Genomic DNA, 115,343 nt, shown 5'->3' on the forward strand with positions numbered 1-115,343 from the left:
CGCCTTGAATTCTACTTTGTGGTTGTACCAAATGGTAAACTTAGCCCTAAACTGGCTCAATTACGCCCTGGAGATACCTTACAAGTTACGGATGAAGCGTCAGGCTTCTTTGTATTAGACGAAATTCCCAACTGCCAAAACCTTTGGATGCTATCCACTGGCACCGCGATAGGTCCTTTTCTATCGATATTACAAGAAGGCAAAGACCTTGAACGATTTGAAAAAATCGTACTTTTGCACGCGGTTCGCTACCAGAAAGATCTCAGCTATCTCCCCTTAATGGAGCAATTAGCCAAACGCTACCCAGAAAAGCTGCATTTAGTTACCGTTGTTAGCCGTGAACATTGCGACGATGCGTTATATGGACGTGTGCCAGCATTGATTGAAAACAATACGCTCGAAGAAGCCACTGGCGTTTCGCTTGATGCCACCAGCAGCCATGTGATGTTATGTGGTAACCCTGAAATGGTCAGAGATACTCGCGAGCTATTGGTAAAAACCCGAGGAATGAGCAAACACCTACGCCGTAAACCGGGTCATATCAGCAGTGAACAATATTGGTAACCATTTTAATCCCCCCTCTTTCACCCGTAGAGAGGGGGTCAAGACAGGTAATCAACAGATTGTGTTTTTTCACCATACTGATTTTCAGAATCCATCCCTACAAAAACACCACAGTCTAGTAACATAATCATAGCGATTAACAGCGGTAAAAAGCGCCCAATTCCCCACTGCCAAACAGGGGCTAATTGGCTAACATCCATTGAAAATAGGGCGAAAGCGAGGATCACCAGTGCAAACCAGCCACCGGGTTTCCCTCTGTCATGCAAACGCTTAGTAAATATTGCAGCTAGCGGATAAAGCAATAAAACCAGTAATACAATCACAACCGTTTCAGGTAATGCAAATGCATTTTGCAGTAACACAATGATTGTCATTAAAATAAAATACGATGCGATACCTGCCCAAAATGGTCGACGACCAATACGACCTTTGAAGGAGAAAGCCCATTGTTGTAATGTCATTACACCGGATCCTGATACAATATTAAAAACCATAAAATGAGTGGCAAAAACAAATGAAACAACACGCACTCCATTCAATTCACGTCATGATAACCGTTTTTGTACTTGGTTTGCCACAAATGACATTTGCGCAAAAAGTACCCACGCTACCGAATAGTGATTTTGAAGTCGCTTATTTAGCGCCGGATGCGCCTTCGTTTGACCTTACCATCCCACAGTTTCGTAACCAATTTAATCAAACAAACCCCAATTTACCACTACATGAATATAAAGTGATTGCAAGCCAAGACATTTCAGCTCCCTATATACGAGCGGCTTCTCGGATCAATGCCAATATCTATTCATCCGCCGTATTGGAGCGTGGAAGCGAGAAAATTAAAAGCTTACAGATCACGCTACTGCCAACCCGCGATAACAATGAGGCTCAAGCCAATCGACAATTGATGGAACGCTATGCGGTGGCTGTTATTCAACAATTTGATCCAACCGTTGCAATAGATAAAACCCCTGAATTGACAAAAGCACTAAAGGCATTCATCGCGAATAAAGAGCCAACCTATGCAGACGAAGTACGTTTAGGTGCACTGCGCTACATTTTAGTAAAAAGTGAAAATAATGTGCTTACTTTTGCTATTGAACCGATTAAGCTAAAGACAGAAGCACCTTAAACGGATAATGATCACAGCAATCGTCATCAGCGTGATAAAAAGCAAAGCTATTGTTATGTATTCTCTTTATACTTAACACCTAAATTTTTAAGGTCCATAACAGAAAAATTTTTCTCGTTGCACCCCGTGTTACACAGCAGCGAGTCACTTATTGATAAATCAAACTCTCTGGTTGGAGGAAACAACATGCGACATCCATTGGTAATGGGTAACTGGAAACTGAACGGCAGCACTCACATGGTTAATGACCTGATTGCTGGCCTACGCAACGAGCTGAGCAGTGTTGATGGCTGTGACGTGGCAATTGCGCCACCGGCTATTTATCTGACTCAAGCAAAACATGCGCTTGCAGGTAGCCGTATCGCCCTAGGTGCACAGAACGTTGACGTCAATCTTTCCGGCGCATTTACTGGTGAAACATCTGCCGAAATGCTCAAAGATATCGGCGCAAAATACATTATTATCGGTCACTCAGAGCGTCGCACCTACCACAAAGAAAGCGATGAGTTTATTGCTAAAAAATTTGCTGTACTGAAAGAGCAAGGCTTGGTTCCTGTTCTTTGTATCGGTGAAAGCGAAGCAGAAAATGAAGCAGGTAAAACAGAAGAAGTGTGCGCTCGCCAAATCGACGCTGTACTCAATACACTAGGCGCCCAAGCATTCCAAGATGCGGTCATCGCTTATGAACCAATTTGGGCTATCGGTACAGGTAAATCAGCGACGCCAGCTCAGGCTCAAGCTGTTCATAAATTTATCCGTGACCATATTGCGAAAAAAGATGCTGCGGTTGCTGCGCAAGTCATCATCCAATACGGTGGTTCAGTCAATGCAGGCAATGCAGCAGAGCTATTCACTCAACCGGATATCGATGGTGCACTTGTTGGTGGCGCATCACTTAAAGCAGATGCGTTTGCTGTTATCGTTAAAGCAGCCGCTGAAGCTAAAAAAGCCAAATAATTTATATTTCATTGATAATAACCGCTAATATTTATTGGCGGTTTTTTTATTTAATGCCATAATTAAAAACATAATCCCCCTATTAAGGAATAATAAATAATTATATTTGAAACGATTATATTAACTTAATGCGATCACAAAAACAGAAATTCCTTAATGCAAATTATTCTTTCAATATTTTATTTATTCCCAATAGAAAAAAACTTCAAATCATCAATATAAAAAACCACACATCTCACTAATAAACTTGATTATTCCTGTTATACCTCCGTTTGAGAATACTGGACACCTCTTATCTCCCAACATTATATTGGCCTCGTTTGTGATTATTGTTTTATCTATTTATCTTTATGAGAAAGATATTTAAATAAATAGATTAATCATCTCATTAATATCAACAAACAATGGTCGCCACCTATTTAAGAAATATTGTCATCGGCGTTTATAAAATAAAACATTCGCTATAAGGATGATTATGGAATATTTAAAAGGTTTAATTCTAAGCACTGCAATAATACTACCTGCAACTGCGGTATCTCAAACAAATAATGATTATTGGCATGTTGATACTGATGTTTATATGGAACTTGAAGAGTACCGCGGTCAACGGGATAGTTTTGATAACAAAGTTTTCGATAAAACCAGTATGGTCGGTAAACTTAGCCTCACTAACCCATCTTCACTTTGGAGCTTCCATTTAGAACATCGAGAATCCTTACGCAACTATGGGCGTAATTTTTCAACGTCTCGTGATTCCTATATTCGCAATCGAACTCAAATTGGGGCCACACGCCAACTTTATCGTAGTACAGACGCCGTATTGAGCCTAAACGGCACCTACCGTAAAGAGTCCAATGATTCTGCACCCAACACCCTATCACGCTCATCCAACAGCTTATATTGGTTAATGCCGGCAGGTAGCTTTGCTTTTAATAAGAAATGGTCATTCGATTTCTGGGATGCTTTTTACTATTACAGTAACTTTTTAAAGTCAAACAACTATGAATGGGAAGCTGAACATGGTGTCACCTATAAATACTCTGACACGATTACGGCAAAACTGACGTTATACAGTGATAGAGTTTGGGATAAAGATTTCAAGAACATTTTCTCGCAAGATCAGATCAGGGTGTACCTACCCATTAAGCTGAGTGATCAATGGGAAATTTCCCCCTATTTCCGCTACTTCCTGAATGAAAGCAGTTATGATCAGCGCAAACACTTAACTCAGAAAGTAAAAAATGGTTATCGTATTGGTACGCAGGTAGCCTACAAGCTAACGCCAAAACTGACTTTATGGGGGGGTGCTGCTATTGAACCCACACAGTGGAAGTACCCAAAAGACGATGATATGACTTCTGGAACCAATAACAGGCAAACCTTTTATTTAGGACAGATTGGCTTCAAATATAGCTGGCAGTGATAAAACAGCGTACCACCTTCTTATTTTATAACTTTAAAAAAGTCGCCAGAAATTTTCTGCGACTTTTTTATTAAACCCTCTATTTCACGTTAATAAAAACAATAAAATTATACTTAACATATTAATCAGAATAAAATTAGAGCGTAAGATAACCATTTAGATGATTAATTTATTTCGTCGACTTTATCGTCAAGATCACATAAAGAAATAATTCCAAAACGGAATTATTCTACAATTTCGCTGATTATTCCAGATAATTTACCCATTTAAAATCAATAAGATAATTACAGGCTTCTCAATTATTAAATAATCGACTATTCTTATTTAATAACGGATAAGAATAGTCTTAACTGTGATTAATCTCACTTTACAATTAATTTACGATACTTATTATTCATCGAAAAATAACCAAGGACTGATTCGATGAAAAATCTGACTCTACTTTCTCTGTGCTTACTCAGCGCAATGTCGTTAGCCGACCCCCTTTCGCAAACACAACTCAACGAATTGTGGAAAGATAAACAAAAATCGGCTGATGAAATTGTGAAAAACATGTCTGAAGCTGAAAAAATCGGCCAACTTTTTATGTTGGATTTCCGTTATTGGAATAAAGACAGCAAAGGCGAGCCTGCACCATTTCTAGCGATGAATGACGAAGTCGCTAAGGTCATTAATCAATACCATTTAGGCTCTGTCATTTTATTCCGTGAAAATCTTATTGATACCCCACAAACCGTTGAATTAATTAATCAACTACAAGCCTCACGGAGTAATTTGCCACTCTTTATTGGTACTGACCAAGAAGGCGGCTATGTGACTCGCCTCCGTGTCGGCACCGAAATGCCTGGCAATATGGCATTAGGGGCAACACGTAACCCAGCTCTAGCGGAATTGACGGGTATGATCCATGGCTATGAATTATCTAGCCTTGGCTTTAATATCAATTTTGGCCCCGTTGTTGATGTCAATAACAACCAAAACAACCCTGTCATTGGTGTCCGCTCTTACTCCGACAACAAAGAGCTTGTTGAAGCGCTATCAACCAATTACATCAAAGGGATCCACAAATATAATTTATTGACCTCACTGAAACACTTCCCCGGACACGGTAATGTTTCCTCTGACTCTCATGTCGACTTACCCGTAGTGAATTCCGATGCTAAAGCTTGGCGCTCCACAGAATTACCGCCGTTCCAATATGCGCTGAGTCATGGTGCTGATGCGGTAATGACAGCACACATTATTGTGCCTGCATTAGATAACAACAAAATCAAAACATTATCAGGAAAAGAGGTTGGCACTCCTGCCACGCTTTCCAAGCCGATCCTGCACGGTGTTTTACGTGATGAACTCAAATACAACGGTCTTATCATCACCGATGCTATGGATATGGGAGCAATCGCTGATAACTTTGATATGAACTGGGCTGTGGAAACGTCACTGTTAGCAGGCTCCGATATTATCCTTATGCCAATTAAAATGTGGGATAGCGAAGCGGTAACACGCTTAGACAATATGTATCGCCACCTAGAGAGCGAAGCCAAGAAAAATCCTGAGTTAAGGAAACGGATTGATGAGTCGGCAAAACGTGTCGTGCTGAAAAAGTTACAGCAGGAGATCACCGCACAGCCTGTTGATTTAAACAATGCTCAACTTGTTGTCGCCTCAAAGAGCCATAAAGACTTAGAAAATATGGTTTCCGAGCAAGCTATCACACTGATTAAAAACGATAATATTCTACCTTATGTTCTCAAACCACAAAATCGCATTCTGGTGATTTCTGATGAAAACCCACGTAACACATTAATTCAAAAGCACTTAAATGATATTGCTAATGAAACGGGTGTCGCGATTGAGAGCCAAACTGCAATGATCAAACTGGCTGAAAATACGCTTAGTGCAAAAGAGGTTCAATCGCTCTTAAAAGGCCAAGATCTCGTATTACTGACGACGTATAACCTAAAAGATAACCCTGCTAATGCACAATTGGTGATTGATGAAGCTAACAAAGCGAATATTCCGGTTGTCGTTATTTCATCACGTAACCCATATGACATCGCTTACCTAAAAGGCGTCAAAGCGAATATCGCTATCTACGGTATTACAGGGTTTGATATCACCAATAACAACCGTAATTCACTGGAAACCAACATTCGTAGTGGATTACGTACGCTATTTGCAAATCCACAGGCACAACCTCTAAATCCACCAAAAGGGCTATTACCCGTTAACATCAAAAATCCACAAGGTAACAGAATTCTGTTCCCTTATGGTCACGGTGAAACCTACAACACGACTCACTAATTTATTTTCTAAACAAGGTTCTTCCCAGCCTTGATATCCAAAGCGATATCAAGGGCTGGTTGCTACACCCTAAATAAACTGACACTGCTATTTCATAAACAATAATTAAAAATTAAAGGATCATCATGAAAACATCTTTGAATGGTTTACTCTTTCTCGCCACCACAACACTAACAACGTCTGCATTAGCTGTTGAGACGGTGAATAATGACTACTGGCGCATTACCTCCAATGTCTATATGGAGCTGGAGAAATTTGAAGGCCACCATAATACCAGCGGCGGTAAGGTCTACGACAAAACCACCATGATCGGCCAACTGTTTCTGTCAAACCCTGAATCTAAATGGAGCTTTTTTCTTGAGCACAAAGAGTCATTAAGAAGCTACAACCACAACTTTTCAACCTCAAAAGACTCATTTATTCGTAACCGTACTCAAATCGGTGCGACACGAAAAATGTATTCTAGCGATGTAGGCCAATTCAACTTAAACGTAACCTACCGTAAAGAGTCTAATGATTCCGCACCAGGTACTATGGCTCGTCCATCGAATACACTCTTTTGGTTGATGCCTAGTGGTACTTATCACTTTAACGACAAATGGGCATTTAATTTCTGGGATGCCTTTTATCATTATGACAACTTCCATGCGCCCAATAGTTATGAATGGGAATCTGAGCACGGTATTGTTTATAAGATCAATGATTCCGCCACCGCCAAACTGTACATGTATACCGACTGGACGTGGGATAAAGACTTCAATAAAACATGGGAACAAAACCAGATCCGCGGCTACTTCCCAGTGACCTTGAATCAGGATTGGAGCATCATGCCGTACTTCCGCTATTACCTGAACGAGCACAACTATGATAGTAACCAGCGCACGACCCAGAAAGTGAAAGATGGCTATCGTGTCGGCACCCAAGTTTTCTATAATTTGACCCCAAAACTGACGCTATGGGGCGGATTTGCCGTTGAGCCAAGTACATGGGAAAACCCAAAAGGGGCGGGGATCACCTCTGGCAGCAACAACCGCCAGACATTCTACCTAGGCCAACTGGGTGTCAAATACGTATGGCAATAAGCTAAAAAACAGTGACTGGCTTCTCCCTCACAAGTCAGTCACTCTCACTATAAAAAGCTTTTTTGGTATCCGCGACGAGTATTGCTCAACAGAGATGAGCTTTGCTTAAAATCCTCAATGCGATGAATGCTCGTCAGGATATAGCGCTAAGAGTATGCGATTTTTTTATTTTGAAGAAAACGCCCCATAAATTAGAGCGATTATTTTTCTGAGTATACTCAGCACGCAATCTGTCACGATTGCAGGTACAGTCATGACAATCGACAGGCCTTGTATGTAACAAAAAAATATAATGTGCTCAACGAATGCAAGTGATAACTCTGGGGAGTTATATGATTTAGGCGATAGAGAGTACAAACGAAAATACCAAATAACAGAAGTTATAAAACACGGTAATATAAAATACAGTAACACGCGATAAAAAAAATGAATTCGCGTTTTAAGGTAATAGTAATATACCGGCGCCAGTATAATTACATAGGCGAGCAAGGCAAAATTCACGACTTTAAAAAACGCGTATGTGACTTCATAAAAGCCGTTCTGTTCAGTGTATAGCGTCCTAAAAACTTGAAGAATGACTGTCAGATAATAAAAAATCACCCCCACACAAAGAGAGATGTAAGAAATAAGCGCGGAATACTGATTATTTTTCAGAAATAATTGGCGTAGTAATGTCAGCATAGTTTTTCGACATGGGTAATATTTTGCCTAAGTAAGATCGAATATCCGGTTAGATAGACACAAATTCAGCAGTGCGGTCTTTTTGATATTGATTATCTTGTGAATGATAAAATGGACAACAGGCGGAGATCCGCCCTTGTTTATTCCCATTTAGGGGAAGTCGATGATGCCCGCCGTGATGACACGTTCTTGGTTTTCCATTAATTTGCCTTAAGTTAATTAACGCATTTTATTTCACTTAAGGCAATGGATTTATTTACAATAACTCAGCTTAAAACCTAACCAACTAATCGCGACGGCTTATTTCATCAAATACACCGCCGTTAGAGAAATGGGTTGTTTGAGCTTTTTCCCAACCGCCAAACAAATCGTCCACTGTAAATAATTTCAACTTCGGAAAGCGCTGCTGATATTTCTGAGCCACTTCCTCATTACGTGGTCGATAGTAATTTTTCGCGGCAATCTCTTGCCCTTTAGGCGAATATAAATATTCTAAATAGGCTTGAGCCACTTCTCTACGCCCGCGCTTATCAACGGTTTTATCAACGACGGCCACTGTTGGCTCTGCTAAAATTGAGATACTTGGCGTCACAATTTCAAATTGGCCATTTTCACCAAGCTCATTAATCGCTAATAACGCTTCGTTTTCCCATGCAATCAACACATCCCCAATTCCCCGCTCAACAAAGCTATTTGTCGCCCCGCGAGCACCTGAATCTAGTACCTCAACATTTTGATAAAGCTGTTTAACAAATTGCTTGGCTTTCTCTGGGTCATGATGATTTTTTTCTAATGCATACCCCCAAGCACCGAGGTAATTCCAGCGTGCACCACCTGACGTTTTAGGATTTGGCGTGACAATCGCAACATCTTTACGGATCAAATCATCCCAATCTTGGATATTTTTAGGGTTTCCTTTACGCACAAGAAAAACAATCGTTGAGGTATAAGGTGCGGAATTATCGGGTAAACGAGTGATCCAATTCTTATCAATACGTCCACTCTTCGCTATCGCATCCACATCGTAGGCTAAAGCCAGCGTCACAACATCCGCTTCTAAGCCATTAATAACAGAAGTGGCCTGCTTTCCTGACCCGCCATGAGACTGACGGATAGTTACCGTATCCCCGGTTTTTTCTTTCCAATACTGACTAAAGGCTTGGTTATATTGCTGATAGAATTCTCGAGTGGGATCATAAGAAACGTTTAATAATTGGATGTCTTTTGCCCATGCGCTTGCTGTGAGCGCTAATAATAATGTGGTTGTTACCTGCCATTTACTCGCCATTCTTCCATTCCTCATCAATCAATTGTTAAGGAAGGCTGACAGATCTCATCAATAACATGAAATAATTAAAAATGACAAATTATGCAACAAAAGAATATAAGACAGAAAGATCAGGCGGAGAGATCAAACCTGCACGGCACTGAAACGGCACCGCACAGGTGAGATTTGCAATCGTAGAGGTAGAGATTAATACAGTTTTTTCGCTGTGTCGTACCACTCTTTCTTAAATACACGCTTCATATTCATTACAGCATCAATGATATCGTGGTGAACCAGTTTTTCATTTTGAATACCGACACAACGACCGCCGTAACCTTCTAATAATAGCTGAATAGAGTAGGCTCCCATGCGCGATGCGAGAATACGGTCATAAGCCACTGGCGAGCCACCACGCTGAATATGCCCCAATACCGTTGCGCGCGTTTCATGATGCGTTTCTGCTTCAATATATTTCGCTAGCTCATCAACATCGCAAACATGCTCAGTGATTGCCACAATGGCATGGCGTTTACCTTTCTCAATGCCTTGTTTTATCTCAGATAACAGCTCTTCACGGTCAAATGACATTTCATTTTCAGGCAGAACGATAAACTCACAACCACCGGCAATCGCAGCCGAAAGCGTCAGATCGCCACAATAGCGCCCCATAACTTCAACAATCGAAATACGTTTATGAGACGTCGAGGTGTCACGCAGACGGTCAATCGCTTCCACTACCGTTTCAAGTGCGGTGAAATAACCAATGGTATAGTCCGTTCCCGCCACATCATTATCGATGGTTCCCGGCAAACCAATACAGGGGAAACCTGCCTCTGTTAGTGATTTTGCCCCTAGATAAGAGCCATCACCACCAATCACCACCAGCGCATCAATATGATTTTTTTTCAGATTATCAATGGCAACAGCACGAACTTTTTCATCGCGGAATTGAGGGAAACGAGCCGAGCCAAGGAAGGTGCCACCGCGGTTAATCATGTCAGAAACACTATAGCGATCTAGCTGTTTCATACGGTTTTCATATAAGCCTAGATACCCATCATAAATACCCATGACTTCTAAACCTTCGCTCAGTGCAGCACGTACAACACCACGGATTGCAGCGTTCATACCCGGTGCATCACCACCACTTGTTAGTACCCCAATTCTTTTAATCTGTTTGACCATGATGACCTCTGATTAATGAATATAAATTGCAAATCGATGAAAAACACAATGATATCGTACTTTTCTAACGTACATTCTGTTATAAACAACTCATGCTGAATTGATTCACCTAGCGTTATAATAAGACAAAGGAACCTATCTATACCTGCTTTCTATCAAGCTTTGCTTGTTTATTGTGATCCAGCTTACACAATTTTAGTCTATAAAACGGATTGCCGCAGAAGCAGAGGCTCACTATAGCGGGTGTTGTCTTACTTCGAAACAAAAATTAAGTGCATATCATAGCATTTATGTAACATAGAAGCTTAACCTTGCGAGTTAAAAGTAAACAGAGGCGCCTACTACCCACACGATAAAAAATAAATGTTCACTGGCTTTCTCAAAACCAAAGCGAAACTACGCAACTGAGCCGTTTTGGCTCAAGCGTTTATTGATTGATTGAGTGATTGAGAAACAAAAAAGCCCCGTTAGCGGTTATGGTTAACCAACGGGGCTCCATTTTCAAATGGCTAATACTTGGAGCCATCAGGCACAAGGCCTCAGATTAAGTATAAAAATAGCGTGTTAGATGGAAGAAGATTGGCGCGGCAAAGCATAAAGAGTCGATACGATCTAGCATCCCGCCGTGCCCTTCGATTATGGCGCCAAAATCTTTGATGCCGCTATCGCGTTTGATAGCAGACATACATAATCCTCCCACAAAGCCCATTAGGGTAATCGCCAGTGACATTAGCCCTGCTGCCCACCAACTAAATGGGGTTACCCAATACAAGCAGATACCAATTAGCACGGAAGATAAAATGCCACCAACAAAGCCTTCAATGGTTTTGTTCGGGCTTAATTTTGGCACAATAGGATGTTTGCCAAACAATTTTCCAAACACATATTGCAGCACATCAGAAAGTTGCGTAACCACAATCAAGAACAGCAGCAGTTTGACGTTTTCCCCCTCATAACCTTGAATATCCAACATCAACAAGGCTGGCACATGGCTTAAACAGAATACCGCGACTAACATCCCCCACTGAATTTTTGAGGTACGCTCGAGGAAATGATACGTATCTCCCGCTAAGGCAATGCGAGTAGGTAAGAAAAGGAACACAAACACCGGCACAAAGACTGAGAACATGCCATACCACTGAATGCCGACTAAAACATATTGCAGAGGGAGGAAAATAAAAAAGCACCAAAATAGGGCTTCATGGTCACTACGCCGAGTCGGTGTTAAGGTAATAAACTCCCGCAATGCAAAAAATGAGATCAGTGCAAATAAAATCACGACACCGATATTGCCAATCACAACGGCGAGTACACAGACAATACACATTAACCACCAAGCTCGGATCCGAGCATTCAAGTTATCAATGGTTGGATTGCTGTTATCCCCTGAATAACGGTAAGCGAGGATCCCGCCAATAATACTAGCGACCACAAGTATGCTAAAGACACCTGATAGCAATAACACGATTTCGCTATCCCAAATACTACTCATGGCATCAACTCCTCTAGTGCGAGTTTCGCACGCTCTAAGAATACGGCTTTTGGTTCATCCTCGCCTAATGGGGCTAATGGCTTGCCCACAACCGCAGAGCAGATCACCGGCACAACCAACTTCGACCCCTTTGGTAGTACGCGATTTAAATTCTCAAGGTACACAGGCACCACTTCAACATGAGGGTGTTTTTTGGCTAAGTGATAGATACCGCTTTTAAAATGACTTAATTCTTCGCCATCCCCGCGCGTACCTTCTGGGAACAAAATCAATGATTCTTGTTTTTCCAATATCGCCTCAAGTGGCTCTAAGACATTCTCTTTCGCCGTTCCATCACCTTTACGGTCGATTAAAACAGCGCGAAAAACGTTATTGACTAGATAGCGTCGAAAGGGCGTTTTATCCCAATAATCTCTTGCGGCGACAGGGTGAACAGCATGGCGCATTAAAGGAGGTAATCCAGCCCAAATAACTAAACCATCAAGATGGCTGGAATGGTTAGCATAATAGATACGTGGTGTCATTGCCGGTTGGCAACCAACCCAACGGGTACGTACGCCCGTTAATAAACGACAAGTAAATGACAGCAACATTCCCATGCCTTTTGCTAGCAAAGAAATCCTCTGAGCTTTTTCCATTTTTATTCCTTGCGAATCGTTATTTTATTTTTGCTACCCAGCCACGACAAAAAATAGGGTAGCTATTTTTTTAGCGAATACACCCAAAAAGAAATTCAAGCATCAAAATAGGCGGAGTTATTTTAGAGTGCAAGCAGCAAGGTCTGATTTCGTTTTTTTTGAGACAACATTCGCAGATAAACAGCAAAGAATAGATTATTAGCAAAAAGTTAATGGCATGATCACAAGATCAACACAAATGAAGATACAAAAAAAGCAGTAAAGGCGGCACCTCTACTGCTTTTCAATATTATTCTAACTGAATAAATAATTATTTTTTGTCAGCCGCGATACGGTCACGGATATGTTGTGCACGCTCTGCTGACGGTGGGTGAGAATCGAACATGCTGCTTTCTTTGCTACCCATTTGAGCTAATTTCTCAAAACCAGTGACTAAGCCGTCAGTTTTAACACCGCGTTTTTTCAGCAAGTCATAAGAGAAATCATCCGCTTGGCTCTCTTGATGTTGAGAGAACTGAGAGTTAATCAGTTTTTCACCCAGCGCAGCTAATTGTGAAGAGCTGAGTTGCTCAACAACGCCACCCGCTGAAGCTGCTGCGGTACGCGCGGCAACCGCGGCATAAGCAACTTGCATTGCTTTACGTGTATGGCCGAGTGCAACGTGGCCCATTTCATGACCTAATACACCTTCGACTTCGTTATCATTCATGATATCCATCAGGCCGCTATAGACACGAACGCAACCATTCGCCATTGCCCAAGCATTCACATCATCAGTCATATAAACTTTGTAGTTAACTGGTGTGCCATCAATTTCATTGCCTAATGATTTAGCAATTTTATCTAAGCGTTTAGAGTACTTGCTTGACGCGGGTGCAATTTTATTTTGTGCGTCCATTTCTTTACAAGATTGGTCGCTTAATTGCTTAACGTCACCATCCGTTAAAGTAGCGGCTTGGAATAATTGCATACCAGAGTTAGTTAGCATGCCTTGGTCTAAGTTTTTACATCCCGTCAAAATGACAGCAGAGACAGCGACTGCAACAAGAGCCTTCATTTTCATAATATTATTTTCCTTTGCAATACACACAACAATTTTACGGCATAAAGACTATGAATTTTGAGCAAAATAACAATAGGAATAGAGTGAGAACATCTTCATAAAATGAATTTAACCCGTTTTTTGTCTTAATAGCAAAATCACTGGAATAATAATTCGCTTTATCCAAAATAATTAACTAAATAATCAGTTTCTGTAGAGTCGAGTCTGAACAATTCACCACAAAGCGGCGATCGACCAAACGCACAACACTAAGATAGGATAAAATTCGCAGGGCTTTGTCTACTTGATGATTAAAAATAGAAGCACTAAAGAGCGCCTTTGCCGTTGTTTCAGAACCTATATTATTTGCTCAGCATGTTTATATTATCGATAAAAACCTTCATCAACGGGGTGATCAAAAGGGAAGCATAGAGAGGGATCCATTTTTTATTTTAAAAGCTAAGCGCAAAAAAAAGCCCCTAAAAGGGGCTGTAAAAGACAGGGATGGTGTCTATGGCAAGGAAAAAACTTCACTTATTGCTACTTCACTACTACGATCAAGAGAATTCGGTACTCAATAAATTTCATTCAATGAGTTATTGCAAAGCCTGATATTGAGACATTTTTTGTTGATGGATCTGCTCAAGTTGGGCTTTCTGCTCAGGTGTTAATAACTGATACAATTCATGATGAATTCGCGCCATTTCAACACGCTGAGTTAATTCTTTTTGCAAACTTTTTTCTAATTGGGCACGTACTGCCTGCTCATCAAAGTCGTCTGCGGTAATTAAACTGTGCAATTCTTCACGCTCTTGCACTGAAACTGGGTTATCAAATTGATAACGGCGTTGTGTTGCCATTAAATCACGTAATTGCTGGCGCTGTTTTTCATTTAACGTGATACCATTAAACATAAATGTACTCGTGCGTTCTTCACTACCAAACAGCTCATAATGCTGAAGTTTAGCCAACGCTGATGAGGTAGGCTCATTTTGCATTTGCAACATTAGGGGAGTCGAACCATCACCAGTTTGTGCCACATTTTCTGGTGTATCCCCAAAAGCCGTCACTGAGCCGAAAATGAATGCAGAGGCTAACGTCAACATTACTGTTGTTTGTGCTGTTCTTTGCATTTCTGACTCCTTGTTCTCGGACAGTGCTCGTGATTCAATGTGGACAACTATACGCCGGTGGCTGCAAACTAGCGTCAGAGCATGTAAAAGAACGTAAAGTCATGGAATCATGAAGATTGTTATCGTATTTTGGCAGTTGGAGGACTTAAACACATGCATAAAATCCTATTAGTTGATGACGACCGTGAACTCACGTCGCTCTTAAAAGAACTGCTCGAAATGGAAGGTTTCAACGTTGTCATCGCCTATGATGGTGAACAGGCTTTACAACAACTGGACTCGTCCATTGATCTGTTATTACTTGATGTCATGATGCCAAAGAAAAATGGTATTGAGACATTAAAAGAGTTGCGTCAAATCCACCAAACTCCTGTCATTATGTTAACCGCTCGCGGTAGTGAGCTAGACAAAGTGTTAGGCCTTGAGTTAGGTGCAGATGACTATCTTCCTAAACCTTTCAATGACCGCGAACTCGTTGCCCGTATCCGTGCACTATTGCGCCGTTCTAATTGGAGCGAACAGAATCAGGGCGACAATAGCAATACGCCTGTTCTGCAAGTTGATAAGCTACAATTAAACCCTGGTCGCCAAGAGGCCAGCTTTGATAACGAAATTCTAGACCTAACAGGTACTGAGTTCACGCTACTCTATTTATTAGCTCAGCACCTCGGTCAAGTCGTTTCAAGAGAGCATCTAAGCCAAGAAGTTCTTGGGAAACGCTTAACGCCATTTGACCGTGCTATTGATATGCACATTTCTAACTTACGCCGTAAATTGCCAGAGCGTACAGATGGTCAACCGTGGTTTAAAACTTTACGTGGTCGTGGATACTTGATGGTTTCAGCAACATGATAAATAGCTTAACCGCAAGAATATTTGCAATTTTCTGGTTTACCCTCGCACTAGTGTTAATGCTAGTGCTGATGGTACCCAAGCTAGACTCTCGGCAGCTCACTTCCCTTCTGGAAAGTGAGCAGCGCCAAGGGGAAATGCTTGAACAACATATCGAAGCCGAACTTGCACAGGCGCCGATGAATGACCTTCTTTGGTGGAGGCGGATTTCTAATTCCATCAAAAAATGGGCGCCTCCGGGGCAACGTCTGATCATTGTGACCAGTGAAGGACGTGTTATCGGGGCGATGCCCAGTGAAATGCAAGTGATCCGTAACTTTATCGGGCAATCCGACAATGCCGATCACCCGAAAAAGAAAAAATATGGTCGCGCGGAAATTCTTGGGCCTTTTTCCATTCGCGACGGTGAAGACCATTACCAACTCTATTTAGTTCGCCCAGCCAATAGCCCACAATCAGACTTTATTAACTTATTGTTTGACCGGCCATTCTTGTTATTAATTGCCACTATGCTGATTAGCGCCCCATTATTACTTTGGTTATCATGGAGCTTGGCACGCCCTGCCCGTAAATTAAAAATGGCAGCAGACGATGTCGCAAAAGGCAATTTACGACCACACCCTGAGCTTGAATCGGGGCCGCAAGAGTTTCTTTCTGCCGGTAACAGTTTTAACCAAATGATTAGCGCGCTTGATGGCATGGTCACTGCCCAACAACGACTGATTTCTGATATCTCGCACGAACTACGGACGCCACTCACACGCTTACAACTGGCAACGGCACTCTTACGCCGCCGCCATGGTGAAAGTAAAGAGCTAGAACGTATCGAAACCGAAACGCATCGCCTAGATAGTATGATCAATGACTTACTCGTGCTATCACGTAGCCAGCACAAAAATGAGATCTTAAGGGAGAATATTAAAGCCGATGAATTATGGGGCGATATTCTAGAAGATGCTCGCTTTGAAGCAGAGCAGATGAATAAAACGTTAGATGTCACCGCCCCGCCAGGCCCATGGCCGATTTATTGCAATCCATCGGCGATAGGCAGTGCATTTGAAAATATCGTTCGCAATGCCCTTCGCTACTCAAATACCCACATTGCGGTCAATTTTAAAGAGGAAAACAACGGCATCTTAATCACTGTCGATGATGATGGCCCAGGAGTTAGCCCCGCTGATCGCGAACACATTTTCCGCCCTTTCTACCGTACAGATGAAGCACGCGATAGGGAGACTGGCGGAACTGGCCTAGGCCTTGCGATTGTTGAAACCGCAATCTCACAGCATAAAGGCTGGGTAAAAGCAGACGATAGCCCACTTGGTGGCCTCCGTTTGCAAATTTGGTTACCCGAGCATGGTCGGTGATCCCAATTAACTCTCGGCGCCTTAATATTCATTTGATTAAGGCGCCAATTTTATTCCCACGCCAATATAAGTAATTTCACCTAATTAAAATCCGTTTAATCAATTTGCTATTCAATCATTTTAAGACAGTCAGTATCACCAAATAAGACAAATAGTTCCTCTAGCCTACTGTTTTAATTATGTTGTGATATATCATCATAAAAAGGCAATTTACCGCATGCGCCTATAATCTGCTTTTTATTTATTCAGAGTTTGCCTATTATATAAAAAAAACACCGCACACATGCCTAACTAATACGTCAAATAGAACAGTAAGATAATTGTGGGCGATATCGTACTTTACTCGTGTTCGGAATTTACTTATTACTTTTGCGCCTATTTTCGCGCTAAAACACAAAAAATTAGACGACTCAACTCAACGGATTCATCAATGAAAAAAATCAAGCTTACCAAGTTGGCCATTTTAACGGTATTGGGCGTAATGAGTGGCAATACTCTTGCTGGGGGTCTCGTTCTACCGGATAATAACTTACGAAACGACCTTGCATGGTTATCAGAACGTAATGTTATTCAAATCAGCCTTTCTACATGGCCCCTATCTTCAGAAGAAATTACCCGCTCACTTAATAATGCAAATATCACCAATAGTGAACAAGAAGCGATTGTGCAGCGTATTAAGCAACAACTCAGTCGCACTAAAAATAACCTCCAATTACAAACCTACCTGTCAACGAGTAAGCCATCCATGCCACAGGGGTTCGCGCAAAGCGAATACAGTGATTTCCATTATACCGTTGAAGGTAATTACAGCACCGATGATGTCGATTTAAATTTAAAAGCGAATGCTGAACGAGCGTTACGTGTTGAAAATGGCTCTGACTATAACCTTAATGGTTCTTACGGCGGCGTGAAAATTTGGAACCAATGGGTTAGCTTTGGTGAGATCCCTCAATGGTGGGGGCCAGGCCATGATGGTAGCTTGATCCGTACTGATGCAGCACGTCCTGTCACAGGTTTCCTGATACAGCGTGCAGACCAAAGTCCTTTTGAAACCCCTTGGTTATCATGGATTGGCTCATGGCAATATCAGCTTACAGCAGGCCAAATTAAGCAGTACTCCTCACAACCCCATACCAAGCTCATTGGTTTACGTATGACTATGAACCCAACGGATTTCTTTGAGTTAGGGGGTTCACGCGTAGTCATGTGGGGAGGTGAAGGTCGCCCTAACAACTGGAATTCTTTCTGGAATGCGATGGCCGGTAAAGATAACACAGGCGATCAAAATGATGACCCCGGTAACCAGCTTGCAGGGCTTGACGCTAAAATCAAACTCTACCCGCTGATTGGTTTACCTGTCAGTGTTTACGGCCAAATGATCGGTGAAGATGAAGCCGGTATGTTCCCATCGAAAAATGCTTTTATGGGGGGTATCGAAGGCTACCATACTGCATGGGGTCAGCCTTTAAGCTGGTATATTGAAGGTTCTAATACCCATACCGAATGGAACAAAAACGGCGTGATGTATACTCACTTTATCTACCAAAATGGATACTACCAACAAGGTGCACCTTTGGGTCATGCCATGGGTGGTGATGGCCGTATGTTATCAGCTAAAGTGGAATACACCCTTGACGATGATAACCGTGTTAGTACACGTTTAGTCTATGCCAAGGTCAATAAAGAAAGTTATCCACAAAACAAAATCTACCCTAAATCAGAAACAATCAAGGGTGTCGATTTAGGTTGGTGGCATAACTTTGATAACATGGTCAACACCGATGCTAAAGTCTGGGTATCGCAAACAGATTACGACACCAGGGATGATATTGGTGCTTCCGTCATGGTAACCGTACCGTTCGAATGGTAATCAATCGCCATTAATAAAAGTGTTATATCCATGATAAAACTAGCCGCTGAATTATTCGCGGCTAGTTTTTTATTTCTAGTCGAAATTCGACTTATTTAGAAATCACACTATAATTATCAGAAAGGTTTATTTCTGATGCTTTTTTATTCATTTAATAAAATTAATTATTGCTCTTTATTAATTTAACGTCACTAAGGCGTATTTAGCATAACCAAAAAATAAAAATGATATATTTCTAAATTATTTCACTTATCTTAACTCGATATTCGGGTATAGAAATATATCTCAATCGAATGAATAAAATACATCCATAAAAAATAAGGTTATTTCCTAAGATAGCAGATAAAATATTGCCTACAGTCAACAAAGGAATCCAAAAGAATATAAATCTATTCTTTACAATAGGTTAGAGAGTTAGCAAAATAATAAGACTATTCTCTAAGACAATCACACCGGTAGTCAGCAACTATATTTAGTGATATTATTAGGCGCTTTCGCTTGACCGAGTCAGCGAAAATGCATGCCCTTTTGAGGGCAATGAATGATAAGACGTGCTTATCAATTGAGCGACTACGTAAAAACGTAATGTTTTCAATTAATAAGCACGAATGTAGAATTCGATGGTGCTCTGGGACCCGACAACCCAGTGCGGTAGCTATGGCTGATCAAATATTGCAGTAAACATTTATACCATAGCTAAATTTATTCTTACTTAATAAATTATTAAATACCAAGGTTTTCAGTGAAAATATTAGTTACTGGTGGTGCAGGCTTTATTGGTTCCGCAGTTATTCGCCATATTATTAATAACACCAATGATACCGTTATTAATGTTGATAAATTAACTTATGCGGGAAACTTAGAGTCACTCACATCTATTTGTGAAGATCCTAGATACACCTTTGTTCAAGCTGATATTTGTGACTCTGCCGCTATCACAAATATATTCAATTTGCACCAACCTGATGCAATTATGCATTTAGCCGCCGAATCACATGTTGATCGTTCAATTGATGGTCCAAGTGAATTTATTCAAACTAATATTATCGGCACCTACACATTATTAGAAGCGGCTCGCCAATATTGGAACCAACTACCAGCGGATAAAAAAGCAACATTCCGTTTCCATCATATATCGACGGACGAAGTCTATGGTGATCTAGAATCAACGACGGATCTGTTTACTGAAACAACACCTTACGCCCCAAGTAGCCCCTATTCAGCATCAAAAGCATCGAGTGACCATCTAGTTAGAGCTTGGCAACGCACTTATGGTTTACCAACCATCGTAACAAACTGCTCTAATAACTATGGTCCATTCCACTACCCTGAAAAACTGATCCCTTTAATCATCTTAAATGCATTAGAAGGTAAACCACTGCCTGTCTATGGTAATGGTCAACAAATCAGGGACTGGTTATACGTCGAAGACCATGCAAGAGCACTCTACACAGTTGTTACCGAAGGTAAAATTGGTGAAACTTATAATATTGGTGGTCATAATGAAAAAGCCAATATTGATGTTGTTAAAACTATCTGTAATATCCTTGAAGAATTAGTGCCTAATAAACCTAATAATATTCAAAGTTATAGCGACCTAATCACTTACGTTACAGATAGGCCAGGCCACGACTTACGTTATGCCATCGATGCAACTAAAATCAAAAATGAACTGAACTGGGTTCCTGCAGAAACATTTGAGAGCGGTTTGCGTAAAACAGTTGAATGGTATTTGGGTAATTCAAAGTGGTGTGAGTCAGTTCAAAATAATAAATATAATAGAGAAAGGTTAGGGGCTTAAAAGTGAAAGGTATTATTTTAGCGGGTGGCTCTGGAACACGGTTATATCCAATAACAATGGGCGTATCAAAGCAATTGCTTCCTATTTATGATAAACCCATGATTTATTATCCATTGTCAGTTCTTATGCTAGCAGGGATCCGTGAAATTCTGATTATTACAACCCCAGAAGATCAAAACAGCTTCGAGCGTTTATTAGGTGACGGGTCTCAATTTGGTATTTCATTACAATATGCAATACAACCTAAACCTGAAGGTTTAGCACAAGCCTTTATCATAGGTGAAGAGTTTATTGGCTCAGATAGTGTGTGTTTGGTGCTAGGAGATAATATTTTTTGGGGGCAGGGTTTCTCACCAAAATTATTAAAAGCAGCGAGCACACAAACAGGCGCTACCGTTTTCGGTTATGAAGTACAAGATCCAGAACGCTTTGGTGTGGTCGAATTTGATACTGATTTCAATGCCATTTCAATAGAAGAAAAACCGTTAAAACCAAAATCAAAATATGCAGTTACTGGCCTATATTTTTATGATAATGACGTAATTGAGATTGCAAAAAATATTCAGCCATCTGAGCGTGGTGAACTTGAAATCACAACAGTAAACCAAATCTACCTAAAAAATAAGAATCTTAAAGTTGAGTTACTAGGTCGAGGTTTTGCTTGGTTAGATACAGGAACGCACGATAGCTTGCTTGAAGCCTCTAGTTTTGTAGAAACCATAGAAAAACGCCAAGGTTTTAAAATTGCTTGTTTGGAAGAAATTGCTTATCGCCAACAGTGGCTGACAGCAGAACAAGTATTAGAAACTGCAAATAAATGTAGAAAAAATAGTTACGGCGAATATTTAATTAACCTTATTGAGAAACAGTAATGAAACTAATTAATACTATTGAATTTAAAAAACTGGGTGATGAAAGAGGTTCGTTAGTTTCATTAGAGCAAAATAAAAATATTCCATTTGAAATTAAACGCATTTATTACATATTTGGCACTAAAGATGGAGTTTCTCGTGGTTTCCATGCGCATAAAAACTTACAGCAAGTCGCCATTTGTGTAAAAGGTAGTTGCCGTTTTTTGTTAGATGATGGAAAAACTAAAGAAGAAATTATTTTAGATAGTCCAGATACTGGACTATATATCAATAATTTTATTTGGCGAGAAATGCATGATTTTTCGGAAGATTGCGTTCTAATGGTTTTAGCAAGCGAACTATATGACGAAAGTGATTATATTCGTGACTATAGTGATTTTTTAGAAGAATGCAAAAATGTTTATTCATCCATTAAGTGACGTACAAAGCCAAAATATTGGTGATGATACTCGTATTTGGCAATTCAGTGTGATCCTAACTGGTGCTCAAATAGGTAGTAACTGCAATATTTGTGCACATACTCTAATAGAAAACGATGTCATCATTGGCAATAATGTAACAATAAAATCCTGCGTATATTTATGGGATGGGCTACGTATTGAGGACAATGTATTTATTGGTCCATGCGTGACCTTTGCAAATGATAAATACCCCCGTTCTAAGCAATATCCTGAGCAATTTCCATTAACCATAATAAAAAATGGAGCATCGATAGGAGCTAATGCGACTATTCTACCGGGACTGACTCTAGGTGAAAATTGTATGATCGGTGCAGGAAGTGTCGTTACAAAGAGTGTTCCCCAAAATGCTCTTGTTGTTGGTAATCCAGCGAGAATTGTTAGGTATCTAAAATAATTATAGGTATAAAAATGATAAATTTCCTCGACCTTAAAAGTATTAATAATCAATATCAACAAGAGCTTAAAGATGCATGTGCCAGAGTAATAGATTCTGGCTGGTATATTATGGGCAAAGAGTTAGAGAGTTTTGAGCAAAACTTCTCGGATTACTGTGGTGCTAAATATACAATAGGTGTAGCAAATGGTTTAGATGCATTAACTCTAGTATTACGTGCATGGAAAGAACTTGGAAAATTAAAAACCGGTGATGAAGTTATTGTGCAAGCTAATACTTATATAGCTTCAGTATTAGCAATTACTGAAAATGATTTAGTGCCAGTATTTGTAGAACCTGATACAAATACCTACAATTTATCCATCGAAGGCATTAAATCAGCAATTACTGATAAAACAAAAGTTATTTTACCAGTACACCTTTATGGTCAAATCTCTCCTATGCCTGAAATTATGGCAATTGCACAACAACACGGTCTATTGGTTTTAGAAGATTGTGCACAATCACATGGTGCTAGTATTGAAGGTAAAAAAGCAGGTGACTGGGGAGATGCAGCCGGTTTTAGTTTTTATCCTGGAAAAAATCTCGGTGCATTAGGTGATGCAGGTGCTATCACAACTAATGATGATGAATTAGCGAAAACACTGCAAGCACTGCGTAACTATGGCTCACATCAGAAATACCTAAATTTATATCAAGGTGTTAATAGCAGACTGGATGAAATTCAAGCAGCAATGCTAAATGTAAAATTAAAATATCTTGATAATGAAACTCTAATTCGTCAAAAAGTAGCATTAACTTATTTAGAAAATCTTAATAACCCACTAATTAAGCTTCCTTTGACTGCTGATGAATATAGAAATAATCAACAAAGCCATGTATGGCATCTATTTGTGATTGCAACAAGTCATAGAGATTTGCTGCAAAAACACTTAATAGAACAAGGAGTTCAAACATTGATTCATTATCCAACCCCACCTCATAAGCAGCAAGCGTACAGCCAATATCGTAATCTTTCATTACCATTAACTGAAAAAATACATAATGAGGTATTAAGTATACCAATTAGTCCAACACTAACTAATAATGATATTTTAACAATTGTCCAAGCATGTAATTCATTTGTGATTTAATAATGACGTTAATTAAAACATCATTACTAAGCCTGATAGCAACTTTTTTTAAAATGCTATCAGGATTAGTTATTAATAAAGCTGTTTCTGTTTATATCGGTCCATCAGGATTAGCAATCATTGGACAATTTCAAAATTTTAGCCAGCTTGTATTAATCGCAGCACAAGGTGCGATTAACAGTGGAATAGTGAAATATACAGCAGAATATGGTAAAGAAAGTGAAAAATTACCTTTATTGTTCAGTACAGGTACACGTATTAGTTTAGCAGCGTCAATAGTAGTAGGAACAATACTGATTACATTTTCTCATTTTTTCTCTCTCAAAATCTTAGATACCATTCAGTATCAATTCGTATTTATCTTATTCGGTTTTACCATCATATTATTTGTCTTAAATGGACTTTTATTATCAATAATTAATGGCTTAAAAGAAATAAGAAGCTATATAAAAATAAATATAATTCAAAGTCTTTACTCTCTAGTTTTTACTAGCCTACTAATATACTTCTGGGGATTAAAGGGCGCTTTAGTAGCCTTAGCAACTAACCAATCTGTAATATTTTTCATTACTTTATTTATGTTGAGAAAACATAAAATAATAAAATGGAAAAACTTTATATCTGCTTTTGATAAAAAAATATCAAGAAATCTATTTTCTTATTCTGCAATGACTATAACTTCCGCTATTATGGTACCTACATCACAGTTTATTATTCGTGATTATATTGGAACCACTCAGGGACTAGATCAAGCTGGCTATTGGCAAGGAGTATGGTATATATCAACGACCTACTTAATGATAGTAACCACAGCATTAAGTACATACTACTTACCTAGGTTATCTGAAATTACTAGCAGGCAAGAGTTAAAAAAAGAGATTTTACAAGGTTACAAAATATTATTACCTATTGCCATTATAGGTGGATTAATTATATACATGTTACGTGATTTTATAATTTATTCACTTTTCTCAGATAGTTTCACACCTATGAGCCCCTTATTCGCATGGCAAATAATTGGCGATATATTGAAAATTGCCTCTTGGCTGTTATCATATATTATGATATCAAAAGCAATGACTAAAGAGTTTATAGCTAGTGAAATAATATTCTCTTTAACACTTATCTTTTTTTCATTTTTATTTATAAATAACTCCGGAACAATAGGTGCGACATATGCATACGCTTTAAACTATTTGTTTTATTTTATAGCTGTTTCTATTTTTTTAAAGTTCAAATTAAAAAACCTAAGCTAACCAAAATGAATAATGAAATTATTAGTGTTGTGATTCTTAGTTACAATTCAGCTAAGACGATATTGGAAACACTGGAAAGCATACAAAATCAAACAATAAACCTAAAAAAAATACAATTAATTATTTCTGATGATGCTTCTATAGATGACACATTGAAAATAGCCGAGAATTGGGTTACTACTTATGGTAAGTTATTTTTTTCCACTTTAATAGTAAGAAAAAATAAAAACTCAGGCGTTTCGGCTAATTGTAATAGAGCCATTTCTAATTGTATAGGTGACTGGATAAAATTAATTGCTGCTGATGATAAATTATTACCAGAATGTATTAAAAAAAACCTAGCTTATGCAAAAGACACAAACTCTAAGATTATTTTTTCTAAAATGGTACCTTTTGACCTAAGTGGACTACATAATTGTACCTACCCCCCACTGAAGCAAATGGAAATTTTTAACTCTAATTCTTTACAAGAGCAATTAAGAAAACTAAGAAAACATGGAGGGATGCGTTGTGCACCTACTAGTTTTATTCACAAAGATGCAATTAAGAAAATGGGTAAATTAGATGAAAAAAATACACTTATAGAAGATTATCCTATGTGGTTAACGCTATCAAAGTACTATAAATTTCATTTTCTTAATGCAATAACTATTCATTATCGTGTTAATGAGTCCATTTCAAACTCTAATTCAAAACTTTGTAATGTAGGTTACATTGAGCAAAAGAAAAAAATTGACTTAGAACAGTATAAATTAGAAAATAACTGGATTGTCAAGTGTTTTATAAAATCAAGATTACATGACTATAATACATTGATACTATGCGCTAAATATTTAGGTAATAATAGAAGGCCTTTAAATTTGCTTATCCTGAATATTCTATCTAAACTTTCTCTCTCAAAAATCATATGTCGAATTTTAATATAGCTATTCAAGTCTCTATTGCAATATTAGCTTCCATTTTATATTACCTGATTATAAAAAAACTATCTAATAGATATATATTAAAAAAAGGAAGAATAAAATATCACCCATTGGAGCTCACCTTATTATATAACATCTCTTTTTTATCAATGCCTGGTGTTATATTAATTTCTTTCTTCAATTTTGATTCATGGCGTTACAAAGGAATTGATTACTCTCTTTTATTTGAAATTGGGCTTTGGTATTTTTTCTCTGTATTCATAATAACCACCATAATATATTCTCTTTTGTTTATTTTTCCATTAAAAAATTACATAAAGTATACTCATTTGGAAATTAACTATAGTGAATTTAAAAAAGGACTGTGGGGTTTATTACTTCTATCTATTTTTGTTGTTATTTTTAAATATTTAATATTACCCAAACCACCCGCGATGTATTTTTTGACAGGAGATATTGCTCAAGGTTATATAACTAGAATCGATATGCAGAATAACCCCTCGAAATATTATCTCCCATATATCAAGCAATTCGTTGAATTATTAATAATGTTACAAGGATATTTGGGATTCTATATTTACATAAATACTCCTAAGAAAAAAATTATAACGGTATATTTCCTTCTATCTTTTTTGCTATGCTTATGGGAATCCTTTTACACAGGACAAAAAGCTCCAATGTTTTTATACATAGCAGGCCTAGTATTTATATATTTATCTAAGTATACAGTTAACCTTAAAGTTATAATTTCTATTATATTAATCCCTACAGGTGTATTTTTATTATACACAAATATAATGGAATTAGGTGACTCTGACTCTTTATCTTCTATAGTAGATAGATTGTTTTTAGGGCAAAATCAAGGATTTTACAATATAATTGCTCATATAGTTCCATCAGATAAATATTTATTTGAAGGCATGCCATTTATTAACAAGTTTGATATAGAACCCTCCAGAGCTGATATAGATATACTTCCGTGGATATATGGAAATCGTACCGACCTAGTTAATTCTAATAGTTATTTCCTAGGGCAAGCATGGTCTATGTATGGTTATCTAGGATTGTTTATAGCTCCTTTTTTAGTCGCCATCTCAATTTATCTATTTATTAAAACAATTGATTATATAACCCCATTAAACCCAATTGTTATTACTCCTTTTTTGTTTTATACGGTCTATGACCTACGAATAAATCAATCATTTACTTATTTTATTTTTGCAAAAACTATTATACTAAATTTGATATTTTTATTACTAATATTATTAATATTCAGATTATTTAATGCTAAATTCGTCTTAGGCAAGAAAAATTATTAGTTGGAATCTATAAAAATATAATCACTGAAGTTTATTATATTAATTAATGAACTATAGGAATAATATGAAAATATGTATTTATTGCCATAACTTCCCTGTACTATCACAAACTTTTGTTTCAAATCAGATAAAAAGTCTTATATCTTTAGGCCATGATGTAACAGTTATGACCAATATCTATATTAAAGAAAATTCTTACATCATAGATAGCATTGGTTTAAAAAAAGAAAAATTAATCACCATTTTAAATAAAAATAAAAAATTATCGAGAGTATTAAGTTTACCAAAAGTAATTTTTACTTTACTAATGCAAAAAAAATTGAGTCAAATAACTTCTATCATTTATGATAATAATTTGAACATTGCTCACAAAGTAAACTTATTATATGCGTTAGCTAATATAAAAAAGCTTCATAGCTTCGATTATATATTTGTTCATTTTGGAGTGAATGGTTACTTTATAGCTAAAATGCGTGATTTAAATTTGATAAATGGTAAAATAGGTGTCATTTATCATGGCTTTGAGTTAAGCAGAAAAAAAGTATTATATAAATACAAATCAATATATTGTTCGGCATTTAATAAATGCGAACTTTTGTTACCAATTAGCGCTAACTGGAAAAAAACTCTTTTAAACCTTGGCGCTATAGAGGAGAAAATATTAATTTTTAGAATGGGAATTTTTCCTTCTGACTTTTTAAAAAGAAGAAACACTCCTTTTAAAGATACGCTTAATATCATACAAGTAGGACGATTGACAGAAAAAAAAGGAGTCTTTGACTCCATAAAAGCTATAAGTAAGTTACCCAATAATTTTTCGGTTAAATTAACAATTGTAGGTGAAGGTGACCTCCTAACTAAAGCAAAACAACTCGTTAGTGATTTGAATATTAATAGTAAAGTTATATTTACAGGAAAGGTGCCCAACAATGATGTTCAGCAATTGCTAGTGAATTCTGATATATTCTTATTACCAAGCATTACTGCTAAAGATGGAGATCAAGAGGGTATTCCTGTTGCATTAATGGAAGCTATGGCTATGGGACTAATTGTTATATCTACATATCACTCGGGTATTCCAGAGCTAATTCAGAATAAAAAAAATGGTTTTTTAGTACCAGAAAAATCACCAATTGATATATGCAGCACTATTCAAGATATATCAAAATTAGATTTATTAGAACTAAATAACATTCGAAAAAATGCGCAAGATACAATATTAGATAAATACGATTATTTAAAAAACAATCAAAACTTACTAAAAGCTATCAATAATAGAGTTGAAAAGGAATGAATCAAGATATAAGAGTTCTTCACATTTGTAAAAATATTCCTATTCCAGGTTTTCCAGAAAACAATATAATTTTACAGCAAATTGAAGCTCAGAATGAATCAGGAATGCTAACAAAAATATTTTATCCTAGAGAAATCATTCCGTCTATTTTAAAATATATGGGTGGTAGAGCTCAAGCAATAATTAATATAAATGACAACTTCATAAGCGAAGGTTTTAATATATCATGCATTAATTATATTCGGTTACCCACATCATACTTAGAGTGGATATTAAGTGGTAAATTAAATTTTTATTTGAATAAAAGCCTAGCTAATACGATAAAAAAATTCTCTCCTCAAATAATACATGCCCATTATATTTTTCCTGATGCTCTGATTGCTCATGCCATCTCTAAGCGCTATAAAATCCCATACGTAATATCAATTAGAGAAGGAGACTATTTTAACTTTAATAAGAATAGAAACAATATTCAACTAGCAAGAAAAACCATTGAACAGTCCTCTAAAATAATAGGGATAACACCAAATTTATTGAGAGAAAAATTTCTCCATAATTCAAAAGAAATAGTTTATAACTTTATACATAATGATTTTTTCTCTCCTGTAGAAAAATTTAGTGAAAAAAAGAAAAATCATATAACAATAATTGCAAAAGGAATTAAAAGAAAAAATATAGATTGGGTAGTTCAATACGTTAGTAATCATAAAGATTCAACCAGTCTAAGTGTTATCGGGAGTGGTAAAGTAATTCAGAAACTAAAAAATAAGTTTTATTCATATAACAATATCGAATTTCTAGGAAAAATCTCTCGCTCTGAAGTTATAAAACAATTAGATAAATCTGAAATATTTGCATTACCAAGTAATAATGAAACCTTTGGTATGGTATATGCCGAAGCAGCTGCGCGTGGTAATATTGTTGTCGGATTAGAAGGAACTGGATTATCAGGAATAAATTGTAAGTCCTTTTATTTTGCTAAAAACGAACAAGATTTCATATCATTAATGGATGAAATAACTAATTATAGTTTTGAAAAAAAACTGGAATTAAGTAAATTATCTAGAGAAAGTGCGATATTATTTTCTAAAGACATATATATAGATAAAATAAGACAAATTTATAATGACGTTATAACAATGAATTCCTAACCTACCATCTACCATATATAAGTACTAACAATCAGGTGTATCAATGAAAATAGCAATTGCGGGTACAGGCTATGTGGGTCTGTCCAATGCCATGTTACTGTCACAACACCACGAAGTGGTGGCAGTCGATATCATTGCCGAAAAAGTGGCGATGCTTAACAACAAACAGTCGCCAATTATCGATACCGAAATCGAGCAATTTCTACGCGAAAAAACACTCAATTTCCGAGCGACACAAGATATTGTCGAAGCCTATACTGACGCACAATATGTGATTGTGGCGACCCCCACTGACTATGACCCTAAAACCAACTACTTTAATACCAAGTCAGTGGAATCGGTCATTCACGACGTGCAGAAAATCAATCCTGCCGCCACTATCATTGTGAAATCCACCATTCCGGTTGGCTTTACTGAGCGCTTACGCGAAGAGTTTGGCTACACTAATGTGATTTTCTCGCCTGAGTTTTTACGCGAAGGCCGTGCACTTTGGGATAACCTGCACCCTTCTCGTATTGTGGTAGGGGAGCGCTCTGAGCGGGCAGCGATTTTTGCTAACTTGCTGCTGGAAGGAGCCATCAAGAAAGATGTTCCGGTGCTGTTTACTGACAGCACGGAAGCCGAAGCGATTAAACTGTTTGCAAACACCTATTTGGCTATGCGTGTCGCCTATTTCAATGAATTAGATACCTATGCAGAAAGTCGCGGTTTGAACGCACGACAAATCATTGAAGGGGTGTCATTAGACCCGCGTATCGGTAGCCACTACAACAATCCCTCTTTCGGTTACGGCGGGTATTGTCTCCCTAAAGACACCAAACAGTTGTTGGCAAACTACGATGATGTGCCGAATAACCTGATTAACGCCATTGTGGAGTCTAACCGCACACGTAAAGACTTTATTTCCGATGCGATTATTGCCAAAGCGCCACGTAAAGTGGGGGTATACCGTTTGGTGATGAAGGCAGGCTCTGATAATTTCCGTGCCTCTGCGGTGCAGGGCGTGATGAAACGTATTAAGGCCAAAGGTATCGAAGTGATTGTGTATGAGCCGGTGCTGAAAGAAGATGAGTTCTTCCGCTCGAAAGTCTACCGTGACCTTGAGGCCTTTAAAGCGGACAGCGACATTATTTTGGCTAACCGGATGGTGCCTGAAATCGAAGATGTGGCGGATAAAGTGTATACCCGAGATCTTTTTGGTAATGACTAATTTGGTAATAAATATATGTCTGAAGCCTCTACTCAAGAATTAGTTTCTATTATTATGCCTTGCTATAATGCAGAGCAATATATTAAAGAATCTATTAATTCTGTAATAAATCAAACTTATAAAAATTTTGAACTGATTATTGTTGATGATTTATCTACAGATAACTCTATTAATATTATCAATTCATTTCATGATAACCGAATAAAATTAATCCAATTAGCTCAAAATGGTGGGGCTGGTGTGGCGAGAAATACAGGTATAGAGGCTGCACAAGGCAGGTTTATTGCTTTCTTAGATAGTGATGACTTATGGCGACCAAATAAACTAGAAGTACAATTAGAGCATATGGTTTCAGGTGGTTATCCTCTTTCTTATACGCAATATCAGAAATTTACTCAAGAAGGGAAAGGTAAAATTGTTATTCCACCAAATACCGTAACATATAATGAATTGCTCTACTGTAATGTGATCGGATGCCTCACTGCCATTTATGACACTAAAATATTAGGTAAGCAATTTATGCCCCTCATCCGAAAAAGGCAAGATATGGGTCTATGGCTAAAAATATTGTCACAAGGTCATACCGCTTATTGTTGTCCTCATGTACTTGCTGACTATAGAACTGATTCTGGTATGACGCAAAATAAATTAGATGCAGCAAAGAATCAGTGGAAATTTTATCGTCAAGAATTAAATTTTAATTTTATAAAATCAACAAAATACTTTATTGGTTATGCCATTAAAGGCATTATCAGAAAATAAGCGTTAGGATAAACTATGTTAACAATCATCGGTGGCTCTGGTTTCATTGGTACTCGCCTATCTAACCAACTAAAATCTCAAAATATTGATTTTAAAATTATCGACATTCAAAAAAGTGAAGCTCACCCTGAAAAGTGGGAGTTTGGGGATGTGACTAAACCTGAAACACTTGTTGAGCCATTAAAAGGAAGTGATGTAATCATTAACCTTTCCGCTCAACATAAAGATAACGTTCATCCTATTAGCCTATACTACGAAGTAAACGTGGATGGAGCGAAAAATGTCTGTGATGTTGCTGAACAACTTGGTATTAAACATATCGTATTTACCTCTTCTGTTGCTGTTTATGGATTTGTAGAAAAAGAGACTGGTGAAGATGGTGAATATCATCCATTTAATGATTATGGAAAATCAAAATTACAAGCCGAACATGTGTATGATGCTTGGCAAGCTAAATCAAGTGACAATATACTAGTTACTATTCGTCCAACGGTGGTATTTGGCGAGAATAATCGTGGAAATGTTTATAATCTATTCCGTCAAATTGCTTCCGGTCGTTTTTTAATGATTGGTGGTGGTAATAACCAAAAATCGATGGCATATGTTGAAAACGTTGCAGCATTTATCCATTTCGCTACTACCTTCACTGAAGGTAAACACGTTTTTAACTATATTGATAAGCCAGATTTTACGATGGATGAACTAACTACCGTCATTTGTAATGCTTTAGGTAAGTCCAAATCTAATATTCGTATTCCTTATCCTATCGGTATTATGGGCGGGTATTGTTTCGATATCTTATCTAAACTGACAGGTAAAGAATTTCCAGTAAGCAGTATTCGAGTGAAAAAATTTTGTGCTAGAACACAGTTTAAGTCAAACTATATTGCTGACACCTCTTTCACACCGCCAGTCACACTGGAGAAAGGGATTGCTAATACTGTTCAGTATGAATTTAAATAAATTAAATATTTTTAATCATCTTGCCAAAGGGATCGCGAGTGTTTATGAAACGTCTTTCTGTTATTGCAATCATGCTCACAGCATTAACTGGCTGCACTGTTACCCCTGGTGTCTATATGTCTACCTCGGGCAAAAATATCGTCGACACTGGCGATCGTGATATTTCTAAATTTGTGGATATCTACCCGATCTCGCCAAAACTGTTAGATGAGATGTATACCCCACAAGTTATTGCAAAACCCAACCCAACCTTAGAGAAGCAACTTGCAACCTATGAATACCGTGTTGGTGTGGGTGATGTATTAACCATTACGGTATGGGATCACCCTGAGTTAACCATTCCTGCCGGCTCTTACCGTAGCGCTGCGGACTCCGGTAACTGGGTGCATTCCGATGGTACTATCTACTATCCGTATATCGGTAAAGTGAAAGTCATAGGCAAAACGGTCACTGAAATCCGTAATCTAGTGAGTAACCGTCTATCAACTTATATCGAATCACCACAAGTGGATGTCAGCATTGCTGCCTTCCGCTCACAGAAAATGTATGTGTCAGGTGAAGTGGCTAAACCCGGTACATTGCCGATTACTAACGTACCGCTAACGGTTTTAGAGGCCTTTAATAATGCAGGCGGCCTGACTGAAAAAGCCGATTGGGACAATGTCGTACTCACCCGAAATGGCAAAGAAATTAAAATTTCACTGCAAGCATTAGTTCAGTATGGCGACCTAACCCAAAACCATCTGATGCTACCGGGTGATGTGTTATATGTACCACGTAACGACGGGCAGAAAGTGTTTGTGATGGGCGAAGTGGGTCAGCCAAACACCCTAACCATTGACCGTGCTGGCATGAGTATTACTGAGGCACTGAGTAAAGCAGGCGGTACAGATCAAAATACCGCTAATGCAACCGGCGTATTTGTCATCCGTCCAATTAAAAACCAAACCTCGGGCGATAAAGAGCTGGATGCCCTACTGCCGAAAAAAATGGCGGCGGTCTATCAGTTAGATTTATCCGATGCCACTGCCATGGTGATGGGAACGGAATTTAAACTGCAACCTTATGACTTAGTTTATGTCACTGCCGCTCCAGTTGTACGTTGGAACCGCCTAATCACCCAATTGCTACCAACCATCGCGTCATATAATCAGTTAACCGAAGGTACTAAACGTATTCATGACTGGTAATCCATATGTTTAATAATATTCTCGTTGTCTGTATGGGGAATATTTGCCGCTCCCCCACGGGGGAGCGCCTATTACAAACTCATTTCCCCGATAAAAAAGTGCACTCCGCAGGCATTATCGCCAAAGAGGATCGCCCCGCTTATGATAGCGCCATCCGTATTGCACAAAACCACAATCTCTCTTTAGATGGTCATCAATCACGTCGTTTAACCAGTGAATTATGTAAAGAAGCAGACTTAATCCTAGTGATGGAAAACGACCATATTGATAGAATCCATCAACAATTCCCCGAGACGCGTGGCAAAGTCATGCTGTTCGGCCAGTGGCTAAATAAAACCGAGATCCCAGATCCGCATAAACGCAGTGATGAAATGTTCGAGCATGTTTATCAACTGATGGAAAAAGCCGTTATACAGTGGCAAGGGAAAATTTAATTTTACTATTTTAAAGGCTTAACGTTAATTGATTATGAACACGACAAAAACCAGCTCCGCTGCCTCGGACGAAATCGATCTGCTGGCGCTATTTAAGGTACTCAAATCCAGCTACCTTAAAATCGGCTTTTTTACCCTCTTTTTTATTGTTATTGGTGCCGCTTATAGCTTTCTAGCGACACCAATCTATCAAGCCAATGCGACACTGCAATACGATAAAATGAGCCAAGTTTCATTGTTAGATCAAATGAGCGATGTGATGCCATTTGCTAATAGTAATAGCCAAGCCGATTCCGAAATCGAGGTCATTAAGTCTCGGATGGTGCTCGGTAAAACGGTTGCAGACCTTAATTTAGATATCCACACCGCACCCGCTGGTTTTTTCGATAGGCTTTGGGGAGATAAAGCTTCTGTCTCTATATCCCTCTATTCTTTACCTGAACTTCTTATTGGTGAACCCGCTATCCTGACCTATTTAGGCGAAAACCGTTATGCTCTTCATATTGATAATCAAACCGTTGAAGGCAACGTGGGGGAACTCCTAAAACAAGATGAAATCAGTTTGCTGGTATCCTCAATCAATGCTGAAATCGGACAAGAATTTACCTTATCTAAAAATGCCCGTTATTCGACCATTGAAAACCTACGTAATACCTTAACGGTTGCAGAAGTCGGTAAAGGTACGGGTATTATTAATCTTGCTATTAAAGGTGATGATAAAATCGAAAATGTGCAGATTTTAAATAGCATTATCCAAAACTATGTAGATCAAAATACTGAACATAAAAAAGAAGTTACAAATAATACTTTGCTATTCTTAAATGAATATTTACCGAAAGTTAAAGCTAAATTGGACAACTATGAAAACCAATTAAATGCTTTCCGTAAAAAAAATGAATCTATCGACCTGTCCTTAGAGGCTAAATCAGCTCTTGATAGCGCCTTACAAGTCGAAGAGAAGCTCAATGAGTTAACCTTTAAAGAGGTAGAGATCCAACAACTCTATACCCGTAACCACCCCGCTTACCAAGCATTGCTGGATAAGCGTCAGCAACTGTTACGTGAAAAAGAGAAAATCAGTAAAAATATCCAAAAACTCCCTAATACCCAGCAACAGATTGTGCGTTTAACCCGTGATGTGGAATCCGAGCAAGCTATCTATAATCAGCTAGTGGCCAAACAGCAAGAGCTGAGCGTATTAAACTCCGGGATCACCGCCGATGTACGCATTATTGACTCGGCAGAATCTCAACCCAATGCCGTGGCACCGAAAAAAGCGCTCATAATGGTTCTGGCGACGATCCTCGGTTTTATTGTGGGTTGTGCTTATGTGATCGCTCGTGAGTTCTTTAATAATAAGATTAAAGGTACTGAGGATATCGATGCATTGGGTGTTAACGTCTATGCCACCATCCCATTCTCTACTCATGAGAAAAAATTAATTGCAGCGGGGAATAAACGCCCACTTGCATTGGAAAACCCAGCCGATACGGCAGTAGAAGCCATCCGTTCCCTGCGTACCAGCGTTTACTTCTCGGTGATGAACCAAGGGAATAACTTGGTGATGATCAGTAGTGCGTCACCGGGCGTAGGTAAAAGCTTTGTTACCTCTAATATGGCGGTTGTATTAGCTAATGCGGGTAAAAAAGTCCTCTTAATTGATACCGACTTACGTAAAGGCCGTATTCATAAAGCCTTTGGCTTAAGCAATAAAGCAGGGTTATCCGAATATTTAGCCCAACAAGATACAGCTCAGCCTACCATTCACCATGGTGTGATTGAAAACCTAGATGTGATCTGCCGTGGTAAAAATGTCACTCACTCTTCTGAGTTACTGATGGGAGAACGTTTTAAACACCTGCTCGACACGGTGAAAGGGCAATATGATATCGTGGTTATCGATACCGCCCCAATCTTAGCAATCACTGACTCCGCGATTATCGGTAAGTACGTCGGTACCTCACTGCTTATTGCCTACTATGGTGTCAATACGGTGAAAGACGTTGAGCTATCGCTAAAACGCTTTAAACAAAACGATATCGAAATCACAGGCGTGATCCTCAATGGTATCGATGCAAAATCAGACGACTATAACTATGTCTACGAGTACTAGCCGTACAGGAATTTAAAATGAATCATACAAAGGTCTTAGTCACAGGCGGTCTTGGCTACATTGGTAGCCATACCTGTGTGCAGATGATTGAACAAGGCATGCAGCCAATTATTTTAGATAATTTATGTAATGCCAACCCAGAAGTACTCAACCGCATTGAAACCATCACAGATAAAAAACCTGTCTTCTATGCCGGTGATGTACGTGATAACGCTATTCTGGATACGATTTTTGCTGAGCACCAAATCACATCGGTAATCCACTTTGCTGGGTTAAAAGCGGTTGGTGAATCCGTTCAAAAACCGATTGAGTATTATGATAATAACGTCAATGGCACGTTAGTATTACTTGCCAGTATGCAAAAAGCGGGTGTCAAAAGCTTAATTTTTAGCTCATCAGCCACTGTGTATGGTGAGCCTGAGCATATACCTTTAACGGAAGAAGCTTCTGTCGGTAATACAAATAGCCCATATGGCACCAGTAAATATATGGTAGAACGCATCTTAGCTGACTTAGTGATCTCTGACCCAACATGGTCGGCTGTCTTGCTTCGCTACTTTAACCCTGTAGGCGCTCATCATTCAGGCTTGATGGGAGAAGATCCTAACGGTATTCCTAATAACCTAACTCCATTTATTGCTCAGGTTGCAGTTGGACGTCGCCCTGAGCTGACAGTATTTGGTAGCGACTACCCAACTAAAGACGGTACGGGCGTTCGTGATTATATTCACGTAATGGATTTAGCCGATGGACATATTGCCGCCTTAAATTGTGTTAGCCAAAAGGCGGGTTTGCATACCTATAACTTAGGTACAGGTACAGGGACTAGTGTATTTGAAGTCATTGCTGCTTTTGAAAAAGCTGTAGGTAAGCCAATCCCTTATAAAGTAGCAGACCGCCGCCCTGGTGATATTGCTGAGTATTGGTCAACCCCCGCTAAAGCACAACGTGAACTCGGGTGGACAGCAAAATACTCTATCCAAGATATGGCTAACGACGTGTGGCGTTGGCAATCTCAAAACCCTAACGGCTATAAGCAGCAATAGCCTTTAATTGAGATCCTTCACTTAACAGCGGGTTCCTTATCGAACCCGCTTTTTTATTTAGCTTCAACAACTACATGCAACTTGTACCATTTGCGCGTAAAATCCTTCCTCATTGTTCCATCTAACTTGACTGTTTAATACAACCATTCGTTATGCCACATATTGTTTTATTCGAACCAGAGATCCCGCCAAATACGGGCAATATTATTCGCCTTTGTGCCAATACCGGATTTAGTTTGCACCTTATCCATCCGCTAGGCTTTACTTGGGATGATAAGCGACTACGCCGTGCAGGCTTAGATTACAGTGAATTCGCCGATATCAAACACCATCATGACTATTATGCTTTTTTAGATAGCGAAGGCTTAAGTCCTGATAATAACCAATCTGCTAGCGGTGCTCGCGTTTTTGCTTTAACCACCAAAGGTAAGCCAAGCCACAGTAATGTAAGCTATCGGCAAGATGATTATTTAATGTTTGGTCCAGAAACGCGGGGATTACCCCCTTACGTACTCGACAATATGCCAATTGAGCAAAAAATTCGTATCCCTATGTTGGCAGATAGTCGCAGTATGAACCTATCCAACTCTGTTGCAGTGGTGGTGTTCGAGGCATGGAGGCAGTTGGGTTACGCAGGAGCATTATTACGCGACTGATTTAGCAGCCATGCATGCTTGAACTGTCCTTATAACGCCATTATACCTGTACAGAATAAAGTACAAGTATAGGAGGGTAAATGAAAACAATTTCATTTAGTGATGCTAGAAATAATCTAAAATCGGTATTAGATAGCGTTGTTGATGATGCAGATACAACTATCATCACTCGTCGTGACTCAGAGGATGCTGTAGTTATGTCTTTAGAGTTATTACAATAGCCTAATGGAAACGATTTATTACGCTCACCAGCAAATGCCGAACATTTAAATAAATCAATCGCTCAATTTAAAGCCGGAAAAGTAAAGAAAAGAGAGCTTATAAATGAGTAGATTTTTAATATGAACTGACCAAGGATGGGAAGACTATCTATACTGGCAAACCCAAGACAAAAAACGCTCAAACGCATTAATAAGCTCATTGACGATACTAAAAGAACCCCCTTTTATGGGATAGAAAAACCAGAACCACTAAAAGAAAACTTAGCTGGCTTCTGGTCTAGACGAATAGATGAAACAAATAGGCTCATTTATTCAATAGACGATGAGGGTTTAACTATTATTGCTTGTCGTTATTATTAAAAGGTTCAATAAATTGTGATACAGTAACATGAAATAACTCATCTGTATGGCTAGTATATTCATCCATATCTTTTAGCAGTTTCAGCTCAGATAAAATAATGACTCTTCTCAAATCCCATCGCCATCTTCAAAACCATAAATCGAACCATTAAAGTTCTGATCCATCTCAAATGATGGTTTATCACTATTTGGCTTGCCAACCACCCGAGCAGGTACACCCGCGACAGTTGTATGAGGGGGAACAGGGTGAAGAACAACCGAGCCAGCACCAATTTTTGCGCCACGGCCTATCTCAATATTACCAAGAATCTTCGCGCCAGCGCCGATCATCACGCCTTCTCGTACTTTAGGGTGACGGTCACCGCAGGTTTTGCCTGTACCACCTAAAGTCACGGATTGAAGAATAGAAACATCGTTCTCAACAACGGCAGTTTCACCAATCACAATGCCCGTAGCATGATCCAGCATAATGCCACAACCAATACGAGCAGCAGGGTGAATATCCACTGCAAAAGTGACTGATATTTGATTTTGCAGGTAAACCGCAAGCGCTTGGCGCCCCTCTTTCCATAGCCAATGCCCAATACGGTAACCTTGCAATGCATGGAACCCTTTAAGGTAGAGGAGTGGCGTAGAGTATTTATCCACCGCGGGGTCACGTAGACGCACGGCGGATAAATCCATTGCAGCTGAAAAGATCATCTGCTCATCATTACGATACGCTTCTTCAACAATCTCCCTCACTTCCATCGCAGGCATAATGGGAGAGCTTAGCTTGTTTGCTAACATATAGCTGAGCGCACTGCCTAAGTTGTCATGCTTTAGCAGTGTTGCATTAAAAAAACTGGCTAGTAGCGGTTCACAATCAGCAAGCGATTTTGCTTCCTCTTTAATAAACCCCCAGATCCTATCCAATTCTTCTCGCGACATAATGACTCACTTATCTTTTAACTTTAATCTTTCGACGTCGGCGTATAAGCAATTTCATCTTTTGTTGCACGCCCTAATAGAGCCTGTGCAGCCTCTAACACATTTTTATGGCAATAGAGGATTTGATAAATTTGCTCCGTGATAGGCATCTCAACACCAGTACGCTCAGCAAGCGCTTTCACTTCTTTAGTATTGCGATAGCCTTCCACCACTTGGCCAATCTCTTTTTCGGCTTCACTGACACTCACCCCATCGCCGAGCATCATACCAAAACGGCGGTTACGTGATTGGTTATCAGTACAGGTTAACACTAAGTCACCTAACCCCGCCATACCCATAAAGGTGGCAGGATCAGCACCTAATGCCGCACCTAACCGGCTCATTTCGGCAAGGCCACGGGTAATTAATGCGGTACGCGCATTCGCGCCAAACCCCATACCATCAGAAATACCCGCGCCAATCGCAATGACGTTCTTCACGGCTCCGCCAAGCTGTACGCCGACCATATCAGAGTTTTTGTACACACGGAAACTCTTACCGCAATGGAAAAGTTGTTGCAGTTCATCGCCAAATTGGCTGTCGGTTGCCGCAACCGAAATTGCCGTCGGCATCCCCGCCGCCAGCTCTTTGGCAAACGTAGGGCCAGATAGCACCGCGAGTGGAATTTCATTGCCTAATACTTCACGTGCCACATCTTGTAATAAGCGTCCTGTATCTCTTTCTAAGCCTTTAGTAGCCCAAATAACACGAGTATTGGCTTGGAGATGAGGTTGAATTTGCTTGAGTACATCACCAAAAACGTGGCTTGGTACTACGATCAAGATATTCGGACTCGCTTCCACGGCACGTTTGAGGTCCGCTTCGAGAGATAAACTATCAGGGAAAGAAACGCCAGGCAAAAATGCCTGATTGCTACGTTCTTGTTGTAATGTATGGATATGCTGAGGATCATGCCCCCACAGCACAACCTGATGACCATTACGAGATAACGTAATGGCTAAAGCGGTGCCGTAAGATCCGGCACCGATGACTGTCATTGAAGCAGTTTTCATTAAGCGTCCTGTTGAGCTTCTGTATCTGGCGCTGATTCACCTTGCTGCTGTTGCAAATAATTCATAAACAGTGCATCAAAGTTAACTGGCGCAAGGTTCAGTTGAGGGAATGTACCACGGCTCACCATGCTAGTGATTGCTTCACGTGCATATGGGAACAGAATGTTAGGGCAGTATGCACCTAAGCAATGTGCCATTTGCGTGCCTTCAATACCTTCGATTGAGAATACACCGGCTTGTTGAACTTCACACAGGAATGCAGTTTCTTCACCCAGTTTTGCTGTTGTGGTAACACGCAAAACAACTTCATAAACACCTTCAGTCAATTGAGTAGAAGAAGTATCCAAATCCAGTTTGATTTCTGGCTGCCACTCATGCTGGAAAATATGTGGTGCATTCGGTGCTTCAAATGAAACATCTTTTGTATAGATACGTTGGATCTGGAATACCATTTCTGAGTTGTTTTGTTCTGACATAGTTTTAATACCTTTTAACTTCCATATGAATTTGACTGTATAGACCCGCCGATGTTCAAACTAACCTGTCTCAAATGAGCATCATTGGATATATGACAATTTACACGCCGGATAAATTATTTCTTACCACGAGCCAACGGCAGGTTTTCACCTGACCAGCCAGCAATCCCTTCTTTTAAGATAAAGACTTTTTCAAAACCGTGCTGGACGAGGTGCTCAGCCGGTTTACCTGATTCCATACCACTTGCAGAGACCACAATAACGGGTTTCTGTTTGTGTTTATCTAGCTCACCTAAATTATTGTCTTTAATTTCAGATGGCGTTAAGTTGATAGAATCAATAATGTGCCCTTTGCGGAAGTCGTCACGAGTACGTAAATCCACAACGACTGCCTCTTCTTTATTAATCAGAGCAATCGCCTGCGCGCGAGTGATCACTTTTGATTTAGAGAACAAACCTTTAAAGGTCATTACGACCACCGCGACAAATAGTGCGATCCAAACCAGACTCAATAACATGTTCCGGCTGACGAATTGCATGATTTCTTGCATCATGGGGGGCAATCACTCCCGTTAGTTAAAAACGAATACCAAAGGGTTCAGAGTATACCTTTGTGTTGAGCTAATTACAGCCAGTTAGCGCAAACTACATTGTTTTTTTTGCGAAACACTCCGCAGAAATGGTCTCTAATCCCGACAAAATAGCGTTTATTTATCAATATAGACGAACCATTTTACCATAAGCACAAAGCGTGACAAAAAATTGCACTGTTAAAATCAAGCATTCTGTGTGGTGGAAAAAGACACAGAGGCACTAACGAGCACTGAAAATATTTGATTTAATGCTACAAAATGGCGCGATACACTATACAATCAATAGGATGACAAATGATGATATGCTAATTATTACAAGATAATTTAGTTTTCATCAGGTCATAAAACGCGTTTGGTTCGGCGCGATTTGTTGCAATATTCAGAATAGGGTGCTGGTAACTCACGCTATCAGATGAAATAATCAGCTATCGCATTTATTCGAGGTTTTCTATCAGAATGGCCAATACACATAACCGGATGAAAAAAGCAGCTATTCGTCAGGCTATTGCTTCAACCCTGTTCGTCTGTGGATTAATCTCTCTGGTGCCTAATCAGGTATTGGCGGCCAATCAGATCACCGAAAATAAAGATCAGCTCCAAAATTTGCTGCAAAATATCGCTGAAAAAGAAAAAAGCGTCAAAAACCAGCAAGCCAAACGGGCATCATTGCTGAATCAACTCCAACAGCAAGAGAAAAACATTTCTGCGGCAGGGCGTGAGCTACATGAGACACAATCTCAACTTAAGCAATTAGATAAAGAGATTTCCTCATTAAACAGCAATATTAACCGATTGCAAAAGCAAAAAGCCGAGCACGAAAAGTTACTTGCCGAGCAACTTGACGCAGCCTTCCGATTAGGTAAGCACCAAGGTCTATCACTGTTTTTAAAAGGTGAAGAAGGCCAACGGGAAGAGCGTATCCTCGCCTATTACAGCTACCTCAATCAAGCGCGCGAAAAAAATATTAAACAGCTTGAGGCCACCACCCTTGAGCTAAATCAGCAAAAACAGCTTGAGCAGCAAAAACAAGCGGAACAAAAAACAGCTTTAGCTCGCCAACAGCAAGAAAAACGTAAACTCGATAAGGCTCAGGCAGCGCGTAAGCAAACTCTTGCGGCCCTTGAAAGTACGCTTAAAGAAGATCAAAAAAATCTTGCCATCATGAAACAAAATGAATCTAGGTTGCGAGATAAGATCGCGCGTGCTGAACGTGAGGCGAAAGCCAGAGCGGAGCGTGAAGCACGTGAAGCCGCACGTATTCGTGCTGAGGTGGCCGAAAAAGAGCGTAAAGCCAAACAAAAAGGCTCGACTTATAAACCTTCAGAGAGTGAGCGTTCACTCATGTCTCGTACTGGTGGCTTAGGCCGCCCTGCGGGGCAAGCACTATGGCCAGTTCGCGGACAGACCCTGCACAATTATGGCGAGGCAATTTCAGGTGAGCTACGCTGGAAAGGTATGGTTATCGGTGCTAACGAAGGCACACAAGTCAAAGCCATTGCCGATGGCCGTGTACTACTTGCTGACTGGCTACAAGGTTATGGCCTCGTCGTCGTGGTTGAACATGGTAAAGGCGATATGAGCTTATATGGCTATAACCAAAGTGCTCTCGTCAATGTTGGGCAAGAAGTTCGCGCTGGGCAACCTATCGCCCTTGTGGGAAGTAGTGGTGGGCAAGAGCGACCAGCACTGTACTTCGAAATTCGTCGGCAGGGTAAAACGGTCAACCCTCGCCCTTGGCTAGGTAGATAGCCAAATAAATAGTTAGGAATATAATTATGTCAAAACGCCGGCCTTTTATGCGACTCATCGGTTTATCTCTTTTGATGATGAGCCTTCAGGCTAGTGCAGCAAAATTAGCGATAGTCATTGATGACTTTGGCTATCGCACGAAAGAAGATAACCAAATATTGGCGCTGCCGACGCCAATCACGATTGCTATCTTGCCTGATTCACCTCATGGTCAGCTTGTTGCCAATAAAGCCCATCAGCAAGGGCGAGAGGTTATCATTCACATGCCGATGAAACCCCTTAGCAAGCAACCACTCGAAAAAAACACCCTTTCACCAACCATGAGCGCCGAAGAAATTGACCGTATTATCAAACGAGCCATTAGCCAAGTGCCTTATGCCAAGGGCATGAATAATCATATGGGCAGTGAAATGACCTCTAGTCTTTCAGGTATGCGCCATGTCATGAACTCACTGTCTAAGGCGAACTTTTTCTTTTTAGATAGCGTGACCATCGGAAATACGCAGGCCGTAAAAGCCGCAAATGAATTTGGTGTTCCCGTTGTACGCCGCCATATCTTCCTTGATAACCATCAATCAGAGGAAGAAACTCGCGTTCAACTTAATAAAGCGGTCGCCTATGCACGTAAACATGGCAATGCGATTGCGATAGGTCATCCACACCCTTCGACCGTTCGTGCTTTACAGAAATACTTGCCACAACTCCCTGCAGATATAGAACTTGTCTCGGTAAGCGCCTTATTACAAGGAAGTTCGCAACCCACAGACCAAAAACCATTAAAAATGCAGCCTGAAACGCCGAACAAACAGCCCACGCCTTCTACAGTCAACCCTAAAGATACGGCGCTGGAGCCAGTTAGGCTCGGGGTATGTGAGTTTACAGTGCCAGAAAATGCGTCGCTAGAAGGGATTGATTTTCTGATGTTTGTAGTTGAATCAATTTATCAAGATAAGACGCTACAGCCGCTATTATCTGCCCCAAAATAGCCGTTCTTTACACAACAAAAACCCTAACACTGTTTTCCAGTTGCCGCACAAATTCGGCAACTGGAATACCACCGACTAATCCCAATTTAATATCACTTTTCCTGACTGCCCTGAACGCATCACGTCAAAGCCCTTTTGGAAATCATCGATAGAAAATTGATGGGTGATTATTGGTGAAAGATCTAACCCAGATTGGATCAAGGTCGCCATTTTATACCAAGTTTCAAACATCTCTCGGCCATAAATACCTTTGATAAATAGGCCTTTAAAAATCACTTTACTCCAATCAATCGCCATTTCTGAAGATGGGATCCCCAATAAAGCAATGCGACCGCCGTGGTTCATCGTGTCTAGCATAGAGTGAAAAGCCGCAGGCGAGCCAGATACCTCTAAAGCCACATCAAAGCCTTCTTGCATGCCAAGCTCTTTCATCACATCTTTTAGATTTTCACGCCCCACATTCACCGCACGAGTGACACCCATTTTTTTGGCTAGCTCTAATCGATAGTCATTGATGTCAGTGATAACAACGTGACGAGCCCCCACATGTCGGCACACCGCGGCAGCCATAATACCGATAGGCCCTGCTCCTGAAACTAAAACATCTTCACCAACAAGATCAAAAGAGAGCGCAGTATGAACCGCGTTACCAAATGGGTCAAAGATAGCAGCAATTTCATCTGGAATATTATCGGGGATTTTAAACGCATTAAATGCAGGCAACACAAGGTATTGTGCAAAACAGCCGGGGCGATTTACCCCCACGCCAATCGTGTTACGGCATAAATGCGTGCGCCCCCCACGACAGTTGCGACAGTGACCGCATGTAATATGCCCCTCACCGGAAACACGATCACCGATTTTAAAGCCTTTGACTTCCTGCCCTATCTCAACAATTTCCCCAATATATTCATGGCCCACAACCATTGGAACAGGAATGGTTTTTTGTGACCATTCATCCCAGTTATAGATATGAACATCCGTACCACAAATGGCGGTTTTACGGATTTTTATCATCACATCATTGTGCCCTAGTTCCGGTTTTGGAACTTCTGTCATCCATATACCTGGTTCTGCTTTTAATTTAGACAGTGCTTTCATAGAACGGCCTTATATTATTATCATTAGGAAATGACTTTCAGTTTTTTGCCTATGCGGGTGAATGCGTCTACAACGCGTAAAATATCTTCTTCCGTATGTGCCGCCGACATTTGTGTACGAATACGCGCTTGTCCTTGAGGAACAACAGGGTAGAAGAAACCAGTTACATAAATACCTTCTTCTAGTAATTCATTTGCAAAAACTTGAGCAAGCGCCGCATCCCCTAACATAACGGGAATAATGGCATGATCGGCGCCAGCGAGAGTGAAGCCTGCCGCAGACATCTTTTCACGAAATAGCGCGGCATTACGCCATAACCGCTCACGTAGCGCATCCCCCTCACTCATCATATCGATGACTTTAATCGAGGCCGCAACGATAGCGGGGGCTAATGAGTTGGAAAATAAGTAAGGACGAGAGCGTTGACGTAACCACTCGACGACTTCTTTTTTTGCCACCGTATAACCGCCTGAAGCCCCACCAAGCGCTTTACCCAGTGTTCCTGTAATAATGTCTACTCGCCCCATCACATCACAATATTCATGGGTGCCGCGGCCATTTTTACCAACAAAACCAACCGCATGAGAATCATCAACCATCACTAATGCTTGGAATTCATCTGCTAGGTCACAAACCGCTTTCAAATTGGCAATAACACCATCCATTGAGAAGACACCATCCGTCGCAATCAAAATGTGGCGTGCACCTGCGGCTTTAGCCTCTTCAAGACAAGCCCTAAGCTCTGCCATATCATTATTTGCATAACGATACCGTTTAGCTTTACAAAGGCGTATTCCATCGATAATGGAAGCGTGGTTTAACGCATCTGAAATGACCGCGTCTTCGGGGCCTAGCAAGGTTTCAAATAATCCCCCATTCGCATCAAAACAAGAGGAATAGAGTATGGCGTCCTCCATACCTAAAAAATCAGCCAATTTCTTTTCGAGTTGTTTATGGCTATCTTGTGTTCCACAAATAAAACGGACAGAAGCCATACCAAAACCGTGACTATCCATACCCTGCTTCGCGGCTTCAATCAAATCTGGGTGATTTGCTAATCCTAAGTAATTGTTGGCACAAAAATTAACAACTCGCTTATTACCAACAATTTCAATATCTGCATCTTGCGAGGAAGTAATTATCCGCTCATGCTTAAACAAATCAGCAGCCTCTGTTTGGGCTAACTGCTCTTTAATCTGCTGATAAAATAGTTCTGACATGATTTATTCCTGTTATGTGACGATTTTTAGAGTTTAATAATAGATACTAAAACTATCGACTGATGCAGCATAAATAAATTAAGTTTGCAGCCAAGATCACGATCATTCCCCTATAAAAATGTAGCCTCTAGAATGTTTGTCTGCCAGTTATGGTGTCGTCAGCGCGCAGAAATGCTATTATGAAAAACAATTCGTATCCTTTTTGTTCTTAACCCATTTTGAGGTATGCCCGATGATCATTGTCACTGGCGGAGCTGGTTTTATTGGTAGCAACATTGTCAAAGCATTAAATGATGCTGGTCGTACAGATATTCTCGTTGTCGATAATCTGAAAGACGGTACTAAGTTTGCCAACCTTGTTGACCTCGATATTGCTGATTACATTGATAAAGAAGATTTTATTGCGAGTATTATCGCCGGTGATGATTTTGGTGATGTCGATGCGGTATTCCATGAAGGTGCTTGCTCATCCACAACTGAATGGGATGGCAAGTACATGATGGACAATAACTATCAGTATTCGAAAGAGTTACTGCATTTTTGCTTAGAGCGCGAAATCCCATTCCTCTACGCCTCTTCAGCGGCAACATACGGTGGTCGTAGTGATAATTTTATTGAAGATCGCCAGTTCGAAAAGCCACTCAATGTTTATGGCTATTCGAAATTCCTCTTTGACCAGTACGTTCGCGAAATTTTGCCAGAAGCACAGTCGCAAATTTGTGGTTTCCGTTACTTCAACGTATATGGTCCTCGTGAGGGTCATAAAGGCAGCATGGCAAGTGTCGCTTACCATCTGAATAAGCAAATTAATGAAGGCCAACAACCCAAGCTATTTGAAGGCAGTGAAAACTTCCGCCGTGACTTTATTTATGTCGGCGATGTTGCCGCAGTCAATTTATGGTTCTGGCAGAACAATATTTCAGGGATCTTTAACTGTGGTACAGGCCGTGCCGAGTCATTCCAAGCCGTCGCCGATGCTGTGACACAATTCCACAGTGATAAAAATGTTTCTGTTGAATACATTGAATTCCCTGAGAAACTAAAAGGGCGCTATCAAAGCTTCACACAAGCAGACATGACAAAATTACGTACGGCTGGCTATAAGGCACCTTTTAAAACAGTTGCCGAAGGCGTAGCTGAATATATGCAATGGCTGAATAAAGAAGATTAATACAACTTTATGAAAATATTGGTGATCGGCCCCTCATGGGTAGGGGATATGATGATGTCACAGAGCCTATATCGCACGCTAAAGGCTCAATATCCCCAAGCACAAATTGATGTGATGGCACCTCAATGGTGCCGCCCTCTATTGGCGAAAATGCCCGAAGTCAATGCCGCCATCCCAATGCCATTAGGCCATGGTGCGCTCGCGATTGGTGAGCGCCGTAAACTTGGCCTTAGCTTACGCCAAAATGGTTATGACCAAGCCATTGTTCTTCCGAACTCATTTAAATCTGCTTTGGTGCCCTTCTTTGCCAAAATTGCCAAACGAACGGGTTGGCGCGGTGAGATGCGTTATGGACTACTTAATGACCTCCGTACATTAGATAAAGCCGCTTTTCCGTTGATGGTGCAGCGCTATGTTGCATTAGCTTATGATAAGCAAAACATTCACAGCGCAGCAGATATTCCAGAGCCTATCTTATGGCCTAAACTGGCTGTTAATGAACAAGAAGTCACTGAGGCTATTAAAGCGTTTAATATCAATACCACACGCCCAATTATTGGCTTCTGCCCTGGTGCAGAATTTGGTCCGGCTAAACGTTGGCCGCACTATCACTACGCCGCGCTAGCGGAGCAGTTGATCAGCGAAAAAGGTTATCAAGTTCTCTTATTTGGCTCACAAAAAGATCATGATGCAGGTGAGGAAATTCGCCAAAGCCTAACGGACAGTGCGCATGAGCATTGTAGTAACCTTGCGGGTAAAACGTCTTTAGAACAAGCCGTGAATTTAATTGCTAGCTGTCAGGCCGTTGTCAGCAATGATTCAGGACTGATGCATGTTGCTGCTGCATTGGATAAACCGCTTGTTGCCCTATATGGCCCAAGTAGCCCTGATTTTACGCCTCCACTATCGAATAAAGCAGAAGTTATCCGCTTAATTAGTGGCTACCATAAAGTTCGTAAAGGTGATGGGGCAAGCGGTTATCATCAAAGTCTCATCGATATTCAGCCTCAATTAGTGGTTGATGCGCTGGCGCGATTACAAATAGGTGTTGCTTGATGCGCGTACTGCTAGTAAAGACTTCATCGATGGGGGATGTGTTACACTCCCTACCCGCACTAACGGATGCACAGCAAGCCTTTCCTCATATCCAATTCGATTGGGTTGTAGAAGAGGGTTTTGCGCAGATCCCCACATGGCACAGCGCAGTCAATCAAGTGATCCCTGTTGCTATCCGCCGTTGGCGTAAAAACTGGTTTTCTGCCCCCATTCGCGCCGAACGTGCTGCATTTCGCCAGCAACTGACTGCAACCCGCTATGATGCGATTATTGATGCTCAAGGCCTATTGAAAAGTGCCTTTCTGGTCACGCGTCTCGCAAATGGCCCTAAACATGGCTATGATCGCCACAGTATTCGAGAGCCAATTGCCAGTTTTTTTTACGACTATAAATACCAAATTAGTAAGCAACAGCACGCCGTAGAACGTATTCGCCAACTGTTTGCCGCGAGTCTTGACTACGATTGTCCTAAAGCGCAAGGTGACTATGCCATCGCTCAACATTTTTTACATGTCCCCACAGTCACACAGGATGACTATGTGGTGTTCTTGCATTCAACCACTCGTGATGATAAACACTGGCCTGAAGAGCACTGGCGAGAACTGATTGGGTTAATGGCCAACAGTGGTTTAAAAATAAAACTGCCATGGGGCGCAGAGCATGAACACCAAAGGGCATTACGCCTTGCAGATGGGTTTGATTTTGTCGAAGTTTTGCCTAAATTAACCTTAGCCGAAGTTGCTCTACAAATTGCTAATGCTAAGGCGGTGGTTTCTGTTGATACAGGCCTTAGCCATTTAACCGCCGCATTAGATAAACCGAATTTCACCCTGTTTGGCCCAACAGATCCCGGGCTGATTGGCGGCTATGGTTTAGAGCAACATGAAATTAAATCTGTGGATGGTACTATGAGTTCAATAAAACCAATGGCAATTTTTAGCCAATTAAAAGAGCACTTATAATTAATCTATACGAATTAAAACGGCTAAAACATTAGCCGTTTTAATATTCTTACCTATAATTTCTCTGGCGCAATAAACCCAAAACACATGGTTTCTGGCTCAGCATCCGGCTCTGAACGATAGATAACCTCTTCTTTCTCAATCGTAAATTGTGGCCAGTACTGACGAACCTTATCAAAATTCTCATGAGCGCAATCATCATACTTACGACCTAACAGCAATGCACCATGCTGGCGGATCTCCGCTTCTGTAATCTTGCGGTTATACACATTCGGCGGCATATGATGTTCAAGAGTCCAAGGCTGGATCACATGTGGCCTATCTTTTGCGTAGATAATAAACCATTGATGTAAATTATCTTCACCACCAACATATTTTAGTGGAACGCCATAACGTTCATGCCAGCGATCTTCACCCTCCGCGATCAACGTTTTCACGCCAATAAATTTTTGCCCTGCGCCCTTAATATTAGCCGCTTGCACAACACAATAACCTAACAGAACCACGACACCGAAAAGGGCTAAACCAATCAGTGGTTTTCTGAGTGATTTAGTCGGCATGACTGTTATAGAGCCAATAAATAGCGGGGCACAAGCTGCCATAAAGGGTTGCAACCATTCGGTAATACGCCCACCGTCATGGAAAGAGAACCAACCATAGATCACCGCTAATGGGAAAAGAACCAAGAAATTCGCCATACGATTTGCTAGCGATTTCGGCCAACCTAATTTCCCACCACAGCTATATAAAATAATGGCGGCAATAATTAAAGGATAAAATACGCTGAGCACCGCCTTAGTCGTATGCAAATTAAAGCCTGGGTCAATCTGTGAATCCACCCATTTAAAGGCAGAAAAATCACTCGCCATTAACCAAAAGAAATTAGGTAATACAATCGCAAACCAAAGTGCAATCGCTAAATAAAAAACAGGATAACGATAACTTTGGCGAACTTGTTTAACAAATAACGTTAATAAAAATACCGATCCTACCAGCGATAATGTTGAATATTTCCCCATTGTCGCCAAACCTGCAAATAAAGCAAAAAGCAGCCACCAAGCCGGATTTTCATAAACGGCTCGTAAGAAAAAGTAGATTATCCAAGCCCAAAAAGTCACTAAAATATAGTTATCATTGTAAGGAATGATATCAAAATTAATCACACCCGATAAATTCAACATCAACATCGCAAACCAAGCTAGGTCACGACGTGCTGTTAAACGGTATGCTAATTTCCAGACCCCCAATAAACCAAAGGCAACCCCGACAAAATGAATAAAGTACCAGTAAAAACTGTAGGAAATACCCAAATAAATAGCAGGCCACATAAGAACACCAACAAACCAAGGGTTTTTTGGTGAACCCCACTCCCCATTCATCCCCCAGTTAACGGCTTCCACCGTATCATAAGGCACTGTAGGATCTAAGTGAAAGCTGGCTAGAATCCATGCAACCGCATAGCCAATGACCCATAAATAAACATATTTGTTTGATGTTGATTGATTGATTGCTGGCATACTGTCTTAAATAATTGAGTAAAAGTACCCACTATCTATTAGGCAGACTCATCATGCATAAAAATACAAACCTAATAGCACCAATGGAAATTAAACGGCAGATTCTACTATAGTTTATAGCGAATAATAAGAAAGGAAGACAAATAGTCATCATCTATTGTCGTTTTATTCAAGTTCAATATTCTGAATTAGAAATAATCGTTAAAATTATTGCTCTCTCGGAGGCAAGTAAGGTTGTAAAAGCCTTAATAAACGTTGTAGCGCCCCCTGATTTTCATGCAAAACTTCCGCAGCATGACGACCATAATATAAACGGTAATCTTCGTCTGACAGGAGGCTAGTGACGGCTTGAACCATTGAATCGCTATCAGTCACCGTAATTAAGCCATCCGCCTGCTTCAGCTTCCCACAAATATCCTTAAAATTAAACGTATGTGGTCCCATTAAAACAGGTAACGCATGTGCTGCCGCTTCCAACGGGTTATGTCCCCCTGTTTCCACAAGGCTGCCACCAACAAATGCTAAATCCGCAATTCCATATAACAACATCAGCTCCCCCATCGTATCCCCGACAACCACTTGTATATCAGGAGTAGGCACAATACCTTCACTACGACGAATAAACTTAAGGCCTGCTTTTTGGGTGAGTTCTTCTGCTTTGGCAAAACGTTCAGGATGACGAGGAACTAAAATCAGTAATAAATCAGGAAATTGTTTTAATAATTGCTGGTGTGCCGCTAACACAATAGCCTCTTCACCTTCATGGGTGCTAGTGGCAATCCAAACGGGTCGATGTGCCGCCCACTGCCGGCGTAATGTGACGGCTCTAACCGCAAGCTCTGGGGTAACGGAAATATCAAACTTAAGGCTCCCCGTGACATTTAATTGCACACGTCTTAACCCTAGCTTGATGAAACGCTCACCATCTTCTTGGTGCTGTGCAGCAACCATCGTGACATTACGCAACATACGTTTCACAAAACTACCTAATTTTTGGTAGCCTGCCGCAGAGCGCTCAGACAAACGCGCATTCGCAATCACTAAGGGTATTTGGCGACGATTAAGTTGATTAATCATATTCGGCCATAATTCCGTTTCCATAATAATTACTAATTTAGGATCAACTTGATTAAGAAAACGGCGCATAGAGCACGGGAGATCATAAGGAAGGTAGACATGGTAGACATCATCACCGAATGCCGAAACGACTCGTTCGGAGCCTGTTGGTGTCATCGTGGTTACCGTAATCGGCAATGACGGATAGTGATGCCGTAATGCCCTTACCAAAGGCACAGCGGCAAGGGTTTCACCAACAGATACTGAATGCAGCAGAATACCGCCCGGCGCAACTTTACCAGCACAAAAACCATAACGTTCACCCCAACGCTTACGATACGCAGGAGCTTTGCGACCCCGCACTAATAGGCGTACCCAAATGAGTGGCTGGATAAGATAAAGAAGTACCTGATATAAACGCAATAACATTCGATCTGATTCACTTACCAAAATTGGCGCTATCTTAACATAAACCTTTTATTAAAGTGTGCAGAATATGCACCTAAAAATAGCTTTAAAATTCGCTTAGGGCATCATTAGTCGGTTGCAACAGCACTTAATAGTCGATAATGTTGATAATATGCACATATTACTTAATTTAAATTTTTTAAATTAGCGTTAACAAACAACGAGATATCAATATTATGAAACATAAAGCGATTTACCCTGGTACATTTGACCCTATTACTTCAGGCCATATTGATATTGTTTCTCGTGCGGCGGCAATGTTTGACCACGTATTACTCGCTATCGCTAATAGCCAACGCAAAAGTCCCATGTTTACCCTTGAAGAGCGTGTTGAACTTGCCCAAAAAGTCACCTCGCACTTAAACAATGTTGAGGTGGTTGGCTTTTCTGAGCTAATGGCTAATTTCGCACAAAAACATGGCGCAAATATACTTATCCGTGGCGTTCGTTCTGTTGCGGATTTTGAATATGAATGGCAGCTCGCAAACATGAACCGCCATTTTGTTCCTGAATTAGAAACGGTATTCTTACTCCCTTCACAAAGCTTATCTTTTGTTTCATCGTCACTGATAAAAGATGTGGCACTCCATGATGGCGATATTTCTTCTTTCCTTCCGCCCGTTGTCGCTGAAGCGATGCTAAAAAAGCTGAATAAAATTTAAGCTTATTTTTGACATTGAGGACAATAAAAGGTACTGCGTTGGCCTTGTTTGATACTAAGAATTGGCGTGCCACATATCAAACAAGGCTCACCTTTTTTACCATATACAAACAATTCTTGGGCAAAGTACCCTGGTTTCCCATCGGATTGTAGAAAATCTTTCAGCGTGGTTCCACCCTGCTCAATAGAGCGCTGCAGTACCTTTTTGATCTGCTGGACCAAATCAATCGATTGTTCAAGAGTCAATGTGTGCGTGATTTTTTCTGGTGAAATGCCCGCCGCAAATAGTGCTTCATTAGCATAAATATTACCAACACCCACTACAACCTTGTTATCCATCAGCCAAGGTTTAATGGCTATTTTTCGCTTTCCTGCCTGCTCAAATAAATATTGAGCATTAAATTCATCAGAAAGAGGTTCTGGGCCTAGATGGGATAAAACACGACTCGTTTCAAGATCATCACACCATAACCACGCACCAAAGCGCCGAGGATCCGTGTACCGTAGTACTTTGCCATCTTTTAATACCAAATCAACATGGTCATGTTTTTCTTCAGGCAATTCTTCCAACAATATACGCAGACTACCCGACATGCCTAAGTGGATAATAATCCAACCATTTTTTAGTTCGATTAACAGATACTTAGCGCGCCTTTGTACACTTAAAATCATTTCATCAGATAAACTTTTAATTTGCTCTGATACAGGCCAACGTAAGCGGCTGTTACGAACAATTGCATACTGAATTGAGTTACCAACAAGATGTGGTTCTATCCCTCTACGACTGGTTTCAACCTCGGGTAGTTCTGGCATAAGTCGATCCTTAAACATCGAAATGATTAATAGAAATCAAATATCTTAAACTAAATCGCAATGTTAACTGCCTGATAGTCTGGACATTCAAGTATATGATAAATACAATTCATACATTAGCAATCAAAGATAAGTTATCTAGCACGATAAAAACATTTCGTAGCGTTTGCTCACCCTAAAAAGAAAAATGACATTCATCAGCAGGCGGATTTGTGAATATAAAAAACAGTATTATTAGCCAACTTCCTTTCCTATTAGTTTCTCTTGTCATGTTGGGTATGTTTACAAATGATACTCAAGGTGTTTTAAACATTTCTGCCGCCTTGCTTTTCCTTTACACTATTTATGTCATTATAAAAAATAAGATCTATATTAAAGATGACATTATTAACCTTGTTAGGGGTAAGAAGGTATTCTTTTTATTCAACTTATGGTGTTTGTCTTGTATCCTGTTTTTTACTTACCCCGGCTTTACTCTAGAGGCACTCAAAGAATTTTTTAATGACTGGCGTTATGTCATTATTATCTCATTATTTTTAATAGCCTTTAAAAATAATGAATCAAAATCAATAAAAACAATCAGTTATGCTCTAATTGCCACTCTGGCTTTTACTATCTTTATTTCACCTGTATTAAAGCAATTTAAAAGTAGTGACCTGCCTTTATATTTGCAGCTCAGATATGGCTTTGCTCACTATACTACCTTACTTTTTCCATTCACTTTTAGCGCCTTTTTTATTTTTAAAAATAAAATATTAAAAGCTGCGATGTTCATTTTATCTATTTTAGCTTTCTGTTTTTTACTCTATACTGGTAGCCGAGGTGGTGTTCTTTCATTACTTATTGAATCACTGATTATTTTATTTTTATTCTCCAAAAGTATTAAAAGATTTGTTTTATATATAGTCATTTTCATAATTGCTTCTTTAAGTATTACAACTATTGCATATACCACAATTCCTCAAGTAAAAAATAAAATAAATCAGACTCTAAGTGCTAAAAATATTACCTCAAGTAGAGATAAAATTATTTTAACAAGACTTCCTATTTTTACTCATGAAAATAAAAATATAGTTTTTGGCGTGGGATATGGTTCCGTATCTTATAACCAGTATCTTAATGATAACCATGCTGAGCGGTTTTCTGGAGGAGGTGTCTACTCAGAGCGTAAAAAAGAGTACGTACATAATAATGATGATCCCTTCTTCCTAAACATTATGTATAACGTTGGTTTAGGTGGTTTAATTTTATTCTGTTTGGCCTATATTATTAATTTAAAAGATCTACTTAGTTCGATAAAAATCCAAAAAAATATTCTCAATGTCGGGATACTTGTTTCTTCTATTGGCTATTTTTTAATTTACTGCCTCTTTGAATTTATATTCTTAGATATTTTCTTTCTATACAATATTTTAGTAGCAATTTTGATCAACAGAAAGCTATCAAACTAAGCAGAGTAATGCTGACTAAGTCAGCATTACCTTAATGAAATATTTTCTTTTTCATATATTCTGCTGTTGCTAATAAAAATTGCAAAAACTTCCCATTCTTTCTTAGGTGTGATTTTTTACGGGATAATTGCTTATAACTTTCGGCTTTAAGTAAAGGGATATTTTTCCAAGGCGAATTCTGTCGTGCAATCTCAAAAAATTGATATTCACTATAGAAATTTGCCCATTCATGAAATGGCTTAGTTAAACCAACAAAGTGAATAAAAACAACCTCATCAGGTATATTATTAATATCCCTCTTACTGGTAATATACCAATCTAAAGAGAACATAAAATTAAAGTTCTCACTGATATTCACTAATTTATTATTAAGTAAAATATTCAAGGCATCTTGATCTGGATGAGTAAAATGACTACTTTTTACTAATTCAATCACCCGATTCGGAATATCTTCTTCAACCATTTTCTGGATTGACATATACAAAAATCCAGAGTTAAAGTATTTACTCATATCCATTGGTAGCTGTTTCTTTTCACTACAAAATTTATCCTTTACTGCATAAAGATAAATATTTTCATTAAACTCCAATGTTTTTAGATATGAAAGGTTACCTTTACAAATAATATCTGCATCCAAATAGAGTAATTTATCAATTGATTGTGAAAAATAATCGATAATCACTAATCTAAAATAAATGGCATGACTCCAAGCTTGCGATGGTAACGGTAACCGCTTAAATTCTTGGTTATCAATCAAATAAATGGTTATTTTATGCTGGCTACTCTCAACTAGCTGTTGGAAAAGCTGTTTGTCTGTTAGGTCATCAACCAAAATATGGAAATGAAAATGCGTCTCTTTATTATTAATAAGGATCGATGAAATTGATGTGCCAACACCGTAGAGGAACTTTTCATCGACCCCATAAGCAATATGAAAGTAGCCGTCATCACGATCATTAGCTTTACTGCCGCTTATTTCAACTAGTGATTTAATCATTTCATGACTTAGCATTTTGTTAACCTTACTGAATATTATTATTCGATACTTAGTTTATGATAAAGAAACAGTTTTTATCTTTAGCTCCAATATAATCACTTTAGAACATATAAAAACTCTATCATAGCCTAATATCTATTCATAATAATCTGAAAAATATGCTAAAAACATCAATAACTGTAACTAGTTGAATAAGTTACTAAATTCAACATTCTGATGGAAACCATCTTAACTCAATATAGAGTAAGCAAGATTTGCGCCAATACAATATATTAATAACGTATGCTCAGAACTTATGCAAAAATTATTTATACCACTTATCAATAACACTTCTCAATTCGTTTTTCACAATTTCCCATGTAAAATTGTCATAGGCATACTGCTTTGCAGCATCGGCTATTTGACTTCTATTATCATGATTTAAAGCATTATTAATATCATCCGCCATGCTAGCGGCTGATAATGGTTCACGAAATATAAAACCCGTTTCATTGTGCTTAATAAATTCAACCATTGCCCCTCTTTGGCTCGCAATGACTGAACATCCAGATGCCATAGCTTCAAGTGCAACCATACAAAATGATTCATCTGCAATAGATGGAACCGCAACAAGATCAGCAATAGAGTAATAGTGCCTCATTTTTTCAGGGTGTATTCCTCCTAGAAGGATACATTGTTCACCTAACTGATGAGCATAATTTTTTACTTCATCTTGAAATTCTGCATGTTCTCCCTTTGATGCAGCATTAATATCTCCAACAATCACTAACTTATAGTTAGCTCTATCTTTAAATAAAATGCTGCAAGCTTTCATTAACTCAAGCACTCCCTTATCCCGAGTAATTCTGCCAGCGAAAAGAATAACATTATTATTTTTATTCAAACCAATATCTTCTCGTTTAATGTCTGATGGTAAAGAATAAATATCACCATCAAAGCCATTTCGGACTACTTCAATGGAAGCTTCAGGTAAACGTTCTCGAAACCAATTATGAGTGAAATGACTCGGAACAATGATTTTAATATTAGCAGGTACATTTTGTGGTTCAAAACAGTTATGCATGTGGAGTATAACGTTTTTATGCCCTTCTTTTTTAATTATTTTTTTAAATAACTTAATATTGTTATGAACAATAATGATACTTTCATCACTATTAGTCGCAAACTTGCGTTTTATTTTTACAATACGATCTGCATATGAATAAGGGTCTAGCCTAGTCCATTTTTTAAAAAGCCTAGTATAGATTTTGCCAAATTTTATTCTTTCAATTGAACATTTCTCGTTGACTTCTGAATAATGAGAATATCCCTCATTTTGAATACATACGATACGATTTTCTATTTCTAACCTTTTTGCAACATGATATATCCACGACTCAACTGCCGCCGCACTTTTCGGTGGAATAGAGTAAATAGGAGTTACTGTGAAAACTATTTTATTAATCATATTAGTATCTTTTGCTCCTGAACATTTTCATAAATAAATATTGGCTCCCTGATAAAAAACCCTTAATAAACCTTCCTTGTTTTAATAAGTGTTTATACTCTTTTTTTCTTTCAACAAATTTAGTTGCAGGTTTTAAGTCATTCGTTGTCCAAGGCGATTGCATCAAAGCCTTATAAAAAGGTTGGGAAGCGGGATAATTTGCCCATGTGTGCCAAGGTTTACTCACACCTGTGTAATGAATTAGGACTGTTTCAGGTGTAATAACCTGTTGATATTTTTGGTGAGTTGAGTCATATAATTCATTTTTTAGTGTATAAACAGTATTAAATCTTTGGTTAAGTAGTTCTAAGTCATCTCTTAAAATAAGGTTTAACACATCTTGATCAGGATATTTATATCGTTGCTTAGCATTTTCTGCTGATAACAACTCAAAACATTGTTGGGTAATCTGCTTTTCATGCCATTTTTTTAAGTTGACAAACATGACACCAGAATTGAAGTAAGTCTTTGCTAGTGAAGGCGCATGAAGCCTTGTTTCACTTTTCGTTCTTACACCGATATCATCAGCAACGACACCGCAGACTTTGCCTTTGATTAAATTAGTCGTTAAATCTAAGATGCCATTACACACAACGTCCGCGTCTAAATAGAGTGCAAAATCATAATCAATCGACAGATAATCCAAGGCAACTAACCGAAAGTACATCGCTGATGACCAAACATCAGAAGCGGGAAGTGTTTTCAGTAATTTGTTATCTAATTCATAAACATGAAATTCCACTTGAAACTGACTTGCAATAACTTTAAGTTTCTCTAGAAAATCTGGGCTAACTTTATCTAGAAAATAATGGAATCTAAAAAATGTGGTTGGATTATTTATGAGTAAAGACACCGCTGAAACCCCAGCTCCAAACTGATAGTTTTCATCAGAACCATAAATAACATCTAAGCATGATAACAAGGTATTATCAGCTTTACCCACTTCGCCGAGCACATATTTATTTGTTATGAGGTTATTCATAGTGTTTTCTCTTATTCTTTGTTGAACTGTGCCCCATCATAGCAATTAAAAAACCTAAAAGAACACCTAATGGTTTTAGGTCCACTTGCTCAAACATCCCTCGAACCAGATAAAAGCTAATGAGGCTCATTAATAACGCTATAAATGCAAAATGGCTTTTTGATTCATTGACTGTACTTTTGATTTCCTTGAATAAGGAAAAACACATCGACAAAAAAACCGCACTAAAAGCAATCAGCCCTGAGATACCTACACCAAACCAAATATATAGCCAGATATTATGAGGCCCCAATGACTTCTTAAATACCCAATCCGGTTTTTCTGGTACAACACTATTATATTTATCAATGTATATTTTATCACCAAATCCATATCCAATAATTGGATTCTCTAAAATTAACTCAAGTGCTGTTCCCTGTGTACCATTTTTATATCGATGAGTACTATCAGTTTGTTCAAGCTTATAAAATAGAGTTTTAGTCATATCTGGGTAGATTGATTTTAATGAGATCAATGAAATTAACGAGATACATAGTATCGAACCAATCAATTTCCATGGACGTTTAAAACATAAAAATAATAAACCTGCCATAGCCACAGCAACCCACCCACCTCGGGAAAGAGTCCCTAACAAAACAAATAAAAATACAACACTTAGTATATAAAAATAAATCAGCTTAGATTTAGGCAATAGATACCAAAGGATCGGAATTATAGGAAAGTAAAAAACCAAGGCATCTGAAACATTCCTAAAGTTGTAGGTTGTAAATGGTAAAATACCATTCTGATAAGCCTCATAGTACCGATATAGTTCAATAAGTAAAACAAACACTAATGATGCAGAAAAACTAGTCAATAGTAAATTTGAAATCGTTTTTATATTTTCTTTGTAGAGAAGAATCGGTAATAAAAGAGATAGGCTAAGCACCCCATAATTCAAGAAGTTATTATTAATCGCTCTCATTGATGCATCAGGCATGCTTGAGTAACTTATTGAAATATAAAAAACCAATGAAAACAACATGACTAAGTATAAAAGTTTATTATTTAATCTTTTTAGCACCCTTCTTGTATCTAATGATAAATATACCAAACATGTAGCTATCATTAGATAGAATAGTATATGTTTATACCTAGTAACATTGTCCACAAAAAAAAGCACAACAAACATAAAGATTAAAGCTTTATTATACTTCGAAAGAGTATTCTGATTTCTTTCTAAAAAAGGCATAATTTACCCAATGATTAATTACTTAATTTAGCCCAAAAGTATTGAATGCTATTTTTGATTCCAAAAAATAATTTACCTTGGTTAAACATATGCTTCGCACAATAACGCAAATGGTTGCTACTTTTTGCTTTTAGCAGTGGAATATCCTTCCATGGCGAAGATTTTTTGGCCTCAATAAATGGCTGTGCAGTCGCATAGTTCGCCCACTCATGCCATGGTTTAGTCGGACCAATATAATGAATTAATATCGTATTATCTGTTATTGGGTTCTCTTTTTTATCTTTTTGCAGCTCATAGTTTAGGCTATATTGTGTATTATACTTTCCATCAAGATAAATAACTTTGCCTGTTAGTAATATATTAAGAATATCCTGATCTAAATAGGATATTTTTGCTTTTATCTCTTCTTGAGATAATAATTCCATCGCTTTAGCCGAAATATCTAGTCGAGACCAGTTTATCAGATTGATTAGTAAAAACCCTGCGTTAAAATACCCAGTGGAAATATTAGGAACCCCTAAAGCATCAGCTCTTTTCTGCCACCAAACAGCATCTCTTTCAGGTACAACAGCAGCAACTTGATCATCGCTAAACTTAATATCTAACAATTCATTTAATGAACCCTGACATATAATATCTGCATCCATGTAAATCATACGTTCTAATTGATTTGAAAAATAATCTGCGATAATAAATCGAAAATAGGTTGCGTATGACCAATTTTTAGTACTTGGTAATGACTTTAGTTGCTCACAGTCAACTAGGTAAATGATAATACTAGTATTATACTGGCTTGCGAGTTGTTTAAATAAACCTTTCCATTCATCGTCAAAATAATCAGTAAAAATATGGAAGACAAAATGCATATCCAAATTATTTTTTAATATCGATGCAATAGAGATCCCACATCCATACAAGAAGTTACGGTCTATACCATAAGAGATATGTAAGCTAGTACTAGGGTGTTCCTCACCAGAAGAAGATAGATTTATCTGTTTAGTTACTGCATTTTGTTTATCAAAAAACATATTCTTTTTACTCTCTTTTTCGGAGAATGTTACAATGACTTTCTAATTGTACGCTCTTGGATTTTTTTTGCCTTGCTTCCTGCTTTGAGTACCAAAGCTTGTTCTTCTTTTAAAATTTCTCGTAAAGGCGAATCAAAGTAAACCTTCATAAAACGGAAAATATCTCTGCTTGTTAGGCCGATATTTAATGAAGAAAAGTATAACCCAATAAGATCTTTATCGCGCCAACGAGTTGGAACCTTCTTTCTAAGTTGCGCTCGATGTAAATCTATCACCGAGATTTTCAAATCCTGCTCTTCACCTGAGAAAGGCAAGTGTAGTAAAAAATGGCAAATATAACAGTCGCGGTGATTAATACCAACGGCGTGCATTTTACGTACCATTTGAGCAACACGGCGAATAATCAATTGTTTAACTCTAAAATCAGGCGCTAGGCTTGGCCAATTTGCACAGTAATCTTCCAAACTCACCGTTGGCGTTAAATCTTTCGTAATAATAAAGGAATGGCGGCGTAGCGGATTCACACCCTTTTGCCCAAATGCACGGCCATCCATCGTATCCACACCCGCTTTTGTTAGCCGATGAATTGCGTTCCACTCCCTATCAGCCCCCAATACTGGTAGCCTTAATGAAAACAGGTTTTTTAACACCTCTTTTAAGCTTGTACCATAATGGATTTTGATAAAATAGCTCTCACCACCAAGCTCAAAGCGCAATGTTTTGCGACTTTCTAGCTGACGAAAAACCTCACCTTCTAACTGCTCAGTTTCAACAAAAGGATCTTTATTTTTCCATAGCTCACTAAAAGGTGTTTTAAGTTCAATCATCTAGATGTCCTAAAATAATATCAGCCGCTTTTTCAGGTAAACTATATAAGTCCTCTGTATCCGCAAAATACCGCGCCTTTTCTGCCCAATTTTTTAATTGTTGTTTATTTTGCAGGCTTTCTGAAAGCGCAGAATCTAACGTTTTTTGCTCAAATGGTTCACGGATCACAATACCGCATTGAGCATCAGCAATAAATGAAGCATAACCACAAACTTCCGTAACAATAATGGGTAAACCTGCTGTTATAGCTTCCAGCAACACAATACCCGCCGCTTCTTGGTATGCTGGATGCATTAAGATATCAGCCGCTGCCATTAGCTCAGCAACATCATTACGCCCACTAAAAAAGGAGACTTGTTTACCTATACCCAGTGTATTTGCTAGACGCTGATATTTTTCAGGCTTATCCTGCCCAACTACCATTAATAACGTATTTTTCTTAATCTCCTCAGGCAATGCAGCCATCGCTCTTAAGGTTCTATCGACCCCTTTACGCTTAAAGTCGGAACCGACCTGCAACAACAAATACGCTGACTGAGGTATCTGATTTTTCTCTCGATAAATTTGCCGCGCATTGGGGATTTGTTTATCGTATTTTCTATCTTGCGCAATCCCCGGCGGCAGCATATAAAAACGCGACGCTTCTGTAGCATAGTGTTTTTTAAAATGTGCAATTTGGTGAGGTGTTAACATTAATAGCTTAGTCGGCTTTCCTGTCTGAAACACCGCTTTTTCAAACTGGGCATAATGTTTATAGCGAGGCGTCAATTTGTAGAAAAAACCTTTTTCATTGGCGACTTTTTCTGCGTAACAAACATCCGCTGCATAGTAAACATCTAAGCCCGGCATCTTATTAAAGCCAACCACACGAGCTACAGGATGTTGTTTAATATGTGCCTGAACCCACTCACAATACTGCGCATTACGTCCATGGTTGGTTTTAGAAGTCACAGGCACAATGATAATTTCAAACCCTGCAGGTTTATCGCCATCCCATGATTGAGTATAGACGCGGATCTGCTGTCCTCTTGCCTGACATGCTAATGCAATACGCAAAAAATCACGCTGCAAACCACCGAATGGAAAATACTTGTACAGACAAAATGCCAAAATCATCTCAGAACCTTGTCATTATTGAACGAATATTCATAGGCAGCATTTTTTCTGTTGCCTCAATAACATCAGATGCGGGAATGATAGAAAGATATTTTTTAGTTCTATCGAGCTTTTCTCTTGGTGGCATCGCCTCATAATCACCCGCCCAAAACTGCACAACATTATCACTCCACGGACGCCAAAATACATTATTCGTTGCGCCAAACAAACACACTATTGGTGTATTTACAGCCGCTGCAATATGCATCGGTGCTGAATCAACCCCGATAAATAACGCGGCATGCGCAATTAAGGCACCAAGCTCAGGAAACGTCGTTTTACCTGCCAATTCAGTAATAGGCTTAGTTTGGCAATGAGAAGCAATCGTCTCAATACAGTTTAGGTCTTCTTTACTTTGCCCTGAGGTCAAAACAACCTGATACCCACGAGATTGTAATGCATCAATGACTTGTGCAAATTTTTCATCATCCCAACATTTAAATATCTGCCGTGCGGTTGGCTGGATCACCACATAACTGCTGTGTACACCTAGCTCTAATAACTTTTGATCGATATTTTTCCAATCTTCTTCTGTGTATGACATCGTTAAATTGGTTTTTAGATTCGTTATTTTTAACGGTTCAAGCACAGAAAGATTATTCATAACAACGTGTTCACCATGAGGCTCGGTCAAGTGTGTAAAGCTATTTAGCCAATATTTGGAATCTCGATGACCAAATTTATGGGAGATTTTCATTTGGGCAGGGATAGAACGCACCAGAAGAGACACCATCCATTGGTCGGCTAGATTCACAACTAAATCATACTTATTACGGCGTAGTTTGAATAATAAACGAATAAAATTACATGCTTTACTTAGACCATTAGCCTTTTTACCTTTCATACCATATAAGGCATGAATTTCCCTATTTTCAGACAAAATAGGGATCGTATCTTGATAAAGTAACACGTCAATCTCGGCATCAGGATAGTTTTGTTTTAATGTACTGATGACGGGCGTCGTCAGTAACATATCCCCATGAAACCGCATCTTGATAACAAGAATTTTTTTAAACTGTTTTTTCACCAGACACTCTTAATTATATCTATACGTAAAATGACATAGTTCTTTGACAAAAACTAACACTATTAATTCAATCAATAATAAACATGTTACTACTTTAGTAATAATCGATATAGCTTTGAATGCCTATCGTCATAGCTTTTTGATTTTTAAAATAAAAAAACCCAGCCAAAGCTGGGTTTTTTATAAGAAAACAAAAATTATTTAATTTTTGCTTCTTTGTAGATTACATGCTTACGAACAACTGGATCGAATTTTTTCATTTCCAGTTTTTCTGGCATAGTACGCTTGTTCTTCGTAGTGGTATAGAAGTGACCAGTACCTTCAGAAGAAACCAGCTTGATTTTCTCGCGAATACCTTTAGCCATTTTTTAGCTCCTTAGTACTTCTCACCGCGGGCACGCAGTTCAGCAAGAACAGCATCAATACCCTTTTTATCGATAATACGCATGCCTTTAGCAGATACACGCAGTGTTACGAAACGTTTCTCAGACTCAACCCAGAAACGGTGAGAGTGCAGGTTTGGCAAAAAACGACGCTTGGTCGCGTTTAATGCGTGTGAACGGTTGTTACCGCTCATTGGACGCTTGCCAGTAACTTGGCAGACTCGTGACATGTCTATTCTCCAAAAATCTAATCAGCTCGAGCTTTTTTGTTCTGGGTATGGCCGCCTCGTCAGGCTTAGGAGCCCATCTCAGCAAACTTTATTGACTGAAAAGAATGTTATCATCTTAGTAAAAAAATTTACTGAGATAGGCTCTTCTCGCCAAACCCAAGATCCTCAAAGGTGGCGTAGTATACGCTTTCAATCGTTCTCACTCAAGCCCAATGCGGCAAAAGTTGTCATTTTTTAGTCAAAAAAATGCTTTTACAATCACCCTCGTTCAAGAAACGAAACACGATTTTTATGCCCAACAACAAAATGGTCAAGTAATTTAATCCCCATTAAAGTACAAGCCTCCTTAATACGAAACGTCACTTGCCTATCAGCGTCACTCGGCTCTGGGTTACCTGAAGGATGGTTATGTGCCAATATAATCGCACTGGCATTCATTTTCATTGCAAAACGAATGATTTCTCGAGGATGCACCTCTACCCGATTGATCGTTCCCCTAAATAACTCTTCGTAGCTAATAATTTGATGTTGATTGTTCAAAAATAAGACGGTGAAAACCTCTCTTTCTTGACCAGAAAATAGCTCGACTAACCTCATTTTTAATAGGTTTGGGTCTGATATCACATCTTCATATAAAAATTGTTCAGCAAAAAACCGGCGTGCCAGCTCACTAATTGCCTGAAGTTGGGAGAACTTACACACACCAATTCCCTTGCATTTCGACAGCTTTGAGTAATCCGCTTGTAAAAGAAGGTATAAAGAACCGAACTCTTTGAGCAAACGTTCCGCAAGTTCAATTACTGATTCCCCTTGCCTACCTGTTCGTAAAAAAATCGCTAATAGCTCTACGTCAGTCAGTGCTACCGCACCATAAGCTAACAGTTTTTCCCTTGGCTGTAAGTTCTCTTCATATTCCATCATCACCCCCCTATTTCTCCTTTTGCGCTCCCACTTTTATATGCAGACGATAGGCACAACAACGCATAACTGTTGAATTTGCGTAGCGCTTCGCAAAAATAAAAGGGTGATGATATATACAGTGCTCTCAACGATATTTCTGATATGATAAGATGCTCTTCACGATAATTAGATGGATAGAACCATGACACAGCTATTAGGTAAAAAAATAGTTCTCGGCATTAGTGGTGGTATTGCCGCGTATAAAATTCCTGAACTAACCCGTCGGTTACGTGATGAAGGCGCAATAGTTCGTGTTGTTATGACCCATGGTGCAAAAGCCTTTATAACCCCTTTGACGCTACAAGCGGTTTCCGGTCATCCTGTCTCTGATGATTTACTTGATCCCGCTGCTGAGGCCGCAATGGGCCATATTGAATTGGCCAAATGGGCAGATATCATCATATTAGCGCCGGCTACCGCAGATTTAATTGCTCGGGTCACTTCAGGTATGGCTAATGACCTACTCACGACAATTTGTTTAGCTTCGGCAGCCCCCATTGCTGTTGTACCTGCCATGAACCAACAAATGTATCGTGCAACCGCAACACAAGAAAATTTAATTAAACTGAAACAACGTCAATATATTATCTGGGGTCCAGATAATGGTAGCCAAGCCTGTGGCGACGTTGGGCCGGGTCGAATGATAGACCCACTCGAGATAGTACGCCTAACCTGCGAGCATTTCCGCTCTCGAACAGACTTACAAGGTGTAAAAATCATGATTACTGCTGGACCTACTCGTGAAGACTTAGATCCCGTCCGTTTTATCAGTAATCACAGTTCTGGGAAAATGGGTTTTGCAATCGCCGAAGCGGCAAGCCAACGCGGGGCACAAGTCACTTTAATCGCTGGCCCAGTGAATTTAGCAACGCCCTCCGGAGTCACACGGGTTGATGTTATCAGCGCTCTCGATATGTATGAGCAAGTCCACCACACTATTGCACAACAGGATATCTTTATTGGTTGTGCTGCCGTTGCTGATTATCGTGCAAAAACCATCGCAGAAAATAAAATCAAAAAGCAAGGTGATGAAGTTGCCATTACATTAGTTAAAAACCCAGATATTGTTGCGAGTGTTGGTCAGTTAACGCAAAATCGCCCTTATGTGGTTGGGTTTGCAGCCGAAACCCAAAATGTGGAAGAATACGCACGCCAAAAGCGCCAACAAAAACAGTTGGATCTAATTTGCGCGAATGATGTTTCTCTCGCTGATAATGGTTTTAACAGTGATAATAATGCGTTACATCTTTTCGATGCCTTTGGTGATGTCCGTTTACCACACAGTAGTAAACTTGAATTAAGCCACCGTTTATTAGACGAGATACTTCAACGTTATGAAAAAAATTGATCTAAAAATTCTTGATCCCCGTATTGGTAATGAATTTCCGTTACCAACTTATGCGACATCTGGCTCCGCAGGGTTAGATCTACGTGCCTGCCTTGACGCGCCAATTGATTTGGCACCCGGTCAGACTGAACTAATTCCTACTGGCCTCGCTATCCATATTGCTGATGAGCAACTTGCAGCGGTGATCCTCCCTCGTTCAGGCCTCGGTCATAAGCACGGCGTGGTACTCGGTAATTTAGTAGGCTTAATTGACTCTGACTATCAAGGCCAACTGATGGTGTCTGTTTGGAATAGAGGCAACCAGACCTTTACAATAGAACCAGGTGAGCGCATGGCTCAAATGGTCTTTGTACCCGTTGTTCAAGCAGAATTTAATATCGTCGATGACTTTGATGCTACAGAGCGTGGAGCCGGTGGTTTCGGTCATTCAGGTCGTCAATAAATCTGCATAATCCTAATTCAAAGCTTTACTGGTAATATCAACGCTATGTTAAGTGGCGGAATAAAAATAAAATTATCAGTAAATTAACCGGAAAATAGGCGGTGTCGTTATAGTAAAAGGGCTCTGTTACCAGGGGTATTGTTATTCAACCCTCACTTGTTTATCACGACAAAAGATCCGTTGATGCAACGGGTCTTAATAATGCTAACAATAATGATGAGTTGAATGTGTTATGCTACGTTTGTTTGATATCTCTAACAAAAAACCTCAAGTCTTACCGTATTGAGGGCTGATACGCTAACGTGTTCAGAGGATTTAAAGCGTTCCAACAACAAGGAATAGTTATATCTTCATTTAACACGAAGTGTTACGAGCGTGCATCTAACCATAGATAACAAGAATAGACCTTTGGAATTAATAAGCTCTCATACAAACCGTCCTATTTTATCTTCTTTTTGCCCTTTGATGGCTATTTACTCAGGGCAAAATTTTAGATAGTTTGTTTTGCTGTTTTAGCAGGGGTCTTATCAGACATGGCAGAAAAAGCGATAACAAAAAAACGCAACAGGCGCGAAGATATTTTACAATCACTTGCGCTGATGTTAGAAAGTAGTGATGGTAGTCAACGAATTACAACCGCAAAACTAGCGGCAAATGTTGGTGTATCAGAAGCCGCACTCTATCGACATTTTCCAAGTAAAACCAAAATGTTCGATAGTTTAATTGAGTTTATTGAGGACTCTTTAGTATCGCGTATCAATCTTATCCTGAATGATGAAAAAGATACGTTAACTCGTATTAAATTGATTTTAGCGCTTATTTTAGGTTTTTCAGAAAAAAACCCTGGCCTAACCCGTATTATGACAGGCCATGCGCTCATGTTTGAGCAAGATAGGCTACAAGGGCGTATCAATCAGCTCTTTGAACGGATTGAGTCACAGCTACGGCAGGTATTAAAAGAGAAAAAAATACGTGACGGTCAAGGCTTTATCCATGATGAATCCCTATTGGCAACGCAATTACTTGCTTTTTGTGAAGGGATGCTATCGCGTTTTGTCCGTTCAGAATTTCGCTATCGCCCAACGGTAGAATTTGAATCTCGCTGGCCTTTAATTTTAGCTCAGTTACAATAACAGATTAAACTACTACTCACCCCGCCCACTCTTTGGGCGAGGGCTTTTTTCTTTTAGTAGGTTATTTCCCTGAGTTAACACTCACTGAAAGCTAAAGTACTGCTTGTAGAGAGAGGCTTGCTACTTCGGCATCTTTTATGCAAACTGATAGGGTAACTATGGCAAGTCACCCTTAATTTCCGGCCCAATTTAAAGCCAACAACGTGTAATACATTAAATACCATATTGCTGGCGATAAGCTTTCATCGCAATAAGGTGTTGCGGCATATCCTCACGTTCAGCCAGATAAGCGATCAAGTCGCTCATGGTGATAATAGAATACACTTTACAGTGATAATCACGCTCAACTTCCTGTACAGCAGAGATCTCACCTTTCCCTTTCTCTTGACGGTCAAGGCAGAGCAGAACACCATTTAGCGTTGCATTGTGTTGCTTAATAATTTCCATCGACTCACGGATAGCAGTACCTGCCGTAATAACATCATCGACCACAACAATACGCCCCTGTAATGGGCTCCCAACCAGAGTGCCTCCCTCACCATGATCTTTTGCTTCCTTACGATTAAAGCAATATGGCATATCCACATCATGATGCTCAGCAAGGGCGACAGCCGTGGTTGTGGCAATCGGTATGCCTTTATAAGCAGGCCCAAACAGCACATCACACTCAATCGCACTTTCCTTAAGCGCTTGGGCATAGAAACGACCAACTAATGCCAAATCACGCCCCGTATTAAATAAACCCGCATTAAAAAAATAAGGGCTTTTACGGCCTGATTTCAGCGTAAACTCACCAAATTTTAGTACCTGTTTTTTCATGGCAAGTTCTATAAATTCGCGCTGATAGGCTTTCATGGGTCAATCTCCTCAATCGTTAACATCTATATATTAGGTTGCATATCTCTGGCGATATTTACCAAATCGCCGAACATAAAAAAGGCGACTATTTCAGCCGCCTATTAAAAATAACTTTATTTCAACGCTTCTCGTTGAGCTTCAAAAATCGATCCTAGCCCCGTTTTTGCTAGCGCTAATAAGGATAAAAGCTCATCATGGCTAAACGGCTCACCTTCTGCTGTTCCCTGAACTTCGATCATGCGACCATCGTCCATCATCACAACATTCATATCGGTTTCTGCTGCTGAATCTTCGACATATTCAAGATCGCACAATGCTTCACCATCAACGATTCCGACAGAAACTGCTGCAACCATAGATTTTAGTGGGCTTTGTGCAAGTTTACCCTGTTCAACCATTTTATTGAGGGCATCAACCAACGCAACGCAAGCACCTGAAATTGCAGCGGTACGTGTTCCGCCATCGGCTTGTATTACGTCGCAATCTAAGGTAATGGTGTACTCACCTAATTTTTTAAGGTCAACCGCAGCACGTAGAGAGCGTGCTATCAGGCGTTGGATTTCCATTGTACGGCCTGTTTGCTTCCCTTTGGCTGCTTCACGTTGATTTCGTGAGTTGGTTGCGCGAGGTAACATGCCATACTCAGCGGTAACCCAACCTTGACCTTGCCCTTTTAGGAAACGAGGTACACCTTCCTCTACTGTTGCATTACATAACACCTTAGTGTCGCCGAACTCAATAAGAACAGAGCCTTCCGCATGCTTAGTATAGTTGCGTGATATTTTAATCGGACGCATTTGGTCTGCCATTCTGCCTTCTGGACGCATGGTGTTATCTCCATTTTCAACTTAATTGCCGCGCATTATACGTCCTTAAACCGATAATGCCTATCCTGACATCGCGCATAGCGCTATAATCCTTCTAGTATTCATTTTGATAGGAACGAATTATGATCCGTAGTATGACCGCTTTTGCCCGCCGTGACATCAAGGGTGAATGGGGGAGTGCGGCCTGGGAGCTGCGTTCCGTAAACCAACGTTACCTAGAAACATATATCCGCCTACCTGAACAATTTCGAAGCCTTGAACCGGTGATCCGCGAGCGGATCCGTGCACGCCTTACTCGCGGTAAAGTCGAGTGTAACTTACGTTTTGAATTAGATGGTGCAAAACGTGGAGAGCTTATCCTTAATGAGGATCTAGCTCGCCAAATTATTAGTGCGGCTAACTGGGTGAAAAACTACAGTCACGAAGGTGAAATTAACCCACTTGAAATTCTGCGCTGGCCAGGCGTTATGTCCGCTGAGGAGCAAGATTTAGATGCTATCAGTGAGCAGCTATTAGCTGGCCTTGATGAGACCTTAGATGCTTTCATTCAAAGTCGAGAAGCTGAAGGTGCTGCGTTACACGCTCTTATTGAGCAGCGCCTTGATGGTGTTTTAGTGGAAGTAGCCAAAGTTCGTCAGCATATGCCTGAAATTTTACAATGGCAACGTGACCGTTTACAGGCGAAGTTAGAAGAGGCTGATATTCAAGTCGATAGTAATCGTTTAGAGCAAGAGCTGATTTTGCTCGCTCAACGTATTGATGTCGCTGAAGAGCTTGATAGGCTTGAAGCTCATGTTAAAGAGACCCGCAATATTCTTAAAAAGAAAGATGCAAATGGCCGACGTTTAGATTTTATGATGCAAGAATTTAACCGTGAATCCAATACATTAGCGTCAAAGTCTATCAATAGTGAAGTGACTAACTCTGCAGTTGAGTTAAAGGTCTTGATAGAACAAATGAGAGAGCAAATTCAGAATATTGAGTGATGTGAATATTGATATTAAGCCAATAACCTATCATAGTTATTGGCTTATAGTCCGAAAAATTTATTTTTATGTAAATAACAATGAATTATGAAGATTTCAGCAAAGTAGTATGCTGTAACTTGTTTTATAGTGATTAATGATCATAGAGAAGGCATTTTGTATGATACAGAGTAATAACAAACAAGCTAAATTGAGTAAGGAAAATGTAACTCCTATTTTCATCGTTTCACTAAAGAAGGATATTGAACGACGAGAAAAAATTACACATGCTCTGTCAATACAAAATTTACCGTGGACAATGGTGGATGCTATAGAGGGGAAAGACCTACAGCCTGATTATCTCAATTCTTTGAATTATAATTATAATAAACCATCTTGTGCTAATGAGGTTGCATGTAGTTTAAGCCATCAATTAATTTATAAAACTATCATTAATAGTGATATTGAATGGGCCATTATCCTTGAAGATGATGCTATACTTGATGCTCAATTATCGTATCTAATCCATGAATTAGAAAATGGAAAAACATCTCTATTAAAAAAAGAACATATCTATTTATTAGGTGGTCAAGAAGGGTTACGTACGAGACAAAGTATTTCCCTAAGCTTTTTTAATAAAATTAAAATAGGTGATATTACATTTAGAAAAGTGACGTATAAGCCAAACAAACTGGCCCGAACATGTTGTTATCTAATTCACCGGAACGAATGCGAAAAACTTGTCAAATTATTTGAAGAAGCTTATTACGTAGCTGATGCATGGAGTTTATTCTACAATCAAAAAATAGTTAAAGGGTATTTTCTTACTGAAATAATTAAACACCCATTGTTGACTGCTGACAACAGTAATATCGAAAAATACAGAATAAAACCAAGTACAACAAGGAGAAAGAAAGGCTATATTGAAAATAGGATTTCCTTATGGTTACTGCAGATAAGAAGATTTTTTAGATCACTAAAATGGTAATATGTATAATATTCTTTACCATACATAGTGATAAAAGATAACGTAATTATAAAATAAACCAAAATTCAAAAAAATTTGTAAAATCCTTTAGAGGTTAGAGCACTGTCAGCTCAATCAAAGATACTGAGCAAAAACAATACATTATTAAGAGTTAGTTTTGAGTTGAAATGCTAAATTTTCCTAAAAATTATCTTAAAACTCGTAATTTTTTCTTTTTTGTGAGTAAAATAATCAGCTATTTCACAATGATATATAGCAGAGAATGAGAGCCAAGGAATAAATTTTGATACCTAAAATAATACATTATATCTGGGTTGGTAATAACCCAAAACCTCAGTTTGTGTTAGATTGTATTGAAACTTGGAAACAACACCTTCCTGATTATGAGATCATGGAATGGGGTAATGACTGCCTAGAAACAATAAATAACACTTATGTCAACGAGGCTATAAAAAATAAAAAATGGGCTTTTGCTTCTGACTATATAAGGCTTTATGCCCTCTATAATTATGGAGGTATCTACCTTGATAGTGATGTTGAAGTCACACAAAGTTTTGACCGCTTCTTGAATTTAACATTTTTTAGCGGGTATGAGCAGTACAATGGAAAATACTTACCCATTACTGCAGCTATGGGGTCAGAAAAAGGTTCTTCTGTAGTTAAAGCGTTACTTTCCGACTATGATAATGTAAAATTTGAAGTCGACGGAGAACTTATATTAGAGCCCAATACATTTAAAATTAGCCGTTATTTTTCCAGTGAGTTTGGTCTCAACCCTCCCTATGATGGTACCCAAGAATCTCATCTAGCTGAAGGAGTAGTCATCTACCCATCTTATTACTTTTGCAGCCCTGAATATAATAAGATTAACTTTTCTATCCACCATTTTAGTGGCTCTTGGTTACCTTCTCACAGAAGAAAGGATAAATTAAAAATTTTCAATAAATTTATTATTAGTCGATTTAAAAAATCCAGAGATAAAGGGGATTATCCATTACTTCATAATGAAAAAATACTACTGAAGGTTAATTTTTCAAAAGTCATCTCCTATGTCTTGATTTCTAAGAGTAATTAGAAACGTATTATTAGACACACTCAATTGCTTGTAGAGTGTGTCATTTATTAAATATTCATACAATTTTTACCACCCTCCTTATTCAACTGCAAATATCATCCTACCATCAGTCGCTTACAGCGTACTTCTCCGCTAATCGAGGTACATTTTTCTCCTCTCTTTCTTAACGCCACCCGAAAACTTATTCAAATGATTAAGATTATAACCTGATGAATTAAATCAAAAAAAACATTAACTCATCAATAAATAGAAAAAGATTATAGGTTATTGTTCCGGACATTTTACATATGATAATGATAATTGTTATTATCTAATCTTGCTCAAAAGGGGTCTAAATATGAAGATAGTTAATCACCTGCTCTCAATAACATTTATCACATCACTCTCATTTTCAGCATTAGCAACGACTTATCCAATCACAATCACCGATATGGACGGTCAAAAAATCACGTTAAAGCAAGAGCCTAAACGTGTTGTGCTACAGGATGGTCGAGATATTTTAACCCTTGCTTTGCTTGATAGGGACGATCCATTTAGTCGTGTTGTTGCATGGAACAACAACCTTAAAAAATCTGATCCACAAACAGTAACGTTACTGGAGAAAAAATGGCAAGAGGATATGCAGAAAATCCCAGACATGGGGTTTAATGATAAAGGTGAGGTCAATACAGAAGTGGTTATTGCGCAAAAACCGGATGTATTAATTGCGCAACTGCGTGCAAAGCCAGCCTTAGAAGGTTCAGGTGTTGTCAGCCGCTTAAAAGATGCCAATATTCCTGTCCTATATATTGATACTTTCTTACAGCCCGTCAAAAATACGCCAGCTAGCGTCGATATACTTGGATTAGTGCTCAATAAGGAAAAAGAGGCCAAAGCATATACTGATTTCTACAACACACGCTTGTCTGATATCCAGAAAACGACTACAAAAATTGAAAATAAACCTCGTGTTTTTATTGAAGCCAAAGCGGGCGCAAATGGTAGCGATAGCTGCTGCTTCACCCATAACAACGCAGGTTGGGGTGGGTTAGTACAGGCAATTGGTGCAGATAATATTGGTAGCCAATTCTTGCCTGGCGCTTCTGGTACTGTCTCTTTAGAACAAGTGATTGCCACTAAGCCTGATGTCTATATTGTTACAGGCTCTCGTTGGGTCAATAAAAATAATATTGCAGCACCCTTTGGTTATGGCGTAACTGAAGACGAAAATCAACGTGGCTTTGAACGGCTCAAAAAACGTGTTGGTTTTAACCAAATCAGTGCCGTAAAAAATAACCGCCTATATGGCGTTTACCATAATTTTTATAACCACCCTTACAATATTGTCGGTATGGAGTATCTAGCGAAATTCATCTATCCCGAACAATTTAAGTCACTGAAACCTGAAGAAACCTATAATCAAATCATTAAGGAATTTACGACAATCCCAGTTTCAAAAGCAATTTGGGGTTCTCAAGCTGAACATTAATGATTATGCAAACTGCCCTCCAATTGTAGGGGGCAGTTTATCTCCTATCGAATAAAATACATTACCCTTTTGCTGCTGCAAGTTCACCTTCCCTATCATGATGGTAGTGGAACGTGAAGTAGAAAATAACAGCAAGAACAACAGTATAAGAGGCAAAAACAAGCCAAATGGTATGCCAATCTTTTACGCCATCGACGCTAAAGTAGTCAACGACGAGACCACTTAATATCGCCCCAAAATAAGCGCCGACACCATTGACCATTGTCATAAATAGCCCCTGAGCGCTTGCTCTCATTCGATTATCAACTTCCTTTTCAATAAAAATAGAACCCGAAATATTGAAGAAATCAAAAGCACATCCATAAACAATCATGGATAAGATCAAGAACATTAAACCTATTGCAGAAGGGTCACCAAAAGCAAAGAAACCAAATCTTAATGTCCAAGCGAACATACTTAATAACATGACAGTTTTAATGCCATAACGCATCAAGAAAAATGGAATGGCTAAAATAAAACCAACTTCTGCCATTTGTGAGATAGACAGTAAAATAGATGGATACTGTACGATTAAACTATCTTGAAATAGCGGGTCACGAGCAAAATCATGTAGGAATGGGCTGCCAAACGTATTGGTTATTTGTAAAACAGCGCCTAATAACATCGCAAATAAAAAGAAGACAGCCATAATAGTTTTTTTAAATAACACCAAAGCGTCAAGGCCCAGTTTACTGACCCAACTACTTGAGATAGCTTTTTTATTCACGGCAATATGAGGTAGTGTCAAAGAATATAGTGCCAACAATAACGAACAACTTCCTGCGATATAGAGCTGCATGCTACTTAATTCAAATTTTAATAAGCTAATGCTCCACATAGCAATAATAAAACCTACCGTACCAAACACTCGGATTGATGGGAAATTAGCCACAGAGTCTAATTGGTATTGGCTTAATGAGGAGTAACTAATTGAGTTGGATAAAGCAATGGTTGGCATAAATGCCATCGCATTAATTAGCATGATCCAGAACATCAATGTCGAGTCAGTAACTGTTGCAGCGTAGAATAAGGAGCCTGCACAAATAATATGGCAGATCATATATAACCGATTCGCGGGAATATATTTATCTGCAATTATTCCGATAATGCCCGGCATCAAAATGGCGGCAATCCCTTTAGAACTATAAACCATTCCGACTTCGGCACCTGAGAAATTGAGTGTTTTCATCATATAGGCACCGAGCGTCACTAACCAGCTTCCCCAGACAAAATATTGCAAAAACAACATAATTTTTAAGCGGGTTTTAATATTCATACAAGTCTCCATTTGGAGTTATACTCGTCATTCTTTAGGTTGGCAGCATTATTGGCTAACTCATACGGGACATATTGTTCGATGAGTTTAAACGTTGATTAACGTGTCGCCTTACTGCGCCTCAGTTTATTCAAGAGCATTTGTTTATTTGTTTTTATTTTCACTTCAGCAATAGTGACACCGAATAAGATAATGGCAACGCCTACAAACTGAATGAATTCGAGAGGTAGATGTAAGACGGTAACAGACAGCAAGATTGTTACAGGTAATTGCATTGAGCTTAAAATTGTCGCAAGGCTCGTTCCGATAAGTGGAGTTCCTTTAGCAAACATCCACATACCAAAAAAAGAGCCAAAAAAGGCTAAGGGTAATCCATAAGAAAAAAAGAGTGAGTTAAATGTTGAGAAATGGCATAAAAAGGTAGGAGGTACAATGACTGAAGTGAGTATCGCTCCCCCCGTTACCATAATTGCGGAACGCATCATAGGATCGGTTTTCACCGCGAGTGCACCACTCACATAGACACGTATCGCATTCGACAAAGCAGCACATAAACCTAATGCAACACCTAACCAATGGAATTGGATATGCATCGTATTAAGCAACCCCGTAGCGAATGTCGTACCAATTAAGATAAATAATACTGACACCAGCGTCATTGCTGTAGGAGCTCGGCGAGTTACAGCCGTATTTATCGCCACCCCCATCCAAGTAAATTGCAGAAATAGCACAACACCTAAAGCAGGAGATAAATACTGCAATGATGCGTAATACAATAGCCCAGTTAATCCTGTTGTTGTCCCCGTCAATAACATCAATATTGATTGTTTCTTCGATGGCCAACTGAGTGACTTTCGCCTAATGGCGGAGCCAATCAAAACAAATAGCCAGAGCAGAACCGCCCCTAGCACGGTTTGGCTACCGATGACATCATTCAAAGAAAATCCGGCCTGATAAGCCAATACAACCAATGTTGACAAAATGCCATAGCTGCAAGCGCCCAGTGAAACTAAAACTAACCCCTTTAATTTCATTTCATACCTACCTACATGGTGTTCTATGGCACTCTTTATATTGTTTTGAGAATAAGTTAGAAGCGAGCGATCACGCCAGTGACTAATTTCAAGAATGTCGCCTTCACTTTCTCGGCAGTTTCAATCACTTCATCATGGCTTAATGGTTGCTCTAAAATGCCACACGCCATATTGGTTAAGCAGGAAATACCCACTGTTTTGATTTGTGAATGGTGAGCGACCAGTGCTTCCGGTACGGTTGACATACCGACGGCATCCGCCCCTAAGGTTCTAATCATGCGAATTTCGGCTGGTGTTTCATAAGTCGGGCCAGTCCACCAGGCATAGACACCTTGGCGCAGCGAAACGCCTTGTTCTTTGGCAACATCAAGGATCACTTGGCGCAACTCTTTGTTATAAACTTCGCTCACATCCAAAAAGCGAACACCTAATTCCGGGTTATTTGGCCCTATCAGCGGGTTATTAGCAGTTAGGTTGATATGGTCAGTGATAACCATCAGGTCACCGGGGTTAAAGTCAGTATTGACGGCACCGCAAGCATTGGTAATGATCAATTTCTCGACACCTAATGCTTTCATCAGGCGCACAGGAAAAGTGACTTGGTCGAGAGAAAAACCTTCGTAATAATGAAAACGGCCTTTCATTGCGACCACATTTTTACCTGCGATAGTACCGATCACCAATTCATTCGCATGGCCAACCGCTTCGGACTTAGCGAAATGTGGGATCTCGCTATACGGGATATGGACTGCATTTTCTAATGTATCGGCAAATGGCCCCAAACCAGACCCTAAAATGATACCAATCGTTGGTTTTGTCGCTGTACGTGATTCAATAAAACGCAAGCTTTCTAAAATATCATTGGTGTTATGCATGGAAATCTCCGGATCGTGCCCAAAAGAGTGAATGAGGTGATGATAAAGTAATTTAAAAATCAATCAGCGATCTTAATCTCATTTTAAGAAAAAGATTCTCGCTATGATCTTATTTAAACAGCAGGATTTTTTGAGCAGATCTGCTAATCTTGGACGCGGCGTGTCTTGATAAGAAAAAGGTGATGACTTGTTACTTACACTATTGAATGAATTTCGCACCTCGAAAAATTCAAAAACTCGTAAACTCAAAATGCTGTATAGGCTAATCCTGAATCATGGGCCAGTAAGAGCAGAAGAGCTATCATCATTAGCCAGTATGAAACCCGCGACTTGTGCAAGACTGCTTGATGAGTTAAGTAAAAGCCAATTAATTTCGACATCGGAATTGGGGGAATCAACGGGGGGACGCAAGCCAATATTGTATAGTATCAACTCGGATGATGGGTATGTTGTTGGGATTGAGATGAGCGATCTCTACTCAACCATTATGTTGCTTAACCTAAAATTAGATATTTTAGGCATGCTGAAAATAAAAAATGAACAGCTAGAGACAGCAGAAAATATGCTGGATCACCTATTGATCAAAGTTGAACAGTTATTATCTGAGCACCAATTAACAATCGAAAAAATACTGGGTATTGGCATCGCCATTGATCATATTCTAGAACGAGATAAGGTCGACTTTACTAAATATGATGAGCGGATCAGTAGCCTATTCAATTATATTGATAATAAAGTGCCCTGTTTTGTGACACTGGGCAGTGGTATCACCTTTGCCGCGCTTGCCGAATACCGTTTAAGGTATCATTCAAAAAGCCAACGTTTTTTATTTACAACTTGTGATACGGACATACGTAGCTGTACCATCATCAATAATACCTTTGCCCCTGCGCCAATCAGTACCGCTCAAGCTTTTGGTCACACGACGATTGATATTCGAGGGTTAAGATGTGAATGTGGCTCTTATGGATGCTTAAAACAATACAGTTCGCTATCGGCCATAAAAGCACGCATTATTCAGCAAATTCGATTAGGAAAATTTTCAATCATTAATCAGTTAGTCAGCACTGAATCGGAGATTAATTATCATACTATTTTCCAAGCACTCGCTATGGATGATAAATTATGTTTAGAAGTGCTAGAGGAAGCTGCCTATTATTATGGCCTTGCGATTGCAAACGCTATTTTAACATTACAGCCGGATGTTGTGGTATGTGGTGGTACATTGACACCTAAAAACCATTTTTTTGCCATGACGAAAAAGTCGATAGAAGCGAAAATGGCTGCATTTCCACATATTAAAACCCGTATTTTTCCAGCAAATGACTCCTATGAAGTCGTCGCTCAAGGTGCGGGTGGAATGGTATTAGAAAATTATTTGGCGGATTAATTTTAGGTTAACAAAGACTGGCGAGATCAGGTGACATAGGAGACAGTGATGCAATTTGAAACGACTTCAGAAGAGCAAATTTCAAAAACTAAGCAGCGATTTATTGAACATTCACCCCTGATCCATTGTATGACCAATGACGTTGTACAAACCTTTACTGCTAATATTTTATTAGCCCTCGGCTGTTCCCCTGCAATGGTGATTGAACCCGAAGAAGCGGAGCAATTTGCTGCTATTGCTGATGGTTTATTAATTAATGTAGGCACATTGACCGCAAACCGCCAAAATGCCATGGCATTAGCGGTACACAGTGCTAAAAAAGCTGAAAAGCCATGGGTGTTAGATCCCGTTGCGGCTGGTGCACTGACCTTTCGCACCCGCTTTAGTCATGAACTGCTGGCTTTATCGCCAACTGCCGTTCGTGGTAATGCGTCTGAGATTATGGCGCTAGCAGGATTTAACCAAGGTGGTCGAGGTGTCGATTCATTAAACACCACGAATGATGCCCTACCTGCCGCCCAATCTCTTGCCCAAACAGCCCAAACCATTGTCGTGATAAGTGGAGAAATTGACTATATTACCGATGGTCAAAGAACGATGGCTATCTCTGGCGGCCACCCAATAATGACCCGTGTTGTCGGTACCGGTTGTGGGTTATCTGCCGTTGTTGCGGCAAGCTGTGCATTACCCGGAGATCGGTTAGCCAATATCGCGAATACATGTGCCATCATGAAACAAGCAGGCGAAATTGCAAAGCAACGCTGTCGTGGAACGGGTAGCTTTGTGCCTGAATTTTTGGACGCATTATCATCACGCTAAATCAGCGTTAATGGCGTATATCGCGACATTTATAAACGCGTTTTCTTACCACGTATTTTACGCGACCAATGACGCATGTTATTTCGCAACATGATAAATTGGTACATAAAATTCTTTTTATCAGGTTCGATACCATAAAACCGTTTTAATGCAATTAAGTCATTCGCTTTGCAAATCGCGAGATGACCAAAGTCTGATAAATCGATAATTTTAAGTCCATTATCGGTGAGCACCAGATTACCTGCATGAATATCATTCGATGCTAAATCATAAGCATGGAGTTGGTTAATAAGTGCTGCTATTTCGGGGTAATAAGGCGTGATATCGCTGACCTCCGAAAGTACTGTGCCCTCAACATATTCGGCAATAATCCATGTTTCAATGGATTCTCGGCAGCGCATCTTTTCGGCCACAAAATAGATATCATTTGTGATAGTACAACCTTGATTTTGCGCACGCACTAAACGATAAAGTAGGCGGGAAAAATAAGGGCCATGCACCATACGCATAATTCGCTTTTCTAAACGACTATCGCGCTCTTTTTCACACTTAATGATGTAGTTTTTCCCATTAATCGTAATACGAGCGACACTGCGCTCCATATTGCCACTATTGAGATTTTTACCAACAATTTTGCCTTGGATATAATCATCAATGACTTGCCAATAATCTATATCACTCTCTTTTTGATAAACCTGATACCCATTTTTTTGTGACTTTATTATATTTTTCATTGCTCGCCATTTCACCGTACCATCTGTTTCAACCAATGCTAACAATTACCTACATTCATTTCTTAGCGATTGTTGCAGATTATAGTTAAAGAATGGCAAGTATCCACTGTGAGCTAGCCAGCATAACAGCTGGCTAGTGATAGATCAGAAAAAATAAGGGAATTAATCGTTACCAAATAGGTCGCGGGTATACACTTTATCCGCCACATCTTCGATTTCAGGCACCATCCGGTTAGCCAAAATAATGTCGCTGTCCGCTTTAAAGGCCTCAAGGTCACGGTAGACTTTCGAGCGGAAGAACTCATCTTCTTTCAGCACCGGCTCATACACAATCACTTCGATACCTTTGGCCTTAATACGTTTCATCACGCCCTGCACCGCAGAGGCACGGAAATTATCAGAGCCTGCCTTCATCACCAAACGGTATACCCCCACTTTACGTGGCGCTTTGGCAATAATCGCATCGGAAATAAAGTCTTTACGTGTGCGGTTAGACTCCACAATGGCGTTAATCAGGTTATTCGGCACATCATCGTAGTTTGCCAACAACTGTTTGGTGTCTTTAGGGAGGCAATACCCGCCGTAACCGAAAGAGGGGTTGTTGTAGTGGCTACCGATACGCGGGTCTAATGACACCCCTTCAATAATTTGTCGTGCGTTCAAACCGCGGCTTTCTGCATAGGTATCTAATTCATTGAAATAGGCGACGCGCATAGCCAAGTAGGTGTTTGCAAACAGTTTAATCGCTTCGGCTTCTGTGCTGTCAGTAAACAGCACCGGAACATCTTTCTTGATGGCTCCTTCCAGCAGCAAGTTAGCAAAAATCGCTGCCCGCTCAGAGCGCTCCCCTACCACAATACGGGAAGGGTGCAGGTTATCCCAAAGTGCACGGCCTTCGCGTAAAAACTCAGGCGAGAAAATCACATTGGTGTAGCCAAACTCTTCACGTAGGCGCTCAGTAAAGCCAACCGGAATGGTGGATTTCACAATGATAGTGGCGGCAGGATTGATTTTCTGCACGTCGTGAATGACCGATTCCACTGACTTGGTATTAAAGTAGTTGGTTTTAGGGTCATAGTCAGTGGGAGTCGCCACAATCACATATTGTGCGCCAGTATAGGCTTCGACAATATCTTGTGTCGCTCGGAAATTGAGTGTTTTTTCGCGTAGAAATTGCTCGATTTCGGTATCGATAATTGGCGACTGTTTGTTGTTAAGCATCGCCACTTTTTCGGCAATGATATCGACTGCCACCACTTCGTGGTGTTGTGACAGTAACATGGCATTGGACAGACCCACATAGCCTGTACCCGCAATTGCTATTTTCAAAACTGACCTCTCAAATCCATCTTAGTGTATGACAAGGGATCCTTCATCAGCGACAAATTACAGGTGATAGTATGACTGATACCAGTCAACAAACGCCTGCACCCCTTGCTCTATCGAAACTTGTGGGCGGTATCCCGTAACCTTAAATAAGTCTTCGGTATCGGCCCATGTGGTATACACATCCCCAGCCTGCATCGGTAAAAAGTTTTTGATTGCCTTTTTGCCCAGTGATTTTTCAAGTGCAGTAATAAAGTCAGTTAACTTCACAGGCTGACCATTACCGATATTGTATAAACGGTATGGCGCACGACTTTGTGCAGGTGAAAGAGAACCATTTTCTGGGTCTGCTTGTGGGATTATATCGGAAATACGGATAACCCCTTCCACGATATCATCAATAAAAGTGAAATCACGGCTGAGATTGCCGTTATTATAAACATCGATAGGCTCGCCCGCCAAAATTGCCTTAGTAAATTTGAATAAGGCCATATCCGGACGCCCCCACGGACCATAAACCGTAAAGAAACGCAGACCGGTGGTTGGCAACTGATAGAGATGTGAATAGGAGTGTGCCATCAATTCATTGGCTTTTTTAGTTGCCGCATACAAGGAGACTGGGTGGTCGGTCGGCATATCGGTACTAAATGGAGTTTGCTCACTCATGCCATACACAGAGCTAGAAGACGCATACACAAGGTGTTTGACGTTTGCCTGTCGGCACCCTTCCAAGATAGCCAAATGACCGGAAAGGTTACTATCTGCATAAGCAAATGGATTTTGCAATGAATAGCGAACTCCTGCTTGAGCAGCAAGATGGATCACACGGTCAAAATCTTCTTGGGTACACAACACCACGACTTTTTCACGGTCGGTAATATCAAGTGGAATAAAACGAAAATGAGGGTATTGCTCAAGAATATGTAGACGAGACTGTTTCAGACCCTGATCGTAATAAGCATTCATGTTGTCGATCCCAACAACCTCATGACCACTATCTAATAAACGCTGACATAGTCTAAAACCGATAAAACCTGCACTACCAGTAACTAAATATTTCATGTTAATTATCTTTTAGTATTAAACCATTCTCACGACTCAATATAAGCCGCATTCAATATCCATTTAGAGTTAAGACCTGTAAATGTAACAATGGTTTTATTTCTAAAGAAATAAAATAATGCTCTCAGTGAGCTATTCGAAAGTTTCTGGTATGGCTTGTGATAGTGCAGATTGATTAATTTCACTTAATGTCGGTGCACCCGCGGGGCCTTGCTTACTGACAACGATGGCAGCAACTTGGTTACCAAAGTCAACACAATCGCGTAATGACCAGCCTTGGGATAATCCCGCCAATACTCCTGCGGTATGTGCATCCCCAGCACCAATCGTATCCACAACGGCAACTTGGTATGCAGGCACGAACAGTGGCTGTTGATTCGGCTGACATAGCCAAGCACCTTGGCTATCCAAGCGAACAATCAGCGTAATACCACGACGATACGCATACTCCGCTGACAACCTTACAAGGTCACCTTCACCACAGAGGAAACGCGCCTCATCACGGTTGACCGTTAAAAGGGTTCTATTGGCGGGTAATTGCTGTAAGAAATTCTGAGGAAGCACTGCAAGTCTTGGCCCTAAATCTAAAACGAGGGTTTGTGTTGGGCAGTCATTCAGCAACCATTGTTGTAACGCTTCCCCTTGCAAGCAGCCTAGTTCGTAGCCGCTCGCATAGATAATACTGTCGTTCGGTAAAGCGAGAGTTTGTAGCTCCTCCCTATTCCACTCTTCTTCACAACCCGCGATAGAAATAAACGTCCTTTCGCCGTTAGGCTCTGTTAATGCAAAGCACCAACCATTATCTTGGGTTTCGCTAACGAAAAAAGGTGACACACCAAGCTCTGATAGCGCTTGGCGAACTCGCTGTCCCCATTGGCCATTACCCACACGAATACCATTAATTATAGGGAGTTGTAGACGAGCTAAAGCACGAAGAACATTAAATGCACAGCCACCGATTTGCCAGCCGTGATCGTGGGCTGCAATATCTTCACCACTACGTGGCATTCTCGGGACGCTTAAAACGCAATCACCAGCAGCAGCCCCTATCACGGCAACGGTACGCATGATTAATCTTTCTCCGCTGAATGACTAAACATCAAGTATAAGCCGTAAAGCAAAAAGCTTAATACAAATGAAAGAAGAATGGATAAACTAGAGCCTTCAAAAATCCCTGTTGCCCAAGGCCCTTTAATAAACTCATTATCACTGACTAACAAACCAGCCAGCGCACCTAACAGCCAGCACAGCAGCGGTATCCAACGAATTCCTGCGTTCGACTGACCAAACAGTTGCTCAAACTTATAACCTTGGCGACTACGCAATACGGCATAATCCAACATAAATACCGCTTCCCATGAGGCTAAGAACACGCCACAAAATAGTAAGAAAGCAATAAATGAATTAATAAATTCGCCTGAAATAAATAGGATATAAATCGCCACACCCATGACTAAAATAGCATCTATTGCGACCGCATAAACTTGGCGAATTTTTATGCCAATCGTCAGTAAGTTGAGACTCGCAGAATAGAGGCTTAGTACCGCAATAGTAATAATACCCGCGGTTGCCGTTAATAAATAAGGGATAGACATCCAACTTGGCAGCTCTGCACCAATTAACGCAATCGGGTTTTCAGCGGAAGCTAATTCCGGCAAGCGTGCCGACAGCAAAATCCCTGTAAATAACAGAATAAATAGCGGTAGCATCGCTCCAAATGTGACGGCATTAAAAATAGATGATTTTGATGACCGTTCGCTTTGATAACGGCTGTAATCTGCTCCTGCAATCCCCCAGCCAATACCTGTTCCTGCCGCAATAATTGAGACAGCAGGTAAAAAGCCCGTTAGCCAGCTACCAGAAGGCATGGATAACACTGCCTGCCAATCTGTATGCCAAATAATATACAGCGCGGCAATCAAAGTCATGGTGCCAAAGATACGCGTGATCCAGCTTTGCATAACCACAACCGTTGCTTGCCCGAGTAGGCTAATAGTGATAGCTAAACCACCAAATAACACCATACAGACAACGGTTAATGTCACTGAATCACTAAATCCAAGCACCTGAAAAAGCGCTTTTAATGTCAGTGTCCCAGTGATCATGTTGATGGCTTCCCATCCCATCAAAGTGACCCAACTGAAAAATGTCGGGGCTATATTCCCTGTTTTGCCGAAAATGGTTCGCGAGAGTGTTAGTGTAGAGGTGCGGCCTTTTTGGCCTGATAAACTGATGTAACCAACTAATGCGAAGCTGGCTATACCGATAATCGCCGCGAGCAGCGATTGCACGAAAGAGAGACGAAAAGAAACAATAATTCCGCCATAAACAATACCGAGGATCCCGATATTCGCGGCAGACCAGATCCAAAATAACTCAAGAGGAGTGGCTGTTCGCTCATGCTCAGGTACGATATCAATACCTGTATTTTCGATTTTCCATGCTTCATTTTTTTGTGCAGCGTCAGGTAGTGCACTCATTCAACTCTCCTTAATGACGTAAGGCGCTGAGTATTTTTGCGTAGGGATAAAAATCTATATTATTAGAATTGTTAATCATTGCAATCCATTCTTCAGGAAAAGATTGAATACCTGACAAAGCTCCCGAAATCGCTCCGGCCATAGCACCAATGGTGTCCGTGTCTCCCCCCAGGTTGGCACAATATTTCGCACACATGACAGGATCACCATTTGTTAGGTCAACTATGGCCAGAGCGCAGGGAATAGACTCTATCGTGTCCATACCGGCTCCGATAAAATCGTACAGCTCTTTAAGTGTTGTTTGAGGAGAGCATGTTTGCAACTCACTAGCCTTCTTAAAGGCCAATAAAATTCGTTGGCCTAAAGATGGACTAAACGTTGAGGCATATAACTGTTGCACCTCATCGGCGAGTAGTGGAAGTTCTTGTTTTATTTGAGGCCATGGAGTTTGCTCGATAGCTCGGCTAATTGCCCAAGCAATGACACAGGCACCTGCAATCGCAATGTCCGACTTATGTGTCGGGATACAAGCCGCTTCAACGGTTTTTATAAATTGATTGCGATCAGCAGTTGAAGCAATGCACCCTACAGGGGCTATCCGCATTGCCGCACCATTGGTGACACCATTTGACACAATATCGTTAATTGGAACGCCTGCTTGAATAGCTAATAGAGATTGCTTGGATGTTGGTCCAAAAATATTTTTATCAAAGGCATTAATGCGGTCTGCCCACGCTAAAATATTTTGTGCAACCACCTTCGGCTCTACCTGACCATGACAAGCGATAATCGCATCCATTAACGCAATTGCTTGATGAGTGTCATCCGTCACTTCACCAGCACGAAACCCAATCGCGGCAATATTTTCGTCTGGCCCTGGTAAAAAGTGATCTATCCAGCCGAAAAATTGTTGAACTTTGTCTTGGCGCCATAGTTCAGAAGGCATGCCCATGGCATCCCCTGTAGCCTGACCATATAAGCATCCAAGTATCGCCGCTTCAATGTTGGGTTTCAGGCCCATTTTTACTCCCAGTACTTTCCTTAACAACACTAATTATATTAGCAGCAATTAAGTCCAATACCAGTCCAATCAGTTAAAAAATAATGCCAATGTAAGTCCAATCGATGATATTATGCATATCCTGAACTCTGTTATAAACTTAATTTGTTGAAAGTTTTATGGAAAAATACAATGCAAGTACGCTTTCTTGAATGGATTAAGAATCAACTAGATGTGAATTCCACAATGCCTCTGTATCGCCAATTGCAACAAGCGATTGAATCCGCGATTGAGCACAAAATTGTGGATGCAGGCGATTATCTTCCAGCAGAGCGCTATCTTGCACAACAGTTAAATCTTTCTCGAGTGACAATCAGTAAAGCAATGCAATCTCTTGAAAAAAAGGGAGCCGTTGTTCGGCAGCAAGGGGTTGGTACTCAAGTCGCAAAATATCTAGGTTACTCGTTATCACATGAAAGTGGTTTTACCTCTCAAGTGATTAAAGCAGGTGGTACAGTCACCACACAGTGGTTATTGCGCACACTCACCGAAGCAACGGCTGATATTGCCGCAAAATTAGGTTTAGCTGTTGGTAGCCAAATCGCGCAATTAAGGCGTATCCGTATCGCAAATGGTCAGCCTGTTTCTTTTGAAAATAACTATATTCCTGCTCAATATCTTCCTGAACCGGAAAAACTGACCGACTCTCTCTATGCCCTATGGGGGAGCCAAGGTATTACTTTCAATCATGTGCAACATAAAGTGAAAGCGATCAGTTGCAATGAAGAGTATGCAAATTGGTTAAACACAACGGTAGGGGCTCCATTATTACAGGTGAAACAAACTAGCACCCTGCAAGGTGGCGTGATCATTGAGTACAGTGAAATCATCTGCCGTGGGGATATCTATGAGTTGGAGTTTAATTCACCATAACGCTTGGCGTGATCTTATCCACGAACACGATTGATAATTTAGATTACTTAAACATTTACCTTTATTCTAATTAATAGTCGTTTTTACTATTAAAGAGAGGGGATAAATCATGCAGGTTTCTGCTCGTAACCAATTAATCGGTACAGTTAGTGAAATTAAAGAAGGTGCAGTTAACAACGAAGTGGTGCTCAGTTTAGGCAACGGAGAACAACTTACCACCGTCATTACCTGTGAAAGCTGCAAAACCTTGGGGTTAGAGGTAGGCAAAGAGGCGGTCGCTATTATTAAGGCCCCTTGGGTGGTACTCGCCACACCGGACTGTGGTTTGCAATTTTCAGCCCGTAATCAATTCAACGGTAAAATCAGCAATATTATTGAAGGCGCCGTCAACAGTACCGTTCTCCTCGTCACCGATAAAGGTGTTGAGCTAACCGCCGTGATCACCAATGAAAGTCTAAAAGAGATGGCGCTCACTAAAGGGGTCGATATCATCGCCTTAGTGAAAGCCTCTAGTGTGATCCTCGCGACTCGCCAGTGATTGCAGCGGAGATAAAAAATAGCGGAGCACAGCCCCGCTATTTTCCTACCCCTTATTCCTCGACGTTTTTATTCGCCGCCTGTAATGTGTGATAGATGTAGTGGTGATAACTCTCTAATAATTTTTTATCTTCACAGTCATCTAACTTGCCATCACACAAATGACGCATCTTAATATTCGCTTCATAGAACGGGGAAACATGTAAATTTGCGCGCTCTAATATTATCCCTCCAAGGAAGGCAATATCGGTTAACGGACCCGTTTTAATCTGATTACCCGATTTCAAATTATCACGTAACGTAAATTGTGTGATAAAGGCGGGGTTAGAAAATTCAGATTGATATTGATTTAAGCTGATCCCCGGCTGGTGGTCACCAAAATATAAAAACATTAATGGACGTTTGCGCTTCGCCATAAATTCTACAAAATCGCGTATCGCGTTATCAGACGCGACGATTTTTTCCATATAATGGCTAAATTCACCAACGGAGTCTGCATTTTTTACCTTCCCTTTTAAGCCATAATCATCATGATGGCTCTCTTTATAAGGGCCATGCTCATACATGGTTAACGAGAAAATAAATACTGGTTTATCAGTCTCTTTTGCTAAGATTTCTTTGACATATTTCAGCATATCTTCAGTGCTGATCGTCCATAAGTTATCTTGTAATTTTCCTGGGTAACCCAACTCTTGAGGCTGAATAATTCTATCGACACCTAATGTTTGATAAGCATGGCCTGAATGGTAAGCACCACGGTTAAATGGTGTCAGAACGACGGTATAATAACCATTTGCCTTCATCTCTTTAAACAAACTGTTATTTAGATGGTCGACAATAAAGTAAAAGACACCACTTTTTTGCGAGCCAAAGTCATCACTGTTTAGCCCTGTTAAAGCGGCAAATTCAGACAACCAAGTTCCTCCCCCGAAAGTTTGCACTCGCATATGGCTATGCGCGATCAACTCGTTATCCTGTTGAAACATAAATAAATCGGGTAGTTTAGTGCCGTCTGGTAATTTATAGATGCTTGGATTAACAGTGGACTCTTGTAATAACAATAAGATATCCGGTTTTTCTGTTATATCAGATGCGGGTAATGATACCGTTGCCGCTTTTTGTATAAAATAATCAGATGAACATTTAATTTGGGGGGAATGGTAATTTGAATTTTTCGCCGACATAACCAAGTTGGTAACGGTTCCTCTACCTTTAGGTAAGGTCTCCGTCCATTGGTTGTAATAATGGGAGGCCGCAAAGCTCGCGCCAAAATAGCCACCAACGCCAAGTAATATGCCAATTAATCGCCAAGAAAATGTTTTCGTTGGGCGTAATAGACGCCAACTAAGCACTGCATTAATGATTAACAAAATCAATAATCCGATCAATGCAACGCCAGCTAACCAATAATGCCCCAAGGTTCCCATATTTGACGTATCCGTCATGATATTAATATCGGAATAAAATAATTGCTCTTTATAATAGTGAACTTTGAGTTGGTTAAGGAATTTAATAATAATAAACAGCGTACTGGTAACAACGGCAGAAAATAACCATCTAGCTGAGACAAGATAGAGCACCCCAAAGATAACGGCATAAACACTTACCGAGATCAATCCGGGGTAAATCACACTCGTTTTCTCGAAGACTAGGAAAAGGGAAGCAATGAATATCAGTGTTAGATAAACGGCGGAAAATACTCTTTTCTTCATCGGGTTTACCACAAAATATGTAAGTATCGACGACCTCCAACAGATAAAGGCCGCCACAGACTGGCTATTTTAACTAATTTAGACGATAAATCTATTCAACAAAAATGCCTTTATCTCGTAAAAAGTGCCCATCGCCTTTGCGTCTAGTGAAGCCACTTCTATCGAAAAATTCAAGAATTTGAATCGCCAATTTCCGACCAATCCCTAATTCATTGCGAAAATCAGCGGCGCCTATTTCTCCTTTATGCGTACAGTAACGCAAAATAAGCTCGGCAAATTGCTTTATTTGATCACTACTGTAGTAGCGGTCACGGATAATCGCCGTCACTAGCCCCATTTGTGCCGCTTTTTTCATCGCACGTCGGACAGCGTCTTCATCATGATTGATTTCTTTAGCCAGATCACGGACCCACCATGCCTCGGCTCGAGGGAATAAAGGCGCTATTTGTTGCCAAATTTGTTGTTGTTCCGTATCAAAGACTAACCCATGTTGTGGCATGTGTAGCCAACCACGGGTCTGTTTAATACGCTCATCAGCAATCAACTCATTAATTAATTTAAAAACTAATGATTCACTTACTGTCGGTAATGCCATGCGTTTTAAGCGCGCTTTCCCAACCCCAATTTGGTCACTGTGCACCTCATGGAAATCTTCTAATGTTTGAACGAGCCGTTCTTTCGCCACTTGGGCTTTAAAAGCAGAAAGAGCCAAATCTCCTACGCGAACGAGTTCAACCTGTGATAATAGCTGTTCAAGGGCGGGCGGGGTTAATTGACGAGCCCAACTATAACGCTTTAAATCTAACTCACCATTAGGTAACTGTAATTTCAGATGGGTAAGTTCATCATTTGTCATACAGAGGCGAGTTAACCATTCAATGAATTCAGGTAATCTCTTACCTCGACGTGGAGAGGTAAGCCGGATCACTCTTGCTGACGCCAGTGTTTCTCGCGCACTAATATCACGAATGATGAGGCGGTCATTATCCACAAACCACAACGGTGTATCGAGAATGAGTTCCGCGAGTAAGGGCGTCGAGCCAAATTCGGTTAATAATGAAACTCGACCTGTAATATGGCTCGCACCATGGTATAAATGGACCGGCTGCCAATGTTTAATCACCGAATCACACTCTAATTCAACAATCACTCTTGTTGCCGCAGCGAAAGGCTTCTCTGATAGCAGCCAATCACCACGTGTAATAGCCGCTTTATCAATATCTCCTGCTAAATTGAGTGCAACCCGGTCACCCGCTTGAGCTAGCTCTGCTGGCTGATTTTGGCGGTGGATCCCCCGAATACGAACAGTGGTGTCAGCGCCCGTTAACCATAAAGTATCACCAAGCTGCACTTGCCCTGCTAAGGCCGTGCCTGTGACAACAATACCGGCCCCTTTGACATGGAATACACGGTCAATCGCTAAACGAAAACGTTGTTGACGATTTTGGTGATCGGCTCTTTGCTGGTGTAATTGTTGTAAGTAAGCCTGTAATTCCGCAATTCCGCGTCCATCGTTGGCCGAGGTCACAAATATCGCAGCGTCAGGCCAACCTTGGTGCTGTAGCTCATTTTTCACTTGCAAAGAAATGTGTGCAATTCGCTCTGCATCAACTTTATCTGCTTTCGTCAAAATGGCTGTTATATTTTGGCAACCAGCTAAACGTAAAATCGCTAAGTGCTCTCGCGTTTGCGCCATGACCCCATCATCACAAGCAACCACCAGCAAGGCATGATTGATCCCGCAGACCCCCGCTAACATATTCCCTAAAAATTTTTCATGTCCGGGAACATCGATAAAACCGATTGAACTACCATCTTGTTGAGGCCAATAAGCATAGCCGAGGTCGATGGTCATACCCCGTTTTTTTTCTTCGGGTAAATGCGCCGTATTCACCCCAGTGACTGATTGAATTAGCGATGTTTTACCATGGTCAACATGGCCAGCAGTAGCAAAAATCATGACAACAATACCTGCAATAATCCATGTTCATCATCTAAGCAACGGAGATCTAGCCATAATTTGCCATCTTTTAATCGACCAATTACTGGTTGGTCGGTGTGACGCCAACGTGCCGTCAGTAAGGCCAACGTATTGCCCCGCCCATCAAATGGCGTAAACGTCACGGCATAACTCGGTAGCCTATCAATCGGTAATGAGCCGCTACCAATTTGGGATAAACAAGGCTCCATTTCTACGACAAATTTATCGCCATAGAAGGCTTGTAATGGAACGATCAAACGTTCAGCTCGCGCTTTGATTTCATCGGCACTACGTGTTAACCAGCGTAGTGTTGGAAGCTCCGTGACCAGTTTTTCGGGCGTTAAATAGAGTTTTAATGTGGCCTCTAATGCGGCTAACGTCATTTTATCAGCACGTAAGGCACGCTTAAGCGGGTGCTTTTGAATGGCTTCAATCCACTTTTTCTTCCCGAGAATAATCCCTGCTTGCGGCCCTCCCAGTAGCTTATCCCCAGAAATAGAAACAAGGTCAATCCCTTGAGCAAGGTACGTTTGCGGCATTGGCTCGGCAGGTAGTCCATAGGCGGTCATATCGATCATTGATCCGCTGCCTAAATCAATTGCGGTCGGCAACTGATGCTGTTGACCTAATTCCGCCAATTCAGCGCCTTCAACTTCCGCGGTAAACCCTTCAATACTGTAGTTGCTGGTGTGCACCTTCATCAATAACGCGGTTTGCTCATTAATAGCGCCCGCATAATCACGCAGGTGAGTACGATTTGTTGTTCCTACTTCGACTAATTGGCAACCTGCTTGTGCCATCACGTCCGGTACTCGGAAAGCACCGCCTATTTCAACTAATTCGCCACGTGAAACAATAACTTGCTTGCCTTGAGCCACCGTCGCCAAAAGCAATAATACGGCAGCAGCATTATTATTCACAATGCAAGCATCTTCGGCGCCCGTGAGTTGGCATAGCAATTCAGCCAAAGCGCGATCACGATGCCCTCGCGTCGCGCCATCAAGAGAGTATTCCAAAGTCACAGGTGAGCTCATCACCTTATTAACGGCAGCAATCGCTGAAGAGGCCATCACCGCGCGACCAAGGTTGGTGTGCAGCACCGTTCCCGTCAGGTTAAACACGGGTTTTAATGCGCTTTCTTGTAAAGCACCATGGCGCCTAACCAACTCAGCAACCCAATCAGGATGCCAAGCGGGCAACTGACTATGTTGTCGGATATACTCGCGAGCTTGCTGTTGCATCTCTCGCAACTGCTCGGTTACCCAGTGGTGTCCTGACTCGATGACGAGGGTTTGCACCTCGTCAAGTTGGAGGAGTTTATCAACAGCAGGAAGCTGGCGGTATAGTTCGGCGGTGGAGTCTACCATCGTGATTACTCTCTTTTAGTGACTATTTTTCACCGGGAAATAAAAATGGGTTAAGGCTACTACGGGCAAAGCCCTCTTCTTCCATCCGAGCATCTAGGATGATAGACGCCAGATCATCAGCAACGGCTTCGACTTTCGCATCTTTTTCTTGATAAAGAATTTTGAGATAACTACCGCAGTCACCACAACTTTCTGCTTTTACCGCAGCATTTTCATCATCAAGAGACCAATAGTGGAGATCGCGAGTTTGTTCACAGTTACTGCATTTGACACGTACCATATGCCATTCTGTTTCACACAGGTTACAGTGCAAATAGCGTAGGCCTTGCGTTGTGCCAATTTGTACAATGCTAGACACAGGCATGCTGTTACAAACGGGGCAGAAGTGGCGATGATCACCATGTTCAGCGCGCGCTTTTCCGGGAATTTGTGCTGCCATTTGTGCCCAATACACAGACAGTGCCGCCCAAATAAACATGGATTTATCAGCGGGAACCTTCTCAAATTGCTCGTTAAGTAGCGCAGTCGCCATCTCTTCAAGCTCATTTTCAGACGCCTTATCGAGATTCTCTAATGCAGGGCGTACTGACTCTGGAACCACTGGTAATAATTCAGCAATAATCGCATTTAATAACTTATGCCAATGGGCTATACGTGGGAATGTTTTCGCCTCAAGAGGCGGATTATTGGTCGCCGTTGCGCGCTCTAATACCGCATTCATATCCATTTCTAAAGGATTATCATGCTGCGCATTGTTTTGTGCTGTTGCCACTTCCGCTGCAAAATTAAGATAATCTGCAAAAGGATGTTCATCCACACCCAGTGCTTTTAATCTTTCTGCGCGTCGTTGATACAGATTTTTTAAATTCGGGAATAGGACAGGCGGGATAAAACCAATACCTTTTTCTTTTAGTCTTTCTTGCCCTAATTCTTCTTTAGGGACGATACGAATACCCATCGCATTGCTCTCTTTCAAATTTTTAAAATGATAGCTCTAGGGGATTTCCCTAGAGCTATCTATCGTATTGTATGCTTATCAGCGGAAATTGCTGTTATCTATCGCTCAGGATAAAACAAAAGTCGCTCAGTAGCCACCTTGTTCCCTTTGTATCGTGCGTATCGCCAGCTTTTTATATCAGAGCGAAGCAATCTTTATACCGTTTCTTTAGATGAGGTGATGTGGGGAAGGAAATGATGATATTAAAGATAATGGGTGATTTCACTACGCCTGAATATCACCCATATCGCGTTATATTTGTTAAACGGACTCAGACTAATTTGAATCAATAGGTAAGCTACTGTCTTCTTTTGCGAAATGTCGCCCCATGGTAAAAATCAAACATAATGGGATTAGGGTAATTAATAATGCGTACTCTCTCGCATAGTCAGCTAACATTGCCATCATAAAAGCACCACCAGCAAAGCCAAATAAGGTTAAAAAGTAGCAATAACTTTTGTATAACGCCTCTTTGCGCTCTTGCCCTTTAAATGCCACGGATTCTGCTAATGAGCTAAAACCTAATTGTACGTTAAGTGTCACAGCAATATTGCCATATAACATGCCATTAATTTTATGGAACGCATTACCTTGCATACCCGCAATAAACGATAGCGCCCATACCGCGTGGAAACCACTTGCCTCCACTTTAAAAAAGTAAATATAAGCAATGAGCAGTAACAGCAGTATGATTTGTGACTGCTCCCCGCCCTTTCGGGCGAGGCTTCCCACTTCGTTGGCCGCAACCGTCTATATGACGGATTTACGCTGGCCTCCATGGGCAGGCACGACGAGTCCCGCCGCACATAATTCCAGCATGCCCTTTTGCCGTATATTGATCGCCGCATTGATATCGCGGTCATGTTCAACTTCGCATTCGGGACATTGCCAGATACGCCTGTTCAACGGCATTTCCGGCATTTTGTAACCACAGCAATGACAGGTTTTCGAACTGGCGAACCATTGTTCCAGTTTCACCACATGAACACCTTTCTCTGCTGCTTTGTATTCCAGTTTTGAGATAAATCCGCTCCATCCGGCATCGCCTATCGCTCGTGCCAGATGGTGGTTCTTCATCATATTTGCCGATTTCAGCGTCTCTACAATTACCGCTTGGCTTTCGTCAACAATTGCGCGAGAGAGTTTGTGTTGAAAATCAGCGCGGGCATTAGCTACCCGCTCATGGACACCCGCAACCTGTATGCGGGCTTTCCTGCGATTTGCACTACCTTTTTTCTTACGTGATAAGGCTTTCTGTTTGCGCCGTAAATTCCGGCTGGCGTTGATAAGGTGTCGGGGATTAGCAACCTTAGCGCCATCAGATTTTATGGCAAAATGCGTCAGCCCCATATCCAGACCTGTGATATTTGATATCAACGTTGGCTTTGATGGCTCTTCCATCCCGTCATCACATAGTAGCGAGGCATAGTATTTCCCCGTTGCACTGCGGCTCAATGTGATGCTTTTCAACGTGCCGGTAATTTCACGATGCAACCGTGTTTTAATCGCCGGAATTTTCGGGATTTTGACTGCTCCATCCAGCACTTTCACCCCAACGCAGTGATAGCTCGATTGTTTTCCATGTTTGCGTTTGAACGACGGGAAACGGGCTTTTAGCTTCGGATTGAAAAAGTTGGAAAAAGCGATATCCAGATTGATCACCGCCTGCTGCAACGCGATCGAATCATATTCCTTCAACCAGGCATATTTGCGTGATCGCTTCGCTACTGCAAGCAGTGGCTTGAGGTCTTTACGTGGGTTTAAATTTACGCCGTGACGCTGGTAAGCCTGCTTTTTAATGTTCAGAGCTTTGTTGTACACGAAACGAACTGCACCGAACTGGGCATTGAGATACTCAGCTTGTTCTGGTGTCGGATATATGCGTACTTTTGTAGCTCTTAACATATTCAGCGCTCATTGATATACTTCATTTATTTTAACACGTTAAGTGAAAAATTCAATTGAGTAATCAACACGAATCTCTCGAAGGCTTTCTTCGTAAACGGCATAGTGTAAGTAAGCTGGTTGTGCATTTAATCTTTACGACAAAATACCGCCGTAAGCTGTTTGACGGGCAGATGATCGCTCAGTTACGTGAAGCTTTTGGTTCGGCTGCGGCAAAGTTGGAGTGCGAAATTATCGAGATGGATGGCGAACGAGATCATGTCCACCTGCTGATAGCGTATCCGCCAAAGCTAGCTGTCAGCGTGATGGTCAATAATTTAAAATCGGTATCGTCGCGCCTGCTCCGTCAGCAAAATACCCACTTGCGGATGCAGAGCAAAACTGGGCTGCTGTGGTCTCGCTCATACTTTGCCTGTAGTGCAGGTGGTGCCACGATAGAAACGCTCAAAGCGTATGTGCTCAGTCAGAATACGCCGGAGTAGCCTGCCTTAAAGCCCAGCGGGCTTTTCGCCTTATATCCCCGCCCGCATTGGGCGAGGGTTTACGGCGGATTTTGCTAAATAAGGTGCTAATTCTGCTGAATCAGAAAATAAATAACCACTTACTGCCGTTTCGGGGAATACTGCATAATCAACGCCTTGTGCCGCCACTTTTTCCGCTGCTTCCGCGAGACGGCGAATATTCCCCTCTAAGTCGCCCCAAGCGGGAACAAAATCAACAGCAGCAACTTTACTGCTTTTCTTCACTGTTAAATGGTTCATGCTATTCGTCCTTATTTAATAACCACCGTTATTGTCAGAAGTCATATAAAGCAGCCCAACTATTGGCTAAACCAACAAATAACGAATATTCAAAAAATTGATGAGTGAAGCCGACTCATCAATAATGATGAGGTAACAAACTTCTTAATTGATTTATTACGTTTATTTAATTAATGCGTAGCACTCTTATTTCGATATCATTAATCTCTATTATTTAGCCGTAGCCCAATTAATTTATTTAAATAATAAAATTAATTGGGCTGGATAATTTAAATAACTTTTTTCGTTTTCATTTCAGCTATTTGTTGTTCGCTATAGCCTAACTCTTTTAAAATTTCGCTATTATGTTCACCTAAAAGTGGTGCACTTTTTATTTCAGGCGTAAAAGCTGAAAATTTCATTGGGCAACCCACCGTCAAATAATGGCCTCTCAATGGTTGTTCTACTTCAACAATAGAGCCACTGTCACGCAAAGATGGGTCATACATAATCTCTTTCATACTCAAAACCGCCGAGCAAGGTACGCCGAACTGGTCAAAGTAATCTGTTAGCTCATGTTTATCTTTGTCTTTAGCAATCTCTTCAATAGCATCCCAAACATCTTGGATATGGCTGACCCGTGCTTCTGTGGTTGCAAAGGCAGGATCGGTTTTCCACTCAGGTTTACCTAATGCATCACAGGTATTGGCCCAGTTGTGATCTTGATTGATAAAATAGATATAGGCATTCGGGTCATGATCACTCCCTTTACATCGCAACATCGTTCCCGGTTGCCCTCCACCGCTGGCATTACCGCCACGCGGTACTGCATCACCAAATGAACCATTTGGATATTGAGGATACTCTTCTAAAAAACCGAGTTTTTCGAGACGTTGCTGGTCACGCAATTTAACGCGGCATAGGTTAAGCACGGCATCTTGCATCGACATAGTGACACGTTGCCCTTTCCCCGTTTTCTCGCGTTGCAGTAATGCTGCTAATAAACCAATTAATAGGTGCATACCAGTATTGCTATCGCCTAGTGCCGCTGAACTCACAACCGGTGGGCCATCAGGAAAACCCGTTGTTGATGTGGCTCCCCCCGCGGCCTGCGCAACGTTTTCGTAGGCTTTCACATTCGCATAAGGGGAGTTTTCATTGAACCCTTTGATGGAGCCAAAAATCAGGCGTGGGTTTAGCTGTTGAATGACTTCCCAGGTAAACCCCATATGGTCAATCGCTCCCGGATGGAAATTTTCAACCAAAATATCTGCTTGGCGGATCAGCTTTTCCATCACCTCTTTGCCTTCAGGGGTTTTCGTGTTCAGCTCTAGCGAACGCTTATTACTATTGAGCATGGTAAAATACAATGCATCAACATCAGGAATATCTCTAAGCTGGTTACGGGTGACATCCCCAATCCCCGGTCGCTCAATTTTTATTACATCTGCCCCGAACCAAGCCAACATCTGAGTACATGATGGGCCAGACTGTACCCCTGTAAAATCAAGAACACGAATGCCTTCAAGTGGAAGTGGAAAAGCCATAATCACTCCTTATTGTATGATGGATACGAGGCATCTATTTGATGCCTCACCTTCATCTATTTATTATGCAACCAAACGCGCAACGTAGATCCACAACGGTGCTGCGATGATAAAACCAAGTACACTGACTGCGAGGGATGCTGTTCCCGTACGGGTATACAGGTTAAAACGGCTCGCGATAATAATTCCAGAGAAGGCAGGCGGTAATGCGCCGGCTAATACCATCATCTGTAGTTGCTCTGAGCTCATATTAAATGTCATACCAACTAGCAATAATAAGCCCGGCATCAATATTAATTTGAGTAAGGTGTTGTAGATAATTTCACCATCAAATTCGAATTTATTCGCGGCCAGTGTCAGGCCGGCTGCAAATACCGCGACACCGGAGTTAGCTTTGGCAATAAGGTCAAAGGTCGGGTCCCAAACATCAGGAATTTTAATCCCGATTAATACCAAAACTGTCGCCAATACTGGTGACCAGACAACAGGCTCTTTGAATGCCGAAATAAGAGCATCCATACCGCCGCCGCCTTTTTTACCATCAGCATTGGAAGGGTTAAGTAAGAATAAGCCAATTGGGATAGTAATCGCATTCACGATAATCGAAATAATCGCCACAACTAAACCGGTTGATACGGTTTGCCCATAGATAGGATCCAAAACCGCAAAACCAAGGAAGCCAATGGTAGGAGAGCCAGCAATCAATGCACACACCGCGGCTTCACCACGACTATGTTTAAAAATGTACTTACAACTAAAGAAAGAAAAGAAAAAACAGACCAATAGCACGACAAACGAAATAATTGTCAGCTTAGTATCTGCAAAAATCATTTCACGGTTTGCACGCACAATGGAGACAAATAACGCGGCAGGCAAAGCATAGTTTAAAACCAGTTTATTAAATGCTTTTGCTTGGTCATTGGTAAATACGTTGCGTTTACCGCTAGCGTATCCCAGAACCATAATGATAATTATGGGCAATAAATCGCTCATAAATATCTTAAACATAAAATCAGCCATATGATTTTCACCTATTTTGGGCAAAAGCGTTCCTATGCCACTTAAAAGAATAAGTGGCACAGAAACCATTTAAATATTTATTTCATTGAAATAACGCTAATTTTTCACAACAGATTTCGGATTTAAGTTACCAATATGACCACTTTCTGTTCCTACTGCTGGATCAATAACCACATTAATCAATGTCGGTTTACCAGACTCAAGACCTGCTTTTAGCGCCTGTTGAATTTCATCTGGTGTCGTTGCGTTATAACCGATGCCGCCAAAAGCCTCGATCATCTTGTCATAACGTGCGCCTGCCATTAATACCGTTGGGCACGGGTCCTTATCGCCATGTAAATTGACGCCATCGCCGCGGTAAATTCCCCCATTGTTAAAGATTAAAATGGTGACTGGCAGTTGATAACGGCAGATAGTTTCAATTTCCATACCACTAAAACCAAACGCACTATCTCCCTCAATCGCCACGACAGGCTTACCGCTAGTGACCGCTGCACCAATAGCATAACCCATACCAACCCCCATTACGCCCCAAGTACCACAGTCGAGACGTTTGCGAGGTTCATACATATCGATGATATTTCGTGCATTATCGAGGGTGTTAGCCCCTTCATTCACCACATAAACGTCTTTATGGTCGACTAACACATCGCGAATTGCGCGCAATGCATTGAAATAGTTCATCGGTGATGTATCGGTATTCAGCTTAGCGGCCATCTTCTCGCTATTTGCTTTCTTATGCTCATCAATCCCAGCCATCCAATCGCTCGGTGACTTCACTGGTGTGGTTTTTAACCCTTCAAGTAGTGCGGCAACACTTGAATAGATATCGCCGACAACAGGGGCTGTTATTGGACGATTGCTATCGATTTCAGATGGCTCAATATCTAATTGAATAAATTTCGTCTCTGGCGACCAGTGTTTGCCTTTTCCGTGATCTAATAGCCAGTTTAGGCGTGCCCCCATTAATACGACGACATCGGCATTAGAGAGTGCATGGGAACGTGCTGACGCGGCTGATTGTGGGTGATTATCTGGCAATAACCCTTTTGCCATCGACATAGGCAAGTAAGGGATACCTGTTGTTTCAATAAATTGACGAATATTTTCATCCGCTTGGGCATAGGCTGCCCCTTTACCTAAAATAATCAACGGACGCTTTGCCGATGCCAATAATTTAAGTGCTTTATCAACAGCTTCAGGCGCAGGTAGTTGGCGTGGAGCAGGGTCTTCAACCGTAAAGATTGTTTTGTCTGCAGCATCTTTGTCCATCACCGCAGCCAATACTTCGGTTGTTAAGTCAAGATAGACGCCACCAGGACGACCAGAAACAGCAGCACGAATTGCGCGAGCCAGAGCAATACCCAGGTCTTCCGGTTTATTGACTCGGTAGGATGCTTTAACAAAGGGCTTAGCGGTATTCATTTGATCCAGCTCTTCATAATCGCCTTGTTGTAGGTCGATAATTGCTCTATCACTGGAGCCGCTGATTTGTATCATTGGAAAGCCATTGGTCGTCGCATTCGCTAATGCCACCATACCATTTAGAAACCCCGGTGCAGACACCGTTAAACAGATACCGGGTTTTTGGGTTAAAAAGCCGCTGATTGCCGCAGCATTACCCGCAGATTGCTCATGACGAAAACCAATATAACGAATACCTTCAGCCTGTGCATGCCTAGCCATATCCGTCACAGGGATCCCCACAACACCATAAATTGTGTCAATGCCATTTTTTTTCAGTGCATCAACAATAATATGCATACCATCAGTCAAATTTTGGGTTTGATCAGTCGACATGTCCACCTCATGAAATATGTAAAAAGAAAGTGTGGAGGGGGCTTATCAGCGACCCCCTCATTTATTCGCGTTAAATGGCTTTATTGGTGCGCATTGAGGCGATCTGCTCCGCGCTATAACCTAATTCAGTTAACACTTCCTCGGTATGCTCACCTAACAGTGGCGCACTCTTTATCTCAGGGGTGAATGATGAGAACTTCATTGGACAACCAACAGTGAGATAAGTCCCGCGTTTTGGTTGCTCAACTTCAACAATGCTGCCGCTATCGCGTAATGATTGGTCACGAGCAATCTCACGCATGCTCAATACAGGCGCACATGGCACACCATATTTGCTTAAATATTCAACGGCTTCATGTTTGTCTTTATCGGCTAAGAATTTTTCAATTTCAGCAAAAATATCGAAGATATGTGGTTGGCGCGCTTGTGGCGTGCTGTAGGCAGGGTCTTTCGCCCACTCTGGCTTGCCAATAGCAATACAAGTTTGCTCCCAATCTTGCTCTTGGATAGTAAAATAGATGTATGCGTTTGGATCCGTTTCCCAACCTTTACACTTCAAGATCCAACCCGGCTGGCCACCGCCACCAGCGTTGCCCCCACGAGGAACGGCATCACCGAATTTACCGTTTGGATACTGAGGATACTCTTCAAGATAGCCCACTTTTTCTAAACGCTGCTGGTCGCGCAACTTCACACGGCAAAGGTTTAATACGGCATCTTGCATCGACATCGTCACGCGTTGCCCTTTTCCGGTTTTTTCACGGTGTAACAAGGCGGCTAGTAGACCAATTAATAAGTGCATTCCCGTATTGCTGTCGCCTAGTGCTGCTGCACTGACTAATGGTGGGCCATCCCAAAAACCTGTGGTTGACGCCGCTCCACCCGCAGCTTGCGCAACGTTTTCATACGCTTTTACATCTGCATAAGGGGAGTTCTCATTGAACCCCTTGATAGAGCCAAAGATTAACCGTGGATTTAGCTCTTGAATATGTTCCCAAGTAAAGCCCATATGGTCGATAGCACCCGGATGGAAGTTTTCAACTAATACATCCGCCTGCTTAATCAGGCGTTCCATGACCTCTTTGCCTTCCGGCGTTTTGGTATTCAGTTCAACAGAACGTTTATTACTGTTGAGCATGGTAAAATAAAGCGCATCGACATCAGGAATATCTCTTAACTGATTGCGCGTCACGTCACCGACGCCTGGGCGTTCAATTTTAATTACGTCAGCACCAAACCACGCTAACATTTGGGTACAAGATGGCCCTGACTGTACACCGGTGAAATCGAGTACTTTGATACCTTGTAAAGGAAGATCCATGAATTACCTCATTATTTAGCTGTCGTAAATGGAATTGAATATTTATTTAGCTGTGGTGAAAGTCATTTCAAAAAATAAAGATTTTATTTAGATGGATTTTATTAATAAATAATGATTTACACCGTTATAATAAATATTTCACTTAATGTCTAGACGACAGAAATAATGTGTTTTAATAGCTCAATTATCCTTTCCTATTAATGATTAACAGTTATTAATACCCTATTCTTTCAATAATAGAACAAACCTCTATCTATATATACCAAAATAAACAATATGGATTATTATAATAAGACATTATTACATCTTATTTAGAGAATCCTATTTGGTTGACTAAAAATAAATAACATAATTGGATGTTCTTAAATAAACATTCACAAACAACAAATTATATTTAAAATCAACCAATTAACCGCACTACTGTTTTATTGGATTAAATAAAATTCAACAATAAGTTAATTATTATTGAATAATATTCAATTATTATTTATTTGATCTACTCCTTAATCAGGTGAATAAAACAACTCATAAAAAGAAAGTGATTAATAATGATCTTTATCGGTACGTCATATTTGTTTTATTAAAATAGAATCGGTTATGTATTTTTCTATATTATGATAATAGAGAAAAAAGTTATTACACTCATTATGTTTATTCTTAAAATTAATCAAAGCGTACACTTTATATGAATATAAAAAGAAAGTGTTCCATTTTTTAATCCTCTTTTTATGAAAAAACCCACAAACAATATTCTTGTTTGTGGGTTTATTATCAGAACTCAACAATTGAAAGGTTTAATTTTTCTCTTGTTGCTGCTGTTTCTCTTTTTCGACGATTTCACGGTACCAACGCGGGTGATGCTTTTTCGCCCAACCACGGGTTACCCAACCTTCCACCATCGCACGCACAGAGCCTTTCACCCAGATTGCGGCATAAGCGTGCACGATAATCATAATGATCAGAGCTATCGCTGAAATGGAGTGCACGATAATCGCTGCACGATAAATTGGGATTGAGAAAAAGTCTGCAAAGTAAGGACGCCACATAATCACGCCACTTACAGCCAGTAGCACTAAGCAGATAGAGACAACCCAATATACCCCTTTTTGACCAAGGTTATATTGACCAACATCCCCAGCTTCTTCGTTTTTCAATACCTTACCGATATTTTTCGCCCACTTAATATCTTCTTTGTTGATAAAGTTGTGGTGAAAATAACGGAAAAACATAAAGACGAACAGCAGGAACATCGCGGTACCAACAAAAGGATGCAGGATCCTAGCAAGTTGTGATGTGCCAAAAATGTTCATGAACCAGTTCAGTGATGGGAAGAAAAACCCCAATCCACTGATAGCAGTGAACAAGAAGCAAATCACAACCGCCCAGTGATTGATCCTCTCAATCGGCTTATGGCGAATAATTTTTTCATTATCCTGCGGCATCATTTTTGATCCTCCCCTTCAACTGACTTTGAAGTCTCAGAAGATTTTGAGTCCTGAATATCTTTCAGAGCCTCTTCTTCTTCTTTCTTGGAGACGCGGTTCGGACCAATACCCACATAGTGGAAGATGGCCGCCGCAAAGGTCGCAGCAAAACCAACCGCTGCTAACGGCTTCCAGATACCTTTCCAGAAAGTGACTGTTGGACTGATTGTCGGGTTGTCCGGCAAACCATGATACAACTGAGGTTTATCAGCGTGATGCAAAACATACATTACGTGTGTACCACCAACGCCTTCTGGATCATAAAGACCCGCGTTGTTGTAACCACGTGTTTTCAGTTCAGCCACACGGTCGCCTGCCAGCGCCGTCATATCCTCTTTGCTACCAAAATGAATAGCGCCTGTAGGACAGGTTTTCACGCAAGCAGGCTCTTGTCCAACTTCAACGCGGTCGACACAGAGCGTACATTTGTATGCACGGTTATCTTCTTTGTTGATGCGTGGAATGTTGAACGGACACCCCGCAATACAATAGCCACACCCAATACAGTGCTCAGATTGGAAGTCAACAATACCGTTTTTATACTGAACGATCGCACCTTCTGACGGACAAGCTTTCAAACAGCCTGGGTCATAGCAGTGCATGCAGCCATCTTTACGGATCAGCCACTCGAACTTGCCATTTTCTTCCACTTCAGAAAAGCGCATAACGGTCCACGACTTCGCGGTCAAATCCGTTGGGTTATCATATACCCCAACGTTAGTGCCGATTTTGTCACGAATATCGTTCCACTCTGAACATGCTACCTGACAAGCCTTACAGCCAATACAGGTAGTCACGTCAATCAGCTTCGCCACTTCTTCCTTAAAGTCCCTCACTTGCGCGGGGGGCGTCAGGGAATTGGTGGCGGAGCGACGAATAATGTCTTGTGATTGCATTGACATAATTTATCTCCTTACACCTTTTCCACATTGACAAGGAATGATTTAAATTCCGGCGTTTGCGTGTTGGCATCACCCACATATGGTGTCAGTGTATTTGCAATAAAGCCTTTCACTGCTAAGCCCTCAAAGCCCCAGTGGATAGGAATACCAATCGTATCCACATCCTTGCCGTTGACTTTCAACGTATGAATACGTTTCGTCACAACTGCTTTCGCTTTGATATAGCCACGCTTAGAGCTGACTTTCACCATATCACCTTGTTTAATACCTTTTTCTTTCGCCAAACGATCACCAATTTCAATGAATTGTTGTGGCTGAATAATGGCATTCAACAACGCATGTTTTGTCCAATAGTGGAAATGCTCTGTTAAGCGATAGGTTGTTCCAACATAAGGGAACTCTGTCGCTTTACCCATTTGCGCCCAGTCATCTTTGAACACACGCGCAGCCGGGTTCGAGACCACATTTGGATGTAATGGGTTAGTATCGAGCGGAGTTTCAATCGGTTCATAGTGTTCTGGGAACGGACCTTCTGCCATTTTGTCTAGTGCAAATAGGCGACCCATCCCTTCCGGTTGCATAATAAACGGATTCACACCACTTCCCGGAGGCGCATTGCTATAGTCTGGTACGTCCATACCAATCCACTTGCTGCCATCCCACTCAAGAATTTGACGGCGAGGATCCCATGGTTTACCCATTGGGTCAGCAGATGCTCGGTTATAGATAACACGACGGTTTAATGGCCATGCCCACGCCCAACCAAGGGTATTACCTAGGCCAGTAGGGTCAGAGTTATCACGGCGCGCCATCTGGTTACCTTTCGGTGTCCAGCTACCAGCAAAGATCCAACAGCCACTTGATGTCGTACCATCATCACGCAATTGAGCGAACGAACTCAGTAGTTCGCCTTTCTTCACAATGATGTTGCCATCGGCATCTTTCAGATCCACCAGCGCATAACCATTGCTTTCCTGAGCCACTTCTTCCGGTGTTGGATTATCACGGTCAAAGTAGTTCCAAGTCATGTTCAAGACTGGCTCTGGCGACTCACCACCCTCTGTTTCATAGAGTTGGCGTATACGGTGGTAGATACCCGACAGAATTTCGCCATCGCTAATCGCTTCACCGGGTGCATCTGCACCTTTCCAGTGCCACTGTAGCCAACGCGCTGAGTTAACAATCGAACCATTTTCTTCAGCAAAACAGCAAGATGGCAGACGGAAGACCGTTGTCTGAATTGCAGACGGGTCAACGTCATTCATTTCACCGTGATTTTGCCAGAAGTTTGACGTTTCTGTGTTCAGCGGATCGATGGTGACCAAGAATTTCAGCTTAGATAGCGATTTGATAATTTTGTTTTTGTTCGGGAATGAGGCTAATGGGTTAAAGCCTTGGCAGATATAGCCATTGACTTCACCTTTATCCATCATCTCGAAATAACGCAATACGTCGTAGCCCTGATCCCATTTAGGCAACCAGTCAAAGCCCCAATCATTCTCTTTCTGCGCTTTATCACCATAGAATGTCTTCATCATACTGACGAAGAATTTCGGGTAATTGCCCCAATAGTTAACCTGACCTGGTAAGGTCATTTTGGGTGTATTCGCAGCCAAATAGCTTTCGAGGGTAGTTTGTTTTTCTGACGGTAAAGTCAGATAACCCGGTAAGCTTTGAGATAATAAACCTAAGTCGGTCAGACCTTGGATATTCGAATGACCACGCAATGCGTTAACACCGCCACCTAGCATACCCATATTACCTAGCAGTAACTGGATCATCGCCATCGTACGGATGTTTTGCGCACCGATAGTATGTTGTGTCCAGCCAAGTGCGTATAGGAATGAGGCCGTCTTATCTTTCGCGCTCGTTTCTGCAATGTACTCGCAAACTTTCAGGAAATCTTCGATTGGGGTACCGCAGATGTTATTCACCACTTCTGGTGTATAACGGCTAACGTGCTCTTTTAGTAAGTTCAAGACACAGCGAGGGTGAGTGAGCGTTGGGTCGCGTCGTGCGAAACCATTCTCATCCATCTCGTAGTTCCACGTCGTTTTATCATACTGACGTTTCTCGGGATCATAGCCTGTGAACAAACCATCATCAAAACCGTAATCTTCACGGATGATCAGGCTGGCGTTAGTGTAGGCTTCCACATACTCTTGCTGGATTTTTTTATTATCCAGTAGGTATTTGATCACACCTGACAAGAACGCAATATCAGTACCAGAACGTATAGGCGTGTAGAAATCCGCCACTGCCGCTGTACGGGTAAAGCGTGGATCAATAACAATCAGTTTGGCTTTATTATGGATTTTGGCTTCCATCGCCCAGCGGAAACCGACTGGATGCGCTTCAGCCGCATTACCACCCATAACAACAACAAGGTTAGCGTTTTTAATATCAACCCAGTGGTTGGTCATCGCACCGCGACCAAATGTTGGAGCAAGACTTGCTACCGTTGGTCCGTGTCAGACACGCGCTTGGTTATCCACGGCAAGCATGCCGAGGGCGCGACTAAATTTTTGGGTGACAAAACCTGTTTCGTTACTGGCGGCTGATGCACAGAGCATACCTGTTGTCAGCCAACGGTTAACCGTTACACCATCTTTGTTCTGTTTAATAAAATTGGCATCACGGTCTTCTTTCATCAACTTGGCGATGCGGTCAAACGCTTCGTTCCAAGTGATACGTTTCCACTCATTCGTACCTGGTTCGCGTACTTCAGGGTATTTGAGTCGACTTTCACTATGAATAAAGTCGATAAGTCCTGCACCTTTCGGGCAGAGTGCGCCGCGGTTTACCGGATGGTCCGGGTCACCTTCGATATGAAAAATGCTCTCTTTCGCATTTTTCGCTCCATCGCCTAAGCTATACATCAATAGCCCACAACCGACAGAGCAGTACGTGCAGGTATTTCGGGTTTCTTTCGCACGCAGTAATTTATACTGACGTGTGGACGCTAACGCAGTTGAGGGTGCAAAACCCAATGCTGCTGCCGTCGTACCCGCCATACCGCCAGCACAGATCTTAAAGAACTGTCTTCTGCTGACTTGCATGGGGATCTCCTCATTTACATTGCTCTTGTTACCCGGTGAATGTTTTAAATCGCATTATTCAGGTAAACTGTTCTTATTCAACGTCTTCCGTATCGTATTCAGGTTCATTGCCTGATAAATGGTGTAAATTCTTTTTACCCATAATCAATATTATGTATCATTAATGCTAGGAATTCATCTAATGCATGAAACAAATAACACGAAATTGTCAAAATCCATCAAAATGATTGGCGCAAATCACACAAGTGTGCAACAAAAAGGCAACCTCGAACAGTCTGTAACTGATTGGGTAGCCGAAGAATTACCTGTTGCTTTGGTTTATAATGGGATATCTCATGTCGTTATGATGGCGACCCCAAAAGATTTAGAAGATTTTGCTGTTGGGTTCTCATTATCGGAAGGGATCATACAGTCAAGGCAAGAAATTCGTGGAATTGATATTGTTCAAGGCTGCCATCGTGGTATTGAAGTGCATGTTGAGTTATCCAGCCGCCGTTTCATGGGGTTGAAAGAGCGCAGGCGCAACCTCGCCGGCCGGACAGGCTGTGGTATTTGCGGCACGGAACAACTCGACGAAATTTTTAAACCTATTTCCCCACTGCCATTCACCCAAACTTTCTCACTAAGTCACTTAGATAACGCATTATCTGAGCTAAAAAAAGTGCAAGAAATCGGAGCACTCACTGGATGTACTCATGCTGCCGCGTGGATTTCACCAGAGGGCCAATTGGTTGGCGGTTGTGAAGATGTTGGCCGCCATGTCGCATTGGATAAACTTTTAGGTATGAAACACCGTCATGATTGGCAACAAGGTGCCGTATTGGTTTCTAGTCGAGCGAGTTATGAGATGGTGCAAAAGGCGGCAAGCTGTGGCGCTGAGATTTTGTTTGCTGTTTCTGCTGCGACCTCATTAGCCATTGAAGTCGCGCAAAAAGCAAATTTAACGTTAGTCGGTTTCTGCCGCCAAGGAAAAGCCACAGTATTTACCCACAGTAATCGAATTACAGATTAAGCCACCGACTGATATTTCAAATAAACAATTAAAAAAGAAAAATATCAACGTCCTAACATTAAAAATAGTATGGCATGCATAAACATTTACATAGCACTCCCTTTATTCATTTCCCAGAGAGTGCAACATCCAAAGGTTAGGCTCGATATATTCGCCCCATTGAGCTTGTGTATCGATATTAACGGGAACTAACGCCTGCGGTACAATATATTGGCCAGACTGCATAAAACGCATGCCTGTCCATGACTCCCATTGTTTAATGGTGCCAGCAATCACCATAGAACGATATACAGGCTGTAAAATTTTACCCCCTAATCGCCAATGTGTGCGTATCCAAGGGTCAAAAGGCTCCCCTTGTGTATTTTTCCATGCACAATAATCGTCAAATGATTGTAGAGGATAACGATGCTTTAAAGTGGGTCGTACAGGAACAACAACCGCCTTCGCCCCATACGCTACAGCCGCTTTTTTCAACGCATTAATCAGTAGTGCTGGAATTTGATAACCACGATATTCAGGCTCAATCGTCACTGATAATGCAGAAATATAGCGATCTTCACCTTGTTTATTCTCAACCGCAAAATTGAAAATATCATCCCAACCAAAATCAGGCAGTTTTGTCAGATTTTCATCAGGCCATAGAAAGGAGATCGCTTTAATGACACCGACGACCTTCTCTTTTCCATCCACATTCGCGACAGCTAAAAACTGAAATTGTGCATTCGGCTCTTCATACAATACTTGCCAATATTCATCACAAACAGCAGTTTGGCTCATAAACTCTGGCCATAATTTATCCAGCAGTTCATCGGATTCATCGATAAGGTCAGGTCGCTGTACAAAATTGTAGATGTGTATATTGGTAGGAAGCTTAATGCTCATGAATATAACCTATGACTAAAATTAGCTCGACATTATAAAAAGAAAAATCACAAGAAGGATTAAGACAAAATTAACGTTAAGCAGACATCATCCAAATAATAAGTATTTCTTAATGATGTTAGCACTATCACTGCTCTTTGCCATATATTGCGATATTCTCTTGATAATTAGATGAAATAATTAAACTAACACTCTAATTATATTATTTTTATAATAATCAAAGGAATACTATATGAATGATATCAAAACAAAAAAGCTAATATATCATCTTACTAGTTTGAAAAATATAAGAAATATATTGATTGAGGGCTTAAAGCCAAGAGTAGACATTAAGAAATTTCATGATATTGCAGACAAAGAGATCATCGAAGGTAGAAAAAAACATCAATTAGATAGCTATGTTCCGTTTCATTGGTTTTCACGCAATCCCTTTGATGGCAGAGTGCAAAAAAATTTTCCTAATGAAAAATTTGTACTCATTACGATTAAAAGAGAGTTGGCTCAAAAAGAAAACTGGAAAATTATCCTAAGGCACCCTTTGGCTTTTTGCCAATAGTTTATATGCAGGAAATAGTGAACATCTGTCACCGAATTGGGTGACTATTGACAATACAGACCTCATTAGCCGCCGTAAAGATACCTTTTGTATTCACCGATCGTCATGCATATCCTGTGAAGTCTCAGTTTTATAACCAGTTAACAGATCTAACGGCGATAGATTGACAGCAGCTTGCTGATAAGATAGCAAGCTGCCACAACTTTTAGCTAAGCAAATTTTTACTTGCCGATACAGAAACTGGAGAAAATACGGCCTAACAGGTCATCTGATGTAAATTCACCGGTGATCTCGCTCAGCTCTTGCTGTGCAAGGCGCAACTCCTCTGCAAGTAGCTCACCGGAGCGAGCAACGACCAATTGCTCATGACCTTGCGCTAAGTGCATTGCCGCTGCATCAAGGGCTTGTAGATGACGGCGACGAGCCAAAAAACCACCTTCGGTATTACTATTAAAACCCATCGTCTCTTTTAGGTGATCGCGCAACAAATCAATCCCTTTCTCTTCACGTGCAGATAGGCGAATTAATGGGTAACGAACATCTTCAACAAACTCAATTTTTTCACCTGTTTTATCCGCTTTATTGCGGATCACAGTAACAGGCAATGTTTCTGGCAGGCGTGCCATAAATTCAGGCCAAATTTCTTGAGGCTCTGTCGCATCCGTGGTGGTGCTATCAAGCATAAACAAAACTCGGTCTGCCTGTTCAATCTCTTTCCATGCTCGCTCAATACCAATACGTTCAACTTCATCACTCGCTTCACGTAAGCCCGCTGTATCAATCACGTGCAATGGCATACCATCAATATGAATATGCTCACGCAAAACATCACGTGTGGTTCCTGCAATATCAGTCACAATCGCTGCTTCACGACCTGCTAACGCATTCAATAAACTCGATTTCCCTGCATTAGGACGACCCGCAATCACCACTTTCATCCCTTCACGCAACAAGCTGCCTTGGCGAGCTTCTGAGCGCACTCGCTCTAAATCCGCTATCACGTCATCCAATTTGGCTTCAATTTTACCGTCAGAAAGAAAATCAATTTCTTCATCAGGGAAATCGATGGCAGCTTCGACATAAATACGTAATGTCGTCAATGCTTCGACCATTTGATGGATTTGTGCTGAAAATGCCCCTTGTAACGAGTTCATTGCCGAACGGGCGGCTTGCTCTGAACTTGCATCAATCAGATCTGCAATCGCCTCAGCTTGTGCTAAATCTAATTTGTCATTCAAAAATGCACGTTCAGAGAACTCACCTGGGTTAGCAATACGCACCCCATCAATCGTCAAAATACGTCTAAGTAATAAATCAAGAATGACAGGACCACCATGGCCTTGCAGTTCTAGAACATCTTCCCCTGTAAATGAGTTAGGGCCGGGGAAAAAAATGGCAATACCTTGGTCCAGTACGGTGTCATCGACGTCACGAAAAGGTAGGTAATCCGCATAACGCGGTTTTGGTAGCTTACCCAACACAGTTTGAGCAACTACAGCCGCTTTTGGGCCTGATACACGTAAAATACCGACCCCACCACGACCGGGAGGTGTTGCCTGTGCAACAATCGTATCGTTGGTTTGCATGATGTCTCTCTGTCATTCCTATAAAAAATTAAGGCGGTCATGAATGGCCGCCTTAATACTATATCCTGAAATAAGCTTCTTGCTTACCCAAGACCTCTATTATTTCTTCTCTTTTTTATCACGGCTATGTAGACCACGTTTTTCCAGACCGCGGTAGATGATCTGCTGCTGGATAATGGTCACCAAGTTACTCACGATGTAGTACAGTACCAGACCAGAAGGGAACCACAGGAAGAAGATAGTAAAGACGACCGGCATATAGGTCATAATCTTCTGCTGCATAGGATCGGTCACGGCTGTTGGCGACATCTTCTGAATAACAAACATAGTCACACCCATCAACACTGGCAGGATGTAGTATGGGTCTTGTGCTGACAAGTCCTGAATCCAACCAAAGAATGGTGCATGACGTAGTTCAACAGAACCCATCAACATGTAATAAAGAGCAAGGAAGATTGGCATTTGGATAAGCAGCGGTAAACAACCACCTAGTGGGTTGACTTTCTCTGCTTTGTACAACGCCATCATTTCTTGGCTCATACGCTGTTTGTCATCACCAATACGCTCACGCATTGCCGCCAGTTTTGGTTGCAATAAACGCATTTTCGCCATTGAGGTGTACTGTGCTTTAGTCAGCGGGTACATAATACCACGGACGATAAAGGTAATGATGATGATAGCAATACCCCAGTTACCGACAAAACCGTGAATAAATTTCAACAGCTTGAACAGTGGCTGAGAGATAAACCATAACCAACCATAATCAACCGTTAAGTCTAAATGAGGTGCCACTTCAGCCATTTCTGACTGGATTTCAGGGCCTACCCATAGCGTCGATGAATAAGTACCAGCACCATTAGCAGCAATCGTTAATGGTTGGCTCTTATAACCGATAATCGCCTCTTTTTGACCAAGGTCGATGGTGTAGAACGTGCTATTTTCATTACTTGCAGGAACCCACGCGGTTGCAAAGTATTGTTGCAACATCGCCACCCAACCACCTTTAGTGGTGACATTGAGTTTTTTATCTTCGATATCACTAAAGCTATATTTTTTATAGTTAGATTCATCTGAAGAATAGGCTGCACCACGGTATGTATGTAATGCGAAGTTGCTGCTACCTGTATCACGTTCTTTTGGTAGTTGGATAGTTTGTTTTAACTGACCAAAGAAGGCAAGGTTCAAAGCTTGCGCTGTTGGGTTCTGAATATTGTATTCAACATCAACATTGTAGTGGCCGCGTTTCAACACATAGGTTTTTTGATAAACCACACCGTTTTTGTCGGTGAATGTCATCGGAACACGTAGCTCATCTTGGCCATCCGCAAGAATGAAACTTGATGATTCCACACTATAAACAGGGCGTTGACCATTGCTATTATCTGGGTTATCTGGGCCATGTTGGCCAATCAGACCACTTTGTGCCTGATAGATAAAATCGGGTGTAGTTTCCAGTAAACGGAAGGGACTTTCCGAATGAAGGGTTGCAGGATAGGCTAACAAGTCAGCCTCATCGATATCACCACCACGAGTATTGATGCGTAAATCTAACACATCCGTTTTCACTGTGATTAGCTTACCTTGCCCACTGCTTGTAACAGCTTGGGAATCACTGCTTGGCATATCTGTTTGTTGTGTCGTTTGGACAGTTTTTAGATCCTGAGCAGCTTTATCGCTTTCCCAGGCCTGCCATACTAAGAACGAAACAAATAGCAAAGCGATGAGTAGAAGATTGCGTTGCGAATCCATCGTTATAATTCTCTATTATCATCGTTTTTTTTAGGCGGAACAGGATCGTCTCCACCAGCGTGTAAAGGGTGGCATTTTAATACGCGTTTCGCCGTTAACCAACTACCTTTTAACATTCCAAACCTGCGCAATGCCTCAATTCCATAATTTGAACAAGTTGGATTGAAACGGCAACGAGGCCCTAACAGTGGGCTAATTGCCAATTGGTATCCCCTAATCAACCCAATCAGGAGTTTTGAGCCAAGCGACAGTGTCGACGCCATAATTTACCCAATGTTTCCGTTATTTGTTGATTATCGAGATTAGCAACCCCTTTTCTTACCAATACCACAAAATCCATGGGAGGCAACTCATGTTGATGCAAACGAAAATATTCACGGGCTAATCGCTTAATACGATTTCGCTCATGAGCTCGTTTAACATTTTTTTTGGCGATGGTGAGACCGATGCGGGGATGCCCCAGCTCGTTTAGGCGACCAAGGATTGTTATCTCTGGGGAACTCGCCCTCTGCGGCTGCTTAAAGACATTATCGAAGTGCCTGGGAGTTAACAAACGTAACTCCCGGGTAAAAGCGAGCGTAACCACTTGAATAGAGGGCTAGCTTTATTACTTAGATGAAACGGTCAGACGAGCGCGGCCTTTAGCACGACGGCGAGCCAGAACCTGACGACCATTTTTAGTGGCCATACGAGCACGGAAACCGTGTGAACGGTTGCGTTTCAGTACGGACGGTTGAAAAGTGCGTTTCATAACGATTTCTACCTAACTTTAAAATTTATTACTGATTCAGTAAACGCGTTGGCAACCAGTGGAAACTGATTTACACCTGTGCCTCTATCGCAACAATATAGAAAGAGGCAGGATTGTAATAAAACATAGGGGGTCACGTCAATGAAATGACGCAATCAAACCACTTTATTTATAGCCTGGCTGACAGGTTTGCTGACATATGCTGCAACAGCGAATGAAGCGCCATTTTCATAACTTACCTCGAAATGG

General features: G+C 40.6%; 108 protein-coding genes (1 of these 108 cut by a window edge). 50 read left to right on the forward strand and 58 right to left on the reverse strand.

Annotation, left to right across the window (positions count from 1 at the left end; translation table 11 throughout):
• Positions 1 to 564: the 3' portion of a ferredoxin--NADP(+) reductase gene (gene fpr, locus I3B46_RS21090; RefSeq protein WP_040132576.1), read on the forward strand. It extends 183 nt beyond the left edge of the window; 564 of the gene's 747 nt are visible here — the last part of the coding sequence; the start codon falls outside the window, past its left edge; its stop codon occupies positions 562 to 564.
• 38 nt (positions 565 to 602) lie between these two features.
• Here fpr and I3B46_RS21095 read toward each other — a convergent pair whose 3' ends face one another.
• Positions 603 to 1,025 carry a DUF805 domain-containing protein gene (locus tag I3B46_RS21095; protein WP_014657237.1) on the reverse strand — a complete coding sequence of 141 codons (423 nt, stop codon included), beginning with the start codon at positions 1,023 to 1,025 and terminating at the stop codon, positions 603 to 605.
• A 53-nt stretch (positions 1,026 to 1,078) separates the two neighbouring features.
• Here I3B46_RS21095 and I3B46_RS21100 point away from each other — a divergent pair, with 53 nt between their 5' ends.
• From I3B46_RS21100 to I3B46_RS21120, 5 genes are all read left to right on the forward strand, one after another.
• A complete protein-coding gene (locus I3B46_RS21100; protein ID WP_040132577.1) occupies positions 1,079 to 1,693 on the forward strand; it encodes a DUF1454 family protein in 615 nt (204 codons plus the stop codon).
• 186 nt (positions 1,694 to 1,879) lie between these two features.
• Complete coding sequence (gene tpiA / locus I3B46_RS21105; protein WP_040132578.1) at positions 1,880 to 2,650, forward strand: triose-phosphate isomerase; 771 nt, start codon at positions 1,880 to 1,882, stop codon at positions 2,648 to 2,650.
• 475 nt (positions 2,651 to 3,125) lie between these two features.
• Positions 3,126 to 4,073, forward strand: coding sequence for an OmpG family monomeric porin (locus I3B46_RS21110; protein ID WP_036942548.1), 948 nt, complete (start codon positions 3,126 to 3,128; stop codon positions 4,071 to 4,073).
• A gap of 423 nt (positions 4,074 to 4,496) precedes the next feature.
• Positions 4,497 to 6,377, forward strand: a complete 1,881-nt coding sequence (locus tag I3B46_RS21115) for a glycoside hydrolase family 3 N-terminal domain-containing protein (RefSeq protein WP_042117114.1) — start codon at positions 4,497 to 4,499, stop codon at positions 6,375 to 6,377.
• Positions 6,378 to 6,502: 125 nt separating this feature from the next.
• On the forward strand, positions 6,503 to 7,459 hold the full coding sequence (locus I3B46_RS21120; protein ID WP_004924417.1) for an OmpG family monomeric porin: 957 nt from the start codon (positions 6,503 to 6,505) through the stop codon (positions 7,457 to 7,459).
• Positions 7,460 to 8,426: 967 nt separating this feature from the next.
• Here I3B46_RS21120 and I3B46_RS21125 read toward each other — a convergent pair.
• The 6 genes from I3B46_RS21125 to I3B46_RS21150 all read right to left on the reverse strand — a co-directional run bounded on the left by I3B46_RS21125 (position 8,427) and on the right by I3B46_RS21150 (position 14,897).
• The gene (locus I3B46_RS21125) at positions 8,427 to 9,428 is read right to left on the reverse strand and encodes a sulfate ABC transporter substrate-binding protein (RefSeq protein ID WP_042117111.1); all 1,002 of its coding nucleotides are present in this window, start codon (positions 9,426 to 9,428) and stop codon (positions 8,427 to 8,429) included.
• A gap of 186 nt (positions 9,429 to 9,614) precedes the next feature.
• Positions 9,615 to 10,592 (reverse strand): 6-phosphofructokinase, encoded by a 978-nt coding sequence (pfkA, locus tag I3B46_RS21130; RefSeq protein WP_004924408.1) that lies wholly within the window; start codon positions 10,590 to 10,592, stop codon positions 9,615 to 9,617.
• Positions 10,593 to 11,136: 544 nt separating this feature from the next.
• Positions 11,137 to 12,084 (reverse strand): phosphatidate cytidylyltransferase, encoded by a 948-nt coding sequence (locus I3B46_RS21135; protein WP_004924405.1) that lies wholly within the window; start codon positions 12,082 to 12,084, stop codon positions 11,137 to 11,139.
• Positions 12,081 to 12,722, reverse strand: coding sequence for a lysophospholipid acyltransferase family protein (locus tag I3B46_RS21140; RefSeq protein ID WP_004924402.1), 642 nt, complete (start codon positions 12,720 to 12,722; stop codon positions 12,081 to 12,083). Before I3B46_RS21140 ends, I3B46_RS21135 begins: the two co-directional genes overlap by 4 nt.
• Before the next feature lie 310 nt (positions 12,723 to 13,032).
• Positions 13,033 to 13,785 carry a M48 family metallopeptidase gene (locus I3B46_RS21145; protein ID WP_004924398.1) on the reverse strand — a complete coding sequence of 251 codons (753 nt, stop codon included), beginning with the start codon at positions 13,783 to 13,785 and terminating at the stop codon, positions 13,033 to 13,035.
• A 575-nt stretch (positions 13,786 to 14,360) separates the two neighbouring features.
• The gene (locus I3B46_RS21150) at positions 14,361 to 14,897 is read right to left on the reverse strand and encodes a Spy/CpxP family protein refolding chaperone (RefSeq protein WP_004924395.1); all 537 of its coding nucleotides are present in this window, start codon (positions 14,895 to 14,897) and stop codon (positions 14,361 to 14,363) included.
• A gap of 153 nt (positions 14,898 to 15,050) precedes the next feature.
• On the opposite strand from I3B46_RS21150, the gene cpxR reads away from it, so the two are divergent.
• From cpxR to I3B46_RS21265, 23 genes are all read left to right on the forward strand, one after another.
• Positions 15,051 to 15,749 (forward strand): envelope stress response regulator transcription factor CpxR, encoded by a 699-nt coding sequence (cpxR, locus tag I3B46_RS21155; RefSeq protein WP_004924392.1) that lies wholly within the window; start codon positions 15,051 to 15,053, stop codon positions 15,747 to 15,749.
• Positions 15,746 to 17,116 carry an envelope stress sensor histidine kinase CpxA gene (gene cpxA / locus I3B46_RS21160; RefSeq protein ID WP_004924389.1) on the forward strand — a complete coding sequence of 457 codons (1,371 nt, stop codon included), beginning with the start codon at positions 15,746 to 15,748 and terminating at the stop codon, positions 17,114 to 17,116. Before cpxR ends, cpxA begins: the two co-directional genes overlap by 4 nt.
• Positions 17,117 to 17,546: 430 nt before the next feature.
• Positions 17,547 to 18,986: a capsule assembly Wzi family protein gene (locus I3B46_RS21165; protein ID WP_196993121.1), complete on the forward strand. Its 1,440-nt coding sequence runs from the start codon at positions 17,547 to 17,549 to the stop codon at positions 18,984 to 18,986.
• A 742-nt stretch (positions 18,987 to 19,728) separates the two neighbouring features.
• Positions 19,729 to 20,787, forward strand: a complete 1,059-nt coding sequence (gene rfbB / locus I3B46_RS21170) for a dTDP-glucose 4,6-dehydratase (protein ID WP_196993122.1) — start codon at positions 19,729 to 19,731, stop codon at positions 20,785 to 20,787.
• 2 nt (positions 20,788 to 20,789) lie between these two features.
• Positions 20,790 to 21,659, forward strand: coding sequence for a glucose-1-phosphate thymidylyltransferase RfbA (gene rfbA / locus I3B46_RS21175; RefSeq protein WP_196993123.1), 870 nt, complete (start codon positions 20,790 to 20,792; stop codon positions 21,657 to 21,659).
• Positions 21,659 to 22,078, forward strand: a complete 420-nt coding sequence (locus I3B46_RS21180) for a sugar 3,4-ketoisomerase (protein ID WP_095530508.1) — start codon at positions 21,659 to 21,661, stop codon at positions 22,076 to 22,078. Before rfbA ends, I3B46_RS21180 begins: the two co-directional genes overlap by 1 nt.
• Entirely contained in the window at positions 22,056 to 22,514 is a 459-nt protein-coding gene (locus I3B46_RS21185; RefSeq protein WP_196993124.1) for an acyltransferase, read from the forward strand. The genes I3B46_RS21180 and I3B46_RS21185 overlap by 23 nt, the downstream gene beginning before the upstream one ends.
• Positions 22,515 to 22,528: 14 nt before the next feature.
• On the forward strand, positions 22,529 to 23,647 hold the full coding sequence (locus I3B46_RS21190; RefSeq protein WP_196993125.1) for a DegT/DnrJ/EryC1/StrS family aminotransferase: 1,119 nt from the start codon (positions 22,529 to 22,531) through the stop codon (positions 23,645 to 23,647).
• Between the two features lie 2 nt (positions 23,648 to 23,649).
• A complete protein-coding gene (locus I3B46_RS21195; RefSeq protein WP_196993126.1) occupies positions 23,650 to 24,903 on the forward strand; it encodes an O-antigen translocase in 1,254 nt (417 codons plus the stop codon).
• A gap of 5 nt (positions 24,904 to 24,908) precedes the next feature.
• On the forward strand, positions 24,909 to 25,829 hold the full coding sequence (locus I3B46_RS21200; RefSeq protein WP_196993127.1) for a glycosyltransferase family 2 protein: 921 nt from the start codon (positions 24,909 to 24,911) through the stop codon (positions 25,827 to 25,829).
• Positions 25,811 to 27,145, forward strand: a complete 1,335-nt coding sequence (locus I3B46_RS21205) for an oligosaccharide repeat unit polymerase (RefSeq protein WP_196993128.1) — start codon at positions 25,811 to 25,813, stop codon at positions 27,143 to 27,145. The genes I3B46_RS21200 and I3B46_RS21205 overlap by 19 nt, the downstream gene beginning before the upstream one ends.
• 64 nt (positions 27,146 to 27,209) lie before the next feature.
• On the forward strand, positions 27,210 to 28,439 hold the full coding sequence (locus I3B46_RS21210; RefSeq protein WP_196993129.1) for a glycosyltransferase: 1,230 nt from the start codon (positions 27,210 to 27,212) through the stop codon (positions 28,437 to 28,439).
• Positions 28,436 to 29,590, forward strand: coding sequence for a glycosyltransferase (locus tag I3B46_RS21215; RefSeq protein ID WP_196993130.1), 1,155 nt, complete (start codon positions 28,436 to 28,438; stop codon positions 29,588 to 29,590). Before I3B46_RS21210 ends, I3B46_RS21215 begins: the two co-directional genes overlap by 4 nt.
• 43 nt (positions 29,591 to 29,633) lie before the next feature.
• On the forward strand, positions 29,634 to 30,800 hold the full coding sequence (locus tag I3B46_RS21220) for a nucleotide sugar dehydrogenase (protein WP_196993131.1): 1,167 nt from the start codon (positions 29,634 to 29,636) through the stop codon (positions 30,798 to 30,800).
• 15 nt (positions 30,801 to 30,815) lie between these two features.
• Positions 30,816 to 31,562, forward strand: a complete 747-nt coding sequence (locus I3B46_RS21225; RefSeq protein WP_196993132.1) for a glycosyltransferase family 2 protein — start codon at positions 30,816 to 30,818, stop codon at positions 31,560 to 31,562.
• A 15-nt stretch (positions 31,563 to 31,577) separates the two neighbouring features.
• The gene (locus tag I3B46_RS21230; RefSeq protein ID WP_196993133.1) at positions 31,578 to 32,525 is read left to right on the forward strand and encodes an NAD-dependent epimerase/dehydratase family protein; all 948 of its coding nucleotides are present in this window, start codon (positions 31,578 to 31,580) and stop codon (positions 32,523 to 32,525) included.
• A 44-nt stretch (positions 32,526 to 32,569) separates the two neighbouring features.
• The gene (locus I3B46_RS21235) at positions 32,570 to 33,715 is read left to right on the forward strand and encodes a polysaccharide export protein (RefSeq protein WP_196993227.1); all 1,146 of its coding nucleotides are present in this window, start codon (positions 32,570 to 32,572) and stop codon (positions 33,713 to 33,715) included.
• 5 nt (positions 33,716 to 33,720) lie between these two features.
• Complete coding sequence (locus I3B46_RS21240; protein WP_014657219.1) at positions 33,721 to 34,149, forward strand: arsenate reductase/protein-tyrosine-phosphatase family protein; 429 nt, start codon at positions 33,721 to 33,723, stop codon at positions 34,147 to 34,149.
• 34 nt (positions 34,150 to 34,183) lie between these two features.
• On the forward strand, positions 34,184 to 36,262 hold the full coding sequence (locus tag I3B46_RS21245; protein ID WP_196993134.1) for a polysaccharide biosynthesis tyrosine autokinase: 2,079 nt from the start codon (positions 34,184 to 34,186) through the stop codon (positions 36,260 to 36,262).
• A 17-nt stretch (positions 36,263 to 36,279) separates the two neighbouring features.
• Complete coding sequence (galE, locus tag I3B46_RS21250) at positions 36,280 to 37,308, forward strand: UDP-glucose 4-epimerase GalE (RefSeq protein ID WP_196993135.1); 1,029 nt, start codon at positions 36,280 to 36,282, stop codon at positions 37,306 to 37,308.
• A 152-nt stretch (positions 37,309 to 37,460) separates the two neighbouring features.
• Positions 37,461 to 37,964: a tRNA (uridine(34)/cytosine(34)/5-carboxymethylaminomethyluridine(34)-2'-O)-methyltransferase TrmL gene (gene trmL, locus I3B46_RS21255; protein ID WP_014657216.1), complete on the forward strand. Its 504-nt coding sequence runs from the start codon at positions 37,461 to 37,463 to the stop codon at positions 37,962 to 37,964.
• Between the two features lie 80 nt (positions 37,965 to 38,044).
• On the forward strand, positions 38,045 to 38,185 hold the full coding sequence (locus I3B46_RS22805) for a type II toxin-antitoxin system Phd/YefM family antitoxin (protein ID WP_427864963.1): 141 nt from the start codon (positions 38,045 to 38,047) through the stop codon (positions 38,183 to 38,185).
• Between the two features lie 135 nt (positions 38,186 to 38,320).
• Positions 38,321 to 38,545, forward strand: coding sequence for a Txe/YoeB family addiction module toxin (locus tag I3B46_RS21265; RefSeq protein ID WP_426164044.1), 225 nt, complete (start codon positions 38,321 to 38,323; stop codon positions 38,543 to 38,545).
• Between the two features lie 108 nt (positions 38,546 to 38,653).
• Here I3B46_RS21265 and cysE read toward each other — a convergent pair whose 3' ends face one another.
• From cysE to I3B46_RS21285, 4 genes are all read right to left on the reverse strand, one after another.
• Complete coding sequence (gene cysE / locus I3B46_RS21270) at positions 38,654 to 39,475, reverse strand: serine O-acetyltransferase (RefSeq protein WP_004924317.1); 822 nt, start codon at positions 39,473 to 39,475, stop codon at positions 38,654 to 38,656.
• Positions 39,476 to 39,498: 23 nt separating this feature from the next.
• Positions 39,499 to 40,527, reverse strand: a complete 1,029-nt coding sequence (gene gpsA, locus I3B46_RS21275; protein WP_196993136.1) for an NAD(P)H-dependent glycerol-3-phosphate dehydrogenase — start codon at positions 40,525 to 40,527, stop codon at positions 39,499 to 39,501.
• On the reverse strand, positions 40,527 to 41,003 hold the full coding sequence (gene secB, locus I3B46_RS21280; RefSeq protein WP_014657213.1) for a protein-export chaperone SecB: 477 nt from the start codon (positions 41,001 to 41,003) through the stop codon (positions 40,527 to 40,529). The genes gpsA and secB overlap by 1 nt, the downstream gene beginning before the upstream one ends.
• Before the next feature lie 116 nt (positions 41,004 to 41,119).
• Positions 41,120 to 41,557, reverse strand: coding sequence for a rhodanese-like domain-containing protein (locus I3B46_RS21285; protein WP_004924305.1), 438 nt, complete (start codon positions 41,555 to 41,557; stop codon positions 41,120 to 41,122).
• A 495-nt stretch (positions 41,558 to 42,052) separates the two neighbouring features.
• Between I3B46_RS21285 and envC the strand changes: the two genes are divergently transcribed.
• Complete coding sequence (envC, locus tag I3B46_RS21290; protein ID WP_154625771.1) at positions 42,053 to 43,345, forward strand: murein hydrolase activator EnvC; 1,293 nt, start codon at positions 42,053 to 42,055, stop codon at positions 43,343 to 43,345.
• A 26-nt stretch (positions 43,346 to 43,371) separates the two neighbouring features.
• Entirely contained in the window at positions 43,372 to 44,331 is a 960-nt protein-coding gene (locus I3B46_RS21295; RefSeq protein ID WP_040132594.1) for a divergent polysaccharide deacetylase family protein, read from the forward strand.
• 75 nt (positions 44,332 to 44,406) lie between these two features.
• Here the strand turns inward: I3B46_RS21295 and tdh are convergent, their stop codons facing one another.
• Both tdh and I3B46_RS21305 read right to left on the reverse strand, forming a co-directional pair.
• Entirely contained in the window at positions 44,407 to 45,432 is a 1,026-nt protein-coding gene (gene tdh, locus I3B46_RS21300; protein ID WP_036942514.1) for an L-threonine 3-dehydrogenase, read from the reverse strand.
• Positions 45,433 to 45,455: 23 nt separating this feature from the next.
• Complete coding sequence (locus I3B46_RS21305; protein ID WP_196993137.1) at positions 45,456 to 46,652, reverse strand: glycine C-acetyltransferase; 1,197 nt, start codon at positions 46,650 to 46,652, stop codon at positions 45,456 to 45,458.
• A gap of 232 nt (positions 46,653 to 46,884) precedes the next feature.
• Between I3B46_RS21305 and rfaD the strand changes: the two genes are divergently transcribed.
• From rfaD to rfaC, 3 genes are read left to right on the forward strand one after another with little or no spacing between them, the layout of a single operon-like run.
• A complete protein-coding gene (rfaD, locus tag I3B46_RS21310; protein WP_004924289.1) occupies positions 46,885 to 47,823 on the forward strand; it encodes an ADP-glyceromanno-heptose 6-epimerase in 939 nt (312 codons plus the stop codon).
• Positions 47,824 to 47,832: 9 nt separating this feature from the next.
• Positions 47,833 to 48,879 (forward strand): ADP-heptose--LPS heptosyltransferase RfaF, encoded by a 1,047-nt coding sequence (rfaF, locus tag I3B46_RS21315; protein WP_004924285.1) that lies wholly within the window; start codon positions 47,833 to 47,835, stop codon positions 48,877 to 48,879.
• On the forward strand, positions 48,879 to 49,841 hold the full coding sequence (rfaC, locus tag I3B46_RS21320) for a lipopolysaccharide heptosyltransferase RfaC (protein WP_196993138.1): 963 nt from the start codon (positions 48,879 to 48,881) through the stop codon (positions 49,839 to 49,841). Before rfaF ends, rfaC begins: the two co-directional genes overlap by 1 nt.
• Positions 49,842 to 49,894: 53 nt before the next feature.
• Here the strand turns inward: rfaC and I3B46_RS21325 are convergent, their stop codons facing one another.
• Together I3B46_RS21325 and waaA are read right to left on the reverse strand one after the other, a co-directional pair.
• Entirely contained in the window at positions 49,895 to 51,358 is a 1,464-nt protein-coding gene (locus tag I3B46_RS21325) for an ArnT family glycosyltransferase (RefSeq protein WP_154635323.1), read from the reverse strand.
• Between the two features lie 207 nt (positions 51,359 to 51,565).
• Positions 51,566 to 52,843: a lipid IV(A) 3-deoxy-D-manno-octulosonic acid transferase gene (gene waaA, locus I3B46_RS21330; protein ID WP_060560791.1), complete on the reverse strand. Its 1,278-nt coding sequence runs from the start codon at positions 52,841 to 52,843 to the stop codon at positions 51,566 to 51,568.
• A gap of 215 nt (positions 52,844 to 53,058) precedes the next feature.
• On the opposite strand from waaA, the gene coaD reads away from it, so the two are divergent.
• Positions 53,059 to 53,544, forward strand: coding sequence for a pantetheine-phosphate adenylyltransferase (coaD, locus tag I3B46_RS21335; RefSeq protein ID WP_004924268.1), 486 nt, complete (start codon positions 53,059 to 53,061; stop codon positions 53,542 to 53,544).
• Positions 53,545 to 53,546: 2 nt separating this feature from the next.
• Here the strand turns inward: coaD and mutM are convergent, their stop codons facing one another.
• Positions 53,547 to 54,356 (reverse strand): bifunctional DNA-formamidopyrimidine glycosylase/DNA-(apurinic or apyrimidinic site) lyase, encoded by an 810-nt coding sequence (mutM, locus tag I3B46_RS21340; protein ID WP_014657203.1) that lies wholly within the window; start codon positions 54,354 to 54,356, stop codon positions 53,547 to 53,549.
• Positions 54,357 to 54,568: 212 nt separating this feature from the next.
• Between mutM and I3B46_RS21345 the strand changes: the two genes are divergently transcribed.
• The gene (locus I3B46_RS21345; protein WP_154635321.1) at positions 54,569 to 55,807 is read left to right on the forward strand and encodes an O-antigen ligase family protein; all 1,239 of its coding nucleotides are present in this window, start codon (positions 54,569 to 54,571) and stop codon (positions 55,805 to 55,807) included.
• A gap of 31 nt (positions 55,808 to 55,838) precedes the next feature.
• Here I3B46_RS21345 and I3B46_RS21350 read toward each other — a convergent pair whose 3' ends face one another.
• The 11 genes from I3B46_RS21350 to radC form a co-directional block, all read right to left on the reverse strand.
• A complete protein-coding gene (locus tag I3B46_RS21350; RefSeq protein ID WP_196993139.1) occupies positions 55,839 to 56,819 on the reverse strand; it encodes a glycosyltransferase in 981 nt (326 codons plus the stop codon).
• Between the two features lie 289 nt (positions 56,820 to 57,108).
• Entirely contained in the window at positions 57,109 to 58,251 is a 1,143-nt protein-coding gene (locus I3B46_RS21355; RefSeq protein ID WP_040132599.1) for a glycosyltransferase, read from the reverse strand.
• A gap of 1 nt (position 58,252) precedes the next feature.
• Positions 58,253 to 59,272, reverse strand: coding sequence for a glycosyltransferase family 8 protein (locus I3B46_RS21360; RefSeq protein ID WP_053110675.1), 1,020 nt, complete (start codon positions 59,270 to 59,272; stop codon positions 58,253 to 58,255).
• On the reverse strand, positions 59,265 to 60,503 hold the full coding sequence (gene rfaL, locus I3B46_RS21365) for an O-antigen ligase RfaL (RefSeq protein WP_196993140.1): 1,239 nt from the start codon (positions 60,501 to 60,503) through the stop codon (positions 59,265 to 59,267). Before rfaL ends, I3B46_RS21360 begins: the two co-directional genes overlap by 8 nt.
• A 14-nt stretch (positions 60,504 to 60,517) precedes the next feature.
• The gene (gene waaO, locus I3B46_RS21370) at positions 60,518 to 61,531 is read right to left on the reverse strand and encodes a lipopolysaccharide 3-alpha-galactosyltransferase (RefSeq protein ID WP_196993141.1); all 1,014 of its coding nucleotides are present in this window, start codon (positions 61,529 to 61,531) and stop codon (positions 60,518 to 60,520) included.
• A 29-nt stretch (positions 61,532 to 61,560) separates the two neighbouring features.
• Complete coding sequence (rfaP, locus tag I3B46_RS21375; protein WP_040132602.1) at positions 61,561 to 62,358, reverse strand: lipopolysaccharide core heptose(I) kinase RfaP; 798 nt, start codon at positions 62,356 to 62,358, stop codon at positions 61,561 to 61,563.
• The gene (locus I3B46_RS21380; RefSeq protein WP_196717907.1) at positions 62,351 to 63,475 is read right to left on the reverse strand and encodes a glycosyltransferase family 4 protein; all 1,125 of its coding nucleotides are present in this window, start codon (positions 63,473 to 63,475) and stop codon (positions 62,351 to 62,353) included. Before I3B46_RS21380 ends, rfaP begins: the two co-directional genes overlap by 8 nt.
• A 1-nt stretch (position 63,476) precedes the next feature.
• Positions 63,477 to 64,541 carry a lipopolysaccharide core heptosyltransferase RfaQ gene (gene rfaQ / locus I3B46_RS21385; protein ID WP_196993142.1) on the reverse strand — a complete coding sequence of 355 codons (1,065 nt, stop codon included), beginning with the start codon at positions 64,539 to 64,541 and terminating at the stop codon, positions 63,477 to 63,479.
• Positions 64,542 to 64,738: 197 nt separating this feature from the next.
• Positions 64,739 to 64,906, reverse strand: a complete 168-nt coding sequence (gene rpmG, locus I3B46_RS21390; protein WP_004924244.1) for a 50S ribosomal protein L33 — start codon at positions 64,904 to 64,906, stop codon at positions 64,739 to 64,741.
• Between the two features lie 11 nt (positions 64,907 to 64,917).
• Entirely contained in the window at positions 64,918 to 65,154 is a 237-nt protein-coding gene (gene rpmB / locus I3B46_RS21395; RefSeq protein WP_004924239.1) for a 50S ribosomal protein L28, read from the reverse strand.
• 258 nt (positions 65,155 to 65,412) lie between these two features.
• Positions 65,413 to 66,075: a RadC family protein gene (gene radC, locus I3B46_RS21400; protein ID WP_196993228.1), complete on the reverse strand. Its 663-nt coding sequence runs from the start codon at positions 66,073 to 66,075 to the stop codon at positions 65,413 to 65,415.
• 181 nt (positions 66,076 to 66,256) lie between these two features.
• Here radC and coaBC point away from each other — a divergent pair, with 181 nt between their 5' ends.
• The 3 genes from coaBC to slmA all read left to right on the forward strand — a co-directional run bounded on the left by coaBC (position 66,257) and on the right by slmA (position 69,037).
• Positions 66,257 to 67,462 (forward strand): bifunctional phosphopantothenoylcysteine decarboxylase/phosphopantothenate--cysteine ligase CoaBC, encoded by a 1,206-nt coding sequence (coaBC, locus tag I3B46_RS21405; RefSeq protein WP_040132604.1) that lies wholly within the window; start codon positions 66,257 to 66,259, stop codon positions 67,460 to 67,462.
• Positions 67,449 to 67,904 (forward strand): dUTP diphosphatase, encoded by a 456-nt coding sequence (gene dut, locus I3B46_RS21410; protein WP_004924226.1) that lies wholly within the window; start codon positions 67,449 to 67,451, stop codon positions 67,902 to 67,904. Before coaBC ends, dut begins: the two co-directional genes overlap by 14 nt.
• A gap of 533 nt (positions 67,905 to 68,437) precedes the next feature.
• Positions 68,438 to 69,037 carry a nucleoid occlusion factor SlmA gene (gene slmA / locus I3B46_RS21415; RefSeq protein WP_196993143.1) on the forward strand — a complete coding sequence of 200 codons (600 nt, stop codon included), beginning with the start codon at positions 68,438 to 68,440 and terminating at the stop codon, positions 69,035 to 69,037.
• 213 nt (positions 69,038 to 69,250) lie between these two features.
• Here the strand turns inward: slmA and pyrE are convergent, their stop codons facing one another.
• Both pyrE and rph read right to left on the reverse strand, forming a co-directional pair.
• Entirely contained in the window at positions 69,251 to 69,892 is a 642-nt protein-coding gene (gene pyrE, locus I3B46_RS21420; RefSeq protein ID WP_196993144.1) for an orotate phosphoribosyltransferase, read from the reverse strand.
• A gap of 116 nt (positions 69,893 to 70,008) precedes the next feature.
• Positions 70,009 to 70,722, reverse strand: coding sequence for a ribonuclease PH (gene rph / locus I3B46_RS21425; RefSeq protein WP_004924220.1), 714 nt, complete (start codon positions 70,720 to 70,722; stop codon positions 70,009 to 70,011).
• A 122-nt stretch (positions 70,723 to 70,844) separates the two neighbouring features.
• Between rph and I3B46_RS21430 the strand changes: the two genes are divergently transcribed.
• The 4 genes from I3B46_RS21430 to I3B46_RS21450 all read left to right on the forward strand — a co-directional run bounded on the left by I3B46_RS21430 (position 70,845) and on the right by I3B46_RS21450 (position 75,218).
• The gene (locus tag I3B46_RS21430; protein ID WP_014657191.1) at positions 70,845 to 71,708 is read left to right on the forward strand and encodes a YicC/YloC family endoribonuclease; all 864 of its coding nucleotides are present in this window, start codon (positions 70,845 to 70,847) and stop codon (positions 71,706 to 71,708) included.
• Between the two features lie 160 nt (positions 71,709 to 71,868).
• Positions 71,869 to 72,675: a glycosyltransferase family 25 protein gene (locus tag I3B46_RS21435; protein ID WP_158660872.1), complete on the forward strand. Its 807-nt coding sequence runs from the start codon at positions 71,869 to 71,871 to the stop codon at positions 72,673 to 72,675.
• 283 nt (positions 72,676 to 72,958) lie between these two features.
• Positions 72,959 to 73,750, forward strand: a complete 792-nt coding sequence (locus I3B46_RS21960) for a glycosyltransferase family 32 protein (RefSeq protein WP_230089039.1) — start codon at positions 72,959 to 72,961, stop codon at positions 73,748 to 73,750.
• Between the two features lie 337 nt (positions 73,751 to 74,087).
• On the forward strand, positions 74,088 to 75,218 hold the full coding sequence (locus I3B46_RS21450) for an ABC transporter substrate-binding protein (RefSeq protein WP_104873121.1): 1,131 nt from the start codon (positions 74,088 to 74,090) through the stop codon (positions 75,216 to 75,218).
• Between the two features lie 61 nt (positions 75,219 to 75,279).
• Here I3B46_RS21450 and I3B46_RS21455 read toward each other — a convergent pair whose 3' ends face one another.
• From I3B46_RS21455 to I3B46_RS21465, 3 genes are all read right to left on the reverse strand, one after another.
• Positions 75,280 to 76,533 (reverse strand): nucleoside permease, encoded by a 1,254-nt coding sequence (locus tag I3B46_RS21455; protein ID WP_196993145.1) that lies wholly within the window; start codon positions 76,531 to 76,533, stop codon positions 75,280 to 75,282.
• 98 nt (positions 76,534 to 76,631) lie between these two features.
• The gene (locus I3B46_RS21460) at positions 76,632 to 77,567 is read right to left on the reverse strand and encodes an EamA family transporter (RefSeq protein WP_004924207.1); all 936 of its coding nucleotides are present in this window, start codon (positions 77,565 to 77,567) and stop codon (positions 76,632 to 76,634) included.
• Between the two features lie 56 nt (positions 77,568 to 77,623).
• A complete protein-coding gene (locus I3B46_RS21465; protein ID WP_004924203.1) occupies positions 77,624 to 78,442 on the reverse strand; it encodes a purine-nucleoside phosphorylase in 819 nt (272 codons plus the stop codon).
• Positions 78,443 to 78,629: 187 nt separating this feature from the next.
• On the opposite strand from I3B46_RS21465, the gene I3B46_RS21470 reads away from it, so the two are divergent.
• Positions 78,630 to 79,832, forward strand: a complete 1,203-nt coding sequence (locus tag I3B46_RS21470) for an ROK family protein (protein ID WP_040132607.1) — start codon at positions 78,630 to 78,632, stop codon at positions 79,830 to 79,832.
• A gap of 48 nt (positions 79,833 to 79,880) precedes the next feature.
• The gene (gene thiM, locus I3B46_RS21475; protein ID WP_104873119.1) at positions 79,881 to 80,651 is read left to right on the forward strand and encodes a hydroxyethylthiazole kinase; all 771 of its coding nucleotides are present in this window, start codon (positions 79,881 to 79,883) and stop codon (positions 80,649 to 80,651) included.
• Between the two features lie 29 nt (positions 80,652 to 80,680).
• On the opposite strand, the gene I3B46_RS21480 is transcribed toward thiM, so the two are convergent.
• From I3B46_RS21480 to I3B46_RS21505, 6 genes are all read right to left on the reverse strand, one after another.
• Positions 80,681 to 81,385, reverse strand: coding sequence for a lipopolysaccharide core heptose(II) kinase RfaY (locus I3B46_RS21480; RefSeq protein WP_230084717.1), 705 nt, complete (start codon positions 81,383 to 81,385; stop codon positions 80,681 to 80,683).
• A 162-nt stretch (positions 81,386 to 81,547) separates the two neighbouring features.
• On the reverse strand, positions 81,548 to 82,714 hold the full coding sequence (locus tag I3B46_RS21485) for a nucleotide sugar dehydrogenase (protein ID WP_004924193.1): 1,167 nt from the start codon (positions 82,712 to 82,714) through the stop codon (positions 81,548 to 81,550).
• A gap of 57 nt (positions 82,715 to 82,771) precedes the next feature.
• Entirely contained in the window at positions 82,772 to 83,773 is a 1,002-nt protein-coding gene (locus I3B46_RS21490) for an NAD-dependent epimerase (protein ID WP_004924190.1), read from the reverse strand.
• A 132-nt stretch (positions 83,774 to 83,905) separates the two neighbouring features.
• The gene (locus I3B46_RS21495) at positions 83,906 to 84,841 is read right to left on the reverse strand and encodes a PfkB family carbohydrate kinase (RefSeq protein WP_196993146.1); all 936 of its coding nucleotides are present in this window, start codon (positions 84,839 to 84,841) and stop codon (positions 83,906 to 83,908) included.
• A gap of 2 nt (positions 84,842 to 84,843) precedes the next feature.
• On the reverse strand, positions 84,844 to 86,253 hold the full coding sequence (locus I3B46_RS21500; protein ID WP_004924182.1) for a purine-cytosine permease family protein: 1,410 nt from the start codon (positions 86,251 to 86,253) through the stop codon (positions 84,844 to 84,846).
• Between the two features lie 10 nt (positions 86,254 to 86,263).
• Positions 86,264 to 87,274, reverse strand: coding sequence for an ADP-ribosylglycohydrolase family protein (locus I3B46_RS21505; RefSeq protein ID WP_004924178.1), 1,011 nt, complete (start codon positions 87,272 to 87,274; stop codon positions 86,264 to 86,266).
• Positions 87,275 to 87,445: 171 nt separating this feature from the next.
• Between I3B46_RS21505 and I3B46_RS21510 the strand changes: the two genes are divergently transcribed.
• Entirely contained in the window at positions 87,446 to 88,186 is a 741-nt protein-coding gene (locus I3B46_RS21510) for a GntR family transcriptional regulator (protein ID WP_014657178.1), read from the forward strand.
• A 109-nt stretch (positions 88,187 to 88,295) separates the two neighbouring features.
• Complete coding sequence (locus I3B46_RS21515) at positions 88,296 to 88,724, forward strand: TOBE domain-containing protein (RefSeq protein WP_004924171.1); 429 nt, start codon at positions 88,296 to 88,298, stop codon at positions 88,722 to 88,724.
• Between the two features lie 52 nt (positions 88,725 to 88,776).
• Here I3B46_RS21515 and I3B46_RS21520 read toward each other — a convergent pair whose 3' ends face one another.
• From I3B46_RS21520 to I3B46_RS21545, 6 genes are all read right to left on the reverse strand, one after another.
• Positions 88,777 to 90,435 carry an LTA synthase family protein gene (locus I3B46_RS21520; RefSeq protein ID WP_104873117.1) on the reverse strand — a complete coding sequence of 553 codons (1,659 nt, stop codon included), beginning with the start codon at positions 90,433 to 90,435 and terminating at the stop codon, positions 88,777 to 88,779.
• A gap of 91 nt (positions 90,436 to 90,526) precedes the next feature.
• Positions 90,527 to 92,395: a selenocysteine-specific translation elongation factor gene (gene selB, locus I3B46_RS21525; protein WP_004924165.1), complete on the reverse strand. Its 1,869-nt coding sequence runs from the start codon at positions 92,393 to 92,395 to the stop codon at positions 90,527 to 90,529.
• Positions 92,392 to 93,783: an L-seryl-tRNA(Sec) selenium transferase gene (gene selA, locus I3B46_RS21530; protein WP_104873116.1), complete on the reverse strand. Its 1,392-nt coding sequence runs from the start codon at positions 93,781 to 93,783 to the stop codon at positions 92,392 to 92,394. Before selA ends, selB begins: the two co-directional genes overlap by 4 nt.
• A gap of 22 nt (positions 93,784 to 93,805) precedes the next feature.
• On the reverse strand, positions 93,806 to 94,741 hold the full coding sequence (gene fdhE, locus I3B46_RS21535; protein ID WP_104873115.1) for a formate dehydrogenase accessory protein FdhE: 936 nt from the start codon (positions 94,739 to 94,741) through the stop codon (positions 93,806 to 93,808).
• Positions 94,742 to 95,056: 315 nt separating this feature from the next.
• Positions 95,057 to 95,512, reverse strand: coding sequence for a DUF1275 family protein (locus tag I3B46_RS21540; protein ID WP_104873114.1), 456 nt, complete (start codon positions 95,510 to 95,512; stop codon positions 95,057 to 95,059).
• A gap of 18 nt (positions 95,513 to 95,530) precedes the next feature.
• The gene (locus tag I3B46_RS21545; protein WP_061064538.1) at positions 95,531 to 96,685 is read right to left on the reverse strand and encodes an RNA-guided endonuclease InsQ/TnpB family protein; all 1,155 of its coding nucleotides are present in this window, start codon (positions 96,683 to 96,685) and stop codon (positions 95,531 to 95,533) included.
• A 56-nt stretch (positions 96,686 to 96,741) separates the two neighbouring features.
• On the opposite strand from I3B46_RS21545, the gene tnpA reads away from it, so the two are divergent.
• The gene (gene tnpA, locus I3B46_RS21550) at positions 96,742 to 97,167 is read left to right on the forward strand and encodes an IS200/IS605 family transposase (protein ID WP_061064539.1); all 426 of its coding nucleotides are present in this window, start codon (positions 96,742 to 96,744) and stop codon (positions 97,165 to 97,167) included.
• A 30-nt stretch (positions 97,168 to 97,197) separates the two neighbouring features.
• Here tnpA and I3B46_RS21555 read toward each other — a convergent pair whose 3' ends face one another.
• From I3B46_RS21555 to fdnG, 8 genes are all read right to left on the reverse strand, one after another.
• The gene (locus I3B46_RS21555; RefSeq protein ID WP_061064540.1) at positions 97,198 to 97,446 is read right to left on the reverse strand and encodes a nitrilase-related carbon-nitrogen hydrolase; all 249 of its coding nucleotides are present in this window, start codon (positions 97,444 to 97,446) and stop codon (positions 97,198 to 97,200) included.
• Positions 97,447 to 97,715: 269 nt separating this feature from the next.
• Positions 97,716 to 98,972, reverse strand: a complete 1,257-nt coding sequence (gene frc / locus I3B46_RS21560; protein ID WP_196993147.1) for a formyl-CoA transferase — start codon at positions 98,970 to 98,972, stop codon at positions 97,716 to 97,718.
• Positions 98,973 to 99,035: 63 nt separating this feature from the next.
• Complete coding sequence (gene yfdV, locus I3B46_RS21565) at positions 99,036 to 99,980, reverse strand: transporter YfdV (RefSeq protein WP_014657170.1); 945 nt, start codon at positions 99,978 to 99,980, stop codon at positions 99,036 to 99,038.
• A 108-nt stretch (positions 99,981 to 100,088) separates the two neighbouring features.
• Positions 100,089 to 101,792 (reverse strand): oxalyl-CoA decarboxylase, encoded by a 1,704-nt coding sequence (oxc, locus tag I3B46_RS21570; protein WP_104873113.1) that lies wholly within the window; start codon positions 101,790 to 101,792, stop codon positions 100,089 to 100,091.
• Positions 101,793 to 101,862: 70 nt separating this feature from the next.
• Positions 101,863 to 103,113: a formyl-CoA transferase gene (gene frc, locus I3B46_RS21575; RefSeq protein ID WP_014657168.1), complete on the reverse strand. Its 1,251-nt coding sequence runs from the start codon at positions 103,111 to 103,113 to the stop codon at positions 101,863 to 101,865.
• A 794-nt stretch (positions 103,114 to 103,907) separates the two neighbouring features.
• Positions 103,908 to 104,558, reverse strand: a complete 651-nt coding sequence (fdoI, locus tag I3B46_RS21580; RefSeq protein ID WP_004924143.1) for a formate dehydrogenase cytochrome b556 subunit — start codon at positions 104,556 to 104,558, stop codon at positions 103,908 to 103,910.
• A complete protein-coding gene (gene fdxH / locus I3B46_RS21585) occupies positions 104,555 to 105,499 on the reverse strand; it encodes a formate dehydrogenase subunit beta (protein ID WP_014657167.1) in 945 nt (314 codons plus the stop codon). The genes fdoI and fdxH overlap by 4 nt, the downstream gene beginning before the upstream one ends.
• A gap of 11 nt (positions 105,500 to 105,510) precedes the next feature.
• Complete coding sequence (gene fdnG, locus I3B46_RS21590; RefSeq protein WP_080728249.1) at positions 105,511 to 108,558, reverse strand: formate dehydrogenase-N subunit alpha; 3,048 nt, start codon at positions 108,556 to 108,558, stop codon at positions 105,511 to 105,513.
• A gap of 181 nt (positions 108,559 to 108,739) precedes the next feature.
• Here fdnG and fdhD point away from each other — a divergent pair, with 181 nt between their 5' ends.
• A complete protein-coding gene (gene fdhD, locus I3B46_RS21595; protein WP_053110692.1) occupies positions 108,740 to 109,570 on the forward strand; it encodes a formate dehydrogenase accessory sulfurtransferase FdhD in 831 nt (276 codons plus the stop codon).
• A 102-nt stretch (positions 109,571 to 109,672) separates the two neighbouring features.
• On the opposite strand, the gene I3B46_RS21600 is transcribed toward fdhD, so the two are convergent.
• Positions 109,673 to 110,452: a hypothetical protein gene (locus I3B46_RS21600; RefSeq protein WP_036942445.1), complete on the reverse strand. Its 780-nt coding sequence runs from the start codon at positions 110,450 to 110,452 to the stop codon at positions 109,673 to 109,675.
• A 232-nt stretch (positions 110,453 to 110,684) separates the two neighbouring features.
• Here I3B46_RS21600 and I3B46_RS21605 point away from each other — a divergent pair, with 232 nt between their 5' ends.
• A complete protein-coding gene (locus tag I3B46_RS21605; protein WP_060560777.1) occupies positions 110,685 to 111,008 on the forward strand; it encodes a DarT ssDNA thymidine ADP-ribosyltransferase family protein in 324 nt (107 codons plus the stop codon).
• 221 nt (positions 111,009 to 111,229) lie between these two features.
• Here the strand turns inward: I3B46_RS21605 and mnmE are convergent, their stop codons facing one another.
• From mnmE to rpmH, 5 genes are all read right to left on the reverse strand, one after another.
• The gene (gene mnmE, locus I3B46_RS21610; protein ID WP_004924119.1) at positions 111,230 to 112,594 is read right to left on the reverse strand and encodes a tRNA uridine-5-carboxymethylaminomethyl(34) synthesis GTPase MnmE; all 1,365 of its coding nucleotides are present in this window, start codon (positions 112,592 to 112,594) and stop codon (positions 111,230 to 111,232) included.
• 99 nt (positions 112,595 to 112,693) lie between these two features.
• Positions 112,694 to 114,343, reverse strand: coding sequence for a membrane protein insertase YidC (gene yidC / locus I3B46_RS21615; protein ID WP_004924116.1), 1,650 nt, complete (start codon positions 114,341 to 114,343; stop codon positions 112,694 to 112,696).
• 2 nt (positions 114,344 to 114,345) lie between these two features.
• Positions 114,346 to 114,606 (reverse strand): membrane protein insertion efficiency factor YidD, encoded by a 261-nt coding sequence (yidD, locus tag I3B46_RS21620; RefSeq protein ID WP_014657163.1) that lies wholly within the window; start codon positions 114,604 to 114,606, stop codon positions 114,346 to 114,348.
• A complete protein-coding gene (gene rnpA, locus I3B46_RS21625; protein ID WP_004924110.1) occupies positions 114,570 to 114,929 on the reverse strand; it encodes a ribonuclease P protein component in 360 nt (119 codons plus the stop codon). Before rnpA ends, yidD begins: the two co-directional genes overlap by 37 nt.
• 21 nt (positions 114,930 to 114,950) lie before the next feature.
• A complete protein-coding gene (rpmH, locus tag I3B46_RS21630; protein WP_004906236.1) occupies positions 114,951 to 115,094 on the reverse strand; it encodes a 50S ribosomal protein L34 in 144 nt (47 codons plus the stop codon).
• Between the last annotated feature and the right edge of the window lie 249 nt (positions 115,095 to 115,343).

The organism is Providencia sp. 2.29 (assembly GCF_015832305.1).
Taxonomy (GTDB): Bacteria; Pseudomonadota; Gammaproteobacteria; order Enterobacterales; family Enterobacteriaceae; genus Providencia; species Providencia stuartii.

Bases quoted from the DNA above. Each gene is read 5' to 3' on its own strand.
- I3B46_RS21325 (WP_154635323.1), bottom strand. From the start codon at position 51,358: ATGCCAGCAATCAATCAATCAACATCAAACAAATATGTTTATTTATGG.
- trmL (WP_014657216.1), top strand. From the start codon at position 37,461: ATGCCACATATTGTTTTATTCGAACCAGAGATCCCGCCAAATACGGGC.
- I3B46_RS21240 (WP_014657219.1), top strand. From the start codon at position 33,721: ATGTTTAATAATATTCTCGTTGTCTGTATGGGGAATATTTGCCGCTCC.
- I3B46_RS21225 (WP_196993132.1), top strand. From the start codon at position 30,816: ATGTCTGAAGCCTCTACTCAAGAATTAGTTTCTATTATTATGCCTTGC.
- cpxR (WP_004924392.1), top strand. From the start codon at position 15,051: ATGCATAAAATCCTATTAGTTGATGACGACCGTGAACTCACGTCGCTC.
- I3B46_RS21180 (WP_095530508.1), top strand. From the start codon at position 21,659: ATGAAACTAATTAATACTATTGAATTTAAAAAACTGGGTGATGAAAGA.
- coaBC (WP_040132604.1), top strand. From the start codon at position 66,257: ATGACACAGCTATTAGGTAAAAAAATAGTTCTCGGCATTAGTGGTGGT.
- I3B46_RS21555 (WP_061064540.1), bottom strand. From the start codon at position 97,446: ATGAACCATTTAACAGTGAAGAAAAGCAGTAAAGTTGCTGCTGTTGAT.
- I3B46_RS21500 (WP_004924182.1), bottom strand. From the start codon at position 86,253: ATGAGTGCACTACCTGACGCTGCACAAAAAAATGAAGCATGGAAAATC.
- I3B46_RS21295 (WP_040132594.1), top strand. From the start codon at position 43,372: ATGTCAAAACGCCGGCCTTTTATGCGACTCATCGGTTTATCTCTTTTG.
- I3B46_RS21205 (WP_196993128.1), top strand. From the start codon at position 25,811: ATGTCGAATTTTAATATAGCTATTCAAGTCTCTATTGCAATATTAGCT.
- I3B46_RS21115 (WP_042117114.1), top strand. From the start codon at position 4,497: ATGAAAAATCTGACTCTACTTTCTCTGTGCTTACTCAGCGCAATGTCG.
- rfaL (WP_196993140.1), bottom strand. From the start codon at position 60,503: ATGCCTTTTTTAGAAAGAAATCAGAATACTCTTTCGAAGTATAATAAA.
- I3B46_RS21220 (WP_196993131.1), top strand. From the start codon at position 29,634: ATGAAAATAGCAATTGCGGGTACAGGCTATGTGGGTCTGTCCAATGCC.
- I3B46_RS21360 (WP_053110675.1), bottom strand. From the start codon at position 59,272: ATGAATAACCTCATAACAAATAAATATGTGCTCGGCGAAGTGGGTAAA.
- slmA (WP_196993143.1), top strand. From the start codon at position 68,438: ATGGCAGAAAAAGCGATAACAAAAAAACGCAACAGGCGCGAAGATATT.
- cysE (WP_004924317.1), bottom strand. From the start codon at position 39,475: ATGTCGCGAGAAGAATTGGATAGGATCTGGGGGTTTATTAAAGAGGAA.
- pfkA (WP_004924408.1), bottom strand. From the start codon at position 10,592: ATGGTCAAACAGATTAAAAGAATTGGGGTACTAACAAGTGGTGGTGAT.
- yfdV (WP_014657170.1), bottom strand. From the start codon at position 99,980: ATGTTTAAGATATTTATGAGCGATTTATTGCCCATAATTATCATTATG.
- radC (WP_196993228.1), bottom strand. From the start codon at position 66,075: ATGATGGAATATGAAGAGAACTTACAGCCAAGGGAAAAACTGTTAGCT.
- rpmB (WP_004924239.1), bottom strand. From the start codon at position 65,154: ATGTCACGAGTCTGCCAAGTTACTGGCAAGCGTCCAATGAGCGGTAAC.
- I3B46_RS21150 (WP_004924395.1), bottom strand. From the start codon at position 14,897: ATGCAAAGAACAGCACAAACAACAGTAATGTTGACGTTAGCCTCTGCA.
- fdxH (WP_014657167.1), bottom strand. From the start codon at position 105,499: ATGTCAATGCAATCACAAGACATTATTCGTCGCTCCGCCACCAATTCC.
- tpiA (WP_040132578.1), top strand. From the start codon at position 1,880: ATGCGACATCCATTGGTAATGGGTAACTGGAAACTGAACGGCAGCACT.
- dut (WP_004924226.1), top strand. From the start codon at position 67,449: ATGAAAAAAATTGATCTAAAAATTCTTGATCCCCGTATTGGTAATGAA.
- fdhE (WP_104873115.1), bottom strand. From the start codon at position 94,741: ATGGGTATTCGTATCGTCCCTAAAGAAGAATTAGGGCAAGAAAGACTA.
- rfaP (WP_040132602.1), bottom strand. From the start codon at position 62,358: ATGATTGAACTTAAAACACCTTTTAGTGAGCTATGGAAAAATAAAGAT.
- I3B46_RS21145 (WP_004924398.1), bottom strand. From the start codon at position 13,785: ATGAAAATGAAGGCTCTTGTTGCAGTCGCTGTCTCTGCTGTCATTTTG.
- frc (WP_196993147.1), bottom strand. From the start codon at position 98,972: ATGGCTTTTCCACTTCCACTTGAAGGCATTCGTGTTCTTGATTTTACA.
- I3B46_RS21450 (WP_104873121.1), top strand. From the start codon at position 74,088: ATGAAGATAGTTAATCACCTGCTCTCAATAACATTTATCACATCACTC.
- rfaD (WP_004924289.1), top strand. From the start codon at position 46,885: ATGATCATTGTCACTGGCGGAGCTGGTTTTATTGGTAGCAACATTGTC.
- I3B46_RS21480 (WP_230084717.1), bottom strand. From the start codon at position 81,385: ATGAAAAATATAATAAAGTCACAAAAAAATGGGTATCAGGTTTATCAA.
- envC (WP_154625771.1), top strand. From the start codon at position 42,053: ATGGCCAATACACATAACCGGATGAAAAAAGCAGCTATTCGTCAGGCT.
- rph (WP_004924220.1), bottom strand. From the start codon at position 70,722: ATGCGTCCAGAAGGCAGAATGGCAGACCAAATGCGTCCGATTAAAATA.
- I3B46_RS21545 (WP_061064538.1), bottom strand. From the start codon at position 96,685: ATGTTAAGAGCTACAAAAGTACGCATATATCCGACACCAGAACAAGCT.
- I3B46_RS21510 (WP_014657178.1), top strand. From the start codon at position 87,446: ATGCAAGTACGCTTTCTTGAATGGATTAAGAATCAACTAGATGTGAAT.
- I3B46_RS21215 (WP_196993130.1), top strand. From the start codon at position 28,436: ATGAATCAAGATATAAGAGTTCTTCACATTTGTAAAAATATTCCTATT.
- mnmE (WP_004924119.1), bottom strand. From the start codon at position 112,594: ATGCAAACCAACGATACGATTGTTGCACAGGCAACACCTCCCGGTCGT.
- rpmG (WP_004924244.1), bottom strand. From the start codon at position 64,906: ATGGCTAAAGGTATTCGCGAGAAAATCAAGCTGGTTTCTTCTGAAGGT.
- fdoI (WP_004924143.1), bottom strand. From the start codon at position 104,558: ATGATGCCGCAGGATAATGAAAAAATTATTCGCCATAAGCCGATTGAG.
- I3B46_RS21235 (WP_196993227.1), top strand. From the start codon at position 32,570: ATGAAACGTCTTTCTGTTATTGCAATCATGCTCACAGCATTAACTGGC.
- I3B46_RS21140 (WP_004924402.1), bottom strand. From the start codon at position 12,722: ATGGAAAAAGCTCAGAGGATTTCTTTGCTAGCAAAAGGCATGGGAATG.
- I3B46_RS21200 (WP_196993127.1), top strand. From the start codon at position 24,909: ATGAATAATGAAATTATTAGTGTTGTGATTCTTAGTTACAATTCAGCT.
- I3B46_RS21185 (WP_196993124.1), top strand. From the start codon at position 22,056: ATGTTTATTCATCCATTAAGTGACGTACAAAGCCAAAATATTGGTGAT.
- rfaF (WP_004924285.1), top strand. From the start codon at position 47,833: ATGAAAATATTGGTGATCGGCCCCTCATGGGTAGGGGATATGATGATG.
- I3B46_RS21520 (WP_104873117.1), bottom strand. From the start codon at position 90,435: ATGAAGAAAAGAGTATTTTCCGCCGTTTATCTAACACTGATATTCATT.
- cpxA (WP_004924389.1), top strand. From the start codon at position 15,746: ATGATAAATAGCTTAACCGCAAGAATATTTGCAATTTTCTGGTTTACC.
- I3B46_RS21190 (WP_196993125.1), top strand. From the start codon at position 22,529: ATGATAAATTTCCTCGACCTTAAAAGTATTAATAATCAATATCAACAA.
- I3B46_RS21495 (WP_196993146.1), bottom strand. From the start codon at position 84,841: ATGCGTACCGTTGCCGTGATAGGGGCTGCTGCTGGTGATTGCGTTTTA.
- yidD (WP_014657163.1), bottom strand. From the start codon at position 114,606: ATGGCGTCGACACTGTCGCTTGGCTCAAAACTCCTGATTGGGTTGATT.
- I3B46_RS21210 (WP_196993129.1), top strand. From the start codon at position 27,210: ATGAAAATATGTATTTATTGCCATAACTTCCCTGTACTATCACAAACT.
- I3B46_RS22805 (WP_427864963.1), top strand. From the start codon at position 38,045: ATGAAAACAATTTCATTTAGTGATGCTAGAAATAATCTAAAATCGGTA.
- mutM (WP_014657203.1), bottom strand. From the start codon at position 54,356: ATGCCAGAACTACCCGAGGTTGAAACCAGTCGTAGAGGGATAGAACCA.
- I3B46_RS21515 (WP_004924171.1), top strand. From the start codon at position 88,296: ATGCAGGTTTCTGCTCGTAACCAATTAATCGGTACAGTTAGTGAAATT.
- thiM (WP_104873119.1), top strand. From the start codon at position 79,881: ATGCAATTTGAAACGACTTCAGAAGAGCAAATTTCAAAAACTAAGCAG.
- waaO (WP_196993141.1), bottom strand. From the start codon at position 61,531: ATGTTTTTTGATAAACAAAATGCAGTAACTAAACAGATAAATCTATCT.
- galE (WP_196993135.1), top strand. From the start codon at position 36,280: ATGAATCATACAAAGGTCTTAGTCACAGGCGGTCTTGGCTACATTGGT.
- I3B46_RS21460 (WP_004924207.1), bottom strand. From the start codon at position 77,567: ATGAAATTAAAGGGGTTAGTTTTAGTTTCACTGGGCGCTTGCAGCTAT.
- gpsA (WP_196993136.1), bottom strand. From the start codon at position 40,527: ATGAAAACTGCTTCAATGACAGTCATCGGTGCCGGATCTTACGGCACC.
- I3B46_RS21435 (WP_158660872.1), top strand. From the start codon at position 71,869: ATGATACAGAGTAATAACAAACAAGCTAAATTGAGTAAGGAAAATGTA.
- yidC (WP_004924116.1), bottom strand. From the start codon at position 114,343: ATGGATTCGCAACGCAATCTTCTACTCATCGCTTTGCTATTTGTTTCG.
- I3B46_RS21265 (WP_426164044.1), top strand. From the start codon at position 38,321: ATGGGAAGACTATCTATACTGGCAAACCCAAGACAAAAAACGCTCAAA.
- I3B46_RS21380 (WP_196717907.1), bottom strand. From the start codon at position 63,475: ATGATTTTGGCATTTTGTCTGTACAAGTATTTTCCATTCGGTGGTTTG.
- rfaC (WP_196993138.1), top strand. From the start codon at position 48,879: ATGCGCGTACTGCTAGTAAAGACTTCATCGATGGGGGATGTGTTACAC.
- I3B46_RS21120 (WP_004924417.1), top strand. From the start codon at position 6,503: ATGAAAACATCTTTGAATGGTTTACTCTTTCTCGCCACCACAACACTA.
- I3B46_RS21195 (WP_196993126.1), top strand. From the start codon at position 23,650: ATGACGTTAATTAAAACATCATTACTAAGCCTGATAGCAACTTTTTTT.
- I3B46_RS21095 (WP_014657237.1), bottom strand. From the start codon at position 1,025: ATGACATTACAACAATGGGCTTTCTCCTTCAAAGGTCGTATTGGTCGT.
- pyrE (WP_196993144.1), bottom strand. From the start codon at position 69,892: ATGAAAGCCTATCAGCGCGAATTTATAGAACTTGCCATGAAAAAACAG.
- I3B46_RS21490 (WP_004924190.1), bottom strand. From the start codon at position 83,773: ATGAAATATTTAGTTACTGGTAGTGCAGGTTTTATCGGTTTTAGACTA.
- I3B46_RS21455 (WP_196993145.1), bottom strand. From the start codon at position 76,533: ATGAATATTAAAACCCGCTTAAAAATTATGTTGTTTTTGCAATATTTT.
- I3B46_RS21245 (WP_196993134.1), top strand. From the start codon at position 34,184: ATGAACACGACAAAAACCAGCTCCGCTGCCTCGGACGAAATCGATCTG.
- secB (WP_014657213.1), bottom strand. From the start codon at position 41,003: ATGTCAGAACAAAACAACTCAGAAATGGTATTCCAGATCCAACGTATC.
- I3B46_RS21605 (WP_060560777.1), top strand. From the start codon at position 110,685: ATGAATGATATCAAAACAAAAAAGCTAATATATCATCTTACTAGTTTG.
- selA (WP_104873116.1), bottom strand. From the start codon at position 93,783: ATGGTAGACTCCACCGCCGAACTATACCGCCAGCTTCCTGCTGTTGAT.
- selB (WP_004924165.1), bottom strand. From the start codon at position 92,395: ATGATTTTTGCTACTGCTGGCCATGTTGACCATGGTAAAACATCGCTA.
- I3B46_RS21110 (WP_036942548.1), top strand. From the start codon at position 3,126: ATGGAATATTTAAAAGGTTTAATTCTAAGCACTGCAATAATACTACCT.
- coaD (WP_004924268.1), top strand. From the start codon at position 53,059: ATGAAACATAAAGCGATTTACCCTGGTACATTTGACCCTATTACTTCA.
- I3B46_RS21100 (WP_040132577.1), top strand. From the start codon at position 1,079: ATGAAACAACACGCACTCCATTCAATTCACGTCATGATAACCGTTTTT.
- I3B46_RS21285 (WP_004924305.1), bottom strand. From the start codon at position 41,557: ATGATGCAAGAAATCATGCAATTCGTCAGCCGGAACATGTTATTGAGT.
- fdhD (WP_053110692.1), top strand. From the start codon at position 108,740: ATGCATGAAACAAATAACACGAAATTGTCAAAATCCATCAAAATGATT.
- I3B46_RS21600 (WP_036942445.1), bottom strand. From the start codon at position 110,452: ATGAGCATTAAGCTTCCTACCAATATACACATCTACAATTTTGTACAG.
- I3B46_RS21135 (WP_004924405.1), bottom strand. From the start codon at position 12,084: ATGAGTAGTATTTGGGATAGCGAAATCGTGTTATTGCTATCAGGTGTC.
- I3B46_RS21165 (WP_196993121.1), top strand. From the start codon at position 17,547: ATGAAAAAAATCAAGCTTACCAAGTTGGCCATTTTAACGGTATTGGGC.
- I3B46_RS21505 (WP_004924178.1), bottom strand. From the start codon at position 87,274: ATGGGCCTGAAACCCAACATTGAAGCGGCGATACTTGGATGCTTATAT.
- oxc (WP_104873113.1), bottom strand. From the start codon at position 101,792: ATGTCGACTGATCAAACCCAAAATTTGACTGATGGTATGCATATTATT.
- I3B46_RS21305 (WP_196993137.1), bottom strand. From the start codon at position 46,652: ATGTCAGAACTATTTTATCAGCAGATTAAAGAGCAGTTAGCCCAAACA.
- I3B46_RS21355 (WP_040132599.1), bottom strand. From the start codon at position 58,251: ATGATTAATAAAATAGTTTTCACAGTAACTCCTATTTACTCTATTCCA.
- I3B46_RS21230 (WP_196993133.1), top strand. From the start codon at position 31,578: ATGTTAACAATCATCGGTGGCTCTGGTTTCATTGGTACTCGCCTATCT.
- frc (WP_014657168.1), bottom strand. From the start codon at position 103,113: ATGGATCTTCCTTTACAAGGTATCAAAGTACTCGATTTCACCGGTGTA.
- I3B46_RS21350 (WP_196993139.1), bottom strand. From the start codon at position 56,819: ATGCTAAGTCATGAAATGATTAAATCACTAGTTGAAATAAGCGGCAGT.
- I3B46_RS21125 (WP_042117111.1), bottom strand. From the start codon at position 9,428: ATGGCGAGTAAATGGCAGGTAACAACCACATTATTATTAGCGCTCACA.
- I3B46_RS21430 (WP_014657191.1), top strand. From the start codon at position 70,845: ATGATCCGTAGTATGACCGCTTTTGCCCGCCGTGACATCAAGGGTGAA.
- waaA (WP_060560791.1), bottom strand. From the start codon at position 52,843: ATGTTATTGCGTTTATATCAGGTACTTCTTTATCTTATCCAGCCACTC.
- I3B46_RS21465 (WP_004924203.1), bottom strand. From the start codon at position 78,442: ATGCATAACACCAATGATATTTTAGAAAGCTTGCGTTTTATTGAATCA.
- rpmH (WP_004906236.1), bottom strand. From the start codon at position 115,094: ATGAAACGCACTTTTCAACCGTCCGTACTGAAACGCAACCGTTCACAC.
- tdh (WP_036942514.1), bottom strand. From the start codon at position 45,432: ATGAAAGCACTGTCTAAATTAAAAGCAGAACCAGGTATATGGATGACA.